We start from the raw sequence: 101156 nt of genomic DNA, 5'->3' as shown, positions 1-101156 counted from the left end.
CCTTCCGCCCTTCGGCTTCCTGCGCAGTCCAAAAACATAACCCACTAACTCCCCTACGCGCAACCTCAGGGGCGTCTCCAGATCTCCAGACTTGCTTCCACTGGCCAAAACGCTTGCAATCACTACGGTCTGATCAGGATCTCCTGAGCAACGAACCATGGCAGGTCGATTCAGCCAGCAGCACCAGCGTGTGCGACCCAGCTCCAAGGAAGACCAAGTCGTCGAGAAGGCAAGGGAGCATTTCGAACGCACCCTGATTTCCGTTGGTGGTGCACTGGCGGGAAGCGTGGCGGCACTGGAGCACCCCAGCTCCGACGGAGCTCTCAACTACGGAGAGATCTTCCTGCGCGACAACGTGCCGGTGATGGTTTACCTGCTAACCCAGCGCCGCTTCGATGTGGTGAAGCAGTTCCTGAGTGTGTGCCTGGATCTTCAGAGCACCACCTACCAGACCCGCGGTGTTTTCCCCACCAGTTTCGTGGAGGAAAACCAGGAGCTGATCGCCGACTACGGACAACGATCGATCGGAAGGATCACATCCGTCGATGCGAGCCTCTGGTGGCCAGTGATCTGCTGGCTCTACGTCAAACACAGCGGCGATCACAGTTTCGGCGCCAGCCAAAAAGTGCAGCGGGGGATCCAGCTGCTGCTTGATCTGGTCCTGCATCCAACCTTCGAGGGCACCCCCGTGCTCTTCGTGCCGGACTGCGCGTTCATGATTGATCGTCCAATGGACGTGTGGGGCGCACCACTCGAAGTGGAGGTGCTGCTCTATGGCTCGCTTCGCAGCTGCATCCACCTCATGGAACTCTGCAGAAGTCAGCACAACAGCAGGCTGCTCGATCAGCGCCTGGTGCTCACGAGGCAATGGGTGCATGACCTGCGCGGCTTCCTCTTGAAGCACTACTGGGTCACCAGCAAGACGATGCAAGTGCTTCGACGACGGCCCACGGAACAGTACGGGGAGAACCAGCACCAGAACGAATTCAACGTTCAGCCCCAGGTCATCCCCGACTGGTTGCAGGACTGGCTGGAAAACCGCGGCGGCTATCTGATTGGCAACATGCGAACCGGCAGACCCGACTTTCGCTTCTACAGCCTGGGAAATTCACTGGCCTGTCTCTTCGGCTTGCTGACCAGCCCCCAGCAGCGGGCGCTATTCCGCCTGGTCTTGCACAACCGTGACGATCTGATGGCCCAGATGCCCATGCGCATATGCCATCCGCCGATGGACGGTCTCGAATGGCAGAACAAAACTGGCTCAGACCCCAAAAACTGGCCATGGAGCTACCACAACGGTGGGCACTGGCCAAGCCTTCTCTGGTTTTTCGGTGCTTCCATCCTTCTGCATGAGCGGCGAAACCCACACGCCGACGTTCTGCTCATGGGCCAAATGAAGGCTCTTCTTGAAGAGAGCTACTGGAGTCATCTCAACCAACTGCCCCGTCAGCAATGGGCCGAATACTTCGATGGGCCAACAGGGACCTGGGTAGGACAACAGTCCCGCACCTACCAAACCTGGACGATCGTCGGATTCTTACTCCTGCATCACATGCTGAGGGTCAACCCTGACGATGTCGACATCCTGAGTCTGGACGATCAGCCATAAAAAAACCCGGCCAGAGGCCGGGTTTCATTCCTGAAAGAGCAGGACGTTGCTCAGAAGAGACCGAGGGTCAGAGACTTGTCGATCGGGAGTGCAGCACCAATACCCAGGTAGATGGTCGTGAGAGTTCCGAAGAGGAAAACGGCCATCGCCACTGGACGGCGGAAGGGGTTCTGGAACTTGTTGAAGCTCTCAATGAAGGGAACCAGCATCAGGCCCAGAGGAACAAGCGTCTGCAGAGCGATACCGAGAAGCTTGTTGGGGACAACCCGCAGAATCTGGAACACGGGGTAGAGGTACCACTCAGGAAGAATTTCGAGAGGGGTAGCAAAGGGATCAGCCTTGTCGCCGAGCATGGCCGGATCAAGAACGGCGAGGCCCACCACACAGGCAATGGTTCCCAGAATCACAACCGGGAAGATGTAGAGGAGATCGTTGGGCCAGGCAGGCTCACCGTAATAGTTGTGGCCCATGCCCTTGGCCAGCTTGGCCCGCAGCTTTGGATCGGTGAGATCCGGCTTCTTGAGGATGTGCATGATGCAGGACGGGGTTGTACGAACGGTAGAAAAAGCTGTTCGGTATCCGCTTCAGGATGTGAAGCGAATGAAATGGATCACAAGGGACCGGAGATGCCCTGCTTCCGAATCATCAGGAAGTGCATGAGCATGAACACGGCCAGCAGCCAGGGCATCACAAACGTGTGGAGGCTGTAGAAGCGGGTCAAGGTGGACTGACCAACGCTCTCACCACCGCGAAGCAGCTCAACCATGAAATCGCCGACCACAGGAATGGCGGCGGGAACGCCAGACACGATCTTCACAGCCCAGTAACCAACCTGATCCCAGGGGAGTGAGTAGCCAGTCACACCGAAGGACACGGTGATCACGGCCATGGTGACGCCCGTCACCCAGGTGAGCTCACGGGGACGCTTGAACCCCCCGGTGAGGTACACGCGGAACACGTGAAGAATCAGCATCAGCACCATCATGGAAGCGCTCCAGCGATGAACCGAGCGGATCAACCATCCGAAGCTGACGTCGGTCATCAGGTACTGAACCGAGCTGTAGGCCTCTGCCACCGTCGGCTTGTAATAGAAGGTCATCGCGAACCCAGTCGCGAACTGAATCAGGAAACAGACCAGGGTGATCCCGCCCAGGCAATAAAAGATGTTGACGTGGGGTGGGACGTACTTGCTGCTGATGTCATCAGCGATGTCTTGGATTTCAAGACGTTCCTGGAACCAGTCGTAGACGGGTGAGGAGTTCGCCATGCAGAGGTGGGCTTGGATTGCGAGAGTCTACTGAACACGTTCCAGCGATCGCGTCCGGGATGAAGCCAATGTTGCCGACTGTTAACGACCTGGCAAACCAATTGCGGCGACTGGCTTGTGGGCTGATCAGCCTGCTCGTGATCGCCCTCGCCATCGCCCCTCAAGCCCTAGCGCTCAACGATGCGCAGCAGCTCGTGGTGGAGAGCTGGAAGCTGGTGAACCAGAGCTATGTCGACCCGTCGCGCTTCGATGCCATCCACTGGCGAAGGCTGCGCCAGAAAGCCCTAGAGGGATCCATCGAATCCAGTGGCCAGGCCTATGACGCCATCGATGCCATGCTCGCGCCGATCGGCGATCCCTACACCCGACTGTTGCGGCCAGCGGACTACGACGTCATGAAGGCCAGTAACGAAGGCAGCCTCAGCGGAGTAGGGCTGCAACTTGGGCACCGCAGTGATGACGGCAAGATCGTGGTGATCGCGGCCCTAGAGGGCTCACCCGCGGCTGATGCAGGCCTGGTCAGTGGCACGTTGGTGCTGGCCGTGAATGGAGAAACCACAGAAAGCCTTGGGCTCGAAGCCACGGCTGCCCGCCTTCGCGGCGAGGCAGGAACCCAGGTGGTGCTCACCTTGCTGTCAGCGGATGACACCCAGAGCGAAGTAACGCTCGAGCGTCGGTATGTGGATCTCAGGCCAGTGCGTACAAGGCGCCTACGCAGCGACAGTCACACGCTTGGATACCTGCGGATCACCCAATTCAGCGATGGTGTGCCAGACCAAGTGCAGGAAGCACTACGAGAGCTCTCCGAGAAGGGAATTGAGGGCCTGGTGCTCGACCTTCGCAACAACTCCGGAGGGCTTGTCAGTGCTGGTTTGAGCGTGGCAGATGCCTTCCTCAGCAATCAGCCGATCGTGGAAACCCGCAACCGAGATGGAATCGCCGATCCCATTCAGGCTGGTCAGGGGGAGATTTACAGCGGGCCGATGGTCACCCTTGTCAATCAAGGGACGGCCAGCGCGAGTGAAATTCTGGCGGGTGCCCTCCAAGACGACGGGCGCTCCCAGCTGCTCGGAAGCCGAACCTTTGGCAAAGGACTGATCCAGACCCTGACCAATCTCAGTGATGGCAGCGGTCTGGCCATCACTGTGGCGGGCTACGTCACACCAAGCGGCCGGGACATCCAGGGTCAAGGACTGGAGCCAGATCGCCTGCTGGATCAGCCAGAGCCCTTGAATCCTGGAGGCGAAGGAGATCGCTGGCTCCTGGATGCCGAACGGTTTATGGAATCGCTACTGGATCGCAGAACGGCCTCCGCGGACCCGGAACCCGACCCGCAGCCATGAGCAGCCGAACATTCCACGACCCCCTCCATCGCAGCATCCGGCTCGATGCCAGCCGGCCCGCTGAGGCCATGGTCATGGCCCTCGTCGACAGCCAACCATTCCAACGCCTACGTCGTATCCGACAACTGGGTCCCGCCTTTCTCACCTTTCACGGTGCTGAATCGAGTCGTTTCACCCATTCCCTTGGGGTTTTTCATCTGGCGCGCCAGGCCCTTGATCGGCTGGTGTCCAAAGACCCCACCCTGGAATGCCATCGCGGCACCCTGTATGCCGCGGCACTTCTCCATGATCTGGGCCATGGACCGCTCAGTCATACCGGCGAGGAGATGTTCGGTCTGCATCACGAGCAGTGGTCAGCGCGACTCGTGCGTGAGCACCCCCAGATCCGCCCGTTGCTCGATGCCCACAGCGCTGGCACGGCTGATGCTGTGGCCAACCTGCTGGGGCATGACAAGGCTGAACGCAGCGTGATCAAAGCGCTCGTCAGCAGCCAATTGGATTGCGACCGTCTGGACTATCTACTGCGCGACAGCTACAGCACTGGAACCCGCTACGGACAACTCGATCTGGAGCGAATCCTTTCGGCGCTCACCCTGGCACCTGATGGTGAACTGGCCATCCATCCGAAGGGGCTGATGGCAGTGGAGCACTACCTCGTTGTGCGCAATCTGATGTACCGCAGTGTTTACAGCCATCGACTCAATGTGGTTTGCAACTGGCTTCTGGAACAGGTGATCCGCATCGCCCGACAGCTCGGCCCCGGGGATGTCTGGTGCGATGCGGTTTTGAAGCGGTGGCTGTGGTCGCCCAAACAGTTGGATCTCAACGCGTTCCTCGCCAATGACGATCTACGGACCGGGTACCACCTACTGCGCTGGGCGGAGGACGGCCCAGCGCCTCTGGCCAACCTCTGCCAACGCTTTCTCGATCGACAGCTCCTCAAGGCCAGTGCCGTCGAGCATCTGACCAGCGAACAGCAGCTGGAGGCCCTTGCTCTCGCCAGACGCCTTTCTGAGCAGCAGGGCATGGATGCGGAAACCTGCTGCGGACTCCGTCATCAGCAACTGCGGGGGTATCACCCCTACCGAGGCGGGCTACGTCTCTGGGATGGCCAGCGCTTACTTGCCCTCGAGCAGGAATCACCTCTTGTACAAAGTCTGACCACGCCAGCCGCAAGCGCCTGGCTCATCCACCCTCGGGAGATCGAAACAGAGCTTCGCAGCCACCTGGGCACCCATGGCTTCGGCGCCTAGCGTTTGCCCATGCCTGAGCCGCTTTTTGAAGCCAGATCCCAGGAGGACGTGACTTACCGACTTCGGCTTCCCCCCTTCCTGGAGCGTGACTGGCAGGAAGCACTGCCTGATCTACTCGCCAACTGTCCGCCAGGGCCCGTGGATCTCGATTGCGGAACCTGGCCTCTCAACGTGCGAGACCTTCAACATCTAATCGACACCCTGGAACGGGAAGGACTCTCGATCAACGGCCTGGAAGCCTGCAGAAGTGAAACGGTCATCAGTGCCAATGCCCTTGGCCTACAGGCCCGCCTGCGGATGGAACACCTGCAGATCAAGCCCGTAGCTGACGCTGCAGCAGGCCTGCGGCTCCATCAGGGCACCTTGAGGTCTGGGGATCACGTCAACGCCCAGGGCCACCTTCTACTGGTCGGTGATGTGAACCCTGGCGCCCGCGTGTCAGCAGCTGGTGATGTTCTGGTCTGGGGGCGACTGAGGGGCGTTGCCCATGCAGGCTGCCTAGGCAACAGCGAGGCCAAGATCGTGGCGCTCCAGTTGCGGCCACTGCAACTGCGGATCGCTGATTGCGTTGCCCGTGGACCGGACGAGCAGCCTCAACCTGGCTTTGCGGAGCAAGCCCGCATCGTGAATGGAGAAATCGTGATTGAAGCCGCCCAGCCACTGCCCCCGATCGTTCCTGCAACAGAGCGGGACGATTCCCTGGCCTGAATGACTCACCCCCTTTAGGCTGCCCTGACTTCCCGGGACCCCGTGGCGCCAACCTCGCGAACGATCCTGATCTGCTCTGGCAAAGGCGGTGTCGGCAAAACGACCCTCACAGCCAATCTGGGCATTGCCCTGGCCAGGCAAGGTCAGAAAACCGTTGTACTGGATGCCGATTTTGGCCTTCGCAACCTCGATCTTCTGCTGGGCCTCGAAAACAGAATCGTCTACACAGCGCAGGAGGTTCTGGCTCAGACCTGCCGGCTCGAACAAGCCCTCGTACGCCACAAGCAAGAGCCCAACCTCGCCCTGCTTCCGGCGGGCAATCCCCGCATGCTCGAGTGGCTCAAACCCGAAGACATGCAATCCATCGTGAGCATGCTTCAAAAACAGTTCGACTACGTGCTGATCGACTGTCCTGCCGGGATCGAGGACGGATTCAAGAATGCAGCCGCTGCAGCCCGCGAGGCCATCGTGATTACCACTCCTGAGGTTTCAGCAGTTCGCGACGCCGACCGGGTGATCGGGCTTCTCAACACCAGAGGGGTTTCGCCGGTGCAGCTGGTTCTCAATCGAGTGCGGCCAAAAATGATGGCGAACCAAGAAATGCTGGCGGTTGATGATGTCACCGACATCCTCGCCCTCCCCCTGCTGGGACTGGTGCTGGAGGATGAACAGGTGATCGTGAGCACAAACCGGGGTGAACCACTCACCCTGAACGGTGGCGGCTCACCTGCAGCCCGTGCTTACGCCAACATTGCACGCCGCTTGCAGGGAGAGGACGTTCCTCTCATCGACCCTGCAAAAGAAGGACGTGGGCTACGCGCCAAGGTGCGCCGGCTGATGCAAAAGAAGATTTTCTGAAGCGATGACCCTGCGCGACATCCTCGACAAACTGCTCGGACGCCAGCCAGCCAGTGCCACCACAGCACGGGAACGTTTGCAGCTGGTGCTTGCCCACGATCGCAGCGATCTCAGCCCCGAACTTCTGGAGCAGATGCGCAAAGAGATCCTTGAGGTCGTGGCGAAGTACGTAGAAATCGACCTGGATCATGGCGACGTAAGCCTGGAGACCGAAGACCGGGTGACCGCGCTCGTGGCGAACCTGCCCATCCGCCGCCCCCTGGCCATTCCAACCCGCAACAACGACCAAGAGACAGTCGACGCCTGAGGGCGTCCCAGGGGAATGCTTGGCTCAGCAGCACTTTTGCCATGCCGACCTCTGACCTCAGCCCTGCGGAGCTCTCTGTCGTTCGCTTGCTGTTGGAAGGACTCAGCAACAAAGCCATCGCCCAGCGCAGGGTTCTCAGCATCCGCACCGTGGAGACCCACATCAGTCATGCCCTGGGCAAGACCGGCTGTCGCTCCAGGCTGGAGTTGATGCTCTGGATGCTGGCCAGGGAAAGGCATCAGAGGCCGGAGCCGGCCGGTACACTTCCCTCATTGCCGGCTTAGCTCAGCGGTAGAGCAGCGCTTTTGTAAAGCGAAGGCCGTCGGTTCAAATCCGTCAGCCGGCTTGGATGGTGATTGCAGTGAATCTTCGGGGCACTGTCCGTTCTCAGGACTGTCCGTTCTCAGGACTGACCAGATCGACCGGCAAGCAACCAGAGGCCAGTCAGAGCCAGGAGCCAGGGAAGAAAACCAAGGTTGAAAAGAGGGCTCGCAAAGCCAACCACTGGGGAGATCAGCCAGTGGGTCGCTGCCTGCAGCACGAGCACGATGGCGATCAACCAGAGCATGGGGGCTTCAGGTTCAGGCCTGTAGGCATCACAGCACCCTCTCGCAGGACTCGCCACTCGCCTGGACCGCTCCAGGCGAGAACGGTGCTTGCCAAGCCACTCGGAGCTAGCCAGGGCAGCGGAGCAAGCAGTGAAAGCGAGGGAAAGCAACGCCAAGCGTCTCGAGCGTTGGTCGCAGCGGGCTCTCCGGACCGATTCACGCTTGTGGTGGCCAGGGGGCCGCTCCTGGCCAAGAGCGCTCTGGTGACTGCGCAATCGGGCACGCGCATGCCGAGTGTTGACGCCCCTGGGTGGAGCCTGTCAGTCATCGATCCTTGGGAGGGGAGCACCAAGGTGAGAGCGCCTGGCCAATGATCTGAGGCCAGAGCTTCCGCCTCCCGACGTGCATCGACCCGCGCGTGACACAGCAGGTCCATGGCATCAGCGCCCATCAAGATCAGCGGCTTCTCCAAAGGACGCTGCTTCAGGCACCAGATCTGGCCAGCGTGATCCGGCAGTGCGGCCAGGGCCGGGAGGGTGTCGGTTGGAATCAACACAGGATTTCCACTCTGCAACTGAAGCAGCAGTGACTCGACTCCATCCCCATCAGGCATCAAAACTGGCATCAAATCAGGACGACCTCCTGGCAATACAGAAGCGGGCGACCCCTTCAAGATCGCGTTCAGCTCGAACATCCTCAAGGCCGGCCTTGCGACAAAGCGCAGCAACCGGCTCGCTCTGATCGTGATGATGCTCCATCAGCAGCCATCCGCCTGGAGCGAGAGCGCGGCCTGCTGACATCACAATGCTCGCAATGGAATGGAGGCCATCGGGACCTCCATCAAGCGCCAGCCTTGGTTCGTAATCCCGCACCACCGGATCAAGGAGATCCACCGTCGAAGCAGGGATATAAGGCGGGTTAGACACCACCAACTGCAATTCCCCCCACCAGGGTTCCAACGGCGTCCACCAGTCACCAGCATGCAATTGCCAGTCAGCCGAGCCGGCCAAGCGCTCCAGGTTGGTGCGGGCCAGAGCCAGGGCCGCTTCACTGCAATCGACCCCATGGCCGCTCCAATGGGGTAGGGCACGAGCCAGAGCAACCGCCAGGGCACCAGAGCCCGTGCCTAGATCAGCCCAGCGCCCAGACCCAAGGGAATTCGGCTTGACCGAGACGCAGTCGAGGGCGAGATCCACGAGCAGTTCGGTCTCCTGCCTGGGAATCAAGGCTGCGGATGACACGGTTAATTCGAAGTCCCGCCAGGGGCAGCAACCAACCAGATGCTGCAAGGGCTCGTGACAGTGGAGATGGCGCCGCCAGAGCGACTCAAGCTCCTCAAGCGCACAGCTGAGGGTCACAACCCTGGCACCGGGATCGAGATGCAAACGCTGAAGCTCAGTCCAGCGAAGACCACCGGCCAAATCCAGCAACCAGTCGAGATCGGCTCCATAGCCTCCCCGGGAGAGCTGCTTCCGCCTCCAGGCCAGCAGGTCTGTGCCAGAAAGCTCTGAAGATGCCATCCATCCAAGCTAAGCAAGCCGCCAGCGCATCCCAGGTTCAGCGCAGACAACTCCCTGAAGCTCCAGCTGAAACAACTGCTCCGCCAAATCGGCGGTGGATCGACTGAGTTCCTGGCCCAGCGTCTCCAACCCGGCACCTTGCTCAAGCAATCGCAACAGAGCGGAATCCTGAGCACCAGCAGCGACGGGTGGAGACAACTTGGAGAAAGAACTCTGCTCAGGTCGCGCCAGGCAGCCGGCACCCAGGAAATCGAGAAAGTGGTCAATACAGACCAGCGGCGAAGCCCCGTCGGCCAAGAGTGCGTTACTGCCCTTCGCCGAATCCCTCAGAACATCCCCAGGGACCACCCAGAGAGCACGCCCCAGTTGCTGAGCACATCGAGCCGAGAGCAACGCCCCACTTCCCTGCGGACACTCCACGACCACCACAACCCTGGCGAGAGCGACCAGCAGTCGGTTGCGAAGCGCAAAGCTCGCGCGAGAGACACGAGCCTCCGGAGCCTGCTCCGTGATCAACAATCCACTGGAGGCCACATGGGCCTGAAGCTGGGCATGCTCGGGCGGATAAACCCTGGTCAAAGGAGTTCCCACGACAGCGATCGGCCGACCAGATGCCGCGAGGCAACCTTGATGCGCAGCAGCATCAACCCCCTCGGCCAAACCACTGACCACAGGCCATCCCGCCTCCGCCAGCGCTTCTCCCAACCTGGTGGCCACCCGCAAGGCATGGGACGAAGGCCGCCGGGTGCCGACAATCGCAACAGCGGCAGAATCCGCCAGCGCTGTCCAGAGGGAGTCCTGCCCTCGCCAAAAGAGCGCGACCGGAGGCCTAGGCAGGGCGCCTAGAGCATCAGGCCAGATCCTGTCGCCGGGCACCAAGACATCCGCTGGAACGCTGACACGAGGAGCCTTCCCCCAGCGAGAGCGAAACCGATCAACCCGTTCAAGCAGGGAGTCAGGCCAGAGCAGAGCAGCCTTCAGGCGAGCGCGGGGCCACCCCCAGAGCGCCGCAAAGCCTCCTTCAGTCCGGAGGGCGAGAGCCCGAAGGGCATCCATCCGACTGGAACCAAGGCCAGGACAACGACTCCACAACCACCACCAATCGCGCAACTCCAAACCCGGCAACTAATACATCTGTATCATCGTCTCATGCTGGCGGCTCAGGGCCTTGCTGGAGGCGCCGCAAGGCGTCGCCGAGGGGTTCCGGAGCCTGGCGCAGAAGGGTGCGACGCCCACCGTCGAAGCGAACCAGCACCAGCTCGACCCGAGCCTCTGCCGCCACCTCGCCATCCGAGCGCAGCCAGCGACTCCGCCACGGCCAGCGAACTCCTTTCCTAGGGAGCGCCCAGCTTTCCAACAGCACCTGCTCGCCGTGATGGAGGGCCTGCCGATAGTCGATCTCTAGGCGCACCACAGGCATTTCCAGCCCTGCCTCCGACACCACGCCGTAGGGCAGCCCCACGGCTGCCAATGCCTCCACCCTCGCCTCCTCGAGCCAGGCCACATAGGCGCCATGCCACATCACCCCACCGTGGTCGGTGTGCTGAGGAAGAACACGTTTGCTCCAACGCCAGGGCCGCGTCGTAACGCTCTCAATCACCATGCTTCAGGCCCTCCTTTTTCGGCCATAGGCTGCTGCACACACCGCTGCGATGTTGTGTTCAACAACCTTCTGATTGCTGATTCCGGGAAGGGGCATGTCGAGGAGATGGTCAAAATGCTGCGCGATCTACCCGGATTCCGCGCCGCAAGGATCAACCTCCTCCATGTTGTTCCAGAACAGAACAAATCCGGCGCTGAAGAGCACTGGGCCGACGCCGCCCAGCTCCTTGCCCAGGCGGTGGAGCGGCTTGGCCTCAACCCGAGCGAAGTGAACTCGATCATTCGTCAAGGTGACGCGAAACAGACCGTGCTCAAAGTGGCAGAGGAGCTCAATGCCGATCTGATCGTGATGGGATCCCGGGGGCTCGGACGACTCCAATCGATCCTCGCCAACAGCACCAGCCAGTACGTCTTCCAGCTCTCAACCAGGCCCATGCTTTTGGTGCGAGACGATCTGTACGTACGCCATGTCAATCGTTTGCTCGTGACCATCGATGGCACAGGAGTTGGCGACGACGCCCTGCGACTGGCCTGCGAGATGATTCGCGACATTCCCGGGGGACAACTGACGGGTGTCCATGTGGCCAGGCAGGACATCACCCCATCCCGAGGAGCCGTTAGCAAAGGCGACGCTCTACTGGAGGCAGCGGTCCAACGGGCCCGCGGCTATGGAGTCGCCCTGAAGCCCTTACACATCACCGCGAACGACATCGGCCGCGGGGTGTGCCAGGCCGCCAAGGACACGAATGCCGATCTCGTCGTGATCGCATCCCAGGACCGTCGACCGCTCGTGGCCCGCGGACTGGTGGATCTGGACAAACTGCTGGGGGGATCCGTGAGCGACTACATCAGGGTGCATGCTCCAGCCCCCGTGATGCTCGTGAGGGAACCGGAGCGGTCTTGAAACTGCTCCGGTGAACCCGTTCAGCTCTGCTTGCTGTTGGTCTGAATGAACAAAATGATCAGGAAGACCGTCGGAACCAGCACGAACATGAGGCTGGCGACAAAGCCGAGATCGTTGGTTTCCATGACCGCTGATAAGTGCCCTCGGAAGGTATCACCGTTCGGCGACCTCGCAGGGCCAAACCTCAGGCCTCGTCACCGGGCGTAGCAGCCCGATCATCAAGTTCCTGATCAGGCTCGGGCTCATCTTCATTTAGCTCCTGAGCAGGCCAGGCGGTTGGCCCGCTTGGCAAACCGCCCGCTTGTGCTGCTGCGATCCGTGCCTCCGCATCCGCAAGCCCCATCTGCGGCCTGGTCAAGACCACGAGGGAGTCCTGTACAAGCGCCTGACAGGCAAGACGCCAAGTGTTCGGCCGACGCCGCAACTTGTTCTCCTCCACTGCCGTGCGCGTGGAGAGAGCACCCGGCGAAGCACCATCCGGCACATCGACAAAGCAAGTAATGCACTGGCCGCACCCGCCGCAGTTGCCAAGCTGACCTTTCAGGCCGTACAGGGAAATCCCTTCACGAAGGGCCACGTCCCGCAGATTTTCCCCGGGGTAGCACTCCACGTCACGACCTTCTCTGACAAAGCGGATGACTGGCATGACGAGGGGAGGTCGGAAACCTGCATTCTGAATCCAGGGGTTGCGATTTGTAACCGCCGCATCAGAGGCACCCCGACATCGCCCTGAAGCCCCTACCTCCCTTCCTCCAGCAGGGACATGGCAACAGGCCGATCCGCTCAACGGCAAGAAAGAGATGTTGAGACGTTGCAGCTCGCGACAGCGAGTCCCGGCAGCCCTTCAACACCCCTTACGATCGCTGGGTCTGGCTGCATCAGCAGCTTCGTTCCCCCGAACCTGACCCATGGGATTGCCCTGGTATCGGGTGCACACCGTCGTTATTAACGACCCCGGCCGACTCCTGGCCGTGCACCTCATGCACACCGCCCTCGTTGCCGGCTGGGCCGGCTCGATGGCTCTCTATGAACTCGCCATTTTCGACCCCTCGGATCCTGTTCTGAATCCGATGTGGCGTCAGGGCATGTTTGTGATGCCTTTTATGGCCCGTCTTGGCGTCACCGGCAGCTGGGGAGGCTGGAGCATCACCGGTGAGACCGGTGTGGATCCTGGCTTCTGGAGCTTTGAAGGTGTCGCCGCAGCTCACATCGTGTTCAGCGGCCTGCTGATGCTGGCTGCCATCTGGCACTGGACTTACTGGGATCTCGAGATCTGGCAGGACCCACGCACAGGTGAGCCCGCCCTTGATCTCCCCAAGATTTTCGGCATCCACCTCCTGCTTGCAGGACTCGGCTGCTTCGGTTTCGGCGCCTTCCATCTCACCGGTGTTTTCGGACCGGGCATGTGGATCTCCGATCCGTACAGCCTCACCGGGCACCTAGAAGCTGTCCAGCCAGCCTGGGGTCCTGAAGGATTCAACCCCTTCAATCCTGGTGGAATCGTTGCTCACCACATCGCTGCAGGGATTGTCGGCATCATTGCTGGCATCTTCCACATCACCACTCGACCTCCTGAGCGCCTCTACAAGGCCTTGCGCATGGGGAACATCGAGACGGTCTTGGCTAGTGCCATTGCCGCTGTGTTCTTCGCAGCCTTCATCGTGGCCGGCACCATGTGGTATGGCTCAGCTGCCACTCCTGTTGAGCTGTTCGGCCCGACCCGTTATCAGTGGGATCAGAGCTACTTCAAGACCGAGATCAACCGTCGCGTTCAGACGGCAATGGATTCAGGTGCTTCCGAGCAAGAGGCTTATGCCTCGATCCCTGAGAAACTTGCGTTCTACGACTACGTCGGAAACAGCCCTGCCAAGGGCGGTCTGTTCCGTGTCGGTCCGATGGTGAATGGTGATGGTCTGCCCACGGGTTGGATTGGCCATATCTCCTTCACTGACAAGGATGGTCGCGATCTTCAGGTGCGCCGTCTCCCCAACTTCTTTGAGAACTTCCCTGTGGTTCTTGAAGACAGTGACGGCATCGTGCGGGCTGACATTCCTTTCCGTCGGGCTGAAGCGAAATATTCCTTCGAGCAGCAAGGTGTGACCGCCACAGTCTTTGGTGGTGCCCTTGATGGTCAGACCTTCACTGATCCTGCTGACGTGAAGCGACTGGCTCGCAAGGCTCAACTGGGTGAAGCGTTCGAATTCGATCGCGAGACCTATCACTCCGACGGCACCTTCCGCAGCTCACCCCGCGGCTGGTTCACCTTCGGCCATGCCACCTTTGCCCTCCTCTTCTTCTTTGGGCACATCTGGCACGGTGCACGCACCCTCTACCGTGACGTGTTTGCCGGTATCGACCCCGATCTCGGTGAGCAGGTTGAGTTCGGTCTGTTCCAGAAACTGGGAGACCGTTCCACCCGTCGACTGCCTGAGGGCTACGTGCCCCCGGCAGGCACCACCCTCAGCTGATCGCCCCCTCGGAGACTCTCGATGGAAAGCTTCGCTTACATCCTCATCCTCACCCTGGCGATTGCCACACTCTTCTTCGCCATCGCTTTCCGCGATCCCCCGAAGATCGGCAAGTGATTCAGGAATCAACTGCTTTGCCCCGCCTGAAGGCGGGGCTTTTTTTGGCAATTTCCAGGCCTGGACAAGCTGTCTAAACTTGGAGCACATTCGACTTCGGAGTGAACCGGGCGTGCAGTGCCCTTCCTGCCAAAACACAGACAGTCGGGTATTGGAATCCCGTGCTGCCGATGGAGGCAGGAGTGTTCGCCGTCGGCGTGAATGCCTGAACTGTGAGTTTCGCTTCACCACCTATGAACGGGTGGAGACCATGCCGATCACCGTCCTCAAACGGAATGGCAGCCGCGAGAGCTTCAGCAGGAGCAAGCTGCTCCATGGCCTGAGCAGGGCCTGCGAGAAAACCGGGATCACAGCCACCAAACTCGAAGAAATCGTCGACGAACTTGAGCTCACCCTTCAACAGCGCAACGGTCGCGAGGTGACCAGCCACGACATTGGAGAGCTGGTGCTTGAGCAACTCAAGGAGCTCAGCGAGGTGGCATACGTTCGTTTTGCTTCGGTTTACAAGCAGTTCCGCGGCGTCAACGACTTCGTCAAGACGCTCGAAGGAATGAACACGAGCAAGCCTCCTCTAGCCACCGTTTGAATTGAGCAGCTGAAGAACCACCCAAGCGAATCGCCCTAGGGCCGTCTGTAAGAATGGGCGATTCGATCGCTTGTGGTCGGCGGGCCTCAGCGTCTTCTCTCACACTGTCTTTGGGCAGACCGCCATCCCCCCATGTCTGTCACCTCCACCGACCAGGTTCAGGATCCCAACGCGGAAACAGCAGCGTTTGCCGAAGATGCTGAAGCGATCATGGCAACGGAATCCATCGATGCCTTCGCTGAAGAGGACCTGAGTATTCCGGAGGACGTGCCGACCGCTGATGACCCCAGCAGCCGGGCCAGCAGCCGTGATCTCGATGGCGCTGGTTTCACCCTCGACGAGTTCGCCTCGCTGCTGAGCAAGTACGACTACAACTTCAAGCCTGGCGACATCGTCAACGGCACCGTCTTTGCCCTTGAGTCGAAGGGAGCGATGATCGACATCGGCGCAAAGACGGCCGCCTTCATGCCGATGCAGGAGGTGTCGATCAACCGTGTTGAGGGACTGAGCGATGTTCTCCAGCCGGGAGAGGTGCGCGAGTTCTTCATCATGAGCGAAGAGAACGAAGATGGTCAGCTCGCACTATCGATTCGCCGGATTGAATATCAACGCGCCTGGGAACGGGTGAGGCAGCTGCAGAAAGAAGACGCCACCATTTATTCCGAGGTGTTCGCCACCAACCGTGGTGGTGCTCTCGTACGCGTCGAAGGCCTTCGGGGCTTCATCCCCGGCTCCCACATCAGCACCCGCAAGCCCAAGGAAGAGCTTGTGGCGGATTTCCTTCCGCTCAAGTTTCTCGAGGTGGACGAAGAGCGCAATCGTCTGGTGCTCAGCCATCGTCGCGCCCTGGTGGAGCGCAAGATGAATCGCCTCGAGGTAGGCGAAGTGGTGATCGGCACCGTTCGTGGCATCAAGCCCTATGGCGCCTTCATCGATATCGGTGGTGTCAGCGGTCTGCTCCACATCTCCGAAATCAGCCACGAGCACATCGAGACTCCTCACACCGTGCTCAATGTCAATGACCAGATGAAGGTCATGATCATCGATCTGGATGCCGAGCGCGGCCGCATCTCTCTCTCCACCAAGGCGCTTGAGCCGGAGCCCGGTGACATGCTCACCGATCCCCAGAAGGTGTTCGAGAAGGCCGAGGAAATGGCTGCCCGTTACAAGCAAATGCTGCTTGAGCAGGCCGAGGAGGGCGAAGAGTCCTACGGGATGATGGGCTGATTCTCGCGATCAGTTCGTCCCATGGCCACGCTGTTACTCAACGGTGAGGCCCTAGCCGAAATCGATGGGGTGCTGTTCGACAAGGACGGCACCCTTTCTCATAGCGAACCGCACCTCATCAGCCTGGCGCGAAGGCGAATTGAGGCCATTGCAGAACGCATGCAACACCTTCCGCTTCGCGTCATTTCGAACGCGTTGGACACCAAAAGCCTGCGTTCCCTCCTCGAAAAGGCCTACGGACTTAACAGTGAAGGCGTTCGCCCGGACAGTCTTCTTGCCGTGGCGTCAAAACAGCACAACCTTGCTGCCACCGCAACCGTTCTCAGCCTGGTGGGCGTGCCGTGGCCTCAGGCCCTACTGCTTGCGGAGGAGAGCTTTGCATCGGTGGAGCAGTCGCTTCCCCCCGATGAAGAAGACGGTTCCACTCCGCTTTTACCGGATGCCAAACGCCTGATTCAAGCGCTCAACAAAGCCGGGGTGACCTGTGCTGTGATCAGCAACGACACCCACGAGGGAATTCAGCGCTTTCTGCGTCATCACCAGCTGGAGCATGCCGTTTCAGGCATGTGGAGCGCGGAGCATCAGCCAAGCAAACCAGATCCGGCCGCTGTCCACCGCCTCTGCGAGTCCCTGCGACTCAACCACCGTCGCTGCGCCCTAATCGGCGATGCCGACTCCGATCTACTCATGGGCAGGCGCGCTGGAGTCGCTGTCACCCTGGGCTACGTGGCCGGATGGAGGGAGCCCCCAACGCTCACCGCCCACGAACACCTTGTTCACCACTGGCGCGATCTCCAAGTGCGCCCAGAAGACTGAAATCGCCTCCCCTTAGAGTTGCCCCATTCGCACCGGGTCATGAGTCGCTACGTCTTCACCTCCGAATCCGTCACAGAAGGACATCCCGACAAAATCTGTGACCAGGTCAGTGATGCAGTACTCGATGCGCTCCTCGCACAGGATCCCTCCAGTCGCGTGGCCTGCGAAACGGTGGTCAACACCGGACTCTGCATGATCACCGGTGAAGTCACCTCTAAGGCCCAGGTGGATTTCATCCATCTTGTGCGCGATGTGATCCGCGACATTGGCTACAGCGGCGCCAGGGCCGGTGGATTTGATGCCAACAGCTGTGCTGTGCTGGTTGCCCTCGATCAGCAATCCCCTGACATCGCCCAGGGCGTTGATGAAGCCGATGACCATGCTGGTGACCCGCTCGACAAGGTGGGTGCAGGAGATCAGGGCATCATGTTCGGCTACGCCTGTGATGAAACTCCGGAGTTGATGCCTCTGCCGATCAGCATCGCCCACCGTCTCTCGAGGCGACTGGCAGAGGTCCGTCACAACGGCACCCTTGAATACCTGCTCCCGGATGGCAAAACCCAGGTCAGTGTCGTGTACGAGAACGATCAGCCCGTGGCGATCGACACGATTCTGATCTCCACCCAGCACACCGCGGAAGTGGCTGGCATGAGCGGCGAGCAAGAGGTCAGGCAGCGCATCAGCGATGACCTTTGGACCCATGTTGTGGAACCTGCAACGGCAGATTTGCCCCTGAAACCCCAAAAGGGATCAACTCGCTATCTGGTCAACCCCACCGGAAAATTCGTGGTGGGTGGCCCTCAAGGTGATGCGGGCCTGACAGGCCGCAAGATCATCGTGGACACCTACGGCGGCTATGCCCGCCACGGTGGTGGTGCTTTCTCCGGTAAGGACCCCACCAAAGTGGATCGCTCTGCTGCCTACGCAGCCCGTTACGTCGCGAAGTGCCTCGTGGCTGCTGGTCTCGCCCGGCGCGCAGAGGTACAGCTGAGCTATGCCATCGGAGTCGCCAAGCCCGTCTCCATCCTTGTCGACTCGTTTGGCACCGGCAAAGTGTCAAACGCGGAGCTCACCGCACTCGTGAACAGCCACTTTGATCTGCGCCCTGGAGCGATCATCGAGCAATTCAAACTGCGCGACATGCCTTCTCAGAGCGGAGGTCGCTTCTATCGCGACACGGCCGCCTACGGGCATTTCGGTCGCCCCGACCTCAAGCTTCCCTGGGAAGACGTGGCCGACAAAGCCGCAACGCTGCTCCAGGCGGAAGCAACCCGCCTCCAGGAGGGGAGCACCATCTGATCCTTGACCTGTGATCGCCCCTGACACCGCGGTGCTCGGTATCGATCTGGGCACCAGTGGTGTCCGGATCGCGATTCTCGACCTGGCCGGCAATCTTCGACACAGTGAAGGGATGCCCTATTCAGGTGCATTCGAGGACCCAGCGGCATGGATTGATGGCTGCAGGCAGCTCATCGCGTCCATTCCCTCTGACCTGCGCCAGCGGCTTCGAGCCCTGGCGGTGGACGGAACCTCTGGCACCCTCCTGGCCTGTGAAGAAGACGGAAGGCCTCTGGGGCCAGCGTTGCCGTATCACCTCAGTTGCCCGGAACAGCTGGAGCGACTCAACGCCCTGATCAGCGACTCCAATCCTGCAGGCAGTGCAAGCGGAAGTCTGGCCAGGGCCCTGCGCCTGCTTGAGACGCATCCAAGAGATCAGCTGCTGCTGCGCCACCAGGCCGACTGGATCACTGGTTGGTTTCTGCAAAGCTGGCGTTACGGCGAGGAAGGAAACAACCTCCGCCTGGGCTGGAATCTTGAGACGGGGCGCTGGCCAGACACCTTTGCCCGCCAGCTTTGGTGTCAGGCCCTGCCTGAGATCAGGCCAAGCGGAGCACGCTTGGGATCGATTGCCCCCTCGATCGCCGATCAACTCGGCTGCCCCCCAAACCTTCAGGTGATCGCTGGCACCACAGATGCGAATGCAGCGGTGCTCACGGCCAATCCAAGCGCTGGAGATGGAATCACGGTGCTCGGCAGCACAATCGTGCTGAAGCGATTTGTGAAGACTCCACTCGCTGGTGCGGGAGTCACGAACCATCGGGTTGGAGGTCGCTGGTTGTGCGGAGGTGCCTCCAACTCCGGTGGCGTCGTCCTGCAACAACAGTTCCCTGGAATCGACCTGGAGGAACTCAGCCGTCAGATTGATCCTGAGCAGAACAGCGGCCTGGATCTACGCCCCTTGCCGGCGAGGGGCGAACGGTTCCCCATTGACGACCCGACGCTCGAGCCGATTCTCAGGCCTCGGCCCGTCAGCGATGCTCTCTACCTCCATGGCCTGCTGGAGGGCATGGCGCGCATCGAGGCCCAGGGCTGGCGACGTTTGACGGAGCTGGGAGCTCAACCCCCAAAACAAGTGATCACGGTGGGAGGGGGAGCCCGCAACCCCCAATGGAGAAGGCTCCGGGAACGGATCCTCGGCCTGGCAGTTCGCACTTGCCATGCCCCTCCGGCCGCTGGCACCGCACGCTTGGCACTCGAAGGTCTGCAACAGGCTGACGATCTGCACGGATAAGGATGGAGAATCCAGTGCGCTTCAAACTGCCGGTGCCTGCCAAAATTCGCGACGTACTCGCCGTCGGACTCTTCGTGATCCTCGCCGGCTATGTGACATTCAGCGGTTTCCGCCTCGCCCTCCTGCTCTGGCAACGCTTCGGCTGAGGCCAGGCAATCCTCCTGGCCGCCAAGTGCCGACAACCGCTCCTCTGTTGATCCCCCACTCCCCATGGCCGCTGATCCCCTCACCCCAAGCGTCAGTGATCGCATCTGCCGGCACATGAATGCAGATCACAGCGAGGCTGTTCTCAGCTACGCCCGCCACTACGGCGGAATCGAGAACCCGCAGAGCGCCACGATGCTGGCCGTGCGATCAGATGCCATGGAGCTGGAGGTGGATGGAGCAACGGTGAAGATTCCGTTTGATCACCAGCTGAGCGACAGCGAGGATGCCCATCGCACCTTGGTGGCCATGCTGAGAGCGATGCAGAATTAGACCTCAGGGGAATCCTTAACGCAGCGCGACCGCTGCGATGCTCAAGCTGATCAGGCAAAGCTGCGGAGACCTGCTGATTAGACCCAGCTGCCCCATCTGCTCGGCAGAGATCGTCTCCCATCCCAGGGAACAACACCCCTGCCAAGCCTGCTGCCAAGCCCTCGGCCTTGGAGCACACCCTTGCCATGGACGTGATCCTCTGCCGTGGATCGCAGCAGGGCTCTACCAAGGTCGCCTACGCGAGAAGCTTTTGCAGCTCAGGAGCAGCGGCAATCTCCGCCAGCTCCGAGCCCTCAGTGCTGGCCTGAGGGAGCGACTGCCAGCAGAAGCCCTGCTGGTACCAATTCCCAGCTGGAAGCACCGAAGCAGAGCCAACCCACTGCCAGCCCTGATCTGCCGAAGCCTGGAACGCTCAACCAGGGAATTCTTGGAACGAACCTCAGCAGGAATGGGACAACACCACCTGAGGGCAAGACAACGGTTGGACAACCAACGCTCGGCCTTCAAGGCCACAGCACTGGCGACTGAAGTCGCAACCAACACTAAGGCAATCGGAGCGGCGGACCGAATGGCCCCCCTCTGGATCGTGGATGACATCCTCACCACTGGCGCGACGGCCCTCGCGGCGATGACCGCTCTTCAAACAGCCGGCCTAACGGTGCACGGCCTGATCTGTTTGGCCCGAACCCCAAGGAAGCTGGCCAGGTCTGGAACGTCGTGATTTAAGATCTGGCTGTCGCGCAGACAACGCGCCGGGATAGCTCAGTTGGTAGAGCAGGCGACTGAAAATCGCCGTGTCCCCAGTTCAAATCTGGGTCCTGGCATGTCTTTTCTCTCTCCTATGCCGTTCTTCGGAGAGCTCAACGACAACCGTCAGTTCAATAATGCTGACAGCTTCGCTATGGCTTTTGACGAGGCCTGGAAAGACAGTGTCAAAGCTGACAGCAATCAGGATGTGACGACCCGACTCGCTTCGGTGATGCATGGCCTGCAGGAGCATCCATTCATGGAAAGCTCTCCGGAGATGGCCCAACAGGTGGCTGCTTTCCGCCTGAGACTTCTCGACCTCTGATTCGATGTCAACCCCCCTGAATCGACTGGTGCAACTGCTTTGCGGAAGCTTCACCAACGACGAACAGGCCTTTGAGAACCCACCCTTGTATGCCCATATCAATGTGACGGTGCGCCCCCTTCCGCACCTTGCGGAAGGCATGCTCTTACTGGAGCAGGCTTACGCCCTTGCCCCGGCCGAGCCCTACCGGATCCGGGTGCTCCACGCCTGCGCCGAAGGGGAGAACCTCCACATTCGCAATCACGCCCTGCGCGATGCAGAACGATTCTGGGGAGCCACGCTGCAACCAGAGAAGCTCCCGACGATCCATGCGTCAGATCTGCAGCTTTTGGAGGGTTGCACCTACATCGTGACGCCCCAAGGCAGTGGTTTCAGCGGCGAAGTGGAACCAGGCTGCCGCTGCATGGTCGAACGCAAGAGACGGACGAGCTACCTCGTCAGCCAATTCGAAATTGACCAAAACGGAATGAGCACCATTGACCGAGGGCACGACCCCGACAGCCATGAACAGATCTGGGGATCCTTGGCAGGTCCCTTCCTGTTCCGACGGGTCGAGAACTACGCGTCAGAGATTCCGTCCCACTGGGGGCTGGGGATGAGCGAGCCCAGCGCCTAGTTTGAAGTTGGGTGAAGTGAAGTGATGGCATTTGTCCATCCGGACAAATACTTATTGGCTCCCCATAAGGTCCTGGGCAGTCGTGATCACCGCCCATGGCGCTTCCCCTGCTGACAACGCCGATCCGGACCCAGAACGCTCTCGTCACACCGATCGGCAGCGTGGCCGACGAAAACGAGCGGCGCTGCAGTGAAGGTCTACAACCCAAAGGGGATGCCCTTGAGCTGGTGATCGAGCAGGCCTATCGACAGGTGTTCTTCCACCCACTCAAATGCGACCGCATGCCGATGCTTGAGATGCAGCTGCGTGATGGCGGCATCACCGTGCGCGATTTCATGCGCGGACTGCTGACATCAGCACGCTTCCGCGATGGTTACCAGAACACCAACACCAACTATCGACTGGTGGACCATCTGGTGAGCAAAGCGCTTGGACGCGAGCCTCACGGCGACGCCGAACGCATTGCCCTTTCGATCCTGGTGGCACAAAAAGGGCTGAGCGCTGCCGTCGACTCCCTACTGGATAGCGACGAATATCTCAATGACTTCGGTGACGACACGGTTCCGTATCAGATCAACCGAGTGCTGGCCGGTCGTGATCGAGGCGACATGCCGACCCATCAACGCCTGCCTCGCTATGCGGCCGACTGGCGAGACAGCAGCTCAAGCCGTTTCCCAGCCAATCCAGGAGGAGCGAGCGGCGTTGCCTCCGCAGCGTGGGGTTCCGGTCAACCTCCGGCTTGGGCTCTCAAGCTCTGGCTTGGCTTAGGCGTGGTTGGGGGCTTCGAGATTCTGCGGGTCGTGATCACCATCGCAGGGTCGATGCTCGGCACATCCTCAAACTGATTCAGTGGCGAGAAGCCCCTGCTCCTCTTCAGGGAAGAGCTGGGGCTCATCCTCAGGAAACTCCTGGATTTCGTCTTCCGGGAAGGGATCCACCACTTTCAGGGTCGAGGCTCCGTCCTCAAGCAATCGCTCCAACCGACTCAGACGCTCCTCGGTGCCCGAAAGCAGCTCAGCTGCACCGTCCCAATCGCCAGGGGCTGCCTCGGAGCGGCTGCTCAGTTGAGCCTGCAACTCATCCAACCGGTTCTCAACCTTGAGGATCCGTTCGGTGAGCGATTCACTGACGGCCGTCAGCAAGCTCAACTGCTGACACAGGCGGCTTTGAAAGAGCTGCTGACCTTCAAGGGAATCCATGGCCAACCGTTGGATGAATGGCCGGATCGTATCGACGATCTGGCCATCGACCAGTCCCTGGCCAACCTCAGATCTCGACTGGGCTTGTAACGATTCTGAAAGGCTTCGATCGCAATCGAACTCTCTCCATAGGATCCACACCGAACATGCCTTGAGCCAGGGGCAGGTCTTTGCCTCCACCAAGCTTCGTCACCCCGTTCCAATGACTCTCGCCAACGCGTCCTATCTGGGCATCGAGAGCTACACACAACCCACTCAGGAAAACTGGAGCAACGGTTCCGAAAATGACCGCGCTGCACTGATTCGTGCCGCCTACCAGCAGGTCTTCGGCTACCAGTACATCCTCAGCAGCGACCGTCTGGAAGGGCCCGAATCCCTGTTCCGTCGGGGATATCTGAGTGTGCGCGAATTCGTGCGCCAGCTGGCCAAGAGCGGGCTGTATCGCAAGCGTTTCTTTGAGAACTCGAACCCCTACAGGTTCATTGAGCTCAACCACAAGCATCTCCTGGGACGCGCTACCCAGAACAAAGCTGAGATGCTCCACCACTTCACAATCCTGCAGGAACAAGGTTTCGACGCTGAAATCGATTCCTACCTCGACAGCGCCGAGTACCAGGAACGCTTTGGCGAGGAAGTGGTGCCCTATCTGCACGGCTGGAACTACAGCGTTGGCCAGCAAGGCCTCCAGTTCTCCTACATGCTGCAACTCAGCCGCGGTGTCGCCGCCTCCATCAAGGGCGATATCTGCAAGAACCAGTCCCGCCTCAACCCCTCCGTGCACGCCGAAGCGCCTGTGACCGTGGTGAGCCCCAATGCCAAGGGCAATGTGTTCCGCAAGGTGGGCACCGATGGCGCGACCCGTCAGGGCGTCGGCGCCGCTGAAGAGGGGCGCACCTTCCGGATCGAAATCACCGGCCTGAACAACTACCGCCTGCACAAGCGCAGCAACCGTGTTCGCTTCGTTCCCTTCAGCAAGCTGCTGGATGTCCAGCGCCAGATCCAGCGCGAAGGCGGCCGGATCGCCAGCATCACCACCGTGAACTGAGATCACGGTCCGCCGTTCCCTTCTCCTCTGATCCCAATGAAAGTCTCTGCCGGCAGTCGCTCATCAACCTTTGCCTCCAACCGTCAGGTGACCTTGAAGGTCACTGGCATCGCCAACAACGACTACATCCGTACGGCCGACACTGTGATGCAGGTGCCCTACACCCGCATGAACGAAACCATGCGCATGATCCAGCGCATGGGTGGTCGGATTCAGGAGGTCAGTGTCAGCGGTGGTGACCTTGGAGCCAACGGTGCTGGCGAAGCCAAAGCGGCCAAGCCCGCCCGTCGCACCCGGAAGCAGGTCGACGACTGAAATCAGCCCCCCTCCGCCCTCCATCCAGTCACTCAACCTGGTGGAAGCAGCTCGCCCCCTCGTTCCGGAGGGGGCTTTTTCATGGTCGGGGCGGCCAGCCCACCAAGGGGTTGCATGGCAGACGAGACAGCCAGTTGTCACAGTGAAATCAGAACCGGCACAGGCCTTTTCGAGCTCGGAATGACCTTTTGTTAAAAGGCTCGCGGGAGCTTCTCATCTTCTTGAAGAATGGCCTGGCGAGGGAGAACGGCAGCCAACGGCAGCCCGTTCCCTGCCCCGAGAATCTGGAGCTCAGCTCCCGGTCCTCACCCCCAAACCACTCCCGACCCTTCGTCGAGAACAGGAGCTTTTCTCAATGTTCGACGCCTTCACCAAGGTTGTTGCCCAGGCTGACGCCCGCGGCGAATTCATCAACGCCGGCCAGATCGATGCTCTGGCTGCCATGGTTGCTGACAGCAACAAGCGCATGGATGCTGTGAACCGCATCACCTCCAACGCTTCCGCCATCGTCACCAACGCTGCCCGCGAACTGTTCGCTCAGCAGCCCGCCCTGATCGCCCCCGGCGGTAATGCTTACACCTCCCGCCGCATGGCTGCCTGCCTGCGCGACATGGAGATCATCCTGCGCTACGTCTCCTACGCCGCCTTCACCGGCGACGCTTCCGTGCTGGAAGACCGTTGCCTCAATGGCCTGCGCGAGACCTACCTCGCCCTCGGCACTCCCGGCGCTTCCGTGGCTGAAGGTGTCCGCAAGATGAAGGACGCTGCCATCTCCATCGCCAACGACAAGAACGGCATCACCGCTGGTGACTGCTCCGCTCTGATGTCCGAAATCGGCACCTACTTCGACCGCGCTGCCGCTGCTGTCGCCTGATCCGGCTCCAGCTCTCAAGATTTCCGACCAGAACACCTTCTTCTTTTCCAACAATGAAGACCCCCCTCACCGAAGCCGTCGCCGCCGCTGATTCCCAGGGCCGCTTCCTCTCCAACACCGAAATCAACGCTGCTTTCGGTCGTTTCGAGCGCGCCGCCAACGCTCTGGCTGCTGCCAAGGCGCTCACCGCCAACGCTGATTCCCTCGTGAACGGCGCTGCTCAGGCTGTGTACAACAAGTTCCCCTACACCACCCAGATGCAGGGCAACAACTACGCAGCTGACGCTCGCGGCAAAGAAAAGTGCGCCCGTGACATCGGCTACTACCTCCGCATGGTCACCTACTGCCTCGTGGCTGGTGGCACCGGGCCGATGGATGAGTATCTGATTGCTGGCATTGATGAAATCAACCGTGCCTTTGAGCTGTCTCCTTCGTGGTACGTAGAAGCCCTCAATTATATTAAAGCCAATCATGGACTTTCTGGTGAGCCAGCCACTGAAGCGAATAACTACCTGGACTATGCAATCAACGCCCTAGTTTGATTGCATATAACGGATTTTTACATTCTCGGGCTCCCCATGTGGGGGCCCTTTCTTTTGAAGGCTAGGGCTTGAAGCTGCAGTTTATAAAACAATAATGCAGCCAGCAAGTGCAGCTCAGGCAAGAATGCATGCCATCTGCTATAGCATTTGCGCACTACTATTTGAGGGCATAGATTATTCTATTGGACCATTCGATATCATTCTGATAAGCAAAGAAGTCTCCGCATTTGTCTTTACCTCATCTTTTCATGAACATGACCTTCCAGCAGCCCGAGCAGATCATACACTTAATAAAGCAAGCAGGAGAAGGAGCGGAGATTATATACAACTCAGGAGCCATGCGTCTTCGCATTGACCTCAGGAGTGACGACATATCACTTTGGAGATCTCATTTCTTGACTGATCCCAGTGAAGCTAATCTTCTCGTTGCATGCGAAGATGGCGATGGCGAGTTAAAGCAGACGCGCCTCACCTGGGTCGTAGGTTCTTCTATTCGGACAACTTTTGTGTCTGGGAAGAAAGAAGCCAAGGCGCTTTTGGAAGCAATCGGTGTAGTAGCCCAGCTAGCCAGCCTAGCTTGCGATCGCTGCTATGGATTAGGCGAATCGACTGTATGGGCATTCTACTTGGACCGCAACAAGACATTGTCCGCAACTCCACTCGGCTCATGTTCATAACAACAGAAACCGAATATAGAGCGAAGATTAATCTTCTTGTCAGGCAGGCTAATGTATGCGGACTTGGCTCAAGAGAGACGATACCTGTTGAAGTTCGAACGATTATCAGGACTGCTGATTCAGCAAGGCGTCCACTGAGCCTAAACGAGATAGAATATATCTGTGCGATTTGCAAAAGTTCAGAGAAAGCTGTTATCGAATTAATCGAAAAGTCGCCTAAGATGATTGCTAAAGCGAGCGCGTCGCTACTACACAAGCAACCAGGATTGATAGCGCAAGGGGGAGAGCTTTTTCCAGAGCACAGAGCAGCGGCCTGCTGGAGAGACTGCGAGCAATTTATCAGAGTAGTGACTTATGGGGTGGCGTCTAATTGCACGGTAATTACCGACAAGGCAGGTATAAAATCATTATTGGAACTCTATATGGTATTGGGAGTTCCCGTAAAAGCGCTTTTGTGCGTCTTGACAGAATTAAAGAATCTCTCAGTCAATAGACTTAGAAGATCAGGCTATGAGCGTGAAAGTACCTGCGCTCAAGGTGCGTTTGATGACTTGATATGCGCGCTAAACCCAAAGAGTGAATGACTACTCGAGAACTACCATCAGGCAATTAAGGTTGTAGCAGGACATTCGGCCAACCCGATTTGTCCTCTAGAATGCAAGAGGTATAAGAAATTCTTAAGTCAACCAGAAAGAACTCTTCCTATGCATCCTGAAGCCCAACTCAAAATCACTTTGTTACCAGAGAATCCACAGCAGTGGCATCCCCCAGAGACCTGCGAACCTGAAATGGTCAATCAAGTGCCGCTTGATGCCCGCGGAGCCCGTTGGTCACATCGAGTACTAACCCCTCTAGACCTAAGAGAATCTAAACTATGCCGGGCCGATCTAAGGGGCGCTGATCTTTCTGGCTGCCAGCTTGATGGCTGCGATCTCAAGTTAGCTCGTTATGATATGAATAGCAAGTTTCCCGAAGGATTTAATCAATTCAGATCTGGAGCAGTCGGACCCAAGGCTTATCTGAATGGGGCATTTTTTAATGGTGCCGACTTAAGGAGTATGGACTTAACTGAAAGTAGTTTCATGGGGGCCTATCTCAGTGGCTGCGATCTTAGTGGCTCTGTGCTAGTTGGTGCATGCTTGGTGGGGGCTGATCTTCGCTTTGCAAAGCTACAGGGGTGCAGCTGTAAAGGAGCACGCTTTACGGGTAGCCAGCTGAATCAGGCCGATTTACGCGCGGCTGATTTCAGTAACACATCCATAGAGACTGCAGAGAGCATTCAGGGGGCTGATTTTAGTTGGGCCTCCGGGATCAATTCTGAGCAACTGACAAACCTTCTATCACGGCCACACACCGAGCTTGATTGCTGGAACCCATTCACTCGTACGACAACTCGGGCCTCTCTGGAGTCGCTTCGGTGCTGAGGGAAAGCGACACGAAAACAGCGAAGCGCTGAACTGCCAACTAGGGCGTCCAAAGGACAAAAGGGCACCCACATCACTGGAGGGTGCAGTCAGTCAGAAGGAGTTGAGTTTTATAAAGCAACCAGCAAGCTTGTCCGATGAGTCTTGGATAATGATATCGCTTCGCCCACGCACCCATGCCATTCGGCCCCGCCTCGATTCTCGGTGTTGAACGCTTCGCTCAAGACTGCGAGGCACCCCTGGAGTTGGCGCCTGGTGATGATGACGCCACCAAGGAAGCTCTGATCCGTGCTGTATACAAGCAGGTCCTCGGAAATGCTTATGTCATGGACAGCGAGCGTCAGCTGGTTGCCGAATCACAATTCAAATTAGGCGAGATCAGCGTGCGTGAATTCGTGCGCACCATTGCAAAAAGTGAACTCTATCGCACACGTTTTTTTGATGCGTGCGCTCGATACCGCTATATAGAACTGGCGTTTCGCCATTTGCTTGGGCGTGCGCCCGCTAGCTTTGAGGAAATGCGCCGCCACGCGGAGCGACTTGATGCAAGCGGCTATGAATCAGACATCGACAGTTTTCTCGACTCTGATGAATACCAGAACACCTTTGGTGAATGGACAGTCCCGTACCAGCGGGGCTGGAGGACTGAATCCTGCGCCACTCTCCAGGAGTTCACATGGTCGTTCCAGCTACTGCGGGGAAACAGCAGCAGCAGCCTGAAGGGAAACCTCGCTGGGATCCAGAGTCGGCTGGGCGGTGCAGCCTACCAAAACCGCCCACTCCCGGTGGTGGCAACGTCATCGATCGATTCACAGGGATGGAGTTTTCGTCCATCACCAAACCTCGGCGATGCCGCTACTCGCAGTGGCGTTGGCGCAGGGCAAGAAGGAAAGGTCTATCGGGTTGAAGTCACAGCATATCGTGCAAATAATGTGCGGCGTGTCTCCCGATACACGAAGTCCAATCGAGTCTATTTTGTTCCCTACAACAAGCTATCAGAGCAGTATCAGCGCATTCATCGCGAGGGAGGGAAAATAGCTAGTATTACCCCCATTTGACAAGTTCCGAGTGCGGGCAGAGATCGGCTCTCTTTTTCATGAATTTCCATAGATTTCTGTGCATCCACGTCAGCACTATGACAGCTCTAAAAGACTGTTAAATGCCAGGACGACCACACCAAGTCCCTCATTCCTCCCTAGCCATGTCAATGAATCAATCTCCGGCACTTGGATTTGGTGCCATTCAATTACTAGACTCACCTGCCAGCTTTTCGCGAAGGCTGAACCATCAGGCTACAGATGCAGCAACGAGCAATGATCGATACAGAAACCAGCAAGACCTGAACGGACTTGGGGCGTTCACAGCCAGCGATAACGCCTCCTATCAGCTAGCGGTGATTGCTGCCTATCGTCAAGTATTCGGCAATGTTCAGCCGATGGAGAGTGAGCGTCTGCTGAGTGCCGAATCACAACTCCGTAATGGAGATATCAGCGTTCGTGAATTCGTGCGCCGCCTTGCGCTATCAAGTTTTTATCGCTCTCGCTATTTTGATGCGGTGTCTCCGCATCGTGCTGTTGAACTAAACTTCAAGCATCTACTTGGTCGCCCGCCGCAGGACGAAGCCGAGATCAGTGCCCATGTAGCAACGGTTGCCACCTCTGGTTTTGAAGGTGAGATTAACAGCTACCTTGATTCCGATGAGTATTTGCAGACATTTGGTGAAGACACTGTTCCTTATCCCACCAGCTGGAATTCTCCACTGGGTCAGCCACAGTCTGCCTTCAACCGGATGGCGGCTCTTGAGCAGAACTTCGCAGGAAGTGATACCGCTGTGGGGAATAAGAGTCAGCTATTGGGTAACCTTGCAAGAGGCTACAGCCTCTCGATCAAGGTCCCGGCTCAAGTCTACAGATCTGGAAACGCAGGCAGCGTGAATCGATCATTGGCGGGAGGTACCCGTGGGATGTTTGAGCCCGTCAGGCGTATCAATGCCGATGGGGGTGACTCCGCACCGATGCGCGGCGATCTTTACGTTGGCTTCGGTCTTGGCCAACGAGATCAGGAGGTGTTTGAGCGCAGCGGTGGTGAGTCCGCTGATCAAATTGCCGGGCTGATACGTGCAGCCTATCGCCAGGTGATGGGCAACCCCCATCTGATGGAAAGCGAGCGGAGCCTCACAGCAGAGAGCCAGTTCGCGGAGGGTCGGCTCAACACGCGTGAGTTTGTACGTGCAGTTGCTCTTTCTCCTGATTACCGGCGCCGCTTCTTTGAGAGCAACGCGCCCTATCGCTTTGTGGAGCTCAACTTCAAACATCTTCTGGGTCGAGCTCCACTCACTCAAGCAGAGGTAAGCGAGCACATCCAACGACTCGCCAACGAAGGCTACGAAGCCGAAATCAACAGCTATATTGATGGCGATGAATACCAGAATCTGTTTGGCGAGAACACCATCCCGTTTGCTCGTATCAGCTCAGAACAAGGTCGCTCCCAACTAGCATTCAACCGTCATCTTTCGCTGGTACGGGGCTATGCATCGAGCGACACAGTCCAATCTGCATCGAATCTGGTGATGTCGGTGGCCACCAATACGGTGCCCAGCAATTGGTCAAACACGTCGCAAAGGATCAACCGCATCGGTGCCAACGCTGGCACCACCGAGCCAACAGGCAAGCGCTATCGGATTGTCGTTCAGGCCCAGCCTGCGGGAGGCCGGCAGCGCACGCCGAATGCGACCTATCTCGTCTCAGGGAAAGACATGACCAGCCAGCTCGGTTATGTCCATCGCCGAGGTGGTCGGATCCTCTCGATCACTGAAGTGCTCTGATTGCTACAAGGCGATCAAGACTACGTTCTCGCCAACTCAAAAACATTCAATCTGTCTCCTCCCATGCCTGAAGCTACAATCGCTATAGCTGATGCCAGTCTCCGTCAAGAGTCGGCACAAGCCATTATCCGTGCGGCCTACCGCCAGGTATTCGGCAATGCCCATCTGATGGAGGAAGATCGTAACGCCACTGCAGAAAGCCTTTACATCAACGGCGATCTCAACGTCCAGGGGCTGGTGACCGCCCTTGCCCTATCAGACAGCTACCGCCGTCTTTTCCTGGACAAGAATGGACCCTATCGCTTCGTAGAGCTCAACTTCAAGCACCTCCTAGGTCGCGCACCCCGCAATCAAGCTGAGGTTAGCGAGCATGTGCAGCGACTTGCAAACGAAGGTTATGAAGCTGAAATCAACAGCTACACCTTCAGCGTGGAATACATCGACGCCTTTGGGCTCGATGATGTACCCCACATGCGCGGCAGCCAAAGCCAAATCGGTGAAAGCAACGCCACTTACGTCCGTTCGAAGGCCCTTGGCAACGGCTTCGCCGGATTTGACGGAAGCCATCAGTCCGTGCTTCTGAGCAGCATTGGCACCGGCACTGCATTCTTTGATGGCAGCAAGGTCCCAGGACCTGGAAATCGAGACAGCAAGCGTTACGCCATCACCTGGACCACTGCGAACCCAGTGGGCATGCGTCGCCGTTCCGTGCAGACATCGATCGCTCCCTACAGTTCCCTGACGACAGCGATTCAAGGCATCCAGAAACGAGGCGGACGCATCCTTTCTGTTGCAAACACTTAACGACCACGGGCCTGGAGTCAATCCAGGCCCCCTCTCCAGTAGCCTTGTGTAAGGTCGGTTAGCTGGGAATCATTCCCCTAAATCTAAATGGCCGCTGAATTCTGATCAGGACAAATTAAGTGCCTCTATCGCCCCGCCAATACCATCAGGACAAGAGCCACGCTGAAAAGTCCCCAGGCCATTCACGGAACGGTGTCTCCATGGCAATGGCCTTAATGGTGGAAACCATGGTTCACATGGTCCACAACTCTCAAGCTCCGCAGAAAGTCTCACGTTGAATCAGATGGCTCTAGTTCAAGGCTGAGTATGAATCTCGAAAAGTTTGTCTTTCATAGCGAAGGGAATTGGCGCTCCATGAGGAGTGGCCACTCGCTTGCCTTTCGACAATTTGAGGAAGTGCTGAGCCATATTACGATCAAGCGGCTTTCACTTGATGATCCACGGGTAACCGATCTGATAGCAACCGCTGACGAGCCAAAAGTTAAGCCTTGCTCACCCTTTTATATGGAGTGGAGTGCGGAGAGTGACTGGGAGCCTGATGATCCATCGCTCGTCAGTCAGGGATCATGTGTGTTGGTGCCATTCCCTACAAATGCAGAAGAAGGACTTTTGCTTCGCAGTGTTGGCTATGCTGAAGCTGAGCAAGCTATTGGAAAATATTGCTTTCTTTCCGATGGTACGTTTACACTCACAACATGCTATGGGAAATCCATTGCAGAGGAGAGAATCTGGTTCATATCAGAACATGTGCGTTGTCGTTCCTCGGTGCTGAGGACCTCGGAAGGCTCTGGTGTTCTACAGACTTCATTTTCTTCAGAAGTCCGGCGGCTTAGCTTCTAAGATAAGAGCCGTTCTAGTCGTGGACTCCTCTCTACTATTCGCGCAAACTCTTTGCGGCCATTATAGCAACCTCGATCAGGCCCAGCAAGATCCTTCAAAATTCGCGCGCATTAATATCTTCTTCATGCCCCTCCCCTGGGAGGTGCTCCGTGCACCGGGCATTTATTCTGAACAGAGCTTCGACCATGATCCGTGGCGCCCATACCGACAAGGAGTTCATCGCCTAAGCCGATGTGATGATATACACATTGTTGAGAATTTTGGGCTTGAGCAGCCGGAACGGACCGCCGGAGCTGGGCTGCATCCTGAACTTCTCCAAACGATTGATGCCAATGCCCTCATCGAGAGATGCGGCTGCGCCATGCATTTTCGATGTGTTGAGCCTGGCTCCTACCTTGGTGAACTTGAGCCGGGTCAAAAGTGTTTGATTCCCCGCGATGGGAAACTCACCTATCTCGTCAGCGAAGTGGAGCTCAATCAGGACCGTTGGAGCAGCCGAGATCGTGGGTTTGACCCACTCACTGACGCCCCGATCTGGGGTTCAGAGCATGGGATGCTCCGCTTTGCAAAGATTTCATCCTTCTCGGACCAGTTAGACGAAAGCTGGGTGCAATCATAACAAGATGATCCGTGAAGATGCGCTCTAATGCACTCACATGATGCACATAAGTTGCTCAAAGCGTGGATCCGCTCTCAGCATCTGATCTGCCTAGGCACGGACTTCATCTTTGAAACCGTTGATCAATCACACGTGGAACGATTCGAGCAGTGCATGCTGGATTGTGGTGGACATGTGAGGGAAGTGCGCGCCGTGGGAAACTGGCCAATGGGACCTAACCGATCATTCAAAGTGTTGAGAGCTGTGGCATCTATACCAAGGCCTGGCGGAGAAGAACTTGTCCAGTACTGGGCCAGCCGTGGAGGTAGGAGCACACGTTTCTCGGAAATCAACCACTGATGGCCCGCAACAATTGAAGGCGAGCCTCCACGTAGGGATGTGTTTCTTTGCCATTGATTACTTTACTATCTTCGCCAGAATCGATCAATTCTTGAGCCATTGCTGCCGCGTAGCGGCATTCCCACCAGGGCGTGCGGTCGACATCTTCCCATCGGCTGAGATGCCGCTTACACAGCAGGGGATCTAATGAGGCCAGAGCCAATAGGGCTGCAGCTTTTGATTTGACGAATTGCGGCCTTTGGTTATCAACCGCCTCGACGAGCCACTCTGTAATCATCGCCATGGCTTCCATCGGCCATCGTTTATGGGAACCAAAAAGTCGAATAAAAAAGTAATGCGCACCATAATCGTTATGCGCATTCTCGAGCCAGCCTCGCCGCAACAGCGGCCAGAGAGCCTCAGCTGGCCGTTGACGCAGTGTCTGAAGTGCCAGATAGCAACGGCTGAAGTCAGTTCCAAAAAACTCCTGGATCAGGAATGCATTGTCAGGCTCATCGTCATAGCGATGTACCAACACCAAAGCACTTGGATCATCACGCAACAAGGCATCAAGCGCATCTGTCAATACCATGCCCTCACAGGACGTGGCACTCTCCGGCCAGAGAGCCTTAAGAGCACGCATCCGAAATACGGGGGAAACCGGTGCCTGGAGGACACTCGGGAGAAGATTAATAGCACCAGCATTGATCACATCCTGGATAGCAGACTGGCGATCCATCTGATTTGGCAGAGTGAGATGGTCTTCAAGGGCCAGTAGCTGATCACGCTGACCTGACAGCTGGGCAATGGCACACAGAGCTGCCCCGCGCACACCAGGATTGGAATCGTTCTGGAGGCTTTCAATTGCTGCCAAGGCAGAGCGAACCTTCAATCCAGCCAGGCTCTGGATCAAAACCCGACGATTCTGGGCAGGATCAGCCAGGCAATCGATCATCACCTGATGCAACATTGAATCCATACAACCCAATTGCTCAAGAGCCCAGGCACTATTTTCAACGAGGTAGGGATCTTCACTCTTGAGGCAACAACCGATAGCCGATATTGCTTGTTGTGCATTCAGACGACCAAGCACCTCCACCGCCTTACGCTGGGCTAAACGGATGGGCTGCTCTTCGGAATCAACGGCAAGGAGTTGCAGGAGGGCTTTCTCGGTGGAGTCTCCAGGAAAATTAATCAGGTGGGAGGCCGCCATGTAGTAATCGCTGGCCGATTCAAGTGCCTCAAGAGGCTGTTCTAAAATCCGCAGAGCCTCCTGCTGGGTGAGGCCAAGATGGATGTTGTCGAAACGGCTCACGGATGGCGCTGCAGGGCGGGCCCTAGATTCACACCTAGTACCATTGCAGGTCAGGTTACCCAAGCAGGCCGTTCGTTAAGAACGTTCCATATATTGGCGGTCTGCTTGATGTTGGTGCACCATGGGACATCGTTGTTCCTGCCAGCATGGGGCCTTTTCTAACCAACTCCTATGTGATCAAATTGAGCCTTGGCAAGGGTGCAAGGCTGAATTCACCACAACAGTTGTGCGTTCCTTACGAACTACTCAGCCGCACACTGGATCTCATCAATCACCAAGGAGCAGGGGTGCAGGATGTGTCCGTGCAGGGGGGCACAAGCACTCAAGCTCCTCCAGCCCAGACCCCCCCTGAAGCGGTGTCAACGGAGAAACAGCCTCGGGTTGCTGGAACGAGGCAGCGTCGGTCGCGCGTCTCCTAATCAGCCTTGCATCGCGAACACGGCATCGGCAGGACGCCCCTGCTTCAGGGCCTCCCAGCCGATAGCGCGCAAAAACGTTGGGCCGTCCATCGTTTCCACCACATCCACACCCCAGGCCCCCAGCGTCAGGGGAGAACCCGCTGAGCTGGGACTGTCCTTGCGCCCGCCAAGGGCCAGCAATTGATGCCCATCGGTATGGCCGCAGGCCCGCCGAAACCCCCGCCATGCCTGGATCAAGTCAAGGGCCAGATCCGCAGGTGCCAGATCCGATTCGATGCGAATGAGCCAATGGGGATGATCCAACGGCTCTGCCGAAACAATCGCAGAAGCGTGCGCCTTCAACCCTGCTGCAAGGACCACCGCGTTGAAGGGTGGTACGCCCGGCTCTTGTACCTGGAGGTTATGGGACAGAACGAAGCAGGTCATGCCGATGCCGTGTGTTACAACGACGCTAGGCGGCCGCCAATGGAACTTGATAATGCTTCCACCCGCTAGCCAGCAACCGTGAATGACAGCCAATGCTCGCCGATCAGCGGGCAACCCCTCCAACTGAGCGAAGAGGAAGCCAGCCAACTGGCGGAGGAGCTCAAGCACCAGCTCCGGTGCGGACAGGTGCCTGATGCCAACAGCAGCAGCATCGAAAGAATGGTGGCGGGCCTGGGCGACCGGCGTGGTCTGATGCGACTCACCTTCGCTGAAAGCCTCGGTGTCGTTGGCGAAGCAGCCGTGCCAGCCCTTTGCAAGGCCCTTGAAGGCCACGACAACGTCACGGTGCGGCGTGCCGCCGCCAAGACCCTCACGCTGATCGAAGATCCACAGGCTTTGCCAGTCCTGCTGAACGCCCTCCTGCATGACCCTGACCCAGTGGTTCAGGGGTCTGCCGTGGGAGCTATGGCTGCACTGGGCGCGGAAGCCGTTGATGCACTCCTGGGCGTCCTGATCAACCCCAAAAGCAGTTCAATGCAACTGGGCTTGGCCAGTTGGGGGCTTGCTTTTGTTGGCGCGCGGGCCCCTGAAGCCTTGCGCGAGGCCGCAGGCTCCGAGCATGCGGAGATCAGAGCTGCCGCAATTGCTGCATTGGGCGATCAAATCCAGGCTCAGGGGGATGAATCCGCAAGAGATCTCCTGATTCGTGCGCTCAGCGATCAGCATGTCGATGTGCGGGCCGAGGCAACCACCTTGCTCGGCAAGCTGCATGATTCTTGTTGGGCAACACCACACCTCATCCCGCTCCTCAATGACGAAGCGGGCCAGGTGCGCAAGAACGCAGCTCTTTCACTGATGAAGCTAAAAGCAAGCGACGCGTTACCAGCCCTGCGCGAGCACCTCCAGTGCGAGCACGAATCAGATGTGACGGCCGTGTTACGAGTTTCCATCAGCCAGCTCGAAAGGATCTGATCTTGATCCTCAAGCCAAGTCAGCTACCGTATTGACGGGCCTTTAGATCCTCGATCCTGATCAGGGCCGAGCTCACAGTCTCCCGCACGTAATCATCAGTTGCCGGGTCATCAAGCAGCTGCTGTAAGGCTGGCTCAATAGCAGGATGATCGATCTGTGCCAACGCATTGACCGCTGCAACTCCTTGAGCTGGATTGTTACCGCGACTCACCTGCAGCAAGAGAGGCACCGCTTGGCGACCCACCTGACCTAACGCCATGACGGCTGCGACCGCAACCACAGGTGAGCGATCATCAAGGGCTGCACGCAAAACCGCCATGGCCTGCTCAGTAAACGCTTGACCTGCGTAGTTGGAAGCCAACTGGGCGTAGGCTTTAATGCAACTTGCCCTCACCGTGTCATCGCTACTGGTGCTGAAGCACTCAGCAATCGGCTGCATCGAGCGCGCACCGAAGGCCCCAAGCCCCCGAACAGAAGCTCGACGCAGAGAGATATCCGGCTGATCCAGGAGCGCGATCAAACGCGGGATTGCTTCGTCTGGCCAGTGTTCGACCATAGCCGTGAAGGCGCGCGTTTGAATGTAGGGGTTGGGATGGGCAAGATCTGCAAACAGTTGATCGAGATCGGGGGGGTGTGGCATTGAAGTAGTCGCTGTTTTGAGGCTGGGAAGGGGAACCTAGACCGCCACGATCCGCCGATGGAAAGCCTGAAACAAGACATGAAAAAGGGGGCCTTGGGGCCCCCAGATGTCATCATCAAAAATGAGGCTCAGGAGAGCGCATTGATGGCGTAGTCCAGGTAGGACTTGAACTCGTTCAGAGCCTGGGGGCTCATGTCACGAGGGGAGCATGCCCGGTCGCGCGTGAAGGTCAGCGCTTCCACGTAGGCAGCCGTTGGCAGACGCAGGGTGCGATAGACCTCGCGAGCGCCTGCGATGCCCCACTCATCCAGGGGGCCGGTACCGCCAACCACGAGGCAGTAGTTGATCAGACGCAGGTAATGCGCGATGTCGCGGTAGCACTTGTCCACCTTGGTCTGATTCTCGCCAGCCTCACCGGGCTGCTTGAGGTAGGGGTACTTGCTGAAGCATGCGTCGCCTGCCTCCTTGGTTACCTTGTCCAGACCTTCGGCAAGCTTTTCAGCGGCTTCCAGGCGCGCAGCGGCACGCTGGATGTTGCCTTGAACGGCCTCGAGGTCGTTCTGGGAGGGGAAGCGACCAGCGGCATCAGCGGCGGTCACAACAGTGGTTGCAACAGATTTCATTGTGGATCTCAGCAGGAGAAGTTTGGATTGTTAAAAGATCAAAGCTGATATCTTGTGGGCTCAGCCGAGCGCGCCGATCACGCGATCAAAGTAGGAGGCTGCTTCAGCAACCAAGGCGGAGCAATCACCCTTCACGGTTTCCATCTTGCGGAAACGGGTCTCAACAGGATTGGTGCCGGTGGTGTTGGTCTCGTTGATGTGAGCCGTGGAAGAGGCCTTCATGATGGCCACAGCGCGAGCAGCCGATTGCAGGGGTACGCCGAGGGCGATGTAGGTTTCCTTCAGGCCGTTCAGGCAGCGGTCATCCAGCACGGAGGCATCGCCGGCCAGCAGGGCATAGCTGATGTAACGCAGCACGATCTCGCCATCACGCAGGCAGGCAGCCATACGGCGGTTCGGATAGCAATTGCCGCCAGCCTGGATCAGGCCGGTGTTTTCGCAGATCATGCCGGTCACGGCATCGGACACGATGCAGGAGGCATTGCTGGTGATGGCGTTTACAGCGTCCAAACGCTTGTTGCCTTCAGCCACGTAGTTACGGAGAGCGGCCAGCTCACCGTCACCGATGGGCGCGGTTTTGGCATCGGCGCTGACGACAGCGCGTGAAAAGGCGTCGAGCATGGGGGTCGGAACGAAAGGAGAATGCTTAGGCGGAGCGTCGGGTGGACCCGATGTGGAGAAAGGTCAGGGGTTGACGATTCCCGCTCTTTTCACCTGAGCACTTGCAAAAACTACGGCCATCCCCCCCAGCCCTTTCCCGATCCGATGCATCACGCAAACTTTCGTCATTCCCGTCGCCGAAACTCTCTGGCCCTAGTGCTCGCAGTGGTTCTGGAAGGCGGTGGGCGGAGATGCCGCTCGCCATTGCCAGGGAAAACCGGCTTCTTTATTTTTTGTTCCGGATTGGCTTCCGGTGCTCACAGGGGTTGGCGTTTGATGGACAGCTCGCCAATAAGCTGAGGCACGCCAGTGAGCTTCCACCATGTCCAGCGCCAGTTTTGATCCGGTCACGGCCGACGCCATTGCTGAGCCGTCTCCGAGCCGCGAGGAGCTGCAGGAGGCCATTGAGCAGCTCATGGCGTTCCGAGATCGGATTGTGAGCGACGTCACGGGCATGGGCCAGAAGCTGAAAATGCCGCAGCAGCAGGTGGCCTTCACCCTGTCCCAGCATCCCGAGCTTCAGAGGATCGAGTCGGTTCTGGCCCAGCTCCAGCTCCAGATCGCTGAGCTGGCCTAGCCCTTTCCCATTCACTGCTGCCTCTGCAACCATGGCACCTGCCCAATCCATGCGTGAGTTCCTGGAGGCCAGTCGTGGGGTCTGGCTGACTCGTCGAGCTGTCCATCACCTCGACCATCAGGACGACGAATCTGGCGATTCCAACCTCGTGATCGAGCCTTTCAGCTGTTTTGATCCTGCCGTGGAGCAGATCTGCCAGGCCCTCGACATTGACCCAGGCCTGGCCGCTGGAGGAGCTCGCTTCTGGTGGGAGAGCAATCTCAAACCCTTGGCCCGAACCGAAGACCAGGCCGCTGTAGTCATTGACATCCCGATCGAAGGCGATCCATCCCGGGGATTCCTAGTGCGGGACAAGGGCTACGTGGAGAAACAGCCGGTGCTCAGTGAATACGCTTTTTCCCCTGATGGCGTGATGACGGTGACGACCCGCTACGACAGCAATGTGGGCACGGAGCGCTGCTGGTTTGTGACAGATCAGGTGCGCATGCGGGTGAGTTCGGTGCAGTGCCTCGATGGTGTGTCAATGACCACCTATTGCACGGAGCTGCGTTGCCCATCTGTTGAGGATCTTCAAGCGGTTCGAGCCAGTGCCGAGGCCCTGGCCACCCGTCTCGTGTCCCTGACCCACTGAACTGCTGAACTGCTGCGCTCGACGATGTTTGATCCCTTTCTCCAGGAACTGACCAGCAGATTGGAAGCGTCGGGGGGCCATCCCCTGCCACCGCCCGATGGGCTGGCCGAATGTCGATCTCAGAAGCAACAGAGCGTGATTCGAAGCTGGCTGTGGCAGGTGCCAGGATTTCGGCGTTGGCGCGTGACCAGATTGGATGCCGGTGACAGCCTGCAGGTGCTCAATTCTGTGGCTTATCCCGATTTCTCCAATGATCAGCCTTTGTTGGGCATCGATCTTCTCTGGTTTGGTGCCCGCGGAAAACTAGTTGCCGTGCTCGATTTTCAGCCACTGGTCCAAGATCAAGACTACCTGGATCGTTATTATCAAGGGCTACGCGAGCTAATCACTCATTACCCAGATCTACACGGTGCCGAGGCGATGCGCTCCTTTGATCCTCATCAGTATTTTTCACCATGGCTGCTTTTTTGCCGTGGGGGAGCTGAGCAGGCCCAGGGATCTCTGCCCAGTGCTTTTACACTCTTTCTTGACTGCTACTGGCAACTCAGCGCTGCAGCCGACCATCGCACTTCACAGATCACCGCTGAGAAGGTTCAAAGCCTGCAGGAGGATTACGACGTGTATAGCGCTGAGCGCGATCCAGCCCACGGACTCTTCACCAGCCACTTTGGCAAGGCCTGGTCTGATCGTTTTCTGCACGAGTTCCTGTTCCCCGCAAGCCGTTAGCCATGACCTCTTCCCGCTCCAACAGTCTTGAACACGTCAATTTCTCGAACTGGCGATGGCAGCCCTTCCTGGAGCATGCGGTCAAGGTGCTTCAGCAGTTCAATCCCATCGCTTACCCGATACCCCAACAATTTCTTGAGCAATCCGGAGCTACTGGGTCCAAGGCCCAACCCCTAGCAGTCCACACCGCCACCTGGGCGTGTCAAACCGAGAAATTGCGCCAGGTGAGGGCTGCCTGTGTGGAAGCTGGAGCAGCGGCTTCCGTTCTCAACCTGGTGATCAACCCCAGCTGCCGGTACGACCTGCCGTTCTTCGGCGCCGATCTGGTGACCCTGCCCTCCGGACACCTGCTGGCGTTGGATTTGCAACCGGTCGACCGTGGGGATCCTCTTCACACACAGCCTGTCTGGAATCGTTTGCTGCCCATCTTTGAGCGCTGGAAACCACTCTTGCCCCATGGTGGGCCAATTCCTGCGGAAGCAGAGCCATACTTCTCTCCAGCGTTCCTCTGGGCTCGCCTGCCACTGGATGAATCTTCAGATGCACTAATTAGCAGCACTCTATTCGATGCTTTTGCTGAGTACCTCAATCTCTACGTCGATCTAGTGCGCGCAGCACAACCGGTAGCAGAAGAGCGCTCAAAGTTTCTGCTTGATGGCCAACGGCGCTACACCCACTATCGCGCAGAGAAGGATCCCGCGCGCGGAATGCTCAGCCGCTTCCACGGTGCCGAGTGGACCGAAGCTTATATCCACGATGTGTTATTTGATCTGGATCGTCACTACCCTGCATAGTCCGAGATCAAAGCAGGCCGAGCGTATGGAGGGGGCCCCGTCCGCTGATCAGCTCCAGCAGGAAAGCGGAAAAACCCACCATCGCCAAGCGACCATTCCAAACCTCCGAGCTGTTGTTCCAGCCCCAGGCCCACTTGTCCTGGGGATAGAGCTTCACCTTGGTGGGCAGGGCCGCCGCCTGATCCAGGTTCACTTCCGGGCCTTCGAGGGCGTGTTGCACCAGGTGGGCGAGGCCATCGATGAAGGCGGTGCTGGTGTCCAGCGCCGGCACGCGCCGGAAGTTGGTGATGCCTGCTTCGGTGGCGATCTCGCGGTACTCGATGTCGATCTCTTCGAGCGTTTCGATGTGCTCGCTCACGAAACTGATCGGCACCACCACCAGGTCCTTCACCCCCGATTCCCCCAGTTCATGCAGGGCGTCATCGGTGTAGGGCTTCAGCCACTCCACCGGGCCGACGCGGCTCTGATAGGCGAGGGTGAACGGGTTGGCGTGGCCGAGATCCCGCTCCAGCCGCTCCATGATCAGCCTGGCGCAAGCCTCGATCTCCTGCTGGTAGGGATCGCCCGCCTCCTCCACATAGCTCTTGGGGACGCCGTGGGCGCTGAAGAACACATGGGCCGTGGCGGGTTCAGGGCAGGCGCGGATCTCGCGGGCGATCAACTCGGCCATGGCGCCGATGTAGCCGGGGTCGTCGTAGTAACTGCGGATGCAGCGGATCGGCAGGCGGGCGAAGGCGGGATCGGCCTGGCGCAGGCGCTGCAGCTCGCGGAAGCTGGAGCCGCTGGTGCTGATCGAGAAGTGGGGGTAGAGCGGCAGCACCACCACCTCATCGATGCCGTCGGCCTTGATGTCGGCCACGGCCGACTCGGTGAACGGATGCCAGTAGCGCATCGCCACGTAGCTGGTGGCCTCGATGCCGCGCTGGCGGAGGCTGCTCTGCAGTTCTCGGGCCTGCTGCTCGGTGATGCGCCGCAGCGGCGAACCGCCGCCGATCAAGCGATAGGCCGCCTGGGATTTGCCGGCCCGCAGGCTGCTGATCAGCCAGGCCAGGGGCTTCTGCAGGGCCGGGTTCGGCAGCCGGATGATCTCCGGATCGGCGAACAGGTTGTAGAGGAAGGGACCGACGTCCTGGATACGCTCAGGGCCGCCGAGGTTCAGCAACAGCACGCCGACCTTGCCGCACACCTTGGACATGGCCTACCGATCCAGCTATCCCTTCATGGTATGACCGGATCTGGGGTCAACAGTGCGATCTCAATGGAACGGTATCAGCCGCGGAAAAGCAGTCATGGTTTTGCAGCAGAGATGACGATAATCACTGCCCACTGCCAAATGGAATCATCTTGCATCTGGGAGTTGAGGGGCAAGCATTCATCTGAGGCGATCATCAGCCTGCCAAAATGGGTCAGTCAAAAATCAAGGATGATCTCATGACCGAGGAGGGCTTATCCAAACAGACTAGATCAGGTTCTGATTGGCAGTGGGAGTTAATGCGAGCCAGCTTCGATGGCGACTGGCTGGGGACGACGACGTGGTACGACAGAAACGCCAACGGCATGGATCTGAGCCACGGCATGTGCAGCCCTACAGAATCGCGGTACGCCATTCGGTTTTCTGATGCTGATACCGGAGAGTGGCATGGAACAGGTCTTCGATTTGCCCCGGGTGGAGAACGCCGATTCCCCCTGGATCGACACCACTACAACCTCGGCCATCACTGCTGGCATTTCCCGGAGACCGCAGGTCAGTCAAGCCTTGAGGTTGGCGAGAGCACAACGCGAGCGGGCCATGAAGTGAATTTTTTCAATGGCCGCTCCCGATCGATGCTTGTTGCCCTCTATCAGCGCCAATGTGACGGCCGGATGATCCTGGTTTCAATCGCAGCCACCCCGTTTCGCTGTCAACGGGCAAGACCCGATCCCGCCCGTGAACAGATGCAGTCTGTAGACGCCTTATTGTCGGCTGTCGCAGGATGGCGTGGGTTCGAGCAGGAGCTGAGACCGGGCGTGCAGCATGGAGCGTTTGTATCAACCAAAGGGGCACCTGAATTCGATGCAAACACCTTTTGCTCACAGGATGTGAATGGCATGTTTGCAGATGATTTGATTTGCAGCCTTCCCGATTAAATGTCAAAGGGTGAATTCAATCTCCAATTTGGCTGCTTGCTAAATCCAAAGAGTTTTGTCCATCTCAACATCGCTTACGACGCAAATTATAAACTGAGTCGCTGGGTAGAGCGTCGATATCAATCAACCATGCACGGATAACTGAAGGTGAAGCCAATTTTCTTCAGCTTTTCGTTACTAACGCGCGCATTGAGAATTCGATCAGCCGTGTCAATTGTCAACCACTTGGCAAAAGGCAAGCCAGCTCTCTCGCAGAGGCGATCTGTAAGCTCTTGGCCACTCAGTTGTGTATCGTTAACAAGATTATAGGTCTCATCCAGGCCTTGATCGAACGCGAAGCAAACACCCCGGACAATGTCATCGCGGTGAATCCAGCACGGAACATTCTGGCCGTTGCGTTGCACCAATCCACCAGCCGCTGATAACAGCATGGATGGGATGTCACGCCCGGGGCCGTAGATGCCTCCCAGACGAAGCACGCAGACCTTAATTTTGTCAGAGCGGATGGATCCCATCATCTCTTCTGCTTGGAGCAGAACCTGATTGACAGGATGCATATCGCTTATCGGAGCCGTTTCGTTGGTGAGGGCACCATGGCGGTTGCCGTATACGCCGCAGCTGCTCAGATGGACGATCTGCAGAGGTGTGTTGCGGGGGCGTCGATCCAGCGTCTCGACGAGTCGTTGCAAACCACCGAGAAAGGTTTTCCGGTATTGGCCCAGATCAACCTCGGAACCCTTCGAGGGCGCGAAGGAAACCAGAATGCCATCCAGATCAGCGGTGAAGTCAAGGTTGGTGCTGGGGTCCGTCGAGTCAAAGATCAGCGGGGTTTCCACAAGCTCGGCCAACTCGCCGAGGCGCTCACGCCGGGTGGTGGTAGCCCACAGCGCGTGACCCTCCTGCTTCCAAGCCCTGGCCACCTCCTCGCCCACGTAGCCGCAGCCGAGGATGGCACGCCGTTCGCCCGAGGGCAGGACGGGGCTCTCCTGCTTGGCCAGCAGCTGGTAGAGGGAGGCCAAATCTGGGGAAGTTGTCACAGCGGGCAACTCAACAAGTGAATATTTGTAAAGCATAGGAGTCCAGGCCGCTGCCGGTGTGCTGATGAATACCGTCTTGCCAGGACAGGCTGAAAAGGCCCTCCCATGGGAGGGTTGATCACCGATGCGGTGCTTTCATGCCCACCTATCGCGTTGCTGCCGCAGGCCTGGAGGCCATGCAGGTCAACGTGCCCGGCTGCAGTGGAGATGCTCTCAGCCTGGCACTGGGGCCGCTGGGGCTCAGCGACTTCAGGGTCGAGCGGCGCAGTCAGGACGGGCGCCAATGGTTTTTTCAGGCAACCTTCAAGCCCGGCGGCATCGAGGCACCGGCCGCCGGGCTTGTCACGAGGTTGGTGAGCGTCGATCGCATTCTCGACTGACGCCATGGGAGCCCCGCAATGGCCCACGGCCTCTGCGCAGTTGTGGATCGCCTGCCTGACCTGCAACAGCCCTGCAGGAAGCTGGTCCTGGAGGGGACACCAGCACGGTGCCCGCCTCAGCCCCCAATCAATCGCGAGCTGGTACGGAAGATTAAGTTCTTTATGGTTTTTACTTGCCCCAAGCCTGAGCCCATCGCAGCAGTCAATACTTTCTTTCGTTTGCTTCCTGTCTGCTCAATGACCCTGCCTGTTCTGGCCACCAAACCTCTCACCAGCAACGCCAGGGTCAGCAACTTTCTGGCAGCCAGCGAAGAGACCTCTCGCCAGATTGGTCGGCAGGCCAGTCAGCTTGATGGAGCTGCCGCCGATGCCCTGATCGAGCAGGCCTATCGCCAGGTGTACTTCCACGCCTTCAAGCGCGACCGCGATGCGATGCTCGAGTCGCAGCTGCGCTCCGGCCAGATCAGCACCCGCGAGTTCGTGCGCCAGCTGCTGCGCTCGGAGAAATTCCGCAACGACTTCTACCGCTGCAATAGCAATTACCGCGTGGTGGAACAGGTGGTTGGCCGGGTGCTGGGCCGGCCGGTACACGGCCAGCAGGAACGCATCGCCTGGTCGATCGTGATCGCGGAGCAAGGGCTGCCGGCCTTCATCGATGCCCTGATCGATTCAACGGAATATCTGGAAACCTTCGGGGAAGACCTTGTGCCCTACCAACGCGCCCGGGTGCTGGCCGGCCAGTCGGTGGGCACAATCCCCTTCAACCAGCAAGCCCCCCGCTACGACGCCTACTGGCGTGACACCATGGCCGTTCGTGCTCCCGGGGTCGGCAGTGGCAGCTGGGCAGGCTGGCCGCGTCCGGCTTGGCTGGTCAACCAGCCCACCCCGGCTGTGCAGAACGCTTGGCGGTATTTTGTGGCGACTGGTGGCTTCGTGCTGACCGGACTCGTGCTCTGGATAGCCCTGGCGATGTTGAGTACGGGAGCTAAGGGCTAACCCGAGTCTCAGGTTTCCCGATGCGCAGCCGAGACCGCAGTACGCGCGGCTCCGATACTGCTGGTTTGACGTGACAGCGCAAGCAGGCCTGCCGGTGCCGCTGGCGCTCACAGGCATCAGCATTGCCTGACCCACCCGCCCTCAGGCCACCACTGCCTCGGTGCTGCCGCTGCGCTGGCGGCGGGTGAGGAACCCGAACAGCACCTTGCCGATGGCAGCAATCAGGTTGCCCTCCAGTTCCTGGAACATCGTCATGTTCAGGTGGAAGGCGTGGTTGGCCTCCGCCACGATCCGATCGGCCGTGGCCTGATCGATCGGCAGGGCGTCAAGGGTGGCGCGGTAGTTGGCCTTGAAGCCCTTTTCGTCGGGAATGGCGTCGAACGCGTAGAAGCGCAGGCCGTCGTGCTCGCCGAGGTTCATCGCCTTCTGGGCGATGGCCTTGAGGATCTGGCCGCCGGAGAGGTCGCCGATGTAGCGGGTGTAGTGGTGGCCCACCAGCAGTTCGGGCGACTCCTGGGCGATCTGATGAATGCGAGCGACATACTCCTGGGCGGCCGGGGTGGCCTTGACGCTGTTGCGCCAGCCTTCGCCGAAGTAAAAGGCCAGGTCCTGCTCCAGGCTCTCGCGCCGGTTCAGTTCAGGGAAGCCCACCGGGCCCACCACCGGATGGCCGGCAGCTCGCAGCTTGCCGATTTCCTGCTCCATCGCGTCATACACGAAGTAGAGGTCGGCCACCAGGATGCGGTAGCTGGCCTTGTCCACCACGCCCTTGAGAAAGCAGCTCACGAAGCCGGTGTTTTCGGCCATGGTGTGGGCTTTCTTGGTGCCTTCACGCAGCTGGGAGGCAAGGGCAATGGTCATGGTTGGCGATCAGGAGGTCAGTCGTGCCGGTAAAGCACGTCGTCAACTTAATGGGCGCAACAAGTACGGGCCTCTTTCTTTGCAAAGGATTGCCTGTCTTCACAGCGCGACCAGCCCCCCTTGATACTCACGACTCCCATGACAAGAACGTTCTCCGCAGAGTGTGACGTGTTTGCCAAGGTGGTCGTCCAGGCCGATGCCCGCGGCGAATTCATCAACGCCGGCCAGATCGATGCTCTGGCTGCCATGGTTGCTGACAGCAACAAGCGCATGGATGCCGTGAACCGCATCACCTCCAACGCTTCCTCCATCGTCACCAACGCCGCTCGCGAACTGTTCGCCCAGCAGCCCGCTCTGATCGCCCCAGGCGGCAACGCTTACACCCACCGCCGCATGGCTGCTTGCCTGCGCGACATGGAGATCATCCTCCGCTACGTCACCTACGCAGCCTTCACCGGCGACGCTTCCGTCCTGGAAGATCGTTGCCTCAACGGCCTGCGTGAGACCTACCTGGCCCTGGGCGTCCCCGGCGCTTCCGTGGCTGAAGGTGTCCGCAAGATGAAGGACGCGGCCATCTCCATCGCCAACGACAAGAACGGCATCACCGCTGGTGACTGCTCGGCTCTGATGTCCGAAATCGGCACCTACTTCGACCGCGCTGCCGCTGCTGTCGCCTGATCCGGCTTCGCCGATCAACACTCGGGTGATGACGTCTCAAGGCCCATCACCCAGTGATTTCTCATCAGAACACCTTCTTCTTTTCCAACAATGAAGACCCCCCTCACCGAAGCCGTCGCCGCCGCTGATTCCCAGGGCCGCTTCCTCTCCAACACCGAAATCAACGCTGCTTTCGGTCGTTTCGAGCGCGCCGCCAACGCTCTGGCTGCTGCCAAGGCGCTCACCGCCAACGCTGATTCCCTCGTGAACGGCGCTGCTCAGGCTGTGTACAACAAGTTCCCCTACACCACCCAGATGCAGGGCAACAACTACGCAGCTGACGCTCGCGGCAAAGAAAAGTGCGCCCGTGACATCGGCTACTACCTCCGCATGGTCACCTACTGCCTCGTGGCTGGTGGCACCGGTCCCATGGATGAGTACCTGATCGCCGGTCTCGATGAAATCAACCGCGCTTTCGAACTCTCCCCCTCCTGGTACGTCGAAGCCCTGAACTACATCAAGGCCAACCACGGCGTCTCTGGCGACGCTGGCGTCATCGCCAACAACTACATCGACTACGCCATCAACGCTCTCGTCTGATCGCGTTCTCGCTTCTTCTCAACGCCCCCTCCATCGAGGGGGCTTTTTTATTGCCTTCCACTCCACAAATCACTCAGTCATCAACGCGTCTGGCAGGATCGAGCCCAGTGAATACAGACCGGCCCATGCAGGAGCCCGGCCCCAGCCCCAACGACGGAGGCCCGAGCGCCGAAGGTGCGCCGATCAACGAAGCCGAAGCAATTGCGCGTCTGAAGCAGACCGACGATCCCTCTGCGCAGTACTACGCGGCGTGGTGGCTTGGCCGCATGCGCAGTGAGCACCCCGAGGCCGTGCCGTTGCTTTGTCAGGCCCTGCGCCAACGTCAGCCCCGCCAACCTGATGCTGGCGTTGAAGCCAATGCCGTCGCCCGCAATGCCGCCAGGGCCTTGGGCCTTCTGCGCGCCAAAGCGGCTGTGGCTGATCTGCTGGCCACCCTTGAAGATGACGACCATGGCTTGCGCGACGTTGCCGCCCGAGCCTTGGGAGACATCCAGGCTCCAGAAGCCGTGCCAGCTCTCTGCCGCCGGCTCAGTACCGGGCTGGAGGGGGCAGGAGCGCCAGAAGAGGGATCACCACGACTTCGCGAACCCTGCGAATCCTTGCTGGAGGCCCTCGGCGCCATTGGTGACAACACCCCTGAAGTGCTGAAGGTGATCACCCCCTTCACTGAGCATCCACGGCCTCTCATCCGCAGCGCTGCCTGTCGGGCCCTGCTGCAGCTCACGGGCTACAGCTGCTGGGCAACTCCCCTGGAAGAGCTGCTACGTCATCCTCAATTGCAGGTGCGGCGCGCAGCTCTGATGGACCTCGGGGCCGTGGGATGGCGGCCTGCCCTGCCGGCCATCGAAGCCACCCTTGCCGAGAACAGCCTGAAACTGATTGCTTTGCGTGGACTTGCTGAACATCCCAGGGAGCCGAATGACAGCGAGTCCCTCGATCGCGATGGGGATCCTCTCGTCATCGTGCTGAATGCCATGGACGCACTGCTCTGAAACCCTCCTTTGCCGTGAACGACTCCCCATCCCTGACCCTTGAGAGCGCCATCGCGCAACTCGAACAGGCCAGCAGCGCCGAAGACCTGATCGGAGCCACACGACACCTGGCAGCCCTCGCAGAACCAGGTGCCGCGGACTCATTGATGAGCGTGCTTGCCTTCAACAACCCAGGAGCAGCACTTGCGGCGGTCGATGGCTTGATTGCCATCGGCCCGGAAGCAGTCCCCGTGATTCTTGGCAATCTCGATGCCCGTAATTACGGAGCCAGAGCCTGGGCCGTGCGTGCCCTTGCCGGCCTGGCAGACGAACGGGGGCTCGACGTACTGGTGGACGTCCTTCTCCACGATGTGGGGCCGAGCGTGCGTCGAGCCGCGGCCCGTGGCCTGGGTGAGCTGGTGCTGAGTCAACAGCCTGAACTGGCAGCAGCACAGCTCAACAGCTGCGTGGAAGCACTGGAAGTGGGAAGTCGCGATGGAGAGTGGGTGGTGCGTTACGCCGTCGTCGTGGGTCTGGAACGACGGATGCAGACACCTGAGGGCAAGTCCGATCTCAGGGAGCGGATCACTCCGACCTTGAAACTCCTGGGCGATCCCCAGCGTGAGCCAACTCTCGTGGTGCGCCAGCGGGCTGAACTGTCAATACAACGGCTGGACTGCCTGAATCACTGAATCAGGATTGGTGGCTCTCGTCCTGCCAGCCACCCCCTCGAACACCGTTCTCAAGATGGTGGTGGATTAGAGAAGCAACGCAGCGGACCTCCCCTCACCATGGCCGAGCATCGTGTTCTGTTTGTGTGTCTCGGCAATATCTGCCGTTCCCCAGCAGCAGAGGGGGTGTTTCTCCATCTCGTGAAACAACGCGATCTGGTCGACAGCTTTGTGGTGGATTCGGCCGGCACTGGCGGCTGGCATGTGGGGCAACCTGCGGACCAACGCATGCAGGCCGCCGCGAACCGAAGGGGCATCCATCTACCCAGCCGGGCACGCCAACTCGCCATGAGCGATCTCACAAGCTTTGATCTGATCCTGACCATGGATCAGGACAACCTGGATGCCGTGCAGAGCCTGAGCAGAGAAGCCGGGGGGCGATCTACGGCAACAATCCAGCCGATGCTCGGCTATGCCCGTCGACATCAGACCAGGGACATACCCGATCCTTACTACGGGGGTGAAGCTGGTTTCGAGCATGTGCTCGATCTTCTAGAGGATGCCTGCGAGGGGCTGCTCGAAACGCTGACCAACCCGGCGAAGCATCCAGAGTGATTTATCCCTGGCCGACTGGGTTCGGCCAGGCCTCCTCGGCCACACGGAACCGGAACAGATCCACGAGGGCTTCGATCACCTCGTCGATGCTCATGCCGTCGGTGATCAATTCCGTCGCGTCCACCGCCTGCACCAACGGGGCAACGTCACGGGTGCTGTCCATCCGATCCCGTTCGACGATCTGGGCTTCAAGCACTGCCAGATCGGGGACCGCATGGCCTCGGGCCTCCAGATCCTTGGCCCGACGGCGAGCGCGCTCCTCCGGTGTGGCCGTCAGAAAGACCTTGAGCTCGGCGTCGGGGAACACAGCCGTGCCGATGTCACGCCCTTCCGCCACCAAGCCACCTTGCTCACCCAAGCGCTTTTGTTGTCGCGTCAGTAGCTCTCTCACACAGGCATGGGCGGCCACAAGCGAAACGGAAGCGGTCACCCGCGGGTCTCGAATCGCGTCGGTGACGTCGTCTCCATTCACCCGTACCGTCTGAATGCCATCACGCAGTGGCTCCAGCTCAATCTCAAGATTGGTGAGAAGCTGCTCAACTGCATGGGCATCGGCAGGGTCAGCACCCTTTTGCTGCACCCACCAGGTGACGGCCCGATACATGGCGCCGGTATCGAGGTAGAGCAGACCCATACGCTCAGCGAAAGCACGGGTCACAGTGCTCTTCCCGGCACCGGCGGGGCCGTCGATGGCAACGATGGGCGAACGAGTCATCAGAAACACGTGATCGATCAGACGGGTCTGGCCGCAGCGAACAGCCGCAGCCAACAGGCATAGGGCCTGATCGGGCCGAGCCGGCTGAAGGGAGATCGGATCCAGGACATCTACATACTCCACCGCCAGGCCGGTAGCGCCGAGGGCACCTGACAGCTGAACTGGATCCACGGCGGTCCCCCGATCCCGAAACTGCTGAGCACAGGCCTGAAGCAGAGCTGGAAACTGAGCAGCGCGTACCCGTTCTGAAGCCGTGAGATAGGCGTTACGAGAACTGCAAGCAAGCCCATCTGGATCGCGCACGGTTGCACAACCACTGATCCGCGTCGGCAAACCGAGATCGGCGATCAGATGGCGAAGAATCGTGAGCTGTTGCCAATCCTTCTCCCCCAGCACAAGCCAGTCGGGCCTGGTTAAGGCCAAAAGGCGACAGACCACGGTCGCGACACCATCGAAATGACCGGGGCGGTGGGCTCCGCACAATCGGTTCTGCAGCGATTCCGGCACCTGAAGACGGAAGGCCTCCTGCGCACCCCCGGGATAAATCTGCCCATCATCAGGACACCAAAGGGCTGTGGCACCTGCTTCAGCAGCCAGCTGAAGATCAGCCTGGAGAGTCCTTGGATACTGAGCAAAGTCTTCACCCACTCCAAATTGCAGTGGGTTGACATAAACACTCACCAAAACCGAGCGAGGGCCTGATCCGAGCGTGCGGGCCCTCTGGATCAGCTGGGCATGCCCCTGATGCAGAGACCCCATGGTCGGCACGAAGTGGACAGGCTCAGACCTGCCTGCACGCCATCGCTGCAGATCGCCAAGAGTCCTGAGGACAGGGAGACTCAGCGCAGCACCTCAAGCTTGACCTTGGCCACGCCGCTAGCAATCAAACCCAGCTGATTGGCAGCGCCATGGGCGAGATCAATCACCCGAGCGCCGTGGAACGGACCTCGATCATTGATTCTCACCACGGTGGAACGGCCGTTCCAGAGATTCGTGACGCGAACGCGAGTGCCGAAAGGAAGGGTGCGATGGGCTGCGGTCATCGTTCCCGGCCGAAACACTTCACCATTGGCGGTGCGATTGCCGAAGAACCCCGGGCCATACCAGCTGGCTTCGCCGGTGCTTACAGAGACGACTGCTGGCGCTGGAGGGACAGGAGGCTGTGCCTTGACCGGTGCAGGAGCTGGCTCGGAAGGCAGCTCTTGAGCAGCACTGGCAGGCTCCGATAACTCGTTCGAGACGGGAGTCTCTGAAGCCGTTCCATCTGGCAGGGGCTGATTCAGGACCAGATCAAGGGCATCCCTCACAGGATCGGCCTCAAGATCACGAGCCAAGACCGGCAGAAGCGCTGCGCTACCTGAAATCACTCCAGAGAGAAGCAGCAAGACGAAAGAAGGACGCATGCCAGGCGGCTGGCGCAATGTCGTGACGACAAAGGGGGAGAAGACTTCACCCCAGCTACGCGAGCCTCAGCAAACAAAGAACGATCAGAACGTAAGGAGAACCACCAGCTGGGCGACACCCCCTCTGCCAGGCCTTAAGAGGGACCAGCCCCAGAGACCCCATACCAAGACTCCTGCCCCTCACAGAGGAAAACGACCGCCCAAACCAAAACAACCGATGAGCTGAGCTTTTGACTGGCATAAGCCTGGCTCATGCCCTAGGGGACAGTGAGTCGACCGCCCCCGGAACGTCGAGGAGAGAGGATCGGAACAGATGGGCGGCGGGGACTGACCTCGCAGAAGCATTCATGGACTACAAAACCGCTGGCGTTGATGTGGAGGCCGGACGCGCCTTCGTCAATCGAATTCGCACGAGCGTGGAAGCAACGTTCCGCCCTGAAGTGATCGGGGGCCTTGGTGGCTTTGGTGGGGTGATGCGACTCCCGGCAGGGATGCGCTCGCCGCTCCTGGTGTCCGGGACTGACGGCGTGGGTACCAAGCTGGAACTGGCCCAGGAGCACCATGGCCATCACAACGTGGGCATCGACCTGGTGGCGATGTGTGTCAACGACGTGATCACCTGTGGAGCCTCACCGCTGTTCTTCCTCGACTACATGGCCACTGGAGCCCTCACCCCAGACTGCATGGCCACCGTTGTTGAAGGCATCGCCGAGGGCTGCCGCCTGAGTGGCTGCGCTCTGCTCGGAGGGGAAACCGCGGAGATGCCTGGCTTCTACCCTCCTGGCCGCTATGACCTTGCCGGCTTCTGCGTGGCTGTCGTCGAGGAGGACGCCATGATCGACGGCCAATCCATTGAAGTGGGAGATCGCATCGTCGGCGTGGCGAGCAGCGGTGTACACAGCAATGGCTTCAGCCTGGTGCGCAAAGTGCTGAGCCTCGCCAATGCGGATGCATCCACGTGCTTTGGCGAGCGCGAGCAACCACTCATCCAGGCGCTACTGGCGCCCACAACGCTCTACGGCTCCTTGGTGCAGGCGCTGCTCCAAGAGAGCATCCCTTTGCATGGCATGGCCCATATCACTGGCGGGGGGATTCCTGAGAACCTCCCGCGCTGCCTACCCCATGGCACCAAAGCGGCCATTGATGCCAGCAGCTGGGAGCGCCCCGAGCTGTTCCGCTGGCTTCAACACCATGGTGAGATCCCGGAACGGGATCTCTGGCACACCTTCAACCTCGGGATCGGTTACTGCCTCATTCTTCCTGAGGCCGAAGCCGAGCGGGCGATTGCCATCAGCGCGGCCAAGGGGCTACAGGCCTCGACAATCGGCGAAATCGTCAGCAACACTGGAAGTGCGGATGTGCCGGTGGTTGGGCTGCCGGCTTAATGCTTCAGAATCCAACATCCTCTGTGCTCTAGAGCACAGATTTAATTTCGATCACTAGCCTTAACACAAGCTGGATGCCTGAAGAGGCGATAGCAGAGACGACAAATCCTTACTTGTGATGCCTTTTGATAAGCCTCAACGCACGACCCGACGCCGGTCTTCGGCTGGCCCCGTGCCGCCCCGCCGCCCCCTGGGGCAAGGACTGGAGCGAGGTGGCCCCCATCGGCAGGGTCCGCGTCCGACCTATCTGGCGCTGAAGGATCACGGCAAGGTCTTTGTGGCTGACATGCCCCACCTCTCAGACGGGCAGCTCTCCCACATCAGCAAGGAGGCAGAGGAAGTCCTCAGCAGCCTGGAGCGGCGCATCACTGAACTCGAGAGCGACCTCTCCCTGGAAGCGAACGATCGCGACACTCTGATCAAGGCCTGCACCAAGAGAGACGTCACCCACCGCTTTCTAAAAGCGATCAAGGACGAACAGGAACATCGCCAAAACAACCCCGCCGTGCGCAGTGCGGCTGGGGAGTCACTGCCTCGCACCTTCTTGGAAATCGCCAGGCATCGGCTGCCTGGCGCCACTTTCGATTCACTCCTGCAGGAAGCACTAGCCGCCTGCGAGCAATCCACTCGCAGCGAGGCCAATGAGCCCGCGCCGGCGCCGACCGTCAGCAACGTCGTCCCCCTCCAGACGGCGGTGACCAGCCTGCCAGTGGTGGTCAGTCCTGATCCTGAAGAACCTGCTGATCAGGCGCTCTGAAAGGGGTTGGCAGGCATGCGCACCCGATTCGCCAAAGCGAGTTGATCCAACTCGATGCGCTCCTGCTCTGTTAAGGACCAGCTGAGGGCCTGAACCGTATCGGCAGCCTGAGCGGGGCGGCGCAATCCAGGCAGGGGCTTGGCCCCATGGGCCCGACACCAGTTGAGGGCCACCTGGGCCTGACTGGCTGCGCGGTTGGCTGCAATCTCAGCCAGTTTCCGACGCAGCGCGACACTTCCGGGTAGCAAGCGCCTGAACAGGCCGCGTCTCAGGACTGTGCTTGGTGGGATTTCGGCGTCAGGAGACAAGGCCAAGACGCCCAAGGCCAACGGGCTATAGGCCAGAAGCTCAATGCCGAGCTCCCGACAGGTCGCGATGAGACCATCAGCCCTGATCGGGTCAGGGGCCAGCAGCGACATCTGCACCTGCACACTGGTCAGCCGTATCGACCGGGAGGCAAGACGGGCCTGCAGTGCACGCAGTCGGCACGGTCCGATGTTGGACACACCAAGCTCCCGCACGGCCTTGCGCTCCACCAGATCAGCAAGACCATCCAGAAGAGGGCCCTCCTGCCAAGGGGCATAGCGGGCCGTGCTCCAGTGCAACTGCACCCGATCCAGGTGTCCCTGCAGGCGCTCTCGGCTGGCCTGAAAGGGCTGTTCAAATCCTCGACGTCCCAATCGCCAGGGGAAGGGAGCCAGCTTGGTGGCCACGATGAGCCGGGAGCGCTCCTCCTTTGGAAGAGCCTCTAGAAACTGCCCCAATAACGATTCACTGCGACCGTTGAAGCGACCGGTGCCGTAGGAATCGGCCGTATCCACCAGGTCTAGGCCTCCGGCCAGCGCCAGGCGCAGGGTCGCGGCCAGCTCTGGGTCATCCCGGTCAGGCTGATATCCCCAGAGCAGTTGGTTCCCCCAAGACCAGGTCCCAAAACCGATTCCCGTCACACCACTCCCCACAACATCGCGCCATGATCGCTCTCTGAAGATGTGTCCGGAGCATTGGCAATCGTCATGCCATTCAGTCCTCTCTCCGACTCCGTGTCTCGACAAGCGTCCAGACCAGCGGTTGCTGAACAGATCGAGCAGAAGGGCATGGACGTGACCTCCAGCAATGCGTCGGCGAGTCCAACAACCGTTCTCTGCGACCATTGCGGACGCACAGCTGAGAACGGCATTCGCTGCCTGGGCATGTGTGTGGCAGACAGTGACTATTAACCGCCTGCTGCTGACGAACGCTGCAGGCCTGCTGTTGCTGGGGTGGGGACCTGCCTTTCCTGCAACTCCCAACCAACCGGCCCCGCCGGCCATTGGCAGGCTGCAAACCCTCAGCAAGAACTGTGAGTATCACCTTGAAGGCGGCCACCAGGGTCCCTGCGCCCTGGTGGAGTTGGTGCGAAAAGGGCCTGAATTGCTCTTTGTTCGATTCACAGGATCAGGTCCCGACAAAGGATCCAATCGTCAGCTGAGCTTTGTCGCCATCACCAGCGCAGAAGCGATGCCTTTGCACTGCGAGAGCGGCGTCTGCAAGTTGCTGGCACAGCCTTGGCAGGGCGCCGTATCCAGCGCGGCTGAGAGCAGCAGCGACAGACTCGGTCTGGCAGAGGGAATTCCCAGGGCCTGGCCGGTCAGCGGACGCTGCAGCATCAAGAAGTCGATGCTGCGCTGTCAGGCTCAGCTGCCGGAAGGTGGCTGGCTGAGAGCCTCCGCCGCCCTGTGAGCTGCGCACCAGGCTTGTCACAGCCCATCAGAGGAGATCTGACAGGATTCAGCGTGCAAGCTCCGAGAAGCTTGAGCCCCTGTCCCACGACCCACGCTGACCCATCCAAGGTGCTGAAGCCATCAAGCCAACGAATGGGCCGAATCGCGATCCAAAGGATCGTTGCAAAGGCGGCACCCAGATTCGAACTGGGGATAAAGGATTTGCAATCCTCTGCCTTACCACTTGGCCATGCCGCCGTGCAGGGAGCCGCGCTCCCATCTGCGGATCGTATCAGCGAGACCTCAGGCAGCTTGCTGGTGCTGAGCAACGGACATGGTGAAGATCTCATTGCCCTGCGGATTCTCGAGGCGCTGCATCGGCTCCGCCCAGGGGTGAAGCTGCGAGTCCTGCCCATGGTGGGTGTGGGACGCGCCTTTGATGCTGCAACAGAAGCTGGCTGGCTGCATCGGGTCGGACCCCGTGCAGCACTACCCAGCGGCGGTTTCAGCAATCAGAGCCTCCGGGGCCTGATCGCCGATCTGGGTGCCGGCCTGCCCCTGTTGAGCTGGCGCCAATGGCGCTGCCTGCGTCGAGAGCGCAAGCAGGTCAATGCAGTGGTAGCCGTTGGTGATCTGTTACCACTCCTGCTGGCCTGGGCGGCTGGCGGGCGCTTTGGCTTTATCGGCACCCCCAAAAGTGACTACACCTGGCGAAGTGGTCCTGGCCATGCCTTGAGCGATCACTATCACCGCCTCAAGGGCAGTGAATGGGATCCCTGGGAATGGCTACTGATGCGGAGTCGTCGCTGCAGCTTTGTTGCCATGCGCGACCGGATCACCGCGAGAGGCCTGAGACGCCGTGGCGTCCCAGCAGAAGCTCCGGGCAACCCAATGATGGATGCGCTGCATGCCACGGAGCCCCCCTCCGCGCTGGAGCGTTGCAGGCGACTGATGCTGCTCTGCGGCAGTCGGATGCCGGAAGCCCTCCAGAACGCCGAACGTCTGCTGCGCTCCTTGGAAGGATTCCCGAGCTCGGTCCCCCTGGCCCTTTTGATGACCACGGGCTCCCAACCGGATCAATCCCAACTGGCTCCCCTGCTGGAAACTCTCGGCTATCGGCCTTGCCCGCCCCCTGCTGCATCCCTGGAGGCGACGGCTTGCTGGGTGAAGGGCGTGCATCTGCTCCTGCTTGGCAGCGGTCGCTTCGACCGCTGGGCAGGCTGGGCGGAGGTGGGGCTAGCCACCGCGGGGACCGCCACGGAACAACTTGTTGGCTTGGGTATCCCCGCCCTCTCTCTCCCCGGTCCTGGTCCGCAGTTCACCCGCGGCTTCGCCAAGCGACAGAGCCGACTGCTGGGGGGGGCCGTCCTCCCCTGCCGCTCCCGATCCGAGCTCCAGGAGCGCCTGAGCCTTCTGCTCAACGACCCCTCCCTGCGGAATGAACTGGGCCGCATCGGTCGCCAACGCATGGGGCGTCCCGGTGGAAGCACAGCGCTGGCCCGCAGGATCTTGGATCAGTTCATCGCAGATACTGAATGATCCTGCCCCGTCCACCATGGCCGCCATTCAGGACCGTGACTACTTAAGGCTCTGCGCCGAACTGGCCAGCTGCCTGAGCATTAGTCAGGCAGCTGCCCGGCGCCAGGTCGAGTACGCAGCAGCCCAGGAAGGAGTCAGAGATCTGGAAGCACGCAAACGCATCGCTTCACAACTCCTCGACGAGGCACAGGTGTCCAGGGCCTCACAGGGCGAGGACGCAAACCCCGGACTCGATGCTCTGCTGGCGGCCAGCCCAGGGGACGAACATTTCATGCTGGAAGACTGAGGTTCAGTGCTCAAAGGTCTGCGTGAAACGCAGACGATCTAGTTCCGACATCACCGGAATGCACTGGAAGCAACGCTGAGCAAGCTCCCAACGGCCCTCTCGTCTCAGCATCTCCTCGAGTCGCTCCCGGGCTGGCAGCAGGAAGCGGGCATCATTCGCCGCATAGGCCAGCTGCGTGTCACTGAGCTGATCGACCCTGCCCCAGTCACTGCTTTGCGCCTGCTTATCGAGCTCGACTCCTACCAACTCCAGCACCACCTCCTTGAGACCATGCCTTGGGCTGTAGGTGCGCGCCAGACGACTGGCGACCTTGGTGCAGAAGATCGGATTCACCGCGATGGCCAAACCGCTGGCGAGGGCGGCCACATCGAATCGGGCGAAGTGGAACACCTTCTCCACGGTGCTGGATTCCATCAGGGCCTTTAAGCGAGGCGCCTCCGTCTGACCAAGGGCAATGCGAATGCAACAGACGTTGTCGTCAGCATCACAAAGCTGCACCAGACAGAGCCGGTCGCGGCCATGGATGAGCCCCATGGCCTCGGTGTCCACCGCCAGCCGTGATGCCGCTGCGTAGCGCTCGAACCAGACGGAATCGAGATCGCCATCAAACACCGAGAAGTCCTTGGGGGGAGAAGCGAGTTCAGCCATGAGCCAACCAGAGACCGTGAGACGAGACATCCCACCACTTTGATCGCGGGCAGCAAACACTTTTCGCTCCAGACTTGAAAAACAGAATGAGACCGAGTTAGACACAAATGAGACTTAGCGACCGACGTGCAGACCCGCCGCAAACACACCCGCGCCTGCCTGGCCGATATCGAGCGTTACTTCCGTCAGCCGCCTCCGCGTTTTCTGGATCTGGAACTCGCCGTGTGCTGGGTACTCGACTGCCTTCTGCAGAACGACAGCTACCCCTCAGGGCTGCTGCATCGACTGGAGCATGACCATCCCGAACTGCGCTTGTCGGAAACCGTCCTGCATCAGGCCCTGAGCTTTCTGGATGACCAGGGCATGCTCGACCACTACAGCAAACGCTGTCCAAGCCGCGGCCGCCCCCGCAGCATGCTTCACCTCAACAGCGAGGCGCGTGAATCAGCTGAGCGGCTGATGGGTCCTTGGCAGCGCTGGCTGATGGACCATCTCTGCCAACCCCAGCTGCCGGCGGCGACCTAGAACGGATGGGCAGCTGCGACAGAACGGCGTCGGATGCCCTCCTTTCAGACCTCGACACTGCTGCTGACCCTCCTGCTGGCCATCGGCCTGGTGTTTTTCCTCAGGGCAGCCAGCAAAGACCGCACCACAGTTGTGGACGTGCAGTCACCCCGTCCTGCCCTAGAGGTGCTGGACGGGGTGAGCACATGGCTGGAGCGACGAGGCTGGAGCCAGAAGAGTGGCGATGCCGAGCGACAGGTGCTGCGCTTTGAGGCGACCGTGGAGGCCAGCACGTCATTGGCATTGCTGCTTTCGACGCTTGGTGCCATCGGAGCAGGCTGCCTAGGCCTTGTGCTCAGGGAACTGAGCCCGATGCTGGGCTGGTGGCCCCTAGGACTGGCCCTGCTTGGTCCACTGGCGGGCCTTGTTTATCAGCGCAGAGCTCGCCGCCCCGAATCCCTCGAGATCCGCTTGATGCGAGGCGATGCGGATGGCGGCAGCACCTTACGGCTGCGCGCCCACCGGGATGAGCTGATCGCCCTCGAACTGGCCCTGGCAGGGCCGCTGGATCTTGCCAGCGACGGCTCTCTGCTCTCCTCTCCCATTTGAGGAACAAGGCCATGCTGCGCTCCCTCACCCTGGTGGGCTTGACATCAGCCTTCACGATGCTGGGCTTGGCGACCGCGGCAGATGCGCCTCTGCCGCCAGGGGTGGACCCTTTGACAGGCCCTGAAGTCAGCCTTGAGGCCCAATGGCAGGGACGAGCTGGCGTCGAGCCCCGGATGCCGATTCTCGTGCTCGCAGGCCATGCCGATTCCCAGGGGATCGAGGGTTCTGGCACCGCCGGAGCCGCTGTTGATCTCCACAGGGCCGAGCCGATGGATGGCCGGATGCGTGACGAGCTGTACTGGAACCTTGCGGTCCGCGATGCGGTTGTCGCCCTGGGACGCCAGCGAGGTCTGAACATCCGTGCTTACTCGCCAGCGAGTTTGACGATCCACGACGAGGACGATCCGCGGACCAACTGGTCGGCAGGTCGCCGCCACAGTGCTGCAGGCGGCTATGCGCTCGAAATTCACTTCGACGCCTATGGACCCGATGGCTTCGGATCGGGCCTGATTCCCGCCCTGAATCGCCCACTGAATCGGTTCGACGAAAGTCTTGCCATCGCCTTCGGCCGCTATCCCAAACGATTCCGCGGGGGCTTAGGAGCACCGCGTCGAGGGATCAGCATTCTTGAAATCGGCAAATTAGAGGGAGCTCTTGAGGCAGGGCTTCGCTCTCCTGAAGGGCGACAGGCGAGCCTGAGCACCATCGCCCGCCGAATCACCGAAGCCCTGGTCCTCGCACTTCCGCAGTCGCCCCCCGAGGCCCCGCTCAGTTCACGGCCTGATGGGGCTGACAGCGCGCCTCGAGGGATGGATCGTCAAACCAGTTCTGAGGACGCGTGAACAGATCCGTCAGCAACGCTTCCCTTGAACCCTCGGGTGCGCTGTAGCCATACTCCCAGCGAGCAAGAGGCGGCAGTGACATCAGGATCGATTCTGTGCGGCCATTGGTCTGAAGGCCAAAAATGGTTCCTCGGTCCCACACCAGGTTGAACTCGACATAGCGACCCCGTCGGTAGAGCTGGAACTGACGCTCCCGATCGCCATAGGGAAGATTGTTGCGTCGCTCGACAATCGGGCTGTAAGCCGGCAGGAAGGCCTGACCACAGGCGCGGGCCAGATCATGCAGCTGCTCCCAGCCGAGAGGAACGGAACCAATTGCTGTGGCGGCATGGGCCGCAGGACCCTCTGGATCCTGGCCCTTATAGAGCTGACCATTGCCGTCTTGGTAGTCGTAGAAGATCCCGCCGATGCCCCGGGTCTCTCCACGGTGCTTGAGGAAAAAGTACTCATCACACCAGGGTTTGAACACGTTGTAGAGCTCAGGGCTGACCGAGTCGCAAGCCTGTTTGTGCTGACGATGAAAGTGCCGGGCATCCTCCAGGAATGGATAGAAAGGTGTCAGGTCAGCGCCACCACCGAACCACCAGACCGGGCCGGCCTCGAAATAGCGGTAGTTGAGGTGCACCGTCGGCACATAGGGATTTCGTGGGTGAAGCACCATTGACGTGCCGGTGGCAAACCATGGATGCCCCTTCGCCTCAGGACGCTGGCGCAGGATCGAGGGTGGAAGCTCCAGACCATGGACCTCCGAAAAATTCACCCCGCCCTGCTCAAAGATGCGGCCCTCACGCATCACACGCGAACGCCCGCCGCCACCCTCCGGTCGATCCCAGCTCTCCTCCTGAAAGCGGCCAAGGCCATCGAGGCGCTCTAGGCCCGCACAGATCTCGTCCTGCAGCCCCATCACCAGAGCCCTGGCACGATCCCTGGAGTCGGCGGGCGGGCGCTGAAGAGCCCTGTTCGCAGGCTTAGAGGCCGCGGCATCCGAGGAGATGGACGCTTGTCCAGTCTCGGAGGATCTGCCCCTGAGGCGACGCAGCAGTGAACGAACCATGGGTGGCATCCCGCAGGAACTGGCTTGAACCATTTCAGCCTGCGGGCACCCTGCACAAGTGCACGTGAAGGTCTGTCATGGGAACACACTCCTAGGCTCCGGCCCGACGGCAGCGACGTATGGCCACGGCAGAACAGGCGACAACGGCTCTGACAGCGATCGTCGACAGCGGCAGCGGACGTTCAGCCCTGGAACTTGGCTGGATTGACCGCATCCGCGTCAGCCCACCTCGAGCGGTGATTCGGCTGAATTTGCCCGGATTTGCCCAGAGCCAGCGCGAGCGGATCGTTCAGGAGAGTCGAACCAGGCTGCTGGAAATCGACGGCATCAGCGATGTGCAGATCGAAGTGGGATCGCCACCACCCCAGCACTCTGGAACGCAGCCAGGTGGCATCGGCCATGCCGGCCACGGTCAAGTGGCAGAGCGACAAGCGATTCCAGGCGTTCGACGGGTGATCGCGGTCAGCAGTGGCAAGGGCGGTGTCGGCAAGAGCACCGTGGCCGTGAACCTGGCCTGTGCCCTGGCGCGCCAGGGGCTCAAGGTGGGGCTTCTGGATGCTGATATCTACGGACCCAACGCTCCCACCATGCTTGGCGTGGCGGACCAGACGCCGCAGGTGGAGGGGAGCGGCAGCGAGCAACGCATGACCCCCATCGAAACCTGTGGACTCGCCATGGTTTCGATGGGCCTACTGATCGACGAAGACCAGCCGGTGATCTGGAGAGGACCGATGCTGAACGGCATCATTCGTCAGTTCCTCTATCAGGTGAACTGGGGTGAACGGGACGTTCTTGTGGTGGATCTGCCGCCCGGCACCGGTGATGCTCAGCTCTCCCTCGCGCAGGCCGTTCCAATGGCCGGAGTTCTGATTGTGACCACTCCGCAGCAGGTGGCACTTCAGGATGCCCGTCGCGGCCTGGCCATGTTCCGGCAGATGTCGATCCCCGTGCTGGGGGTGATCGAAAACATGAGCGAGTTCATCCCTCCGGATCAACCGGAACGCCGCTACGCCCTCTTCGGTGAAGGGGGCGGCCAACGGCTCGCTGATGAGTTCGAGACCGATCTTTTGGCCAAAATCCCCCTGGAAATGCCCGTGCTCTCAGGCGGAGATCAAGGGCGGCCGATTGTGATCAGCCAACCTGAATCTGCCAGTGCTCAGGTCTTCATTCAGTTGGCCGAGACGGTCCTTCCCCTGATCGCCCAGAGCAACTGATCATGCAAAGCGGCTTGCCATGGGCCAATCGGAGGCGTCGTTCGCGCCTACCGGGCATGGGAAGCCGACGCAGGGGCACCGAGCGTGTCCTCTGGTGGATCCCCCTGGCCCTTGTCGCCATCGCGGGGGTGTTGATCGCCAGCACCCAGCGTCAGGCCGAATACGCCGACTGGTACCAACACTGGATTACAGCGGCCTTCGGGGTCGGGATTGCCCTGCTTCTGGCCCGGTTGAACCTGGAACGGCTCAAACCGCTGTTGATCCCCATCTATGGCCTCACGGTGATCAGCCTGATCGCTGTACGCCTGATCGGCACATCCGCTCTCGGAGCCCAGCGCTGGATCAGCATTGCTGGAGTGCACGTGCAGCCGTCGGAATTCGCCAAGCTTTCAGCCATTCTTCTGTTGGCTGCGGTGCTTGACCGGCACCCCGTGGAGCGACCGGTTGACCTCCTCCGCCCACTCGGGGTGATTTCCCTTCCCTGGCTTCTGGTCTTCATCCAGCCCGACCTCGGCACCTCCCTGGTGTTCGGAGCCCTCCTGCTCACGATGCTCTATTGGTCGGGGATGCCGTTTGCATGGCTAGTGCTGCTCTTAGCCCCCCTGGGCACGGCACTTTTGGCTGGCCTCCTCCCTTGGGCTCTCACGGCTTGGGTGCCGCTGATGATGCTGGTGGCTTACCGGTCCCTCCCGTGGAAGCGACTGGCAGCTGGAGCCGTTCTGGCGATCCAGGGAGCTGTGTCCCTGATCACCCCTTGGCTGTGGATGCATGGGCTCAAGGACTACCAACGGGATCGCCTCGTGCTGTTTCTAGACCCCAGCAAAGATCCCCTAGGCGGCGGCTACCACCTCCTGCAAAGCACGGTGGGGATCGGATCTGGAGGGTGGTTCGGCACGGGGCTCTTGCAGGGCCAGCTCACAAAACTTCGCTTCATTCCCGAACAGCACACCGACTTCATCTTCAGCGCTCTTGGTGAGGAAACGGGCTACTTAGGCACGGTGCTGGTGGTGGTGGGCTTCGCCGTGCTGATGGGGCGCATGCTCCAGGTGGCGAGCCGGTCTCGCACGGACTTCGAATCGCTGATCGTGATCGGAGTGGCCACCATGCTGATGTTCCAAGTGGTGGTGAACATCTTCATGACCATCGGCCTTGGCCCAGTGACAGGGATCCCCCTGCCGTTCATGAGTTATGGGAGATCCGCCATGGTTGTGAACTTCATCGCGCTCGGCCTTTGTCTTTCGGTCGCTCGCAGGGAACGCAACACCCAGAACCGGTGACCACCTCCCCATCACTGAAGGCCATTCAGGCCTGCATGGCCGAAGGCGTCCCCCCCTCCGGATCTGACGATGCCAGTGCACGCCGTCTCTGGTGGGCCGCGCTCGACACCCTCCAGGAGCAACTGCAGGAGCAAAACTCAACCACGGGTGGGCTGTGGCTGGCGGCCCCCCTCCCTGCCCTCTATGACCCCACCCTGCTGAAGGCGATGCGCGGTTGGGTATGGAGCCCCAATCCCCAGGGTTTACCGCAGCTCGGTCCGGCTGGACCGACAGCAGCGCCCGGTGATCCCTACAAACAGCTGCCGCTGCACCCAGACGATGGCCACGATCCACTGCTCGTCGTCATCCAGCCAACGCTGCAGGTGGCACTGGCCCTTCAAGGCCCGCCGGACCAGAGACAGCTGCTCATGCGCAGTGACCCAAAGACCCTCGGCGCCATCCTGAGCTTGCTGGAACAACGCCTTCGCGCGGATGCCCCAGATCAGGCCGATGCGCTCCATGACGCAATCCGAGCCCTGGGCTCTCTGCAGAGCAGTAGCGCCTACGGCGAGCAGTTCTGGCCAGTGGTGGCGGAGCGCCTGGCGCGCATGGCCCCCAGTCTGACCCTTCAGACCCTGAGGGACGAGCCTGGGCGAGGGGACAGCAACGAGCCGATCGAGGGCGATCAGTACGAGGGCGGAGCCGAAGCGGAACTCTCCTTGTTGGAAGCGATCACCCATGAAGTCAGAACACCGCTCGCCACAATCCGCACCTTGATCCGATCCCTGCTGCGACGCCGCGATCTTGCACCGGTGGTCATGGAACGACTTCAGCAGATCGACAGTGAATGCACCGAGCAGATCGACCGCTTCGGACTGATTTTCCACGCTGCCGAACTGCAGCGACAATCCACTGAGCCAGCAGAACTGGCCCAGACAGATCTAGGCGCCGTACTCCAGCATCTGGCTCCTGGGTGGCAGATGCTCCTAGAGCGGCGAGGTCTGACTCTGCAGATTGAGATCAGCCCGAATCTCCCAGCGGTGCTCAGTGACCCAAGCCGATTGGAACCGATGCTCGGAGGACTGATCGACCGCAGCAGTCGGGGGTTGCAACAGGGCGGCCAACTCGTGCTTCAACTGCGCCCTGCCGGAGCCCGACTGAAACTACAGATCCGCGGTTACAACCCCAGTGAGCAGGGGCGAGGCCTTGGAACCGCCGAGCCCACAGCTGAGCTCGGACCTGTACTCAGCTGGAACCCAGGCACCGGCAGCCTCCAACTGAGTCAGGCGGCTACGCGTCGACTGCTGGCCAGCCTTGGGGGTCGTCTCGCCCAGCAGCGGGATCGCGGCCTAACGGTGTTCTTCCCCGTTGCAGGGAGGAGCCAATGTTGACGGGTGTGAAGCTTGCCCACCAGAGGTGAGATCAGACCCTAATCACGGTGCTACTTTCCAGCCGTAACGGCATGCCGATTTTTCGAGGACAGCCATGACAGCAACGGCGTTGAACGGTCAGCTCCCCCAGTTCATCGGCAGCACCGGTGGACTTCTGAACGCCGCAGAGACCGAAGAGAAGTACGCCATCACCTGGACCAGCTCCTCCGCCCAGGCTTTTGAGCTTCCCACCGGTGGCGCGGCGATGATGAACCAGGGCGAAAACATCATGTATTTCGCTCGCAAAGAGCAGTGTCTTGCCCTTGGCACCCAGCTGCGCACCAAGTTCAAGCCCCGGATCGAGGACTACAAGATCTATCGCATCTTCCCCGGTGGTGACACTGAGTTCCTCCATCCCAAGGACGGCGTTTTCCCTGAAAAGGTGAACGATGGCCGCGCCATGGTGGGCCATAACCCCCGTCGGATCGGTGCCAACCCAGATCCCGCCACCCTGAAGTTCAGCGGTCGCAACACCTTCGACGCCTGAGCCCCGCGGTCAACGGTCGGCTGCAACAATCCCTTCATGCTCAGCCCTGACCGCGCCGCCTTCTTCGAGGCAGCTGCCGCTGGTGCCAGGTTCATTCCTGTTGCACAAAGCTGGCCTGCCGACCTGGAGACCCCTCTCACCACCTGGCTGAAAGTGGGGGAGGGGCGTCCTCCTGGTGTTCTTCTTGAGTCAGTCGAGGGCGGTGAAACCCTTGGCCGGTGGAGCGTGATCGCCTGCGATCCTCTGTGGACCCTCACAGCCCGAGGGCATCAGCTCACCAAGTGTTGGCGCGATGGGAAAGAAGAGCGCTTTGAGGGCAATCCGTTTGAGCTGCTGCGCAGCAGCTTGGAGGCTTACAAAACCGCTTCGATTCCTGGCTTGCCGCCCCTTGGCCAGCTCTACGGCATCTGGGGCTATGAGCTGATCCGCTGGATCGAACCCACGGTCCCGGTTCATCCATCAGCTCTCGATGATCCGCCGGATGGAGTCTGGATGCTGATGGACAGCATCTTGATCATCGACCAGGCCAAGCGCCTCATCACTGCTGTTGCCTACGGCGATCTGAGCGGAAGCCATGCAAGCGCCGCCAACGCCGAAGAAGCCTGGGAGGATGCCCTCCAGCGCATCCAGCGCCTCGAGGAGCGCATGGCGGCCCCACTGCCCCCGATTCGCCCCTTGCGCTGGCGACCGAGTGAACAGACATCACCACAGACCCGGAGCAATCGCAGCCAGGACAATTTCGAACAGGCCGTCCGCCGCGGCCGCGAGCACATCGCCGCCGGCGACGTCTTCCAGCTGGTGCTGAGTCAGCGCCTGGAAACGCGTGTACCCCATGAGCCCCTAGCGCTCTATCGGAGCCTGCGGATGGTCAATCCTTCCCCCTACATGGCCTTCTTCGACTTCGGGGACTGGCAACTGATTGGCTCCAGTCCAGAGGTGATGGTGAAAGCCGAGCCCGTTCCGGAAGGGATCCAAGCCAGCTTGCGGCCCATTGCCGGCACCCGCCCTCGAGGGCGCAACGAGCAGGAAGATCGCCAACTGGAGGCAGAGCTGCTCGCCGACCCCAAAGAGCGGGCCGAGCACGTGATGCTGGTGGACCTGGGCCGCAACGATCTGGGCAGGGTTTGTCAGCCCGGCTCAGTGCAGGTGCGCGACCTGATGGTGATCGAGCGCTATTCCCATGTCATGCACATCGTCAGCGAGGTGGAAGGGCTCCTTGCCTCAGGGAGAGACGTTTGGGATCTGCTGATGGCAGCCTTTCCTGCTGGCACGGTGAGCGGTGCACCCAAGATCCGGGCCATGCAGCTGATTCATGCCTTGGAGCCTGAGGCACGTGGGCCCTATTCAGGCGTTTATGGCGCAGTCGATCTGGCCGGAGCCCTCAACACCGCCATCACGATTCGCACCATGGTGGTTCGCCCGGATCCGGATGGGGGTTGGCGGGTTCAGGTGCAGGCCGGAGCGGGTGTGGTAGCCGACTCCAAACCCGAAGCTGAATACCAGGAAACTCTCAACAAGGCCCGCGGCATGCTGGCGGCCATCGCTTGCCTCGGGGATCCGCCCCCATGAGCCATCCCCTACTCCTGAAGGGCTTCGAGGTGGAACTGTTCACAGGCCGGCCTGACGGAGAGAACGTCGGGGTCGCCGCACAGGCATGCCGTGAGCTGGAGGGCTTCGTGACCGAGCCTGACCAGCGGAACCTCGAATACGTCACGGCACCAGAGGCCGACTACAGCTCCCTGCGGGAAGCCCTGATCAGCCCTCGACGCCGGCTGCGTCAGTGGCTGGCACCTCGCCAGCTCACCCTGCTTCCCGGAAGCTGCCTGAGCCTGGGAGACCCGAGTCGATTCGAACGTACGAACCCCGACAATCCTTATCACGATCTGATCGAACGCAGCTACGGCACCCGAGTGGTGACCGCAAGCATCCATATCAACCTTGGCATCGCCGCCGCCGATGATCTGTTTCGGGCCCTGCGCCTTGTGCGTTGCGAAGCAGCCCTCTGGCTGGCGCTGAGCGCTAGCTCCCCCTTCCTGGGAGGCGCCGTCACCGGAGCCCATTCCCAACGTTGGCTGCAGTTCCCCCTCACACCACCCCAGGTGCCTCTGTTCCGTGACCAAACCCACTATGTGCAGTGGATGGAGGAGCAGCTGCAGGCGGGAAGCATGCACAACGTTCGCCATTTGTGGACGTCTGTGCGCCCCAACGGTCCACGACGTCCTCATGAACTCAACAGGCTCGAACTGCGCATCTGCGACCTGATCAGCGATCCAGACCTGCTGCTGGCGGTCACCACACTGCTTGAGCTCCGTGTGATCGCCCTACTGGAAGGAGCGGAAGGGCTGGACCCACTGCAAAGCAGCTCCCTCACGCTGGATCAGCTGGCCGACCTTTGCGATGCCAATGAAACTGCTGCAGCCCGATGCAGTCTTGATGCCGAACTACGGCACTGGCAGGACGGCCGCCCGATCAACGGCAAAGACTGGGTGCGTCTCTTGCTGGCATCCGTCCAACCCCAGGCCATGAGATTGGGCCTCAGCTCCCGCTTGGCACCAATCGACAAGGTGCTGCAGGACGGCAATCAGGCGATGCGCTGGCTCAATGCCCATGCCAGCGGAACCCCCATCCGAGAGGTGATGCGCACCGCCATCGCCGAGATGGCCACCGAAGAGCTCCCCATGAGCAGCGATTCAGGCGTTTTGGGATGATCATGGCCAGACCCGCAGACGGCCGACCCCTGATGCCTTCGACCTCCGCCCTCAACACCGAGTGCGACCCCAGCGGTTTGGCATCGCCAGCGCCGGGCGGAGATCAACTGCTCCAGCAGCGCCTGGAGCTGGTGGAGGACCTCTGGGAAACCGTTCTGCGCAGTGAGTGCCCTCCTGAGCAAGCAGAGCGCTTGCTGCAGATGAAGCAACTGAGTGCTCCCCTCGCCAGCGAACCCCAGAGTTCCGCGAGTGACGCCGTCGTTCAGCTGATCCGCGAGATGGATCTGGTCGAGGCGATCGCCGCGGCCCGGGCGTTCTCCCTTTATTTCCAATTGGTGAACATCCTCGAGCAGAGGATTGAGGAAGACAGCTACTTGGCGAGCATTAGCCGCTCCGCTGATCAGCCCGATCGGATCGATCCTTTTGCGCCGCCCCTAGCGAGCCAAACCGAACCAGCGACCTTCCAGGAACTGTTCGAGCGACTCAGACGCTTGAACGTGCCGCCTGCCCAGCTCGAGGCATTGCTTCAAAACCTCGATATCCGCCTGGTCTTCACAGCCCACCCCACGGAGATTGTTCGGCACACCGTGCGCCACAAGCAGAGGCGGGTGGCAACCCTGCTCCAACAGCTACAGGGCAGTACCGAGGTAAGCAAAGGGGATCAAGCCAGCCTGCGCCAACAGTTGGAAGAGGAGATCCGTCTTTGGTGGCGCACCGACGAGCTTCATCAATTCAAGCCGTCGGTGCTCGACGAGGTCGATTACGCCCTGCACTACTTCCAGCAGGTGCTCTTCGATGCCATGCCCCAGCTCCGGCGTCGGATCAGCTCGGCTCTCCAACAGAGCTATCCGGATGTTCGCCTCCCCCCCTCAGCCTTCTGCACCTTTGGTTCCTGGGTGGGCTCCGATCGGGATGGCAATCCCTCGGTGACACCTGAAATCACCTGGCGCACCGCCTGCTATCAGCGCCAGCTGATGCTCGATCGCTACGTCTCAGCGGTGCAGGACCTGCGCGACCAGCTGAGCATTTCGATGCAGTGGAGTCAGGTGAGCGCACCGCTCCTGGAATCGCTGGAAATGGACCGGTTGCGCTTTCCCGAGATCTATGAAGAGCGGGCAGCTCGCTACCGCCTGGAGCCTTATCGACTGAAGCTGAGCTACATGCTGGAACGCTTGCGGCTCACACAGCAACGCAACCAACAGCTCTCGGATGCAGGCTGGCGCACCCCTCCAGAGGGACTGATTCCTTGCCCGACTGAAGCCGCCGCCGGGAACAGCGCCGAAGCGCTGCACTACGACTCCGTCGCTGAATTCCGTAGTGATCTCGAGCTGATCCGTAACAGCTTGGTGAGCACCGAGCTGACTTGCGAACCACTGGACACCTTGCTGACCCAGGTGCACATCTTTGGGTTTTCCCTCGCCAGTCTCGATATTCGCCAAGAGAGCACGCGCCACAGTGATGCCCTCGATGAGCTGACCCGCTATCTGCGACTTCCCACCGCCTACGGCGAGATGGATGAAGCGGCCAGGGTTCAATGGCTGCTCTCGGAAATGCAGACACGCCGCCCGCTGATCCCTCCAGCCGTTGAATGGTCTTCGACCACCGCGGAGACGATCGCGGTGTTCCGGATGCTCCATCGCCTTCAGGAGGAGTTCGGCAGTCGCATCTGCCGCACCTACGTGATCTCCATGAGTCACACCGTCTCCGATCTCCTGGAGGTGCTGCTCTTGGCCAAGGAAGCGGGCCTGGTGGATCCGGCTGCTCATCACGCCGATCTGCTTGTCGTGCCCCTGTTTGAAACGGTTGAGGACCTGCAGAGGGCGCCGGAAGTGATGGGCCAGCTGTTTGAGAATCCGCTCTACATACAACTGTTGCCCCGGGTTGGCGAACAAGCCCAGCCCCTCCAGGAGTTGATGCTGGGCTATTCCGACAGCAACAAGGATTCAGGCTTCCTCTCGAGCAACTGGGAAATCCATCAGGCCCAGATCGCCCTCCAAGATCTGGCCAGCCGCCACGGCGTCGCCCTGCGCCTGTTCCATGGCCGCGGGGGCTCCGTGGGACGAGGAGGTGGCCCTGCTTACCAGGCGATCTTGGCTCAGCCCAGTGGCACTCTGCAGGGACGCATCAAGATCACGGAGCAGGGAGAGGTCCTGGCCTCGAAATACAGCCTTCCCGAACTGGCGCTCTACAACCTGGAAACGGTCAGCACGGCTGTGGTTCAGAACAGCTTGGTGACCAATCAACTGGATGCCACCCCCAGCTGGAATGAATTGATGGCGCGGCTGGCCAGCCGGTCCCGCAGCCACTACCGAGCTCTGGTCCACGACAATCCCGACTTAGTGGCTTTTTTCCAGCAAGTCACGCCGATCGAGGAAATCAGCAAGTTGCAGATCTCCAGCCGACCGGCAAGGCGCAAGAGCGGTGCGAAGGATCTCTCTAGCCTTCGGGCAATTCCCTGGGTCTTCGGCTGGACGCAAAGTCGCTTCCTCCTACCCAGCTGGTTTGGCGTTGGCACCGCACTCGCTGAGGAGGTGAGTTCCGATCCTGAACAATTGGAATTGCTGCGCCGGCTGCACCAGCGCTGGCCGTTCTTCCGGATGCTGATCTCCAAGGTGGAGATGACGCTCTCCAAGGTTGACCTTGACCTTGCCCACCATTACGTGTCCAGCCTGGGCAGAGCCGACCACCGCGAAGCCTTTGAACGCATTTACGCCACCATCGCGGCAGAGCACGACCTCACGCGACAGCTCGTGCTCGAAATCACCGGTCAAGATCGGCTCCTGGACGGTGATCCCGCGCTGCAGCTTTCAGTGGACCTACGCAACCGCACGATCGTGCCCCTCGGATTCCTGCAGGTCGCACTCCTTCGGCGCTTGCGCGATCAAAACCGTCAACCACCCATGAGCGAGGCCCCGAACACCGATCCCGATGGCCGCACCTACAGCCGCAGCGAGCTGCTGCGCGGGGCGCTGCTCACCATCAATGGGATCGCTGCAGGGATGCGGAACACCGGCTGAGTGTCATTCCTTCCCTTCCGACAACAAACGCCGGTCCCCAGCCTTCCCGCCGGTTGTGCCCTCTATCAGGATCTCCCCCCTTCAGCAGAGGCCATCAATGAGCTGCTCCAAGCCTGCGCTGAACCGTGCCTACCTCCGGAGCGTTGGGGAGCAGCCCTGGAACGGAGTCTTTGGTGCCTGAGCATCGTTTCAGAGAACGATGGTCAGCTCCTCGGCTTCGTGCGCGCCACCAGCGATCGTGCTCTCAATGCCAACCTATGGACGTTGGCGGTTCGACCTGGGGCGAATCAGGCCCAGTTGACTGTCGTTTTAGTGCATCGCTCCCTGGCAATCCTCCGTCGAGATCTACCAGGTTGCAGTATTTCAATCGCGGCACCGTCCTCAGCGCTTGCCGCACTCAAGAATCAAGGGTTTGTGTTGGATCCCGGCGGAATCCGAGCCATGGGACTCAAGCTCCGCTGACGAGGCGAAGACCGCAAAACTGACCACGAGCATGGAGGGACTCGAACCCCCGACCCTCAGAACCGGAATCTGATGCTCTATCCAACTGAGCTACATGCCCACAACGGCAAACGCCGCTGCAGGGGGTGGATCCGCAGACCTCCCCGATCCGATTACCTTAGCGACACGTCGCACCCGGACCGATTCGGCTTCACCGGCTCGAACTGCAGGGTTTCCGCAACTACAGCCATCTGCAGCTGGAGATCGAATCACCCCGCTTGCTCGTCATCGGCAGCAACGGGATCGGAAAATCCAACCTGCTTGAAGCGGTTGAACTACTTGGCAGCCTGCGCTCCCATCGCTCCAGCCAGGATCAGGATCTGGTGCAGTGGGATCAGCCCAGGGCTCTGCTGCGAGCCATCACGCCAGACCAGGATCAGCTGGAGCTCGAGCTGCGCCGGCGAGGTGGTCGCCAAGCCCGCCGCAACGGCAAGGTGCTGGAACGTCAACTGGATCTGATCGGCCCCCTGCGCTGCGTCGGCTTCAGTGCGTTGGATCTCCATCTGGTGCGAGGGGAACCGGCGCTTCGCCGACAGTGGCTCGACAGGGTGGTGCTGCAGCTTGAGCCGATCTACAGCGAGTTGAACAGTCGCTATGGGCGGCTCCTGCGCCAGCGAGCCCAGCTCTGGCGACAACACCGAGAAGGACCTGCATTCGATCACTTGCTCGATGCCTTCGATGAACAGATGGCCCTGGTGAGCACCAGGATTCATCGCCGGCGCCGCCGGGCCCTAAGCCGACTCCAACCTCTAGCCGCTGCCTGGCAGAGACGCCTGAGCGACAACCACGAAAGCCTTGAGCTGAACTACCGGCCCGGCAGCGTGTTGGAGGGAGAGGAGGCGGAGGAACCCTGGCGGGAAGCGATTCAGCACCAGCTCCGGATCCAACGGCCAGAGGAAGCACGCCTTGGCTCCTGCAGGGTTGGCCCCCACCGCGACGAAATCGATCTCCTTCTGAACGGCACCTCAGCGCGTCGCTTCGCCAGCGCTGGGCAGCAGCGCACTCTGGTGCTAGCCCTCAAGCTGGCGGAGCTGCAGCTGGTAGGGGAGCTGTGGGGGGAGCCACCACTCCTGCTGCTGGATGATGTCTTGGCTGAGTTGGATCCTGTACGCCAGCTGGCTCTCCTTGAAGCGGTCGGAACCTCCCACCAGTGCCTGGTGAGCGCCACGCATCTCGATGCCTTTGAAGGGCAATGGCATCAGCACGCCCAGATCGTCGAGGCCGACTATCTGGCTTCCAACGGGAACCTGAGGTAAAGTCGAGAGCTGTTTTCTTTTGAGCCCTGATGGAGCAGACCCTGTCTTGCCTGCATCCCAACCCGGGATGGGGCGGCGCCGATTCCTCGCCAGCCGACAGTTCCACCACACCCAGTGCCACCGACATGGTGGGCAAACACTGCATTCTCGAGCTTTACGACTGCGACACCAGCAAGCTCGACGACGAAGCCTTTCTGAGGACCACCATCACGACAGCAGCGAAACGTGCTGGTGCCACACTCCTCAACCTGATCACCCATCGGTTCGAACCACAGGGCGTGACGGGACTAGCTCTCCTGGCTGAATCTCACATTTCCATCCACACCTGGCCCGAAAGTGGCTACGCCGCTATCGATGTTTTCACGTGTGGTGATCACACCATGCCTGAACGAGCTTGCGACGTTCTCCGTAAGGAGCTCAAGGCAGGTCGCCATGCCCTTCGCAGTTTCCTGCGGGAGACACCGGCAGCCTTGGTCGATAGCGAACGGACGCCGAGTCTTTCAGCGGCCTGAATCAAAGTCAGCCCCACGAATCAGAGGTGCCTTGCGAAGGTCGCCTCTGAAAGGCTGATGGCAATGATCCATCACGGATCAGACAACGAGTCCATGCCAAAGGCTTTAACCGCGATCTTGGAACCGATCGCGGTTGAGCTTGCCGCTGACCAACCCCTCTAGATCGAGACTGACCGCTGTGAAACCAAATCCCATCAGTGCCTCCACGAGGGCGCTGCGCAGCTGAGGCTCCACCAAGGAAGCGATTCGGTCCACAGGCACTTCCACCCTGGCCGCCTGGCCATGGCTGCGCACGCGCACCTCAGGGAATCCCTGATGGCGCAACCACTCCTCGGCCGCCCCGACCCGACGCAGACGCTCCGCGGCAATCGGATCGCCGTAGGGAAAGCGAGAGGCCAAGCAGGGCTGGGCTGGCTTATTCCACCAGGGGAAACCAAGAACACGGGAGAGGCTGCGCACCATCAACTTGTCGATGGCCAATTCCGCCAGCGGGGAACGCACGCCGGCCAGACGCGCCGCATCGATTCCTGGTCTGTGATCCCCAAGATCGTCATGATTGACCCCATCCACCACCTGGGCAGCCCCGGCTGCCGCGGCGATGAGACCTAGATGGCGATGCAGTTCTCGCTTGCAGGCGAAGCAACGGTCTTGGGGATTACTGGAATAAGCGGGATCATCCAGCTCTGCGGTTTGCACCTCCCGGTGCTCGATTCCCACCCAAACGGCCTGCTGCCTGGCCTCAGCGCGCAAATGGGGGGCCAGGGCCGGGGAAACCCCTGTAATCGCCATAGCCATCGAACCAAGCTGCTCGAAGGCGATCGCCGCCACGAGGGTGCTGTCAACACCTCCGGAGTAGGCCACGCAAAGGCGCTCATGACGCCGCATCCACTGACGCAGCTCCTCAAGCTTGCTGCGCTCGTCTGCAGACAGTGTGAGCGTCTGATCCACTCGTTTCAGTGATGCCAACCGTTGGGATCAGGCTAGGGCGGCAGGCTGGTCACCCTGGGTAAGCTCCAAGGGCCATCCGACGCGCCATGGCAGGGAATCGAAGGCCAGCCATCGGCATCGTCACGGCCGCTGACAGTCAAGAGCGCAGTCATGGACAGCTGCACGTCTATGACGGAGAGGGAAAGGGCAAGAGCCAGGCCGCTCTTGGTGTGGTGCTTCGCACCATTGGCCTGGGCATCTGCGAGCAGCGCCGCACCCGGGTGTTACTGCTGCGTTTCCTAAAGGGGCCTGGTCGGGCCTACGACGAAGATGCGGCAATTGAAGCGTTGCAGCAGGGCTTCCCCCATCTCATCGACCAGGTGCGTACCGGTCGGGGCGACTACTTCGGGGCTGATGAGGTCACCCGTTTCGATCGTCAGGAAGCACAGCGCGGCTGGGATATTGCCAAAGGAGCGATCGCGAGTGCCCTTTACTCCGTGGTGGTGCTTGATGAACTCAACCCCGTGCTCGAGCTGGGCCTGCTCGACATCGACGATGTCATGCGCAGTCTGAGAGAGCGCCCTGAGGGTATGGAAATCATCGTCACCGGCCGGGCAGCTCCGCGCCAGCTTGTGCAAATCGCTGATCTCCACTCCGAGATGCGCGCCCATCGGCGGCCGGCGCCCACTGACGGCAACGTGATCACGATTGAACCCCAAGGGGGAATCGAGATCTACACAGGAGAGGGAAAAGGCAAATCCACCAGCGCCCTTGGAAAGGCCCTACAGGCAATCGGCCGAGGCATCAGTCAGGACAAGAGCCACAGGGTGCTGATCCTCCAATGGCTCAAGGGGGGCAGCGGTTACACCGAGGACGCGGCGATCGCCGCGCTACGCGAGAGTTATCCCCATCTTGTGGACCATCTGCGCTCCGGGCGCGATGCCATTGTTTGGCGGGGCCAACAGCAACCGATCGACTACGTGGAAGCAGAGCGGGCCTGGGAAATCGCCCGTGCCGCTATCTCCAGCGGGCTCTACAAAACTGTGATCCTCGATGAACTCAATCCGAGCGTCGATCTGGAGTTATTACCAGTGGAGCCAATCGTGCAGACCCTGTTGCGCAAGCCTGCGGAGACGGAGGTCATCATCACCGGACGCTGCAAAAATCCTCCGGCCTATTTCGATCTGGCCAGCGTGCATTCCGAGATGGTGTGCCACAAGCACTACGCCGAACAGGGCGTTGATCTCAAACGCGGCGTTGATTACTAAGAGACCTTAGTAACGGGGAACAGCAGGATCGATCTGTTGGGACCAAGCATCAATTCCTCCATCAACATTGATGGCAACAATCCCTTGCTGGCTCAGCGCTGTCACCGCCTTAGCGGAACGACCGCCCAGCTTGCAATGCACATAGATCGGTCGATCGCCCGCCCGCTCTCGGATCGCCCCGAAGGCTTCGCCGCTTTCAATCGTTGCAAGGGGAAACAGCTCAGCCCCTGGGATCGCCGCAACCTCCACCTCCGCCTGATTGCGGACGTCGATCAGAAGCAGATCAGCTCCGGAATCGAGCAACGCTTTGAGCTCTTGCACGGAAATGCTTTCCACCTGCTCCTCCTGAGCAAAGGCGACGCCAGTGGTGCCGCAGAACGCTTGGTAGTCAATCAGGCCGGTGATCGGCTCTCGCGAAGGAGCTGGAGCGAGACGCAGCTCCCGAAAGCGCATGGCCAGACCGTCGACCAACAGCAGGCGACCATCCAGCGGATCGCCGATTCCTGTAATCAGTTTGATGACCTCAGTGGCCTGAATCAGACCAATCAGTCCAGGCATCACGCCAACAACGCCACCAGCAGCGCAGGAGGGAACGAGACCAGGGGGCGGTGGTTCCGGCACAAGATCGCGATAGTTCGGGCTTTCTGCCGTGCGATTGAAAACGCTCACCTGACCTGAGAACCCCTGGACCGACCCATAGATGCAGGGTTTTCCCAAGAGGACGCAGGCGTCATTCACCAAGTAGCGACTGGGGAAATTGTCAGTGCCATCGCAGACCAGGTCATAGGCACGCACAACGTCCAGGGCATTGTCGGAGCAGAGCATGATGTCGTGCTCTTCCACCTGCACATGGGGGTTGAGATCCCGAACCCGGGCCGCCGCCGAGCGAGTTTTCGAGTGCCCGATGCTGGCGCTGCCGTGAATCACTTGGCGCTGCAGATTCGAGGCTTCCACCCGATCAAAATCGACAATGCCGATTCGGCCCACCCCGGCAGCAGCCAGATAGAGCAAGAGAGGCGAGCCCAGGCCACCACTGCCCACGCACAGAACCGAAGCCCGCTTCAGGCGCAGCTGGCCCTCCAGTCCCACCTCTGGCAGTGCGAGGTGGCGTGCATACCTGGACCGCTCCTCATCACTCAGTTCGGGATGGCCGACGTCGTGATTGGGCATGGGATCAGCCGTCGTTCCCATGAGTGTGAACGAGGGGCAGACGGGTGGACGCTCCGGCAGCGATCCACCAGGCCTCAACTTGAGCATCCTTGCCCATGATCAGCATCAATCCCGGCTGCAGCATCCAACGCTGATCCTGATCCGATGGCCTTGGCTGCCCCCCTGGATGCGAGTGGGCCGTACCAAGCACCTGAAGCCCACGATCTCGAGCCCAGCGCTGGGCATGCAACTGCTCTCTAGGGTCGAGGGCAAAGCGGTTGCGACGGGTCGGGACAGCCTCCGGGAGCTCAGGCAGGGCCTCCAGCCCCGGCCGCCAGACATTGCAGCAAGGCCAGATCTGCTGCACCCACCACGTTCTGGGGTTCGCCGCATGGGCAGTGCCCAGCAAGAGTGCACAGCCCTCATTCGGCAACGCTGCCCGCAGGCTGGAACGCAGAACGATCAGGCAATCCCAACCGAGGCACACCCGTTCTGGCCATTCGGTGAGCTGACCGATACGCTCAAACCACATTTTCCATCCGTCAAAGGTTCATGAGCGAGGACAGCACCGCGGTGAAGGACGCGAGCGCCAGCACCGACACCAGCAGCGAGACGGCCAACGGCGGCGATAGCTTCAACTTCACTGAGCGTTATGGCGAGGTGCTGGGCAAAATCAATTCCACCCTTGATCAGGTGGATTGGAGCCAAGCTGGTCGCATCGGCAAGGTGGTCGGCATCTTCGCTGCTGTGATCGTTGCCCAAATCCTGATCAAAGGCATTCTCGACACCATCAATCTTCTGCCCGTGGTGCCCGGCCTGCTGGAACTGCTCGGCGTGGTTGTGGTCGGTCAGTGGAGCTGGAAAAATCTCACCACCAGCGACAAGCGCCAGGCCCTGATCACCCGTGTGCAGACCCTGCGCAAGGAATATCTAGGCTGACACTTCAGCCATCGATGCCTTCGAGCCGTTGAAGGGTCTGCCGGCACTGTTGCCGGTAGGCCCCACCGAAGAGGTTGGCATGGTTGAGCAAGTGATAGAGGTTGTAGACCTCAACCCGTTCAGAGGCCAGGTAAGGCAAAGGCCACTCCTGTTGGTAAGCCTCATAGAAACGTCTTGAAAAGCCTCCGAACAGGTGGGTCATCGCCAAGTCCACCTCACGATCCGCCCACCAACAGGCTGGATCAATCAGTAGTCCCCGCCCATCTCCCAGCACGGAGGCATTGCCGCTCCAAAGGTCGCCATGGACCAGTGCCGGCTTCGCCCCGTGCCGATCAAGCCGTTGGATCAAACCGTGCAAGAGCGGCTCGAATGGAGCGATCTCCAGCCCCCAGCTCCTGGCGAGCTCCATTTGAGGGCGTAGGCGTAAGTCAATGAAGGCCTCGCCCCAGGACTGTCGCCATCCTCCTGGTTGAGGGCCCAGACCGATGTAGGCGTCGCTCTCCCAGCCAAAGCGATCAGGCCCTTGCGTTGCGGACGCCCGATGCAGACGGGCTAGGCCACGCCCGAGCCGACGCTGATCGCCAACGCCCTGATCCAGCCAGGGCAGCAGCAGCCAGGCCCGGTTGGATTGACCATGGAGAAGCGCCAGCACCTCGGGCACCAGCAGATCGAGGGGATCGCTCCAGCGGCGCAGGGCCTGCAGGCCAAGCCGTTCAGCCTCAAGCATGACTGGATCCCCTCCCTTGGCGAACAGCTGGCGACCATCGCTGAGCTGCAACCGCCAAGCCTGCTGACTGCATCCACCACCCACCGGCTGACAGAGCTCCAGATCCACGCCCCCCGCATGGGGCCCCATCCCCCTCACCAATCGAGCTAGCTCCTCCTGCATCCGCACCTCTGCTCCCGGCTTGCCAGCATGCCGCGATGGAGGAACAGCAGGATGTGATTGTGATCGGCGGTGGCATCGCCGGTCTCACAGCGGCGGCACTTCTGGCACGCCATGGTTTGCAGGTCACGCTGCTGGAAGCCCACTATCAGCTAGGTGGCTGTGCAGGAACCTTCCGCCGTGGCCCTTACACCTTTGACGTCGGTGCCACCCAGGTGGCAGGGCTGGAGCCAGGCGGTAGCCATGCACGCATTTTCAAGCATCTGAATCTCGAACCACCGGAGGCGGTTCCGCTGGACCCCGGCTGTGTGGTCGACCTGGCCGACGGTACCGAGCCGATTCGGCTCTGGCGTGACCCGGAGCGCTGGAAGGCCGAACGTCAGCGCCAGTTCCCTGGTAGCGACCGCTTCTGGTCTCTTTGCAGCCAGCTGCATCAGAGCAATTGGGCCTTTGCTGGCCGAGACCCCGTTCTTCCGATCCGCTCTGGCTGGGATCTGCTCCAGACCATTGGAGCCTTGGGCCCAGCAACCATGGCCAGCGCCCCCTTAAGCCTGCTCACCGTGGGCGATCTCCTGCGCATTAGCGGCTGCTCTGAGGACCAACGCCTGCGCCGCTTTCTTGACCTACAGCTGCGGCTCTACTCCCAGGAGCCAGTGGAGCGCACTGCTGCTCTCTACGGAGCGACCGTGCTGCAGATGGCTCAGAACCCTCAAGGGCTTTGGCATCTCCATGGCTCCATGCAGGTCCTCAGCGATCGCTTGGCATCGGCCTTTACAAGAGATCGGGGCTGTCTACGGCTTCGACAACGGGTCACACGACTGACAAGACAACGCGAAGGTTCAGGCTGGCGAGTCCAAACCGAATGCCGCGACGGAAGCCCTTCGAGCTTCAGTGCCGCTGATGTGGTGTGCAGCCTGCCGCCCCAGTGCCTACCAACCCTGATCAGGGAAGACGAAGGTGCCAAGGCCATGCCACTGGGCTATCGCAGGCAACTGATGCAACTGGATGCCCCCAGTGGTGCCTTGGTGCTTTACGGGGCCGTGCGCCGAGACGCCTTACCAGCGGATTGCCCAGGCCATCTACAGCGCGACGGAGAGTCGCCCGGATCGCTCTTTGTATCAGTGAGCCAGGAAGGGGATGGTCGCGCCCCGATAGGGGAAGCCACCTTGATCGCCAGCGTGTTCACAGACCCAGGGATTTGGTGCCAGAGGCCCGAGGCCGACTACAAAGCGCACAAGCGGGGCTGCCAGGAAGCGATCAGCCACACCCTGGAACAGTGGCTCGGCTTCTCTCCCGATGCCTGGCGTCATCAGGAACTGGCCACTCCCCGATCGTTCGCCCACTGGACGGGACGTCCGAATGGGATTGTCGGAGGGCTTGGTCAGAGCCCGCGCCGCTTCGGCCCCTTCGGACTGGCCAGCCGCACACCGCTGGCCAATCTGTGGCTATGCGGCGATTCGATCCATCCAGGAGAGGGCACCGCTGGGGTGACCCTCTCTGCCCTGATGGCCTGTCGTCAACTCACAGCCCAACGGGGGCGACCACTGAAGCTCAAGGATTAATGAGCTCACCGGGTGCAGTCAGAAATGCAGGCCTGAGCGACCGTGTCTGCTCCAGTTCACGCTCCAGCTGTGGCCAGTTCCCCTCCAGGATCGCCTCCTCCAATTGCTCGAGGCTCCAGCGATAGGCAGCCAGACCTCTCAGCACCGCAGCGGTGTTGCGAGAGGCCATCGCCGTGCCAAGGACCGGATTGCCTGCCCCCACGCGCGTTGTGTCGGCAAACCCGCTGGAGGCCAACTGACAGGCGAGCGCCCGCACCGCTGGATCACGCTCCGTCCCCACAGCTCGCAAAAGGGCCGCACTCACAAGCACCGGCACATGGGAAATGAGTGCGACGGCCTGATCGTGACGCTCTGGATCCGCTGTCAGCCAGTGGCTACCAAGGGCGCGTGCCATTCCTTCCACCATGGCCAGCGCTTCGGGATCGCTGGACGCGTCAGGTGTGGCGACCCAGGGACGTCCGCGGAAGAGATCGCGCACACCTGCCTCAACACCCGCCTCAGCCGTGCCCGCCATCGGATGGCTAGCGATGAAACGGGGATGGCGGGCACGCCAGACCTCCAGCACAGGCGTCTTGACCGACCCCACATCCGTGATCACCGCCTGCTTCGGTAAGGCCGCCACCAGAGCGGGATCAGGGTCGAGCAAGCGTTCGATTGGAAGGGCGAGGATCACCAGCTCGCAGCAGGCCAGATCGGCTGGGTTCGTGCTCACCCGTTGGGCAAGTCCCCGCTCCAGGGCCCGCTCGACCGTCTCTTGACGATGGCAGAGGCCGAGCACCTCACAACCAAGGGCCTGGAGATCCAAGGCGAGCGATCCGCCGATCAGCCCCAGGCCAACAATGCCCACCCTGCCTGGGACCTGGGGGGGGCAAACCAGCTGCTGCTGCATCTCAGGGACTGTCGATGTCCCCATGTTGATCGAGAGATCAGCCTGAACCATCCCGATTCAGAGCTCTGCCTAGGCTCCTTTGATGCTGGAAGCACACGCCCATCAGCAACTCAAGCAACTGCTGCTGCAGGAGCGCTCGGCGTGGCCGCATCACCTGACTCTGAGTCGCCTGATCGCCCGAGGGCTACGGCGTCGGGATCACGCCCTCATTCAACTCAGCCCCTGCAGCCAGGATCAATGGTGGCTTGGGCTCCTGGTTCCCCTCTGTCTTCAGAGCCGCCACTGCGTGCTGGTCCTTGAGGACCAGCAGCGCCAGCGTCTACTCCAGGTGGAGCGCCCGAGGCTGCAAGCGGAGGGTTTGCAGCTGCCCTGCTGGCAGGGACTAGAAGCACCGCAGGGCGATCAGCTCTGGTTGCTCAATACCCAAGAGCTGGTCGAGGCCCAACGACTGGGCCACCTACGGGCACACCATCTTTTGATCATCCCTGAGGCTGATCAGCTCAGCCAAAGACTTCGACGGGCGATGGCTCTGACCTTAACGGCGTCGGACTGGGAAAGTCTTCGTCGGGCCCAGCCCAGTGCCGACGGAGCATTGCTGGAGCTGTATGAACGCCTCAGTCGCCAACTGTTTGGCCAGGCGACCCACAGTGATGCCAGCGTGCGTTTGCAGAGCTGTCAGCTCCAAAGCCTGCGCGACCTGCTGAGCCTTCTGCAACCACTGCCAGCCCCATGGGCACGCGTCCTGGCGGCCGATCCGCAGCATTGGGCCAGCTGGGCTCAGCTTGACCACCGCCTGCTGCAATGGAGCTGGCACCTCCAGGCCCTGGAGCCCCTGAACCAGCTGCATGCCCTGTTGAAGGACCATCCAATCCTGCTTCTCAGCAGCAATGGGAACAGCGGACCTTTGCAGGCGGAATTACGCAGTGCCGGCTTCCAAGCCGAGGTTGATGTGCATCTGCGGGAGCCGTCGCTTCTGGAGCCGGTCCCTCTTTTTGCACCCCGCCGACAACCGCTGCCGAACACCGAGGTGTACGCACAACACCTGCTCGAACAGTCCCGACGCCTGATTCTCGGACGCGCCGGGATGACGATCGTGCTCCTCAATGACCCACAGATGCGCCAGCGTCTCACCAGCGAACTGGCGGGAGAATTCGGCAGCCGCGTCCTGGAGCAGGCGACCGCCCCGGAAGCCAATGGTGTGATCTGCTGCTCCTGGGAGTGGTGGCTGACGCATCAGTCGCAGCTGCCGGCTCCCGACCAGCTGATCGTGGCACTGCTACCGATCGCCAGCCTGGAAAGCCCCCTAACGGCAGCCCGGGTGGAAGCTCTCAAGCAGCAGGGGCGGGACTGGTTCAGGGAACTTCTGCTTCCAGAAGCCCTCAGCCTGATGGCCCCGGCGATTGCTCCGCTTCGCCGCAGCGGCGGTCGTCTTGCAGTGCTGGACGGACGACTGCGGGGTCGAAGCTGGGGCGAACAGGTGTTTCAGGCCCTGCAACCGTGGACCCCCTTACACCGGCTCCTGCCTGACTAAAAAAACGCAATCAAGCCTGCGTGAGCCCACTTAGGCTCCCCAAAGAACCAATCGCCTTTGCATGGGAGAAGCCCGACGCCGCGCCAGCCAGGGCCTGCCGCCCCGCCAGCCTCGTGCAAACCCTGCAGACCAGGAGCGGGTTGCACCTTGGCTGCCCCTCACCAAACAGCAAACCAATCAGTTCGTATCGATCACGACCCGCGGTGCCTGGATCGGGATTGGCGCCCTGGTGGTGTTCTGGGTGGTGGTGCGCTTCATCGGACCCGCTGCAGGCTGGTGGACCCTGGCCGATATGCCTTGATCCACCTATTACGAAACAGCGCAGCAGTAGACAGGCGACAATCGAGGCTTGTCAAAGGTGAGACATGCCCGTCTGCGTGCTGGTACTGAAAGACTGGAGTGACGCGGCGTCTCTGCAAACCAAGCTCAAAGCCCAGGCCCTGCCGCTGCTTCAAAGCGTGCTGGTACCGCCGGAAGGTGGGGACGGGGAGATGCCAGACGAAGGAGATGGGGCCACCGGACTCCAGTCTGAACTCATCGATCGGGTGGAGCTGCTCAACCCCAACCTGGCGCGGCAACGACGCCAACGGGGCATGGCCCGCTGGCTGATGCCCTTTGGCTTTCTAGCTGGGCTCACCTTTACCCAGATCACCACGCTGGAAACCTTCTCCGCCCTCGGCCCCTGGGCTCAGCCGATGATCGGCGGCCTCCTGGGGATGGGCTCCGGGCTTATGGGTAGCTATGCCGCCGCCGCGAGCGTGCCCTCCGACAATGAAGACGGGGTGCGAATCCTTCGCAATCGCCATCAGGAGAAACGCTGGCTTCTTTTGCTGGAGACCCCAACGGGTATCGAGCCCCCCTGGCAGCTCCTGCAAAGTGCTCGTCCGATCCAGGTGGTGCGCCTGAGCGAGCTCTGATGTTGCCCCGCGAACCACTCCTGCAGGGCAGTCGCCATAGGGCCGGACTGGAGACACTTCTCGATCTAGCCGATGAGGTATTGCGCACCTGGCAGCCAGGCTGGAGTCCCTTCCTTTCTGCCCCCCTCCAGAACGAAGCGCTCGCCCGATTCTCGTCCTTGACTGAGCTGCGCTGGGATCGGGAAGGGGGCTACCCGGCCGCGGAGCGCTGTCGCCTGCGCTGCCAGCGCAGCGGCGGAGAGCCCACAGAGAAGAACAGCCCATCCCTCGCGACGGATGTGCCGATCCACGGTCTATCAGTGGAAGGCAACTTTCTGTTTGACCCCCTCTCTCCGGCTGACATGCACCAAGCTCTCGAAGGGATGGGCGTTGAGGAGGGGATGCTCGGGGATATCTGGATCCGCGGAGATCGGGGGGCTCAACTGCTCTGTACCCCCGAGGCGGCAGCCTTGCTTGATGGGCGGCGAGGGGTGGTGCGCGATGTGGAGATCCTCTGCGAGTCGATAGCGCCGGAAGCCCTTCAACTTCCCGCCCTGCGCGCGGTCAAACGCCTAAGCAGCGTTGAAGCCTCCTGCCGACTCGATGCGATCGCCTCTGCAGGGTTCGGGCTTTCACGCTCCAAGGTCAGCCAGCAGATTCGCGCAGGAAAGCTCCGGCTGAACTGGGAGCCCGTTCGCCAAGCAAGCCGCGATCTACAGGTGGGCGATTGCCTACAGCTCCAGGACAGGGGAAGCGTGGAGGTGCTCTCGCTGACTCTGACCAAACGTGATCGCTGGCGCGTCGACATGGAGCGACGCTGAGGGGAACGGATCGCTCCGGCTGCTAGGTTCACTCTCTCAGCGGAACGACCCGCTGCTACGCCTCACGCAAATGCTTGATGCGTCGAGAGGGCGATTAGCTCAGAGGTAGAGCACTACCTTGACACGGTAGGAGTCACTGGTTCGATTCCAGTATCGCCCACTTTCTTAACGGAGACGGGACACAGGAATGGCGCGCACCGTTGTGGTGGGGCTGGGGCGCTCAGGGGTCGGAGCCGCGCGTCTGCTCAGGGCTCAGGGCCTCGCTGTCACGGTGCTGGAGCGGGATCAGGGATCCAGCCAAGAGGAGAAGGCGAAACTCCTACGGGCCGAAGGGATTGACGTGCAGCTTGGGCGTCCCCTGACGCCCGAGAGTTTCACGCCCTGGCTCAACGCAGCCTCCCCCGATGACGGCCTTGCTGCCGTGGTCGTGAGCCCTGGAATCGCTTGGGATCACCCGACCCTCAATCAGCTCCGCTCTCACGGTGTCTCCGTGCTTGGGGAAATGGCTGTGGCCTGGCAGGCCCTGCAGATGGCCCCCTGGATCGGGATCACCGGCACCAACGGCAAGACAACTGTGACCCAGCTGCTTCAGCACGTGCTGAGCCATGGCGGCCTGTCGGCACCGATGGCAGGCAACGTTGGGAACTCGGCCGCTGAACTGGCCCTTTTGCTCCAAAGCGACCAGCTGCCTTGCCCTGACTGGGTCGTGATGGAAATGAGCAGTTATCAGATCGAAGCGGCGGCCACGGTCGCTCCCCGGATCGGCATCTGGACGACGCTCACGCCCGACCATCTCGAGCGCCACGGGACCCTCGAGGCTTACCGCTCCATCAAACGGAGTTTGCTGGAACGCTCTCAGGTGCGGATTTTCAATGCCGATGATCCCGACCTTCAGGCCCATCGCGCCTCCTGGAGCCATGGCATCTGGATCAGCGCTGCAGGGCCTGGTGAGGGCGCTGAGCCTGCTGACCTCTGGTGTGATGAGAACGGCACAGTGCAAGCCCCCTCAGGCCCATTGTTTCCCGCCTCAGCGCTGGCGATGCCAGGGGCCCACAACCGTCAGAACATGCTCATGGTCACTGCCGCTGCCTTGGAAGTAGGACTCGATCCGGGCACGATTGAGGCCGGACTGCGCAGCTTCCCTGGGGTTCCCCACCGCCTCGAGCGGCTTGGGCTGCTCGAGGGCATGGACGTGTTCAACGACAGCAAGGCCACCAACTACGACGCTGCCGTCGTCGCCCTGCGCTCCGTACCAGGCCCGATTGTGGTGCTTGCAGGCGGGCAAACCAAACAAGGAGATGCCACGGAATGGCTGCGCTTGATGCAGGAGCACGCCTGCGCAGCCGTACTTTATGGCCGTGGAGCCGAAGAGCTAAAGAGTCTGCTGAAGAGCAGTGATTATTCAGGAGTGGTGGAGAGCACCGTTGATCTGAATACAGCGGTGCCGCTGGCGATCGAACTCGGACGCCGACAGAAGGCCGCAAGCCTGTTGCTGTCCCCGGCATGCGCCAGTTTCGATCAATACCGCGACTTTGAAGCGCGTGGCGATCATTTCCGCACCCTGATCAACGCCCGTCTCTCCCCCTAATCTTCCTGGGAGCTTGCGGTGACCCCTTTGGCGTACTGGCTGATGAAAAGCGAGCCTGACGTCTATGGAATCCAGGACTTGGCGCGCGAGCGGGAGACCCTTTGGGACGGGATCCGCAATTATCAAGCCCGTAATTTCATGCGCAGCATGAACATCGGCGATCAAGCCTTTTTTTATCACTCCAATTGCAAACCTCCGGGCATTGTTGGCCTGATGGAGGTGGTTGAGACCGGTCTCACCGATCCGACCCAGTTCGATCCCAGCTCCAAGTACTACGACCCAGCGTCCAAACAGGAGGCTCCTCGCTGGGACTGCGTGCGGCTCCGCTATTTGGGAGTGTTTGCTGAGCTGCTGAGCCTCGATGCCCTGAGGGAGACTTACAACGAAGAGCAGCTCACGGTCGTACGCCGCGGCAATCGATTGTCGATCCTGCCTGTAGCGGATCCGATCGCCACCGATCTGCTGAGCCGCCTTGGAACGCTCCACTGAGACCGTCCTCCCTTCCCCAGGACGTGAGGTTCTGCCCCTGGCCACCGTGCTGCCCAGGGCCTGGATCGGCTTCAGCCAGGCCCCCTGGCATTCCCTGGGGCTTTCAGCGCTGACACTCTTGGCTGCCGTCGGGCCAGGTGTGCTCGCCAGCGATTTGCGGACTAGCGACCTGCCGCTCATCGTCGCCCTTGGGGATCTGCTGGTAGCAGCCAGCCTTTTACTGCCGATAGGGCCACTGATGGCTCTCCTCGACTTGGCGGATCAGCTTCTACCAACCGCATCCAGTGAGAGGTCACCCTCCAGGATCGCTAGGCCTGACCACCAACCTCGGCTCCTCTGGCTATGGCGTCAGGGACTGGCACTGCTGACTCTCGAAGGACTGATCTTCATCGGCGCTTTCAGCAGCATTCGACTGATCAGCTGGCTCTTGCTTGGTCAGAGCCCTGTCTTGGCGGGAGCCAGTGTGCTGCTGGGAAGCCTGGCCACAGCCCTCTGGGGAACGGGACAGGTGTTAGCCCTGCCGCTGCTCGTGCACCATCACCATCGCCCCCTTGCAGCCATGGACCACAGCCGCCGCATTGTTCAGGCGAACCGCCTGAAGATTCTTGCCCTGATCGGCCTCCTGCTCGGTCTCAATGCCTTGGGGCTCATGGGGGCCTGCCTTGGGCTGTTATTCAGCCTTCCCCTCAGCGCCCTCGTGCTGATGGCCAGCTGCCGCACTCAAATCTGCTGAAGCAGCGACTGACGCCTGAACATGTTGCCGACATACAGGCGCGTAATCGCCCTTGACTCGACGCCGTTCTGAACCAGAAAGCCAGCAAGGGCCGCCTGAACGAGACGGTACTGATCCCAGTTGGGATAACTCTCGATGAAGCGGGTCATGGCCTCCTGCAGAGGCAGGGGCAATTCAGCCTGAAAACTGACCAGTGCTGCGTCCATGGCTCCAGAGGCATCGGATGCAGATGACCCACAACCTGAGGGGCTCATGAGCTCTGACTGCATCATTTGCGCTGCTTCTGGCTGCATCTCTGAATCACCGATCGACCACCAGTTCTCCACACCGCGAGGACCACGTCAAGAGCAGCCTCATCGAGCCTTCCCACCCCTTCTCCCCATGAGACTCGAGCTATCAAGCCCTTTCAGGAGAAGCGATGCCGCCTGAAAAGGCCCATCACAACCAAGGCAACCAACGTCAAGAGGGATCAACCCGATTCATCCGGTTTTCCACAAACTCCGCGAGAGCAGGTCGCAACAGGAGAGAGCCTGTGGAAAAGCTGTTCAATGCGGGGCAAAGGCGGTGGAGGAAGCCCCATTCGCTCAAATGATCAGAAGAACTTATCTCGAGCCTGAATCCCAGATCGTTCTCATCGCCGCCGTCACAGCCTGAGCAGCTGGCGCAGGCCAATGGCCTTCCACTCCCCTTCCGCCGGTCGCGTCAGCTTCAAGCAGAACCTGCAGCGCCCATCGATCCCGATGGCCCTCCAGGCAGCCCCACCAGGGCGCTCTCTCCATTTCCAGCGTGATCGCCTCTTCTTCAAGCAGCTGATCCACCAGCGCCTGATGCTGATTAGTGAGTTCCGAAACCAAGGCCACCAGGCCCTGCCACTCCCATTCGGTTAGCTCAAATGCCCAAGCCTCCCCTCCAATCAACACGGGATAACGGAGACGACTGGGATCGTGGGCCAGGCGCCAGCCAGGCCCTTCCTGCTGAATCATCCAGGGAGCAAGTCAGGCTGATCCTGCTCATCACTCAGCTCGATGATGGCCCTCTGCACCGGCTTGACGCTGGACTCCTCAAGCAGCCCGTCGAAGTCGTCAAAACGACGCTGTTTGGCCCGGAACGCAATCCGAACGGTCGTGAGATAGCGATTGCTTGATTGGCGGATCAGGCTTTCACCACGCTTGGCCAGATCCTGAGAGCTCAAACCGGCACCAATCACGATTGACCTGACAACAATTCACCACTCTAAGTGAGCATGTCGCTGTGGAACGGCACATGCATCGGATAGGTGCGCTGCAGGCTGCCAGGAACTCGCAAAACGATCTGACGCCCCAGCCCCATGGCGGCGAGGGGCTGTCGCAGCATCTCCAGCAATGCGCTGATCTCCTCAAGATGCGCCGCGTCAACGCATTCGATCCGAATACTTCCCCAGCTGCGCGACATCCTGCTGGCCCGCAGTGGTTCCAGCCGCTGCTCCAGCACAGGATCCTCCCTGTAGAAGGACATCACCAACCGCTGCAAGCGATCCATCCTGATACCCCTTAGTCTCATCGTTCTTCCAACCTGCCCATGGCAGCGGACCGACCCCCGGCGGACGAAGAAAACCTTCAGGTTTCAGAGCGGACTGGAACGCTGGCGATCGACCTGGGAAGCACCACCACCGTGGTGGCCTTTCAGTTGGACGGCGGCATCGCCCCGAACCTGCTCGACCTCCCACCCATCACTCGCAATCCAGGGGAGATACCGAGCCTGATCTGGGCTCGCAGCGCCGATGACCCCAATCCTCTTGTGGGCCGGCAGGTGCTCGACAGTGGTCTTGCCGACGGCCATTCTCCAGGATTACTGAGAGATTTCAAGCGCTTCATCGCTGGTCCTGAGCTGGATCCAGCGAATGAGTGCTCCGATCAGTCCAACGGCGAGTCCTTAGGCGAACAAATGTCTGCGGACTCCGCCGGTGAGTGGCTGCTTCGAGAGATCTGGCGGAGGCTGCCCAATGGGGTGAGGGTCGGACGGCTCGTACTCACGGCCCCGGTGGAGCACTACCGGGGCTACCGAACCTGGCTTCTGAAAGCCTGCAGCCAGCTACCGGTTGATGAAATCGCCCTGGTGGATGAGCCCACCGCAGCGGCCCTGGGGGCCGGGCTGGCGCCAGGCTCTCGCCTGCTGGTGGTGGACGTGGGGGGGAGCACGATTGACATGGCGCTCGTCGCTCTTGAGGGAGGGGAAGGGCGTGCGGCGCCCCTCGCCCAGCTCTTGCGCTTCCGCGGCAGGGACCTGGCCAGCAGTCGCCAGTCCTTGCGCTGCGCCAAGGTGCTGGGGAAAGCAGGTCTAGCTCTCGGTGGACGGGATCTGGATCGCTGGATCGTTGACCAGCTGGCCCCAGGGAAGTTCCAGAAGGACGATCCTGCGATCGCCCCTCTGCTCAATGCTGCCGAACGCCTGAAATGCCGGCTCAGCGACTGCAATCATCCCGCCGACCTGCCCCTCAGCGAGATCGCGACCCTCAGCGATGAGGGGCGCCAGCAGGAGCTTCGCCTAACCCGATTGCAGCTCGAGTCGCTGATCCAAGAACGGGGCCTGCTGAAGGCTCTCGATGATCTGTTGGAGCAGACGCTCGCAGGAGGACGGCGACACGGCTGCCCTCTCGAGGATCTCGATGGGGTGATGGCGGTAGGCGGTGGGGCACGCCTCCCCCTGCTGCTGGACTGGCTGCGGCAGAGAACTGCACCAGTCCGCCTGCTGACACCGCCTCCTGTTGTAGCCGTGGCTTCCGGAGCCCTTTCCCTCACCCCTGGCGTGCAGGTCAGGGACGTTCTTCAGAGGGGGGTGTCGCTGCGTTGCTGGGACCGCCGCAGTCAAAGCCATCACTGGCACCCTTTATTCGTCGCCGGTCAGACCTGGCCGACCCGGAGTCCGCTTGAGCTCGTCCTGGCTGCCGGTCGCGAGGGTCAAGGCCAACTGGAGCTGGTGCTCGGGGAACCAGAGGCCATCGGCCGCCATGACGTGGTTTACGTGAACGGCTTGCCAACCCTGCAGCAGGGCAGCGCAACAGCCACGGTGCGCCCATGGAGCGCCCCCTCCCCGCACCTACCCCTCGAGCCCACGGGGAAGGCTGGTCAGGACTGCCTGCGCCTGCGTTTTTCCATCGATGCTCAGTCCGTTCTGCTCGTGGAGGGAGAAGACCTGCGCAGCGGCCTGAAGCTGCAACCTCGTGAACTGGGGACGGTTCGCTAAGCAGCAGCGCGTTATGCGCCTTCTACACCGTCCACAAACGGCATGGATTGACCTGGCTTCTTCATAGAACAATCAAGAACCTGCGGTCCTGCTTTGGCGCTTCGTCGCCACACCCTGCCCCGTTACTGGCTCGGCTTGACCCTGGGCGGCGTTGCCCTGCTCTGCTGCGCGGCCTACCTCTGGGAACAGCAGCTTCCCCTGCGCCTTCGGGAGGCGGCCCGTCGCGGTGATCTCGACGCCTGCTTGCGCTACAGCGAACAACTGGCGGCTCTGCGCTGGCTGGGCCAGAAGGCCCCCCTGGAGCAGGCCTACTGTCGCCGCCAGCAGGCACAAAGGCTCTGGGAGCTTGGACAGTTGGCGGACGCCCTTCGCCTACAGGAGCAGCTCGTGAACTCTGGTGTCGGCACCCCAGGTGATCGGCAAGAGGATCAACAGCAGCTGATGGTGTGGCGGGATCAACTCCGTAATCAAGCGTTGACGCTCTTTCGTCAAGGCGATCTAGAGGGGGCCATCAGCAAGCTCACCCCTGTGGAGCAGGGGGATGGCCGTCCCGGCACCCGCCTGAGTGACAACCTCCGGGAGACCTGGAATCGCAACCGCCTGAATCACGAACGGCTGATTGAGCTTGTAGAGCGCAAGCGCTGGTGGGAAGCCTTGTCCGTTCTCAACCAGCTCGACCACCCCTGGTGGCAGAGGAAGGCTCTGCCTGAGCGACAGGCGGTGGAAACCTCGATCGATGCGCTGAGGGACCGGGAGGACCATCACAGTCATGGCGACCTACCAGCCCATACCGTTCCTGAAGCGGAGCTGGATGCTGCTGTTCAACAACGCATCCGAATGGGATTGGAACCCTGGAAAGCTTTCCTTGCCGGCTGCGCCGATGTTGGCGGCAGCGTTGAGGAAGAGGGGCCCGAAAGCCTGTGCCGCAGAAGGTAATGCGGCGGAGCGCTCAGGCGCATGACACAATGCGCCCCAGCAATGACGTGGCTCATGCAAGCGGGCGACAAGGTAACGGTCTCAGCCAACGTCGTGGTGTTTAACCATCCCGAACATCGTGGTGAAGCCTTCGATCTCCAGGGAAGCGAAGGGGAAGTGGTCAACGTGCTGGATGACTGGAAAGGTCGGCCGATCAGTCCCACCCTGCCGGTCATCGTGGCCTTTGGCCGTTACAAGGCCCACTTCCGCGGTGATGAGCTCACCGCTGTGAGCTGAAGGGAACCCTTCAGCGCAGGTACACCCCCTCCTCACCGTCAAGATCCATCAAGCGCAGCTCGATGGTTTCCGTGCGTCGGGTTGGCACAACGCGTCCGCAAAAATCAGGCTGGATCGGGAGCTCACGGTGACCACGATCCACCATCACCAGAAGCAGAACCCGACGCGGACGGCCCCAGGCCTGAATCGCCTCCAAGGCCGCCCTCACGGTGCGTCCGGTAAAGATCACATCGTCGACAAGCACCACAACCCGCTCCTCAACGCCCATGGGGAGGTCCGTGGCTTGTCCAAACCGCATTCCCACCCGCTCGAGATCATCGCGATGAAAGGTGGGGTCAAGCGTTCCTTGAGCAATCGTGCGGCCGGAGAGATCCTCAAGCTGGCGGGCGAGCACTCGGGCGAGCTGTACGCCGCGTGTGGGGATGCCCAACAAAACCAGGTCATCCGTGCTGTCAACGGTCTCCAGCACCTGCGAAGCAAGTCTGGCGAGGGTCCTTGCCAGCTCCTGGGACGAGAGGATCTCAATCCTTCCGGCATCGGCAGAACCGCCCATAACCAAGCGCTCAGCGAGTCTCAGTTTATGGCGGCCGGATGGTCGAAAGCTGACCGACCGAACACCGACTGGGTCGAACTGCAGCTCTTGGAGGTAACTTGAATATGGAGAAGCCCTTAAGAACTGAACGTTGCGGAGAGAGCGTGCCGAACAGCAGTGATGAGAGCTTCCAGCGATCCGGTGCCGTCGCACCGGTCGTTCTCGCCATTCTTGACGGCTGGGGACACCGCGAAGGGAAAGAGCACAACGCCATTGTCACCGCCGAGACTCCGGTGATGGATGCCCTCTGGCATGCCTATCCGCACGCACTGATCCAAGCCAGCGGAGCCCATGTGGGACTCCCGGACGAGCAGATGGGCAATTCCGAAGTGGGGCACCTCACCATCGGAGCAGGCCGGATCATCCGCCAGGAACTCGTTCGGATCAGCGAAACCGTCCGAAACGAACAGCTCGGGGAACGATCCGCTCTCCGGGAGCTGGCAGCGGAGCTGCGCAACAGCAACGGCACCCTCCACCTCCTTGGCCTCTGCTCCGACGGTGGCGTCCACAGTCATGTGGATCATCTCTGCGGGCTCTTGCGCTGGGCAGCCTCCGAGGGCCTGAGCAAGGTGGCGATTCACGCCATCACTGATGGCAGGGACACCCCCACCCAGAGTGCCCCCCAATTCATCGAGGCCGTCGAGAACGCCATCCTCCTGACCGGTGTTGGTGAGATCGCCAGCCTCTGCGGCCGCTATTGGGCCATGGACCGAGACCATCGCTGGGAGCGAACCAGCAAGGCCTACTCCCTGCTCACGGATCCCGCGATCGAGATCAGCGGCATGACGGCCGCAGAGGCCCTGGCCGCGAGCTACGCCCAGGGAACCACCGACGAGTTCCTCGAACCGGTGCGTCTCACCCCCAGCTTCTTCAACGACGGCGACGGGCTTGTGATGTTCAACTTCCGCCCCGACCGCGCTCGGCAGATTGTTCAATCCCTGTGCGTCGATGCCTTTGAGGGTTTTGAACGCGCCCAACGCCCCAAGTTGAAGATCGTCACCTTCACGCAGTACGAAGCGGATCTTCCCGTGATGGTGGCCTTCCCTCCCGAGTCGCTCGATCAGCTACTCGGCCAGGTGGTCGCCGATCACGGACTGCGCCAGTACCGCACGGCTGAAACCGAAAAATATCCACACGTCACCTACTTCATGAACGGTGGCATTGAGCAACCCCTTTCAGGAGAGGACCGCCACCTGGTGCCCTCGCCACGCGTCGCCACCTACGACCAAGCGCCTGCGATGGCCGCTGCCACCCTCACGGACAGTTGCATCGAAGCGATCGAACGTGGCGTGTATTCGCTGGTGGTGATTAATTACGCCAATCCCGACATGGTTGGCCACACCGGTGTGATGGGGGCCACCACCGAAGCGATCCAGGAGGTCGACCATTGCATCGGTCGCCTGCTCGATGCCGTCGGGCGCATGGGAGGCACGCTTCTGATCACAGCCGACCATGGCAATGCAGAAGTGATGCAAGGTCCCGATGGTCAAGCTTGGACCGCCCACACCACCAACCCGGTGCCCGTGATCCTCGTGGAGGGGGAGAAGCGCAAGGTCCCTGGCCTTGGCAATGCCCTGCGCCTCCGAGACAACGGCGGGCTCGCTGATATCGCACCAACCTTGCTTCAACTTCTCAATCTCCCCAAACCTGAGGTGATGTCAGGCTGCAGCCTGATTGAATCGATTGATGCGCCGACTTTGAGCGCCCGTCTGCCCCAACCCGTCTGACTCTGCCTGATGCTTACGTCTGTTCTCTCCTGGATCTGGATCGGCAGCGGCATGCTGCTCATCCTGCTGGTACTCCTGCACAGTCCGAAAGGCGATGGCATGGGAGGGCTGGCAGCCAGTGGCAGCTCGATGTTCACCAGTGCCAGTAGCGCTGAGGCCACGCTGAATCGCCTCACCTGGACCTGCCTGGCAACGTTTCTCACCCTCGCGGTGATCTTGAGTGCTGGCTGGCTTCGCTGAAGCCAGCCAGGGTGAAGTCAAGGACAACTCACTGGAACTGAGGTGAACCCACCCGTTCCGCATAGGCTTCCTCTCCATGGGCGTCGACGTCGATCCCGAGGTTTTCAGCGTGTTCGGACACGCGGAAGCCAAGCCCAAGACCACGCAGGATGCCTGCAATGACGAGAGTTCCCGCCGCCGCCAGGCCATAGGCCACCACAACAGCTTGAAGCTGCCCTCCAATCAGGGCCAACCTGCCTTTCTCGGCTAGAACCTGACCGGCAGGGTGATTGGCGATCAGTTCAGCACTGGCAAACACGCCTGTGAGCATGGCGCCGATCGTGCCTCCCACGCCATGCACCGCAAAGGTGTCGAGAGAGTCATCGAAGCGCAGTTTCACCTTGACCTGGACGGAGACATAACAGAGCACTCCGGTGATCGCACCGATGGCCATGCCTGAGCCAGGGCTGACGAAACCAGCGGCTGGCGTGACCCCCACGAGACCGGCAACCGCGCCGGTGGCCATACCCACAACAGTGGGCTTGCCATCACGCCATGTTTCCACCAGCGACCAAGCCACGAGTCCTGCAGCCGCAGAGAGGTGTGTGGTGGTGAAGGGCAGCTCAGCGCCACTCACAGCCAACTGACTGCCACCGTTGAAGCCAAACCATCCAAACCACAACAGGCCGGTGCCCAGAAGAATCTGAGTCACGTCATGGGGGGGGCGAACGGAGCGGGGCCACTGCTTGCGGGCACCGACCAAAGCAGCGAGAAGCAGGGCAGTGACGCCTGAGCTGATATGCACCACCGTGCCACCAGCAAAATCGAGATCCTTGCCAAGGAATCCTCCACCCCAGACCATATGAGCCAGTGGGGCGTAGACCACCAGCAGCCAAACGGGTGTGAACACGCACCAGAATCGGAAGCTGAGCCGCTCTACCAGGGCTCCAGAGATGAGCGCCGGCGTGATGATCGCAAACATCCCCTGGAAGAGGGCAAAGCTCAGCCCTGGGATCGACAAGCCATCCCAGATTGGAGGAATGTTTTCGAGCAGAGCGAAGGAGAAGGGATTGCCGACAACGGCATTGAAGGCTCCACCATCGGAGAACGCCAGGCTGAAGCCGAAGGAGGCCCAGACCAGGGTGGCGATCCCCATCATCACGAAGCTCATCGCCATCGTATTGAGAACGTTCCGCCCCTGAACAAAGCCGCCGTAGAAAAAGGCAAGACCAGGGGTCATCAGCAGAACAAGAGCTGCTGACGTCAAGATGAGGGTGTTATCGGCATCAGAGAGAGCGGCGTCACCAGCGTGGGCCGGCAAAAGGGCGGCACTGATTACCTGCAGCGCCGGAACGCAGAGAGCAGCAATCAGCAGACGCCTGAAACGGGACTGCAGCACAAGTTGAAACGGTTACCAGCGATACCGTTTCAGAGCACGGCCCCCTCGAATGTTCGCTATGAACAGTTGGGGGCATCTTGAGGGAGACGTTCATGCATGGGGACATCCTCAGAGCATGAAAAAACCCCCGCCGCAGCGGGGGTGAACCGTTGCTCCTTGCGGAGCCGTCGATCAGTAGTCGAAGTCGCCGCCGCCCATGCCGCCTCCGGCAGGAGCTGCTTCCTTCTTCTCGGGCAGATCGGCCACGATGCACTCGGTGGTCAGAACCATGCCAGCGATGGAGGCAGCGTTCTGCAGACCAGATCGGGTCACCTTGGCGGGATCAACGATGCCAGCAGCGAGCATGTCGACATACTCGCCGTTGGCTGCGTTGTAGCCCTCGTTGAAGGACTTGGCCTTCACGTTCTCAGCGACCACAGCACCGTTCACACCTGCATTTTCAGCGATGCGCATCAAGGGAGCGGTCAGGGCCGCGGCCACGATGTTGGCACCGATCAGCTCCTCGCCGCTGAGGCTGCCAGATGCCCACTGCTCTAGAGCAGGAGCCAGGTGAGCCAGGGTGGTGCCTCCACCGGGGACGATGCCTTCTTCAACGGCCGCCTTCGTGGCGTTGATGGCATCTTCCAGACGCAGCTTCTTGTCCTTCATCTCGGTCTCGGTGGCAGCACCCACCTTGACCACAGCCACGCCACCGCTCAGCTTGGCGAGACGCTCCTGCAGCTTCTCCTTGTCATAGGTGGAGTCGGTTTCGTCCATCTGCTTGCGGATCTGCTCGCAGCGGGCCTTCACTGCCACTTCGTTGCCTTCGGCCACGATGGTGGTGGTGTCCTTGTTGATGGTGATGCGGCGAGCGGTGCCCAGCATCTCCAGCTTGGCGTTCTCCAGCTTGAGGCCGGCGTCCTCGGTGATCAGCTGACCGTTGGTGAGAACGGCGATGTCCTCGAGCATGGCCTTGCGGCGGTCGCCGAAGCCAGGGGCCTTCACAGCAGCCACGTTGAGCACACCACGCAGGCGGTTCACCACGAGGGTGGCCAGGGCCTCCTTTTCGATGTCCTCAGCGATGATCAGCAGAGGCTTACCGGTGCGAGCGATCTGCTCAAGCACGGGCACCAGGTCCTGCACCAGGCCGATCTTCTTGTCGGTCAGGAGGATATAGGGCTCCTCGAGCACCGCTTCCATCCGCTCGGTGTCGGTGGCGAAGTAGGGGGAGATGTAGCCCTTGTCGAAACGCATGCCCTCGGTGACCTCCAGTTCGGTGGTCATCGACTTGCCTTCCTCGAGGGAGATGACCCCTTCCTTGCCAACCTTGTCCATGGCATCGGCGATCATCCGACCCACTTCTTCGTCGTTGCCGGCGGAGATGGTGCCCACCTGAGCTATGGCGTTGCTGTCGCTGATCGGCTTGGCGTGCTCCTTGATCTTGCCGACCAGGAATTCAGCAGCCTTGTCGATGCCCTTCTTGAGGGTGATCGCATTGGCGCCGGCGGCCACGTTGCGCAGACCAGCCTTGACCATGGCGTGTGCCAGGACGGTGGCAGTGGTGGTGCCGTCACCGGCGGCGTCATTGGTCTTGGAGGCAGCCTGACGGATCAGAGCAACGCCGGTGTTCTCGATGTGGTCCTCGAGCTCGATCTCTTTGGCGATGGTGACACCGTCATTGATGATCTGAGGAGCGCCGAACTTCTTCTCAAGAACGACGTTGCGGCCCTTGGGACCGAGGGTGACAGCAACGGACTCCGCAAGGATGTCGATGCCCTTTTCCAGAGCGCGGCGAGCCTGCTCGTTGTAGATGATGCGCTTGGCCATGGGAGGCAGGGAGAAAGATAAAAGTGGAAACGATCAATCGAAACTGAACTCAGCACGTGGGCGCTGAGGCCAGGAGGCTTGGGAACGCTCAGTTCACAATCGCGAGGATGTCCTTCTCGGAGAGAAGCACGAACTCATCACCACCGAGCTTGATGTCGGTACCGGCGTACTTGCTGTAGAGCACCTTGTCGCCAACGCCGACTTCAGGAGCCTGGCGGGAGCCGTCGTCATTGCGCTTACCGGGACCCACCTGGACCACCTCGCCCACCTGGGGCTTTTCCTTGGCGGTGTCAGGGAGAAGGATGCCGCCGGCGGTTTTTTCCTCGGACTCGGAAACTTTGACGAAGACGCGGTCTCCAAGGGGCTTAACGGTGGAGACGCTGAGGGAAACAGCTGCCATGGGTGAATGCGAAAGCAGGGACAGGGGACGCGAAGCGCCACACATCGACACGAGCTAGCACTCAAGGTCGACGAGTGCCAACCTATGGCCTGGACGACTGCCCCCGCTAGCCACCCGGCGTGCGGTTGACCGAACCCCTCCTGAGGCCGCCATTGCGGTGGTATGGTTGCGCCGCTCAGGAAGGGAATGCCTCCGGGCCTGTCTGTGTCCATCGTTCCCTCAAACTCCTCCTTTCTTATGGCCGCTGCTGCTCCCGCCTCCGCCGGTACCAAGGGTGTTGTCCGTCAGGTGATCGGCCCGGTTCTGGATGTGGAATTCCCGGCCGGCAAACTGCCCAAGATCCTCAACGCTCTGCGGATCGAAGGCACCAACACCACCGGTGAGAAAATCGCCCTGACCGCTGAAGTTCAGCAGCTCCTCGGTGACCACCGCGTTCGCGCCGTCGCCATGAGCGGTACTGATGGACTCGTTCGCGGCATGGAAGCCGTTGATACCGGCGCTGCCATCTCCGTTCCCGTTGGCGAAGCAACCCTCGGCCGCATCTTCAACGTGCTTGGTGAACCTGTCGATGAGCAGGGTCCCGTGAACGCCACTGCCACGGCTCCGATCCACCGGGAAGCTCCCAAGCTCACAGAGCTGGAAACCAAGCCCAAGGTGTTCGAGACCGGCATCAAGGTGATCGACCTCCTGGCTCCCTATCGCCAGGGCGGCAAGGTGGGACTGTTCGGTGGTGCCGGCGTCGGCAAGACCGTGCTGATCCAGGAACTGATCAACAACATCGCCAAGGAGCACGGCGGTGTGTCCGTGTTCGGTGGCGTGGGTGAGCGCACCCGTGAGGGCAATGACCTCTATGAGGAGTTCAAGGAGTCCGGGGTGATCAACTCCGAGGACCTCTCCAAGTCGAAGGTGGCCCTTTGCTATGGCCAGATGAACGAGCCCCCCGGCGCACGCATGCGCGTGGGCCTCTCGGCTCTGACCATGGCTGAGCACTTCCGCGATGTGAACAAGCAAGACGTTCTGCTGTTCGTCGACAACATCTTCCGCTTCGTGCAGGCCGGCTCTGAAGTGTCTGCTCTGCTGGGCCGCATGCCCTCCGCTGTGGGCTACCAGCCGACTCTGGGCACCGATGTGGGCGCCCTGCAGGAACGTGTTGCTTCCACCGTCGAAGGTTCAATCACCTCGATTCAGGCCGTCTACGTCCCTGCCGACGACCTCACCGACCCAGCTCCCGCCACCACCTTCGCCCACCTCGACGCCACCACGGTTCTCAACCGTGCCTTGGCCTCTAAGGGCATTTATCCGGCTGTGGATCCCCTGGATTCCACCAGCACCATGCTCCAGCCCGCGGTTGTCGGCGATGAGCACTACCGCACCGCCCGCGCTGTCCAGTCCACTCTGCAGCGCTACAAGGAGCTTCAAGACATCATCGCCATTCTCGGCCTCGACGAACTCTCTGAAGATGACCGTCAGACCGTGGATCGTGCCCGCAAGATCGAGAAGTTCCTGTCCCAGCCATTCTTCGTGGCTGAGATCTTCACCGGCATGCCCGGCAAGTATGTGAAGCTCGAGGAAACGATCTCCGGCTTCAACCAGATTCTTGCTGGTGAACTTGATCACCTGCCCGAGCAGGCCTTCTACCTGGTGGGCAACATCGAGGAAGCGAAGGCCAAGGCCGAGAAGATCAACGCCGAATCCAAGTGATTCTGAGGGGGGTGTCTTGAGCACCCCCCAATCACTTGCTCAAAGTCGTCCGTTCTCCCCTCCGAACCAAGGTTCATGTCCCTCACCCTTCGCGTGCTGGCCCCCGACCAGAGCGTCTTTGATGGCAGTGCTGATGAGGTGATCCTCCCCAGCACCACCGGCCAGCTCGGCATCCTTCCTGGACACGTGTCCCTCCTGGCCGCTCTGGATGTGGGCGTGCTTCGGGTGCGCAGCACCAATGGTTGGCAATCCATCGCTCTGATGGGCGGATTCGCCGAAGTGGAAGCTGATGACGTCACGGTTCTGGTGAACGCTGCAGAACTGGGCAGCAACATTGACGCCGGCAAGGCGGAAGCCGATCTGGAGGCAGCACGGGCCGAAGTCAATCGCTTCGAAGGTCAGCCTGCTTCCCCAGAAAAAGTCAAAGCTCAGCAGAGCTTAGACCGTGCTCGCGCTCGCCTGCAAGCCAGTAAGTGATCGGCCTCAGCCCTGAGTCTTGAACTCAGTGATGACCTGAACAGAAATTCTCAAACGACTCCCTTTCAGGGGGTCTTTTTTTGTGCCGAGCCCAGGCAATCAACGACATAAGGGCCACAAAAAAACCCCGCCAAAGGCAGGGTTTTGATACATCAGATCGCGTCAGATCAAAGACAAAAAACCGACCTTGATCAAGCGGTACCGCAGAAGGTCACATCAGGGAACTTGAGCTTGGCTTCGTCAAGACTCTTGCCCTTGCCCTCTTCTTGCCAGTAGTTGATCACCTCGGTGGCTTTATTCAGCACTTCCACTCGCTCGTTGTCAGTAATCCAGCTCTTGCCTTCCAGCTCGGTTTTGAGCGTTTCCCAGGCATCCTCACGGGGCCAGAAGAAATAAGCCGTCAGGGGGCTGGGGCCACCACCAACGATCTGATCAACAGCCAGGGCGACGTTGTCAGGGAGCCAGAGGATCTTCAGCAGGAAACGACCTTCATCGGCCTTTGGGGTGTAGCCGGAGGGCACTCCATCAGCATCAATCGTGGCGGTCGCCAGGGCAGCACTGCCACCACGCATCACAGGACGGCCTTCCGTCGGCTCCTGGTCAGGGGTAGCCGTATCGGCTGCTGCTGCTGCGGTGGCGACCTCCTGGTCGGCGGCAGCGCCTTCGGAAACCGTCATGGTGTCAGCGCTCAAGAATTCAGGACAAACAACTAACCTACCAGCCGCCCGAGGCCCAACCGCCCTGACCACCCCTGAAGCCCCAGCCCGCTCCCCATCCCGCTGCCTGCTGCTGTTTGATCTGGACGGCGTGATTCGTGATGTAGCGGGCAGTTACCGGCGCGCCCTGCAGTC

120 protein-coding genes and 5 tRNA genes (1 of these 125 running past the window's edge) are annotated in these 101156 nt (G+C 60.4%); 86 read left to right on the top strand and 39 right to left on the bottom strand.

All coding sequences use genetic code 11. The features are described from left to right. Window positions 1-157 precede the first annotated feature (157 nt). The gene (locus CWE17_RS10870; protein ID WP_131457068.1) at window positions 158-1609 is read left to right on the top strand and encodes a glycoside hydrolase 100 family protein; all 1452 of its coding nucleotides are present in this window, start codon (window positions 158-160) and stop codon (window positions 1607-1609) included. A gap of 50 nt (window positions 1610-1659) precedes the next feature. Here the strand turns inward: CWE17_RS10870 and petD are convergent, their stop codons facing one another. Next, complete coding sequence (gene petD / locus CWE17_RS10865; protein ID WP_131457066.1) at window positions 1660-2142, bottom strand: cytochrome b6-f complex subunit IV; 483 nt, start codon at window positions 2140-2142, stop codon at window positions 1660-1662. A 77-nt stretch (window positions 2143-2219) separates the two neighbouring features. After that, window positions 2220-2876: a cytochrome b6 gene (gene petB, locus CWE17_RS10860; RefSeq protein WP_006042106.1), complete on the bottom strand. Its 657-nt coding sequence runs from the start codon at window positions 2874-2876 to the stop codon at window positions 2220-2222. 68 nt (window positions 2877-2944) lie between these two features. On the opposite strand from petB, the gene ctpZ reads away from it, so the two are divergent. From ctpZ to CWE17_RS10825, 7 genes are all read left to right on the top strand, one after another. Continuing rightward, window positions 2945-4219, top strand: coding sequence for a carboxyl-terminal processing protease CtpZ (gene ctpZ / locus CWE17_RS10855; RefSeq protein WP_370318303.1), 1275 nt, complete (start codon window positions 2945-2947; stop codon window positions 4217-4219). Beyond that, window positions 4216-5472: an HD domain-containing protein gene (locus CWE17_RS10850; protein WP_131457062.1), complete on the top strand. Its 1257-nt coding sequence runs from the start codon at window positions 4216-4218 to the stop codon at window positions 5470-5472. The genes ctpZ and CWE17_RS10850 overlap by 4 nt, the downstream gene beginning before the upstream one ends. 9 nt (window positions 5473-5481) lie before the next feature. After that, window positions 5482-6180, top strand: a complete 699-nt coding sequence (gene minC, locus CWE17_RS10845) for a septum site-determining protein MinC (protein WP_131457060.1) — start codon at window positions 5482-5484, stop codon at window positions 6178-6180. Between the two features lie 42 nt (window positions 6181-6222). Further along, window positions 6223-7038: a septum site-determining protein MinD gene (minD, locus tag CWE17_RS10840; RefSeq protein ID WP_131457058.1), complete on the top strand. Its 816-nt coding sequence runs from the start codon at window positions 6223-6225 to the stop codon at window positions 7036-7038. Between the two features lie 4 nt (window positions 7039-7042). Next, complete coding sequence (gene minE, locus CWE17_RS10835) at window positions 7043-7345, top strand: cell division topological specificity factor MinE (protein ID WP_131457056.1); 303 nt, start codon at window positions 7043-7045, stop codon at window positions 7343-7345. Window positions 7346-7386: 41 nt separating this feature from the next. Next, window positions 7387-7629, top strand: a complete 243-nt coding sequence (locus tag CWE17_RS10830) for a response regulator transcription factor (RefSeq protein ID WP_131457054.1) — start codon at window positions 7387-7389, stop codon at window positions 7627-7629. After that, window positions 7620-7691: transfer RNA gene (locus CWE17_RS10825), tRNA-Thr, on the top strand. The genes CWE17_RS10830 and CWE17_RS10825 overlap by 10 nt, the downstream gene beginning before the upstream one ends. A gap of 57 nt (window positions 7692-7748) precedes the next feature. Here the strand turns inward: CWE17_RS10825 and CWE17_RS12280 are convergent. The 5 genes from CWE17_RS12280 to CWE17_RS10805 are packed head-to-tail and all read right to left on the bottom strand — an operon-like array spanning window position 7749 to window position 11016. Beyond that, on the bottom strand, window positions 7749-7913 hold the full coding sequence (locus tag CWE17_RS12280) for a hypothetical protein (protein ID WP_164498761.1): 165 nt from the start codon (window positions 7911-7913) through the stop codon (window positions 7749-7751). Then, complete coding sequence (locus tag CWE17_RS10820) at window positions 7901-8518, bottom strand: L-threonylcarbamoyladenylate synthase (protein ID WP_131457052.1); 618 nt, start codon at window positions 8516-8518, stop codon at window positions 7901-7903. Before CWE17_RS10820 ends, CWE17_RS12280 begins: the two co-directional genes overlap by 13 nt. A 4-nt stretch (window positions 8519-8522) precedes the next feature. Next, window positions 8523-9413, bottom strand: coding sequence for a peptide chain release factor N(5)-glutamine methyltransferase (gene prmC, locus CWE17_RS10815; protein ID WP_131457050.1), 891 nt, complete (start codon window positions 9411-9413; stop codon window positions 8523-8525). A 9-nt stretch (window positions 9414-9422) separates the two neighbouring features. Beyond that, window positions 9423-10529 (bottom strand): DNA-processing protein DprA, encoded by a 1107-nt coding sequence (locus CWE17_RS10810; protein ID WP_240789373.1) that lies wholly within the window; start codon window positions 10527-10529, stop codon window positions 9423-9425. Between the two features lie 31 nt (window positions 10530-10560). Then, window positions 10561-11016, bottom strand: coding sequence for an acyl-CoA thioesterase (locus CWE17_RS10805; protein ID WP_131457048.1), 456 nt, complete (start codon window positions 11014-11016; stop codon window positions 10561-10563). A gap of 54 nt (window positions 11017-11070) precedes the next feature. On the opposite strand from CWE17_RS10805, the gene CWE17_RS10800 reads away from it, so the two are divergent. Further along, window positions 11071-11919, top strand: coding sequence for a universal stress protein (locus CWE17_RS10800; protein ID WP_131457046.1), 849 nt, complete (start codon window positions 11071-11073; stop codon window positions 11917-11919). Between the two features lie 20 nt (window positions 11920-11939). Here the strand turns inward: CWE17_RS10800 and psbM are convergent, their stop codons facing one another. Both psbM and CWE17_RS10790 read right to left on the bottom strand, forming a co-directional pair. Then, window positions 11940-12044 (bottom strand): photosystem II reaction center protein PsbM, encoded by a 105-nt coding sequence (psbM, locus tag CWE17_RS10795; RefSeq protein ID WP_131457044.1) that lies wholly within the window; start codon window positions 12042-12044, stop codon window positions 11940-11942. 59 nt (window positions 12045-12103) lie between these two features. Further along, window positions 12104-12565: a 2Fe-2S iron-sulfur cluster-binding protein gene (locus CWE17_RS10790; RefSeq protein WP_131457042.1), complete on the bottom strand. Its 462-nt coding sequence runs from the start codon at window positions 12563-12565 to the stop codon at window positions 12104-12106. A gap of 262 nt (window positions 12566-12827) precedes the next feature. On the opposite strand from CWE17_RS10790, the gene psbB reads away from it, so the two are divergent. The 14 genes from psbB to CWE17_RS10725 all read left to right on the top strand — a co-directional run bounded on the left by psbB (window position 12828) and on the right by CWE17_RS10725 (window position 22715). Next, complete coding sequence (gene psbB, locus CWE17_RS10785) at window positions 12828-14387, top strand: photosystem II chlorophyll-binding protein CP47 (RefSeq protein WP_131457040.1); 1560 nt, start codon at window positions 12828-12830, stop codon at window positions 14385-14387. A gap of 21 nt (window positions 14388-14408) precedes the next feature. Then, entirely contained in the window at window positions 14409-14504 is a 96-nt protein-coding gene (locus CWE17_RS10780; RefSeq protein WP_006042122.1) for a photosystem II reaction center protein T, read from the top strand. A gap of 112 nt (window positions 14505-14616) precedes the next feature. Beyond that, window positions 14617-15090 carry a transcriptional regulator NrdR gene (gene nrdR / locus CWE17_RS10775; RefSeq protein ID WP_131457038.1) on the top strand — a complete coding sequence of 158 codons (474 nt, stop codon included), beginning with the start codon at window positions 14617-14619 and terminating at the stop codon, window positions 15088-15090. Window positions 15091-15222: 132 nt separating this feature from the next. After that, window positions 15223-16317, top strand: coding sequence for a 30S ribosomal protein S1 (locus CWE17_RS10770; RefSeq protein WP_131457036.1), 1095 nt, complete (start codon window positions 15223-15225; stop codon window positions 16315-16317). A gap of 21 nt (window positions 16318-16338) precedes the next feature. After that, complete coding sequence (locus tag CWE17_RS10765; RefSeq protein WP_131457034.1) at window positions 16339-17133, top strand: HAD family hydrolase; 795 nt, start codon at window positions 16339-16341, stop codon at window positions 17131-17133. Window positions 17134-17172: 39 nt separating this feature from the next. After that, complete coding sequence (gene metK, locus CWE17_RS10760) at window positions 17173-18432, top strand: methionine adenosyltransferase (protein ID WP_131457032.1); 1260 nt, start codon at window positions 17173-17175, stop codon at window positions 18430-18432. A 13-nt stretch (window positions 18433-18445) separates the two neighbouring features. Next, on the top strand, window positions 18446-19705 hold the full coding sequence (locus CWE17_RS10755; protein ID WP_131457129.1) for an FGGY-family carbohydrate kinase: 1260 nt from the start codon (window positions 18446-18448) through the stop codon (window positions 19703-19705). Between the two features lie 2 nt (window positions 19706-19707). Continuing rightward, window positions 19708-19851 carry a hypothetical protein gene (locus tag CWE17_RS12150; protein ID WP_161567587.1) on the top strand — a complete coding sequence of 48 codons (144 nt, stop codon included), beginning with the start codon at window positions 19708-19710 and terminating at the stop codon, window positions 19849-19851. 64 nt (window positions 19852-19915) lie between these two features. Further along, window positions 19916-20182, top strand: a complete 267-nt coding sequence (locus CWE17_RS10750) for a DUF2470 domain-containing protein (RefSeq protein ID WP_131457030.1) — start codon at window positions 19916-19918, stop codon at window positions 20180-20182. A 37-nt stretch (window positions 20183-20219) separates the two neighbouring features. After that, window positions 20220-20903 (top strand): ComF family protein, encoded by a 684-nt coding sequence (locus CWE17_RS10745; RefSeq protein WP_131457028.1) that lies wholly within the window; start codon window positions 20220-20222, stop codon window positions 20901-20903. A gap of 30 nt (window positions 20904-20933) precedes the next feature. Further along, window positions 20934-21006: transfer RNA gene (locus CWE17_RS10740), tRNA-Phe, on the top strand. Further along, window positions 21006-21254, top strand: coding sequence for a hypothetical protein (locus tag CWE17_RS10735; RefSeq protein WP_131457026.1), 249 nt, complete (start codon window positions 21006-21008; stop codon window positions 21252-21254). The genes CWE17_RS10740 and CWE17_RS10735 overlap by 1 nt, the downstream gene beginning before the upstream one ends. A gap of 4 nt (window positions 21255-21258) precedes the next feature. After that, window positions 21259-21870, top strand: a complete 612-nt coding sequence (locus CWE17_RS10730; RefSeq protein WP_131457024.1) for a chromophore lyase CpcT/CpeT — start codon at window positions 21259-21261, stop codon at window positions 21868-21870. Between the two features lie 95 nt (window positions 21871-21965). After that, window positions 21966-22715: a phycobilisome rod-core linker polypeptide gene (locus CWE17_RS10725; protein ID WP_131457022.1), complete on the top strand. Its 750-nt coding sequence runs from the start codon at window positions 21966-21968 to the stop codon at window positions 22713-22715. On the opposite strand, the gene CWE17_RS10720 is transcribed toward CWE17_RS10725, so the two are convergent. After that, window positions 22707-23069 (bottom strand): hypothetical protein, encoded by a 363-nt coding sequence (locus CWE17_RS10720; RefSeq protein WP_131457020.1) that lies wholly within the window; start codon window positions 23067-23069, stop codon window positions 22707-22709. The two genes, CWE17_RS10725 and CWE17_RS10720, sit on opposite strands and share 9 nt — an antisense overlap. Window positions 23070-23271: 202 nt before the next feature. On the opposite strand from CWE17_RS10720, the gene CWE17_RS10715 reads away from it, so the two are divergent. From CWE17_RS10715 to CWE17_RS12400, 12 genes are all read left to right on the top strand, one after another. After that, window positions 23272-24114, top strand: a complete 843-nt coding sequence (locus tag CWE17_RS10715; RefSeq protein WP_131457018.1) for a phycobilisome rod-core linker polypeptide — start codon at window positions 23272-23274, stop codon at window positions 24112-24114. Window positions 24115-24150: 36 nt separating this feature from the next. Continuing rightward, window positions 24151-24429, top strand: a complete 279-nt coding sequence (locus tag CWE17_RS10710) for a phycobilisome linker polypeptide (RefSeq protein WP_131457016.1) — start codon at window positions 24151-24153, stop codon at window positions 24427-24429. Window positions 24430-24784: 355 nt separating this feature from the next. Next, complete coding sequence (locus tag CWE17_RS10705) at window positions 24785-25303, top strand: phycocyanin subunit beta (RefSeq protein ID WP_131457014.1); 519 nt, start codon at window positions 24785-24787, stop codon at window positions 25301-25303. 53 nt (window positions 25304-25356) lie between these two features. Then, entirely contained in the window at window positions 25357-25845 is a 489-nt protein-coding gene (gene cpcA, locus CWE17_RS10700) for a phycocyanin subunit alpha (RefSeq protein ID WP_131457012.1), read from the top strand. A 613-nt stretch (window positions 25846-26458) separates the two neighbouring features. Further along, window positions 26459-27106: a hypothetical protein gene (locus CWE17_RS10695; protein WP_161971431.1), complete on the top strand. Its 648-nt coding sequence runs from the start codon at window positions 26459-26461 to the stop codon at window positions 27104-27106. Window positions 27107-27226: 120 nt separating this feature from the next. After that, window positions 27227-27946, top strand: a complete 720-nt coding sequence (locus tag CWE17_RS12450; protein WP_330848557.1) for a pentapeptide repeat-containing protein — start codon at window positions 27227-27229, stop codon at window positions 27944-27946. Between the two features lie 176 nt (window positions 27947-28122). Further along, entirely contained in the window at window positions 28123-29004 is an 882-nt protein-coding gene (locus CWE17_RS10685) for a phycobilisome linker polypeptide (RefSeq protein WP_131457008.1), read from the top strand. Window positions 29005-29147: 143 nt separating this feature from the next. Then, window positions 29148-30770 (top strand): phycobilisome rod-core linker polypeptide, encoded by a 1623-nt coding sequence (locus CWE17_RS10680; RefSeq protein WP_131457006.1) that lies wholly within the window; start codon window positions 29148-29150, stop codon window positions 30768-30770. Continuing rightward, entirely contained in the window at window positions 30771-31574 is an 804-nt protein-coding gene (locus tag CWE17_RS10675) for a phycobilisome rod-core linker polypeptide (protein WP_330848556.1), read from the top strand. Between the two features lie 306 nt (window positions 31575-31880). Beyond that, a complete protein-coding gene (locus CWE17_RS10670) occupies window positions 31881-32414 on the top strand; it encodes a phycobiliprotein lyase (protein ID WP_131457004.1) in 534 nt (177 codons plus the stop codon). Between the two features lie 19 nt (window positions 32415-32433). Continuing rightward, window positions 32434-33033 (top strand): chromophore lyase CpcT/CpeT, encoded by a 600-nt coding sequence (locus CWE17_RS10665; RefSeq protein ID WP_131457002.1) that lies wholly within the window; start codon window positions 32434-32436, stop codon window positions 33031-33033. A gap of 27 nt (window positions 33034-33060) precedes the next feature. Then, entirely contained in the window at window positions 33061-33372 is a 312-nt protein-coding gene (locus CWE17_RS12400) for a CpeR family transcriptional regulator (protein ID WP_131457000.1), read from the top strand. On the opposite strand, the gene CWE17_RS10655 is transcribed toward CWE17_RS12400, so the two are convergent. Next, entirely contained in the window at window positions 33362-34666 is a 1305-nt protein-coding gene (locus CWE17_RS10655) for a HEAT repeat domain-containing protein (RefSeq protein ID WP_131456998.1), read from the bottom strand. The genes CWE17_RS12400 and CWE17_RS10655 overlap by 11 nt on opposite strands. A 419-nt stretch (window positions 34667-35085) precedes the next feature. Next, the gene (locus CWE17_RS10650; RefSeq protein WP_131456996.1) at window positions 35086-35511 is read right to left on the bottom strand and encodes a DUF2656 family protein; all 426 of its coding nucleotides are present in this window, start codon (window positions 35509-35511) and stop codon (window positions 35086-35088) included. A gap of 78 nt (window positions 35512-35589) precedes the next feature. Here CWE17_RS10650 and CWE17_RS10645 point away from each other — a divergent pair, with 78 nt between their 5' ends. Then, a complete protein-coding gene (locus CWE17_RS10645) occupies window positions 35590-36483 on the top strand; it encodes a HEAT repeat domain-containing protein (RefSeq protein WP_131456994.1) in 894 nt (297 codons plus the stop codon). A 19-nt stretch (window positions 36484-36502) separates the two neighbouring features. Here the strand turns inward: CWE17_RS10645 and CWE17_RS10640 are convergent, their stop codons facing one another. The 3 genes from CWE17_RS10640 to cpeB all read right to left on the bottom strand — a co-directional run bounded on the left by CWE17_RS10640 (window position 36503) and on the right by cpeB (window position 38367). Continuing rightward, window positions 36503-37123 carry a HEAT repeat domain-containing protein gene (locus CWE17_RS10640; RefSeq protein WP_131456992.1) on the bottom strand — a complete coding sequence of 207 codons (621 nt, stop codon included), beginning with the start codon at window positions 37121-37123 and terminating at the stop codon, window positions 36503-36505. Window positions 37124-37251: 128 nt separating this feature from the next. Further along, on the bottom strand, window positions 37252-37746 hold the full coding sequence (gene cpeA / locus CWE17_RS10635; protein WP_131456990.1) for a class 1 C-phycoerythrin subunit alpha: 495 nt from the start codon (window positions 37744-37746) through the stop codon (window positions 37252-37254). Between the two features lie 60 nt (window positions 37747-37806). Then, window positions 37807-38367: a class 1 C-phycoerythrin subunit beta gene (gene cpeB / locus CWE17_RS10630; RefSeq protein WP_131456988.1), complete on the bottom strand. Its 561-nt coding sequence runs from the start codon at window positions 38365-38367 to the stop codon at window positions 37807-37809. A gap of 361 nt (window positions 38368-38728) precedes the next feature. Here cpeB and CWE17_RS10625 point away from each other — a divergent pair, with 361 nt between their 5' ends. From CWE17_RS10625 to CWE17_RS10610, 4 genes are read left to right on the top strand one after another with little or no spacing between them, the layout of a single operon-like run. Beyond that, window positions 38729-38983, top strand: a complete 255-nt coding sequence (locus CWE17_RS10625) for a hypothetical protein (protein WP_131456986.1) — start codon at window positions 38729-38731, stop codon at window positions 38981-38983. A gap of 31 nt (window positions 38984-39014) precedes the next feature. After that, window positions 39015-39614, top strand: coding sequence for a phycobiliprotein lyase (locus CWE17_RS10620; RefSeq protein ID WP_236629690.1), 600 nt, complete (start codon window positions 39015-39017; stop codon window positions 39612-39614). 24 nt (window positions 39615-39638) lie between these two features. Continuing rightward, window positions 39639-40340 (top strand): 15,16-dihydrobiliverdin:ferredoxin oxidoreductase, encoded by a 702-nt coding sequence (locus CWE17_RS10615; protein WP_131456984.1) that lies wholly within the window; start codon window positions 39639-39641, stop codon window positions 40338-40340. Between the two features lie 2 nt (window positions 40341-40342). Further along, on the top strand, window positions 40343-41134 hold the full coding sequence (locus CWE17_RS10610) for a phycoerythrobilin:ferredoxin oxidoreductase (RefSeq protein ID WP_131456982.1): 792 nt from the start codon (window positions 40343-40345) through the stop codon (window positions 41132-41134). 7 nt (window positions 41135-41141) lie between these two features. On the opposite strand, the gene hemH is transcribed toward CWE17_RS10610, so the two are convergent. Then, window positions 41142-42329, bottom strand: a complete 1188-nt coding sequence (hemH, locus tag CWE17_RS10605; protein ID WP_131456980.1) for a ferrochelatase — start codon at window positions 42327-42329, stop codon at window positions 41142-41144. Window positions 42330-42535: 206 nt separating this feature from the next. On the opposite strand from hemH, the gene CWE17_RS10600 reads away from it, so the two are divergent. Continuing rightward, window positions 42536-43261: a hypothetical protein gene (locus CWE17_RS10600; RefSeq protein ID WP_131456978.1), complete on the top strand. Its 726-nt coding sequence runs from the start codon at window positions 42536-42538 to the stop codon at window positions 43259-43261. 119 nt (window positions 43262-43380) lie between these two features. On the opposite strand, the gene CWE17_RS10595 is transcribed toward CWE17_RS10600, so the two are convergent. Continuing rightward, entirely contained in the window at window positions 43381-44334 is a 954-nt protein-coding gene (locus CWE17_RS10595; protein WP_131456975.1) for an NAD-dependent epimerase/dehydratase family protein, read from the bottom strand. Between the two features lie 101 nt (window positions 44335-44435). On the opposite strand from CWE17_RS10595, the gene CWE17_RS10590 reads away from it, so the two are divergent. Both CWE17_RS10590 and CWE17_RS10585 read left to right on the top strand, forming a co-directional pair. Further along, the gene (locus CWE17_RS10590; RefSeq protein WP_094592367.1) at window positions 44436-44678 is read left to right on the top strand and encodes a hypothetical protein; all 243 of its coding nucleotides are present in this window, start codon (window positions 44436-44438) and stop codon (window positions 44676-44678) included. 237 nt (window positions 44679-44915) lie between these two features. Beyond that, window positions 44916-45674, top strand: a complete 759-nt coding sequence (locus CWE17_RS10585) for a phycobilisome rod-core linker polypeptide (protein ID WP_131456973.1) — start codon at window positions 44916-44918, stop codon at window positions 45672-45674. 141 nt (window positions 45675-45815) lie between these two features. Here CWE17_RS10585 and CWE17_RS10580 read toward each other — a convergent pair whose 3' ends face one another. After that, the gene (locus tag CWE17_RS10580) at window positions 45816-46535 is read right to left on the bottom strand and encodes a heme oxygenase (biliverdin-producing) (RefSeq protein WP_131456971.1); all 720 of its coding nucleotides are present in this window, start codon (window positions 46533-46535) and stop codon (window positions 45816-45818) included. A 138-nt stretch (window positions 46536-46673) separates the two neighbouring features. On the opposite strand from CWE17_RS10580, the gene CWE17_RS10575 reads away from it, so the two are divergent. The 5 genes from CWE17_RS10575 to CWE17_RS10555 all read left to right on the top strand — a co-directional run bounded on the left by CWE17_RS10575 (window position 46674) and on the right by CWE17_RS10555 (window position 50049). Further along, window positions 46674-47213, top strand: coding sequence for a phycocyanin subunit beta (locus CWE17_RS10575; protein ID WP_131456969.1), 540 nt, complete (start codon window positions 46674-46676; stop codon window positions 47211-47213). A 90-nt stretch (window positions 47214-47303) separates the two neighbouring features. Then, the gene (gene cpcA / locus CWE17_RS10570) at window positions 47304-47792 is read left to right on the top strand and encodes a phycocyanin subunit alpha (RefSeq protein ID WP_007100568.1); all 489 of its coding nucleotides are present in this window, start codon (window positions 47304-47306) and stop codon (window positions 47790-47792) included. Between the two features lie 125 nt (window positions 47793-47917). After that, window positions 47918-48784 carry a HEAT repeat domain-containing protein gene (locus CWE17_RS10565; protein ID WP_131456967.1) on the top strand — a complete coding sequence of 289 codons (867 nt, stop codon included), beginning with the start codon at window positions 47918-47920 and terminating at the stop codon, window positions 48782-48784. 14 nt (window positions 48785-48798) lie between these two features. Beyond that, entirely contained in the window at window positions 48799-49455 is a 657-nt protein-coding gene (locus tag CWE17_RS10560) for a HEAT repeat domain-containing protein (RefSeq protein WP_164498760.1), read from the top strand. A gap of 99 nt (window positions 49456-49554) precedes the next feature. Beyond that, window positions 49555-50049, top strand: coding sequence for a low molecular weight protein-tyrosine-phosphatase (locus CWE17_RS10555; RefSeq protein WP_131456965.1), 495 nt, complete (start codon window positions 49555-49557; stop codon window positions 50047-50049). Window position 50050: 1 nt separating this feature from the next. Here CWE17_RS10555 and CWE17_RS10550 read toward each other — a convergent pair whose 3' ends face one another. Next, window positions 50051-51574 (bottom strand): bifunctional pantoate--beta-alanine ligase/(d)CMP kinase, encoded by a 1524-nt coding sequence (locus tag CWE17_RS10550; RefSeq protein WP_240789383.1) that lies wholly within the window; start codon window positions 51572-51574, stop codon window positions 50051-50053. 29 nt (window positions 51575-51603) lie between these two features. Continuing rightward, window positions 51604-52167 carry a septal ring lytic transglycosylase RlpA family protein gene (locus CWE17_RS10545; RefSeq protein WP_131456961.1) on the bottom strand — a complete coding sequence of 188 codons (564 nt, stop codon included), beginning with the start codon at window positions 52165-52167 and terminating at the stop codon, window positions 51604-51606. A gap of 347 nt (window positions 52168-52514) precedes the next feature. On the opposite strand from CWE17_RS10545, the gene purM reads away from it, so the two are divergent. Both purM and CWE17_RS10535 read left to right on the top strand, forming a co-directional pair. Next, window positions 52515-53552 carry a phosphoribosylformylglycinamidine cyclo-ligase gene (gene purM / locus CWE17_RS10540; protein ID WP_131456959.1) on the top strand — a complete coding sequence of 346 codons (1038 nt, stop codon included), beginning with the start codon at window positions 52515-52517 and terminating at the stop codon, window positions 53550-53552. A 118-nt stretch (window positions 53553-53670) separates the two neighbouring features. Beyond that, the gene (locus CWE17_RS10535; RefSeq protein WP_131456958.1) at window positions 53671-54309 is read left to right on the top strand and encodes a histidine phosphotransferase; all 639 of its coding nucleotides are present in this window, start codon (window positions 53671-53673) and stop codon (window positions 54307-54309) included. On the opposite strand, the gene CWE17_RS10530 is transcribed toward CWE17_RS10535, so the two are convergent. Continuing rightward, entirely contained in the window at window positions 54297-55256 is a 960-nt protein-coding gene (locus CWE17_RS10530; RefSeq protein ID WP_131456956.1) for an aldo/keto reductase, read from the bottom strand. The genes CWE17_RS10535 and CWE17_RS10530 overlap by 13 nt on opposite strands. 66 nt (window positions 55257-55322) lie before the next feature. Between CWE17_RS10530 and CWE17_RS12395 the strand changes: the two genes are divergently transcribed. Further along, the gene (locus CWE17_RS12395; protein WP_131456954.1) at window positions 55323-55526 is read left to right on the top strand and encodes a hypothetical protein; all 204 of its coding nucleotides are present in this window, start codon (window positions 55323-55325) and stop codon (window positions 55524-55526) included. Further along, on the top strand, window positions 55516-56028 hold the full coding sequence (locus CWE17_RS10520) for a hypothetical protein (RefSeq protein WP_131456952.1): 513 nt from the start codon (window positions 55516-55518) through the stop codon (window positions 56026-56028). The genes CWE17_RS12395 and CWE17_RS10520 overlap by 11 nt, the downstream gene beginning before the upstream one ends. A gap of 168 nt (window positions 56029-56196) precedes the next feature. On the opposite strand, the gene CWE17_RS10515 is transcribed toward CWE17_RS10520, so the two are convergent. After that, window positions 56197-56267 (bottom strand) — tRNA-Cys (locus tag CWE17_RS10515). Between the two features lie 54 nt (window positions 56268-56321). On the opposite strand from CWE17_RS10515, the gene CWE17_RS10510 reads away from it, so the two are divergent. Both CWE17_RS10510 and CWE17_RS10505 read left to right on the top strand, forming a co-directional pair. Further along, a complete protein-coding gene (locus CWE17_RS10510) occupies window positions 56322-57548 on the top strand; it encodes a lipid-A-disaccharide synthase-related protein (protein ID WP_131457119.1) in 1227 nt (408 codons plus the stop codon). Between the two features lie 16 nt (window positions 57549-57564). Continuing rightward, entirely contained in the window at window positions 57565-57834 is a 270-nt protein-coding gene (locus tag CWE17_RS10505) for a hypothetical protein (protein ID WP_131456950.1), read from the top strand. 3 nt (window positions 57835-57837) lie between these two features. Here CWE17_RS10505 and CWE17_RS10500 read toward each other — a convergent pair whose 3' ends face one another. Continuing rightward, entirely contained in the window at window positions 57838-58482 is a 645-nt protein-coding gene (locus CWE17_RS10500; RefSeq protein ID WP_131457117.1) for a ribonuclease D, read from the bottom strand. 126 nt (window positions 58483-58608) lie between these two features. On the opposite strand from CWE17_RS10500, the gene CWE17_RS10495 reads away from it, so the two are divergent. Genes CWE17_RS10495 through CWE17_RS10485 form a run of 3 tightly spaced genes read left to right on the top strand, consistent with a single transcriptional unit; the run spans window position 58609 to window position 60437 of the window. Next, window positions 58609-59007: a helix-turn-helix transcriptional regulator gene (locus tag CWE17_RS10495; RefSeq protein WP_131456948.1), complete on the top strand. Its 399-nt coding sequence runs from the start codon at window positions 58609-58611 to the stop codon at window positions 59005-59007. A 33-nt stretch (window positions 59008-59040) separates the two neighbouring features. Beyond that, entirely contained in the window at window positions 59041-59595 is a 555-nt protein-coding gene (locus CWE17_RS10490; RefSeq protein ID WP_131456946.1) for a cofactor assembly of complex C subunit B, read from the top strand. A gap of 11 nt (window positions 59596-59606) precedes the next feature. Then, window positions 59607-60437: an N-acetylmuramoyl-L-alanine amidase gene (locus tag CWE17_RS10485; protein WP_131456944.1), complete on the top strand. Its 831-nt coding sequence runs from the start codon at window positions 59607-59609 to the stop codon at window positions 60435-60437. On the opposite strand, the gene hemF is transcribed toward CWE17_RS10485, so the two are convergent. Then, complete coding sequence (gene hemF / locus CWE17_RS10480) at window positions 60364-61491, bottom strand: oxygen-dependent coproporphyrinogen oxidase (protein WP_131456942.1); 1128 nt, start codon at window positions 61489-61491, stop codon at window positions 60364-60366. The genes CWE17_RS10485 and hemF overlap by 74 nt on opposite strands. A gap of 119 nt (window positions 61492-61610) precedes the next feature. Here hemF and CWE17_RS10475 point away from each other — a divergent pair, with 119 nt between their 5' ends. From CWE17_RS10475 to CWE17_RS10440, 8 genes are all read left to right on the top strand, one after another. After that, a complete protein-coding gene (locus CWE17_RS10475) occupies window positions 61611-62705 on the top strand; it encodes an Mrp/NBP35 family ATP-binding protein (RefSeq protein WP_131456940.1) in 1095 nt (364 codons plus the stop codon). Between the two features lie 56 nt (window positions 62706-62761). Then, the gene (gene rodA, locus CWE17_RS10470) at window positions 62762-63982 is read left to right on the top strand and encodes a rod shape-determining protein RodA (RefSeq protein WP_240789382.1); all 1221 of its coding nucleotides are present in this window, start codon (window positions 62762-62764) and stop codon (window positions 63980-63982) included. Further along, on the top strand, window positions 63979-65352 hold the full coding sequence (locus CWE17_RS10465; RefSeq protein ID WP_240789372.1) for a sensor histidine kinase: 1374 nt from the start codon (window positions 63979-63981) through the stop codon (window positions 65350-65352). Before rodA ends, CWE17_RS10465 begins: the two co-directional genes overlap by 4 nt. Before the next feature lie 94 nt (window positions 65353-65446). Beyond that, window positions 65447-65878, top strand: a complete 432-nt coding sequence (locus tag CWE17_RS10460) for a photosystem I reaction center subunit II PsaD (protein ID WP_131456936.1) — start codon at window positions 65447-65449, stop codon at window positions 65876-65878. 36 nt (window positions 65879-65914) lie between these two features. Beyond that, on the top strand, window positions 65915-67447 hold the full coding sequence (locus tag CWE17_RS10455; RefSeq protein WP_131456934.1) for an anthranilate synthase component I family protein: 1533 nt from the start codon (window positions 65915-65917) through the stop codon (window positions 67445-67447). Continuing rightward, complete coding sequence (gene gshA, locus CWE17_RS10450; protein WP_131456932.1) at window positions 67444-68586, top strand: glutamate--cysteine ligase; 1143 nt, start codon at window positions 67444-67446, stop codon at window positions 68584-68586. The genes CWE17_RS10455 and gshA overlap by 4 nt, the downstream gene beginning before the upstream one ends. 32 nt (window positions 68587-68618) lie before the next feature. After that, the gene (gene ppc / locus CWE17_RS10445) at window positions 68619-71603 is read left to right on the top strand and encodes a phosphoenolpyruvate carboxylase (RefSeq protein WP_240789371.1); all 2985 of its coding nucleotides are present in this window, start codon (window positions 68619-68621) and stop codon (window positions 71601-71603) included. Beyond that, on the top strand, window positions 71604-72065 hold the full coding sequence (locus CWE17_RS10440) for an N-acetyltransferase (RefSeq protein WP_131456928.1): 462 nt from the start codon (window positions 71604-71606) through the stop codon (window positions 72063-72065). Between the two features lie 26 nt (window positions 72066-72091). Here the strand turns inward: CWE17_RS10440 and CWE17_RS10435 are convergent. Next, a tRNA-Arg gene (locus tag CWE17_RS10435) sits at window positions 72092-72165 on the bottom strand. A gap of 82 nt (window positions 72166-72247) precedes the next feature. Between CWE17_RS10435 and recF the strand changes: the two genes are divergently transcribed. Together recF and speD are read left to right on the top strand one after the other, a co-directional pair. Continuing rightward, entirely contained in the window at window positions 72248-73360 is a 1113-nt protein-coding gene (gene recF, locus CWE17_RS10430) for a DNA replication/repair protein RecF (protein WP_131456926.1), read from the top strand. A 29-nt stretch (window positions 73361-73389) separates the two neighbouring features. After that, window positions 73390-73872: an adenosylmethionine decarboxylase gene (gene speD / locus CWE17_RS10425; protein ID WP_131456924.1), complete on the top strand. Its 483-nt coding sequence runs from the start codon at window positions 73390-73392 to the stop codon at window positions 73870-73872. Window positions 73873-73977: 105 nt separating this feature from the next. Here speD and larE read toward each other — a convergent pair whose 3' ends face one another. Continuing rightward, complete coding sequence (gene larE, locus CWE17_RS10420) at window positions 73978-74820, bottom strand: ATP-dependent sacrificial sulfur transferase LarE (protein WP_240789370.1); 843 nt, start codon at window positions 74818-74820, stop codon at window positions 73978-73980. Between the two features lie 86 nt (window positions 74821-74906). On the opposite strand from larE, the gene CWE17_RS10415 reads away from it, so the two are divergent. Further along, on the top strand, window positions 74907-76067 hold the full coding sequence (locus CWE17_RS10415) for a cob(I)yrinic acid a,c-diamide adenosyltransferase (RefSeq protein WP_131456922.1): 1161 nt from the start codon (window positions 74907-74909) through the stop codon (window positions 76065-76067). Window positions 76068-76073: 6 nt separating this feature from the next. On the opposite strand, the gene moeB is transcribed toward CWE17_RS10415, so the two are convergent. Together moeB and CWE17_RS10405 are read right to left on the bottom strand one after the other, a co-directional pair. Beyond that, window positions 76074-77237, bottom strand: a complete 1164-nt coding sequence (moeB, locus tag CWE17_RS10410; RefSeq protein WP_131456920.1) for a molybdopterin-synthase adenylyltransferase MoeB — start codon at window positions 77235-77237, stop codon at window positions 76074-76076. Between the two features lie 4 nt (window positions 77238-77241). Beyond that, on the bottom strand, window positions 77242-77748 hold the full coding sequence (locus CWE17_RS10405) for a M67 family metallopeptidase (protein WP_131456918.1): 507 nt from the start codon (window positions 77746-77748) through the stop codon (window positions 77242-77244). A 20-nt stretch (window positions 77749-77768) separates the two neighbouring features. Here CWE17_RS10405 and CWE17_RS10400 point away from each other — a divergent pair, with 20 nt between their 5' ends. Further along, the gene (locus CWE17_RS10400) at window positions 77769-78155 is read left to right on the top strand and encodes a CAAD domain-containing protein (RefSeq protein ID WP_131456916.1); all 387 of its coding nucleotides are present in this window, start codon (window positions 77769-77771) and stop codon (window positions 78153-78155) included. Between the two features lie 4 nt (window positions 78156-78159). On the opposite strand, the gene CWE17_RS10395 is transcribed toward CWE17_RS10400, so the two are convergent. Then, window positions 78160-79044 carry a fructosamine kinase family protein gene (locus CWE17_RS10395; RefSeq protein ID WP_131456914.1) on the bottom strand — a complete coding sequence of 295 codons (885 nt, stop codon included), beginning with the start codon at window positions 79042-79044 and terminating at the stop codon, window positions 78160-78162. 35 nt (window positions 79045-79079) lie between these two features. Here CWE17_RS10395 and crtD point away from each other — a divergent pair, with 35 nt between their 5' ends. Then, entirely contained in the window at window positions 79080-80603 is a 1524-nt protein-coding gene (gene crtD, locus CWE17_RS10390; protein WP_131456912.1) for a C-3',4' desaturase CrtD, read from the top strand. Here the strand turns inward: crtD and CWE17_RS10385 are convergent. Then, window positions 80593-81492, bottom strand: a complete 900-nt coding sequence (locus tag CWE17_RS10385; protein ID WP_131457111.1) for a prephenate/arogenate dehydrogenase — start codon at window positions 81490-81492, stop codon at window positions 80593-80595. The two genes, crtD and CWE17_RS10385, sit on opposite strands and share 11 nt — an antisense overlap. 82 nt (window positions 81493-81574) lie before the next feature. Here CWE17_RS10385 and CWE17_RS10380 point away from each other — a divergent pair, with 82 nt between their 5' ends. The 8 genes from CWE17_RS10380 to CWE17_RS10345 all read left to right on the top strand — a co-directional run bounded on the left by CWE17_RS10380 (window position 81575) and on the right by CWE17_RS10345 (window position 87550). After that, entirely contained in the window at window positions 81575-83023 is a 1449-nt protein-coding gene (locus CWE17_RS10380) for a helicase (RefSeq protein ID WP_131456910.1), read from the top strand. Between the two features lie 61 nt (window positions 83024-83084). After that, window positions 83085-83324: a DUF2839 domain-containing protein gene (locus CWE17_RS10375; RefSeq protein WP_131456908.1), complete on the top strand. Its 240-nt coding sequence runs from the start codon at window positions 83085-83087 to the stop codon at window positions 83322-83324. A gap of 64 nt (window positions 83325-83388) precedes the next feature. Next, the gene (locus tag CWE17_RS10370) at window positions 83389-83940 is read left to right on the top strand and encodes a hypothetical protein (RefSeq protein ID WP_131456906.1); all 552 of its coding nucleotides are present in this window, start codon (window positions 83389-83391) and stop codon (window positions 83938-83940) included. Then, window positions 83937-84740, top strand: coding sequence for a photosystem II S4 domain protein (locus tag CWE17_RS10365; protein ID WP_131456904.1), 804 nt, complete (start codon window positions 83937-83939; stop codon window positions 84738-84740). The genes CWE17_RS10370 and CWE17_RS10365 overlap by 4 nt, the downstream gene beginning before the upstream one ends. Window positions 84741-84828: 88 nt before the next feature. Continuing rightward, window positions 84829-84900, top strand: a tRNA-Val gene (locus CWE17_RS10360). Between the two features lie 27 nt (window positions 84901-84927). Further along, window positions 84928-86328, top strand: coding sequence for a UDP-N-acetylmuramoyl-L-alanine--D-glutamate ligase (murD, locus tag CWE17_RS10355; protein WP_131456902.1), 1401 nt, complete (start codon window positions 84928-84930; stop codon window positions 86326-86328). Between the two features lie 42 nt (window positions 86329-86370). Further along, window positions 86371-86817: an EVE domain-containing protein gene (locus CWE17_RS10350; protein ID WP_131456900.1), complete on the top strand. Its 447-nt coding sequence runs from the start codon at window positions 86371-86373 to the stop codon at window positions 86815-86817. Beyond that, window positions 86801-87550 carry a hypothetical protein gene (locus CWE17_RS10345; protein ID WP_131456898.1) on the top strand — a complete coding sequence of 250 codons (750 nt, stop codon included), beginning with the start codon at window positions 86801-86803 and terminating at the stop codon, window positions 87548-87550. Before CWE17_RS10350 ends, CWE17_RS10345 begins: the two co-directional genes overlap by 17 nt. Here the strand turns inward: CWE17_RS10345 and CWE17_RS10340 are convergent. From CWE17_RS10340 to CWE17_RS10325, 4 genes are all read right to left on the bottom strand, one after another. Beyond that, a complete protein-coding gene (locus CWE17_RS10340; RefSeq protein ID WP_206338374.1) occupies window positions 87538-87804 on the bottom strand; it encodes a DUF2811 domain-containing protein in 267 nt (88 codons plus the stop codon). The two genes, CWE17_RS10345 and CWE17_RS10340, sit on opposite strands and share 13 nt — an antisense overlap. A 348-nt stretch (window positions 87805-88152) precedes the next feature. Then, a complete protein-coding gene (locus CWE17_RS10335; protein ID WP_131456894.1) occupies window positions 88153-88533 on the bottom strand; it encodes a DUF1818 family protein in 381 nt (126 codons plus the stop codon). Beyond that, window positions 88530-88757, bottom strand: coding sequence for a DNA-directed RNA polymerase subunit omega (locus CWE17_RS10330; protein WP_131456892.1), 228 nt, complete (start codon window positions 88755-88757; stop codon window positions 88530-88532). Before CWE17_RS10330 ends, CWE17_RS10335 begins: the two co-directional genes overlap by 4 nt. Window positions 88758-88783: 26 nt before the next feature. Further along, window positions 88784-89068 (bottom strand): hypothetical protein, encoded by a 285-nt coding sequence (locus tag CWE17_RS10325; RefSeq protein WP_131456890.1) that lies wholly within the window; start codon window positions 89066-89068, stop codon window positions 88784-88786. A gap of 39 nt (window positions 89069-89107) precedes the next feature. Between CWE17_RS10325 and CWE17_RS10320 the strand changes: the two genes are divergently transcribed. The 3 genes from CWE17_RS10320 (at window position 89108) to CWE17_RS10310 (ending at window position 91984) form a co-directional block, all read left to right on the top strand. Beyond that, the gene (locus CWE17_RS10320) at window positions 89108-90772 is read left to right on the top strand and encodes an Hsp70 family protein (RefSeq protein ID WP_131456888.1); all 1665 of its coding nucleotides are present in this window, start codon (window positions 89108-89110) and stop codon (window positions 90770-90772) included. Between the two features lie 93 nt (window positions 90773-90865). Beyond that, the gene (locus tag CWE17_RS10315) at window positions 90866-91708 is read left to right on the top strand and encodes a hypothetical protein (RefSeq protein ID WP_131456886.1); all 843 of its coding nucleotides are present in this window, start codon (window positions 90866-90868) and stop codon (window positions 91706-91708) included. Between the two features lie 54 nt (window positions 91709-91762). Next, complete coding sequence (locus CWE17_RS10310) at window positions 91763-91984, top strand: ferredoxin-thioredoxin reductase variable chain (RefSeq protein ID WP_131456884.1); 222 nt, start codon at window positions 91763-91765, stop codon at window positions 91982-91984. Between the two features lie 10 nt (window positions 91985-91994). Here CWE17_RS10310 and pyrR read toward each other — a convergent pair whose 3' ends face one another. Continuing rightward, complete coding sequence (pyrR, locus tag CWE17_RS10305) at window positions 91995-92537, bottom strand: bifunctional pyr operon transcriptional regulator/uracil phosphoribosyltransferase PyrR (protein ID WP_206338373.1); 543 nt, start codon at window positions 92535-92537, stop codon at window positions 91995-91997. A gap of 104 nt (window positions 92538-92641) precedes the next feature. Between pyrR and gpmI the strand changes: the two genes are divergently transcribed. Next, complete coding sequence (gpmI, locus tag CWE17_RS10300; RefSeq protein ID WP_131456880.1) at window positions 92642-94303, top strand: 2,3-bisphosphoglycerate-independent phosphoglycerate mutase; 1662 nt, start codon at window positions 92642-92644, stop codon at window positions 94301-94303. Between the two features lie 9 nt (window positions 94304-94312). Further along, entirely contained in the window at window positions 94313-94543 is a 231-nt protein-coding gene (gene secG / locus CWE17_RS10295) for a preprotein translocase subunit SecG (RefSeq protein WP_131456878.1), read from the top strand. Window positions 94544-94571: 28 nt separating this feature from the next. Here the strand turns inward: secG and CWE17_RS10290 are convergent, their stop codons facing one another. The 3 genes from CWE17_RS10290 to groES all read right to left on the bottom strand — a co-directional run bounded on the left by CWE17_RS10290 (window position 94572) and on the right by groES (window position 98127). Next, window positions 94572-95921, bottom strand: coding sequence for an ammonium transporter (locus CWE17_RS10290; protein WP_240789369.1), 1350 nt, complete (start codon window positions 95919-95921; stop codon window positions 94572-94574). Between the two features lie 171 nt (window positions 95922-96092). Next, window positions 96093-97727 carry a chaperonin GroEL gene (gene groL, locus CWE17_RS10285; RefSeq protein ID WP_131456876.1) on the bottom strand — a complete coding sequence of 545 codons (1635 nt, stop codon included), beginning with the start codon at window positions 97725-97727 and terminating at the stop codon, window positions 96093-96095. An 88-nt stretch (window positions 97728-97815) separates the two neighbouring features. Further along, window positions 97816-98127 carry a co-chaperone GroES gene (gene groES / locus CWE17_RS10280; RefSeq protein ID WP_131456874.1) on the bottom strand — a complete coding sequence of 104 codons (312 nt, stop codon included), beginning with the start codon at window positions 98125-98127 and terminating at the stop codon, window positions 97816-97818. A gap of 237 nt (window positions 98128-98364) precedes the next feature. On the opposite strand from groES, the gene atpD reads away from it, so the two are divergent. Both atpD and atpC read left to right on the top strand, forming a co-directional pair. Then, window positions 98365-99828, top strand: coding sequence for a F0F1 ATP synthase subunit beta (atpD, locus tag CWE17_RS10275; protein ID WP_131456872.1), 1464 nt, complete (start codon window positions 98365-98367; stop codon window positions 99826-99828). Between the two features lie 75 nt (window positions 99829-99903). Then, the gene (atpC, locus tag CWE17_RS10270; RefSeq protein WP_131456870.1) at window positions 99904-100305 is read left to right on the top strand and encodes an ATP synthase F1 subunit epsilon; all 402 of its coding nucleotides are present in this window, start codon (window positions 99904-99906) and stop codon (window positions 100303-100305) included. 191 nt (window positions 100306-100496) lie between these two features. Here atpC and CWE17_RS10265 read toward each other — a convergent pair whose 3' ends face one another. Next, on the bottom strand, window positions 100497-100982 hold the full coding sequence (locus CWE17_RS10265; RefSeq protein ID WP_131456868.1) for a 30S ribosomal protein PSRP-3: 486 nt from the start codon (window positions 100980-100982) through the stop codon (window positions 100497-100499). Between CWE17_RS10265 and CWE17_RS10260 the strand changes: the two genes are divergently transcribed. Beyond that, a protein-coding gene (locus CWE17_RS10260) for a TIGR01548 family HAD-type hydrolase (RefSeq protein ID WP_131456866.1) crosses the window boundary here: on the top strand, window positions 100981-101156 show its start. It continues 733 nt past the right edge of the window; only the first 176 of its 909 coding nucleotides appear in the window; it begins with the start codon at window positions 100981-100983; its stop codon lies beyond the right edge, outside the window. The two genes, CWE17_RS10265 and CWE17_RS10260, sit on opposite strands and share 2 nt — an antisense overlap.

Origin of the sequence: Synechococcus sp. BS56D (genome assembly GCF_004332405.1) — a bacterium.
In the GTDB taxonomy this organism is placed as follows: domain Bacteria; phylum Cyanobacteriota; class Cyanobacteriia; order PCC-6307; family Cyanobiaceae; genus Synechococcus_C.
The sequence above is the reverse complement of the archived record's forward strand: the minus strand, read 5'-3'. Positions and strand labels throughout refer to the sequence as shown.

What these genes read in the sequence shown, in the direction of transcription:
- CWE17_RS10870 (WP_131457068.1), top strand. Translation starts at nt 158, where the DNA reads ATGGCAGGTCGATTCAGCCAGCAGCACCAGCGTGTGCGACCCAGCTCC.
- petD (WP_131457066.1), bottom strand. Translation starts at nt 2,142, where the DNA reads ATGCACATCCTCAAGAAGCCGGATCTCACCGATCCAAAGCTGCGGGCC.
- petB (WP_006042106.1), bottom strand. Translation starts at nt 2,876, where the DNA reads ATGGCGAACTCCTCACCCGTCTACGACTGGTTCCAGGAACGTCTTGAA.
- ctpZ (WP_370318303.1), top strand. Translation starts at nt 2,945, where the DNA reads ATGTTGCCGACTGTTAACGACCTGGCAAACCAATTGCGGCGACTGGCT.
- CWE17_RS10850 (WP_131457062.1), top strand. Translation starts at nt 4,216, where the DNA reads ATGAGCAGCCGAACATTCCACGACCCCCTCCATCGCAGCATCCGGCTC.
- minC (WP_131457060.1), top strand. Translation starts at nt 5,482, where the DNA reads ATGCCTGAGCCGCTTTTTGAAGCCAGATCCCAGGAGGACGTGACTTAC.
- minE (WP_131457056.1), top strand. Translation starts at nt 7,043, where the DNA reads ATGACCCTGCGCGACATCCTCGACAAACTGCTCGGACGCCAGCCAGCC.
- CWE17_RS10830 (WP_131457054.1), top strand. Translation starts at nt 7,387, where the DNA reads ATGCCGACCTCTGACCTCAGCCCTGCGGAGCTCTCTGTCGTTCGCTTG.
- CWE17_RS12280 (WP_164498761.1), bottom strand. Translation starts at nt 7,913, where the DNA reads ATGCTCTGGTTGATCGCCATCGTGCTCGTGCTGCAGGCAGCGACCCAC.
- CWE17_RS10820 (WP_131457052.1), bottom strand. Translation starts at nt 8,518, where the DNA reads ATGCCAGTTTTGATGCCTGATGGGGATGGAGTCGAGTCACTGCTGCTT.
- prmC (WP_131457050.1), bottom strand. Translation starts at nt 9,413, where the DNA reads ATGGCATCTTCAGAGCTTTCTGGCACAGACCTGCTGGCCTGGAGGCGG.
- CWE17_RS10805 (WP_131457048.1), bottom strand. Translation starts at nt 11,016, where the DNA reads ATGGTGATTGAGAGCGTTACGACGCGGCCCTGGCGTTGGAGCAAACGT.
- psbM (WP_131457044.1), bottom strand. Translation starts at nt 12,044, where the DNA reads ATGGAAACCAACGATCTCGGCTTTGTCGCCAGCCTCATGTTCGTGCTG.
- CWE17_RS10790 (WP_131457042.1), bottom strand. Translation starts at nt 12,565, where the DNA reads ATGCCAGTCATCCGCTTTGTCAGAGAAGGTCGTGACGTGGAGTGCTAC.
- psbB (WP_131457040.1), top strand. Translation starts at nt 12,828, where the DNA reads ATGGGATTGCCCTGGTATCGGGTGCACACCGTCGTTATTAACGACCCC.
- CWE17_RS10780 (WP_006042122.1), top strand. Translation starts at nt 14,409, where the DNA reads ATGGAAAGCTTCGCTTACATCCTCATCCTCACCCTGGCGATTGCCACA.
- CWE17_RS10770 (WP_131457036.1), top strand. Translation starts at nt 15,223, where the DNA reads ATGTCTGTCACCTCCACCGACCAGGTTCAGGATCCCAACGCGGAAACA.
- CWE17_RS10765 (WP_131457034.1), top strand. Translation starts at nt 16,339, where the DNA reads ATGGCCACGCTGTTACTCAACGGTGAGGCCCTAGCCGAAATCGATGGG.
- metK (WP_131457032.1), top strand. Translation starts at nt 17,173, where the DNA reads ATGAGTCGCTACGTCTTCACCTCCGAATCCGTCACAGAAGGACATCCC.
- CWE17_RS12150 (WP_161567587.1), top strand. Translation starts at nt 19,708, where the DNA reads ATGGAGAATCCAGTGCGCTTCAAACTGCCGGTGCCTGCCAAAATTCGC.
- CWE17_RS10750 (WP_131457030.1), top strand. Translation starts at nt 19,916, where the DNA reads ATGGCCGCTGATCCCCTCACCCCAAGCGTCAGTGATCGCATCTGCCGG.
- CWE17_RS10745 (WP_131457028.1), top strand. Translation starts at nt 20,220, where the DNA reads ATGCTCAAGCTGATCAGGCAAAGCTGCGGAGACCTGCTGATTAGACCC.
- CWE17_RS10735 (WP_131457026.1), top strand. Translation starts at nt 21,006, where the DNA reads ATGTCTTTTCTCTCTCCTATGCCGTTCTTCGGAGAGCTCAACGACAAC.
- CWE17_RS10730 (WP_131457024.1), top strand. Translation starts at nt 21,259, where the DNA reads ATGTCAACCCCCCTGAATCGACTGGTGCAACTGCTTTGCGGAAGCTTC.
- CWE17_RS10725 (WP_131457022.1), top strand. Translation starts at nt 21,966, where the DNA reads ATGGCGCTTCCCCTGCTGACAACGCCGATCCGGACCCAGAACGCTCTC.
- CWE17_RS10720 (WP_131457020.1), bottom strand. Translation starts at nt 23,069, where the DNA reads ATGGATTCCCTTGAAGGTCAGCAGCTCTTTCAAAGCCGCCTGTGTCAG.
- CWE17_RS10715 (WP_131457018.1), top strand. Translation starts at nt 23,272, where the DNA reads ATGACTCTCGCCAACGCGTCCTATCTGGGCATCGAGAGCTACACACAA.
- CWE17_RS10710 (WP_131457016.1), top strand. Translation starts at nt 24,151, where the DNA reads ATGAAAGTCTCTGCCGGCAGTCGCTCATCAACCTTTGCCTCCAACCGT.
- CWE17_RS10705 (WP_131457014.1), top strand. Translation starts at nt 24,785, where the DNA reads ATGTTCGACGCCTTCACCAAGGTTGTTGCCCAGGCTGACGCCCGCGGC.
- cpcA (WP_131457012.1), top strand. Translation starts at nt 25,357, where the DNA reads ATGAAGACCCCCCTCACCGAAGCCGTCGCCGCCGCTGATTCCCAGGGC.
- CWE17_RS10695 (WP_161971431.1), top strand. Translation starts at nt 26,459, where the DNA reads ATGGGCATTCTACTTGGACCGCAACAAGACATTGTCCGCAACTCCACT.
- CWE17_RS12450 (WP_330848557.1), top strand. Translation starts at nt 27,227, where the DNA reads ATGCATCCTGAAGCCCAACTCAAAATCACTTTGTTACCAGAGAATCCA.
- CWE17_RS10685 (WP_131457008.1), top strand. Translation starts at nt 28,123, where the DNA reads ATGCCATTCGGCCCCGCCTCGATTCTCGGTGTTGAACGCTTCGCTCAA.
- CWE17_RS10680 (WP_131457006.1), top strand. Translation starts at nt 29,148, where the DNA reads ATGTCAATGAATCAATCTCCGGCACTTGGATTTGGTGCCATTCAATTA.
- CWE17_RS10670 (WP_131457004.1), top strand. Translation starts at nt 31,881, where the DNA reads ATGAATCTCGAAAAGTTTGTCTTTCATAGCGAAGGGAATTGGCGCTCC.
- CWE17_RS12400 (WP_131457000.1), top strand. Translation starts at nt 33,061, where the DNA reads ATGCACTCACATGATGCACATAAGTTGCTCAAAGCGTGGATCCGCTCT.
- CWE17_RS10650 (WP_131456996.1), bottom strand. Translation starts at nt 35,511, where the DNA reads ATGACCTGCTTCGTTCTGTCCCATAACCTCCAGGTACAAGAGCCGGGC.
- CWE17_RS10640 (WP_131456992.1), bottom strand. Translation starts at nt 37,123, where the DNA reads ATGCCACACCCCCCCGATCTCGATCAACTGTTTGCAGATCTTGCCCAT.
- cpeA (WP_131456990.1), bottom strand. Translation starts at nt 37,746, where the DNA reads ATGAAATCTGTTGCAACCACTGTTGTGACCGCCGCTGATGCCGCTGGT.
- cpeB (WP_131456988.1), bottom strand. Translation starts at nt 38,367, where the DNA reads ATGCTCGACGCCTTTTCACGCGCTGTCGTCAGCGCCGATGCCAAAACC.
- CWE17_RS10625 (WP_131456986.1), top strand. Translation starts at nt 38,729, where the DNA reads ATGTCCAGCGCCAGTTTTGATCCGGTCACGGCCGACGCCATTGCTGAG.
- CWE17_RS10620 (WP_236629690.1), top strand. Translation starts at nt 39,015, where the DNA reads ATGGCACCTGCCCAATCCATGCGTGAGTTCCTGGAGGCCAGTCGTGGG.
- CWE17_RS10615 (WP_131456984.1), top strand. Translation starts at nt 39,639, where the DNA reads ATGTTTGATCCCTTTCTCCAGGAACTGACCAGCAGATTGGAAGCGTCG.
- CWE17_RS10610 (WP_131456982.1), top strand. Translation starts at nt 40,343, where the DNA reads ATGACCTCTTCCCGCTCCAACAGTCTTGAACACGTCAATTTCTCGAAC.
- hemH (WP_131456980.1), bottom strand. Translation starts at nt 42,329, where the DNA reads ATGTCCAAGGTGTGCGGCAAGGTCGGCGTGCTGTTGCTGAACCTCGGC.
- CWE17_RS10600 (WP_131456978.1), top strand. Translation starts at nt 42,536, where the DNA reads ATGGGTCAGTCAAAAATCAAGGATGATCTCATGACCGAGGAGGGCTTA.
- CWE17_RS10595 (WP_131456975.1), bottom strand. Translation starts at nt 44,334, where the DNA reads ATGCTTTACAAATATTCACTTGTTGAGTTGCCCGCTGTGACAACTTCC.
- CWE17_RS10590 (WP_094592367.1), top strand. Translation starts at nt 44,436, where the DNA reads ATGCCCACCTATCGCGTTGCTGCCGCAGGCCTGGAGGCCATGCAGGTC.
- CWE17_RS10585 (WP_131456973.1), top strand. Translation starts at nt 44,916, where the DNA reads ATGACCCTGCCTGTTCTGGCCACCAAACCTCTCACCAGCAACGCCAGG.
- CWE17_RS10580 (WP_131456971.1), bottom strand. Translation starts at nt 46,535, where the DNA reads ATGACCATTGCCCTTGCCTCCCAGCTGCGTGAAGGCACCAAGAAAGCC.
- CWE17_RS10575 (WP_131456969.1), top strand. Translation starts at nt 46,674, where the DNA reads ATGACAAGAACGTTCTCCGCAGAGTGTGACGTGTTTGCCAAGGTGGTC.
- cpcA (WP_007100568.1), top strand. Translation starts at nt 47,304, where the DNA reads ATGAAGACCCCCCTCACCGAAGCCGTCGCCGCCGCTGATTCCCAGGGC.
- CWE17_RS10565 (WP_131456967.1), top strand. Translation starts at nt 47,918, where the DNA reads ATGCAGGAGCCCGGCCCCAGCCCCAACGACGGAGGCCCGAGCGCCGAA.
- CWE17_RS10555 (WP_131456965.1), top strand. Translation starts at nt 49,555, where the DNA reads ATGGCCGAGCATCGTGTTCTGTTTGTGTGTCTCGGCAATATCTGCCGT.
- CWE17_RS10545 (WP_131456961.1), bottom strand. Translation starts at nt 52,167, where the DNA reads ATGCGTCCTTCTTTCGTCTTGCTGCTTCTCTCTGGAGTGATTTCAGGT.
- purM (WP_131456959.1), top strand. Translation starts at nt 52,515, where the DNA reads ATGGACTACAAAACCGCTGGCGTTGATGTGGAGGCCGGACGCGCCTTC.
- CWE17_RS10535 (WP_131456958.1), top strand. Translation starts at nt 53,671, where the DNA reads ATGCCTTTTGATAAGCCTCAACGCACGACCCGACGCCGGTCTTCGGCT.
- CWE17_RS12395 (WP_131456954.1), top strand. Translation starts at nt 55,323, where the DNA reads ATGCCATTCAGTCCTCTCTCCGACTCCGTGTCTCGACAAGCGTCCAGA.
- CWE17_RS10505 (WP_131456950.1), top strand. Translation starts at nt 57,565, where the DNA reads ATGGCCGCCATTCAGGACCGTGACTACTTAAGGCTCTGCGCCGAACTG.
- CWE17_RS10500 (WP_131457117.1), bottom strand. Translation starts at nt 58,482, where the DNA reads ATGGCTGAACTCGCTTCTCCCCCCAAGGACTTCTCGGTGTTTGATGGC.
- CWE17_RS10490 (WP_131456946.1), top strand. Translation starts at nt 59,041, where the DNA reads ATGCCCTCCTTTCAGACCTCGACACTGCTGCTGACCCTCCTGCTGGCC.
- CWE17_RS10485 (WP_131456944.1), top strand. Translation starts at nt 59,607, where the DNA reads ATGCTGCGCTCCCTCACCCTGGTGGGCTTGACATCAGCCTTCACGATG.
- hemF (WP_131456942.1), bottom strand. Translation starts at nt 61,491, where the DNA reads ATGGTTCGTTCACTGCTGCGTCGCCTCAGGGGCAGATCCTCCGAGACT.
- CWE17_RS10475 (WP_131456940.1), top strand. Translation starts at nt 61,611, where the DNA reads ATGGCCACGGCAGAACAGGCGACAACGGCTCTGACAGCGATCGTCGAC.
- rodA (WP_240789382.1), top strand. Translation starts at nt 62,762, where the DNA reads ATGGGAAGCCGACGCAGGGGCACCGAGCGTGTCCTCTGGTGGATCCCC.
- CWE17_RS10460 (WP_131456936.1), top strand. Translation starts at nt 65,447, where the DNA reads ATGACAGCAACGGCGTTGAACGGTCAGCTCCCCCAGTTCATCGGCAGC.
- CWE17_RS10455 (WP_131456934.1), top strand. Translation starts at nt 65,915, where the DNA reads ATGCTCAGCCCTGACCGCGCCGCCTTCTTCGAGGCAGCTGCCGCTGGT.
- gshA (WP_131456932.1), top strand. Translation starts at nt 67,444, where the DNA reads ATGAGCCATCCCCTACTCCTGAAGGGCTTCGAGGTGGAACTGTTCACA.
- ppc (WP_240789371.1), top strand. Translation starts at nt 68,619, where the DNA reads ATGCCTTCGACCTCCGCCCTCAACACCGAGTGCGACCCCAGCGGTTTG.
- speD (WP_131456924.1), top strand. Translation starts at nt 73,390, where the DNA reads ATGGAGCAGACCCTGTCTTGCCTGCATCCCAACCCGGGATGGGGCGGC.
- CWE17_RS10415 (WP_131456922.1), top strand. Translation starts at nt 74,907, where the DNA reads ATGGCAGGGAATCGAAGGCCAGCCATCGGCATCGTCACGGCCGCTGAC.
- moeB (WP_131456920.1), bottom strand. Translation starts at nt 77,237, where the DNA reads ATGCCCAATCACGACGTCGGCCATCCCGAACTGAGTGATGAGGAGCGG.
- CWE17_RS10405 (WP_131456918.1), bottom strand. Translation starts at nt 77,748, where the DNA reads ATGTGGTTTGAGCGTATCGGTCAGCTCACCGAATGGCCAGAACGGGTG.
- CWE17_RS10400 (WP_131456916.1), top strand. Translation starts at nt 77,769, where the DNA reads ATGAGCGAGGACAGCACCGCGGTGAAGGACGCGAGCGCCAGCACCGAC.
- CWE17_RS10395 (WP_131456914.1), bottom strand. Translation starts at nt 79,044, where the DNA reads ATGCAGGAGGAGCTAGCTCGATTGGTGAGGGGGATGGGGCCCCATGCG.
- crtD (WP_131456912.1), top strand. Translation starts at nt 79,080, where the DNA reads ATGGAGGAACAGCAGGATGTGATTGTGATCGGCGGTGGCATCGCCGGT.
- CWE17_RS10385 (WP_131457111.1), bottom strand. Translation starts at nt 81,492, where the DNA reads ATGCAGCAGCAGCTGGTTTGCCCCCCCCAGGTCCCAGGCAGGGTGGGC.
- CWE17_RS10380 (WP_131456910.1), top strand. Translation starts at nt 81,575, where the DNA reads ATGCTGGAAGCACACGCCCATCAGCAACTCAAGCAACTGCTGCTGCAG.
- CWE17_RS10375 (WP_131456908.1), top strand. Translation starts at nt 83,085, where the DNA reads ATGGGAGAAGCCCGACGCCGCGCCAGCCAGGGCCTGCCGCCCCGCCAG.
- CWE17_RS10370 (WP_131456906.1), top strand. Translation starts at nt 83,389, where the DNA reads ATGCCCGTCTGCGTGCTGGTACTGAAAGACTGGAGTGACGCGGCGTCT.
- murD (WP_131456902.1), top strand. Translation starts at nt 84,928, where the DNA reads ATGGCGCGCACCGTTGTGGTGGGGCTGGGGCGCTCAGGGGTCGGAGCC.
- CWE17_RS10350 (WP_131456900.1), top strand. Translation starts at nt 86,371, where the DNA reads ATGAAAAGCGAGCCTGACGTCTATGGAATCCAGGACTTGGCGCGCGAG.
- CWE17_RS10340 (WP_206338374.1), bottom strand. Translation starts at nt 87,804, where the DNA reads ATGAGCCCCTCAGGTTGTGGGTCATCTGCATCCGATGCCTCTGGAGCC.
- CWE17_RS10335 (WP_131456894.1), bottom strand. Translation starts at nt 88,533, where the DNA reads ATGATTCAGCAGGAAGGGCCTGGCTGGCGCCTGGCCCACGATCCCAGT.
- CWE17_RS10325 (WP_131456890.1), bottom strand. Translation starts at nt 89,068, where the DNA reads ATGGATCGCTTGCAGCGGTTGGTGATGTCCTTCTACAGGGAGGATCCT.
- CWE17_RS10320 (WP_131456888.1), top strand. Translation starts at nt 89,108, where the DNA reads ATGGCAGCGGACCGACCCCCGGCGGACGAAGAAAACCTTCAGGTTTCA.
- CWE17_RS10310 (WP_131456884.1), top strand. Translation starts at nt 91,763, where the DNA reads ATGCAAGCGGGCGACAAGGTAACGGTCTCAGCCAACGTCGTGGTGTTT.
- pyrR (WP_206338373.1), bottom strand. Translation starts at nt 92,537, where the DNA reads ATGGGCGGTTCTGCCGATGCCGGAAGGATTGAGATCCTCTCGTCCCAG.
- gpmI (WP_131456880.1), top strand. Translation starts at nt 92,642, where the DNA reads ATGGAGAAGCCCTTAAGAACTGAACGTTGCGGAGAGAGCGTGCCGAAC.
- secG (WP_131456878.1), top strand. Translation starts at nt 94,313, where the DNA reads ATGCTTACGTCTGTTCTCTCCTGGATCTGGATCGGCAGCGGCATGCTG.
- groL (WP_131456876.1), bottom strand. Translation starts at nt 97,727, where the DNA reads ATGGCCAAGCGCATCATCTACAACGAGCAGGCTCGCCGCGCTCTGGAA.
- groES (WP_131456874.1), bottom strand. Translation starts at nt 98,127, where the DNA reads ATGGCAGCTGTTTCCCTCAGCGTCTCCACCGTTAAGCCCCTTGGAGAC.
- atpD (WP_131456872.1), top strand. Translation starts at nt 98,365, where the DNA reads ATGGCCGCTGCTGCTCCCGCCTCCGCCGGTACCAAGGGTGTTGTCCGT.
- atpC (WP_131456870.1), top strand. Translation starts at nt 99,904, where the DNA reads ATGTCCCTCACCCTTCGCGTGCTGGCCCCCGACCAGAGCGTCTTTGAT.
- CWE17_RS10265 (WP_131456868.1), bottom strand. Translation starts at nt 100,982, where the DNA reads ATGACGGTTTCCGAAGGCGCTGCCGCCGACCAGGAGGTCGCCACCGCA.